The sequence below is a fragment of the Pseudobutyrivibrio sp. C4 genome (assembly GCF_900111635.1).
Classification (GTDB): domain Bacteria; phylum Bacillota; class Clostridia; order Lachnospirales; family Lachnospiraceae; genus Pseudobutyrivibrio; species Pseudobutyrivibrio ruminis.
The window spans coordinates 1-115,343 of sequence record NZ_FOHF01000005.1 but is presented as its reverse complement, the minus strand read 5'-3'; the positions used below and the strand labels follow the sequence as shown (position 1 = coordinate 115,343).

At 39.2% G+C, this 115,343-nt stretch carries 99 protein-coding genes (1 of these 99 running past the window's edge); 13 read left to right on the top strand and 86 right to left on the bottom strand.

The window, feature by feature from the left end; translation table 11 throughout:
* From BMY66_RS09475 to BMY66_RS09460, 4 genes are all read right to left on the bottom strand, one after another.
* Nucleotides 1–566, bottom strand: partial view of an MATE family efflux transporter gene (locus tag BMY66_RS09475; RefSeq protein WP_090394975.1) — the beginning only. It extends 763 nt beyond the left edge of the window; 566 of the gene's 1,329 nt are visible here — the first part of the coding sequence; its start codon is at nt 564–566; its stop codon lies beyond the left edge, outside the window.
* A gap of 66 nt (nt 567–632) precedes the next feature.
* The gene (locus BMY66_RS09470) at nt 633–2,597 is read right to left on the bottom strand and encodes a fructose-1,6-bisphosphatase (protein WP_090394974.1); all 1,965 of its coding nucleotides are present in this window, start codon (nt 2,595–2,597) and stop codon (nt 633–635) included.
* Nucleotides 2,598–2,682: 85 nt separating this feature from the next.
* On the bottom strand, nt 2,683–5,475 hold the full coding sequence (locus tag BMY66_RS09465; protein WP_090394973.1) for an alpha-L-rhamnosidase: 2,793 nt from the start codon (nt 5,473–5,475) through the stop codon (nt 2,683–2,685).
* Between the two features lie 150 nt (nt 5,476–5,625).
* Nucleotides 5,626–7,038: an MFS transporter gene (locus tag BMY66_RS09460; protein WP_090394972.1), complete on the bottom strand. Its 1,413-nt coding sequence runs from the start codon at nt 7,036–7,038 to the stop codon at nt 5,626–5,628.
* Between the two features lie 163 nt (nt 7,039–7,201).
* Between BMY66_RS09460 and BMY66_RS09455 the strand changes: the two genes are divergently transcribed.
* A complete protein-coding gene (locus BMY66_RS09455) occupies nt 7,202–8,221 on the top strand; it encodes an AraC family transcriptional regulator (RefSeq protein ID WP_177175641.1) in 1,020 nt (339 codons plus the stop codon).
* Here BMY66_RS09455 and BMY66_RS09450 read toward each other — a convergent pair.
* The 3 genes from BMY66_RS09450 to BMY66_RS09440 are packed head-to-tail and all read right to left on the bottom strand — an operon-like array spanning nt 8,185 to nt 10,598.
* Nucleotides 8,185–9,096, bottom strand: coding sequence for a glycoside hydrolase family 43 protein (locus BMY66_RS09450; protein WP_090394970.1), 912 nt, complete (start codon nt 9,094–9,096; stop codon nt 8,185–8,187). The two genes, BMY66_RS09455 and BMY66_RS09450, sit on opposite strands and share 37 nt — an antisense overlap.
* A 12-nt stretch (nt 9,097–9,108) precedes the next feature.
* Entirely contained in the window at nt 9,109–9,741 is a 633-nt protein-coding gene (gene pgmB / locus BMY66_RS09445) for a beta-phosphoglucomutase (protein WP_090394969.1), read from the bottom strand.
* Nucleotides 9,741–10,598, bottom strand: coding sequence for an MBL fold metallo-hydrolase (locus BMY66_RS09440; protein WP_242942699.1), 858 nt, complete (start codon nt 10,596–10,598; stop codon nt 9,741–9,743). Before BMY66_RS09440 ends, pgmB begins: the two co-directional genes overlap by 1 nt.
* A 219-nt stretch (nt 10,599–10,817) precedes the next feature.
* On the opposite strand from BMY66_RS09440, the gene BMY66_RS09435 reads away from it, so the two are divergent.
* Nucleotides 10,818–11,954, top strand: a complete 1,137-nt coding sequence (locus BMY66_RS09435) for an AraC family transcriptional regulator (RefSeq protein WP_090394968.1) — start codon at nt 10,818–10,820, stop codon at nt 11,952–11,954.
* A gap of 5 nt (nt 11,955–11,959) precedes the next feature.
* Here BMY66_RS09435 and BMY66_RS09430 read toward each other — a convergent pair whose 3' ends face one another.
* From BMY66_RS09430 to BMY66_RS09420, 3 genes are all read right to left on the bottom strand, one after another.
* Complete coding sequence (locus tag BMY66_RS09430) at nt 11,960–13,678, bottom strand: glycoside hydrolase family 3 protein (RefSeq protein ID WP_090394967.1); 1,719 nt, start codon at nt 13,676–13,678, stop codon at nt 11,960–11,962.
* 15 nt (nt 13,679–13,693) lie between these two features.
* Nucleotides 13,694–15,154, bottom strand: coding sequence for an MFS transporter (locus BMY66_RS09425; RefSeq protein WP_090394966.1), 1,461 nt, complete (start codon nt 15,152–15,154; stop codon nt 13,694–13,696).
* Between the two features lie 107 nt (nt 15,155–15,261).
* Nucleotides 15,262–17,685 carry a glycoside hydrolase family 2 TIM barrel-domain containing protein gene (locus BMY66_RS09420; protein ID WP_090394965.1) on the bottom strand — a complete coding sequence of 808 codons (2,424 nt, stop codon included), beginning with the start codon at nt 17,683–17,685 and terminating at the stop codon, nt 15,262–15,264.
* Between the two features lie 220 nt (nt 17,686–17,905).
* Between BMY66_RS09420 and BMY66_RS09415 the strand changes: the two genes are divergently transcribed.
* The gene (locus BMY66_RS09415; protein ID WP_090394964.1) at nt 17,906–19,639 is read left to right on the top strand and encodes a methyl-accepting chemotaxis protein; all 1,734 of its coding nucleotides are present in this window, start codon (nt 17,906–17,908) and stop codon (nt 19,637–19,639) included.
* 49 nt (nt 19,640–19,688) lie between these two features.
* Here the strand turns inward: BMY66_RS09415 and BMY66_RS13800 are convergent, their stop codons facing one another.
* From BMY66_RS13800 to hcp, 3 genes are all read right to left on the bottom strand, one after another.
* Nucleotides 19,689–19,844 (bottom strand): hypothetical protein, encoded by a 156-nt coding sequence (locus BMY66_RS13800; RefSeq protein WP_177175640.1) that lies wholly within the window; start codon nt 19,842–19,844, stop codon nt 19,689–19,691.
* A 164-nt stretch (nt 19,845–20,008) separates the two neighbouring features.
* The gene (locus BMY66_RS09410; protein ID WP_090394963.1) at nt 20,009–21,076 is read right to left on the bottom strand and encodes a Fic family protein; all 1,068 of its coding nucleotides are present in this window, start codon (nt 21,074–21,076) and stop codon (nt 20,009–20,011) included.
* Between the two features lie 157 nt (nt 21,077–21,233).
* Nucleotides 21,234–22,865, bottom strand: coding sequence for a hydroxylamine reductase (hcp, locus tag BMY66_RS09405; RefSeq protein ID WP_090394962.1), 1,632 nt, complete (start codon nt 22,863–22,865; stop codon nt 21,234–21,236).
* A 105-nt stretch (nt 22,866–22,970) separates the two neighbouring features.
* Here hcp and BMY66_RS09400 point away from each other — a divergent pair, with 105 nt between their 5' ends.
* A complete protein-coding gene (locus tag BMY66_RS09400) occupies nt 22,971–23,624 on the top strand; it encodes a Crp/Fnr family transcriptional regulator (RefSeq protein ID WP_090394961.1) in 654 nt (217 codons plus the stop codon).
* A 2-nt stretch (nt 23,625–23,626) separates the two neighbouring features.
* Here the strand turns inward: BMY66_RS09400 and BMY66_RS09395 are convergent, their stop codons facing one another.
* The 7 genes from BMY66_RS09395 to BMY66_RS09365 form a co-directional block, all read right to left on the bottom strand.
* Complete coding sequence (locus tag BMY66_RS09395) at nt 23,627–24,868, bottom strand: DUF438 domain-containing protein (protein ID WP_090394960.1); 1,242 nt, start codon at nt 24,866–24,868, stop codon at nt 23,627–23,629.
* A gap of 118 nt (nt 24,869–24,986) precedes the next feature.
* On the bottom strand, nt 24,987–26,243 hold the full coding sequence (locus BMY66_RS09390) for a hypothetical protein (protein WP_090394959.1): 1,257 nt from the start codon (nt 26,241–26,243) through the stop codon (nt 24,987–24,989).
* Between the two features lie 151 nt (nt 26,244–26,394).
* Complete coding sequence (locus tag BMY66_RS09385) at nt 26,395–27,066, bottom strand: hypothetical protein (RefSeq protein ID WP_044935581.1); 672 nt, start codon at nt 27,064–27,066, stop codon at nt 26,395–26,397.
* 83 nt (nt 27,067–27,149) lie between these two features.
* Nucleotides 27,150–27,407 carry a Txe/YoeB family addiction module toxin gene (locus BMY66_RS09380; RefSeq protein ID WP_074791759.1) on the bottom strand — a complete coding sequence of 86 codons (258 nt, stop codon included), beginning with the start codon at nt 27,405–27,407 and terminating at the stop codon, nt 27,150–27,152.
* Nucleotides 27,407–27,676, bottom strand: a complete 270-nt coding sequence (locus BMY66_RS09375) for a type II toxin-antitoxin system RelB/DinJ family antitoxin (protein WP_090394958.1) — start codon at nt 27,674–27,676, stop codon at nt 27,407–27,409. Before BMY66_RS09375 ends, BMY66_RS09380 begins: the two co-directional genes overlap by 1 nt.
* 116 nt (nt 27,677–27,792) lie before the next feature.
* On the bottom strand, nt 27,793–28,269 hold the full coding sequence (locus BMY66_RS09370; RefSeq protein WP_090394957.1) for a pyridoxamine 5'-phosphate oxidase family protein: 477 nt from the start codon (nt 28,267–28,269) through the stop codon (nt 27,793–27,795).
* Between the two features lie 316 nt (nt 28,270–28,585).
* Complete coding sequence (locus tag BMY66_RS09365; RefSeq protein WP_090394956.1) at nt 28,586–29,377, bottom strand: HAD-IIB family hydrolase; 792 nt, start codon at nt 29,375–29,377, stop codon at nt 28,586–28,588.
* A 151-nt stretch (nt 29,378–29,528) separates the two neighbouring features.
* Between BMY66_RS09365 and BMY66_RS09360 the strand changes: the two genes are divergently transcribed.
* Entirely contained in the window at nt 29,529–30,308 is a 780-nt protein-coding gene (locus BMY66_RS09360) for a DeoR/GlpR family DNA-binding transcription regulator (protein WP_177175639.1), read from the top strand.
* Between the two features lie 100 nt (nt 30,309–30,408).
* Here BMY66_RS09360 and BMY66_RS09355 read toward each other — a convergent pair whose 3' ends face one another.
* The 9 genes from BMY66_RS09355 to efp form a co-directional block, all read right to left on the bottom strand.
* The gene (locus BMY66_RS09355) at nt 30,409–30,822 is read right to left on the bottom strand and encodes an EamA family transporter (RefSeq protein WP_033151754.1); all 414 of its coding nucleotides are present in this window, start codon (nt 30,820–30,822) and stop codon (nt 30,409–30,411) included.
* A gap of 13 nt (nt 30,823–30,835) precedes the next feature.
* Entirely contained in the window at nt 30,836–31,216 is a 381-nt protein-coding gene (locus BMY66_RS09350; RefSeq protein WP_090394954.1) for a DUF4186 domain-containing protein, read from the bottom strand.
* 18 nt (nt 31,217–31,234) lie between these two features.
* Entirely contained in the window at nt 31,235–31,714 is a 480-nt protein-coding gene (locus BMY66_RS09345; protein WP_044935562.1) for a YbaK/EbsC family protein, read from the bottom strand.
* Between the two features lie 99 nt (nt 31,715–31,813).
* On the bottom strand, nt 31,814–32,107 hold the full coding sequence (locus tag BMY66_RS09340) for a hypothetical protein (RefSeq protein WP_090394953.1): 294 nt from the start codon (nt 32,105–32,107) through the stop codon (nt 31,814–31,816).
* A 151-nt stretch (nt 32,108–32,258) separates the two neighbouring features.
* Nucleotides 32,259–33,212, bottom strand: a complete 954-nt coding sequence (locus BMY66_RS09335; protein ID WP_090394952.1) for an L-lactate dehydrogenase — start codon at nt 33,210–33,212, stop codon at nt 32,259–32,261.
* 119 nt (nt 33,213–33,331) lie between these two features.
* A complete protein-coding gene (locus BMY66_RS09330) occupies nt 33,332–34,477 on the bottom strand; it encodes an FprA family A-type flavoprotein (RefSeq protein ID WP_090394951.1) in 1,146 nt (381 codons plus the stop codon).
* A gap of 103 nt (nt 34,478–34,580) precedes the next feature.
* On the bottom strand, nt 34,581–35,942 hold the full coding sequence (locus BMY66_RS09325) for an MATE family efflux transporter (RefSeq protein ID WP_044935552.1): 1,362 nt from the start codon (nt 35,940–35,942) through the stop codon (nt 34,581–34,583).
* Nucleotides 35,943–36,057: 115 nt separating this feature from the next.
* Nucleotides 36,058–36,258, bottom strand: a complete 201-nt coding sequence (locus BMY66_RS09320; RefSeq protein ID WP_033151764.1) for a hypothetical protein — start codon at nt 36,256–36,258, stop codon at nt 36,058–36,060.
* A gap of 2 nt (nt 36,259–36,260) precedes the next feature.
* Nucleotides 36,261–36,818 (bottom strand): elongation factor P, encoded by a 558-nt coding sequence (gene efp / locus BMY66_RS09315; protein WP_044935548.1) that lies wholly within the window; start codon nt 36,816–36,818, stop codon nt 36,261–36,263.
* 145 nt (nt 36,819–36,963) lie between these two features.
* On the opposite strand from efp, the gene BMY66_RS09310 reads away from it, so the two are divergent.
* Nucleotides 36,964–37,413, top strand: a complete 450-nt coding sequence (locus tag BMY66_RS09310) for a CYTH domain-containing protein (RefSeq protein WP_090394950.1) — start codon at nt 36,964–36,966, stop codon at nt 37,411–37,413.
* 148 nt (nt 37,414–37,561) lie between these two features.
* On the opposite strand, the gene BMY66_RS09305 is transcribed toward BMY66_RS09310, so the two are convergent.
* The 8 genes from BMY66_RS09305 to BMY66_RS09270 all read right to left on the bottom strand — a co-directional run bounded on the left by BMY66_RS09305 (nt 37,562) and on the right by BMY66_RS09270 (nt 46,246).
* Complete coding sequence (locus tag BMY66_RS09305) at nt 37,562–39,205, bottom strand: alpha-amylase family glycosyl hydrolase (RefSeq protein WP_090394949.1); 1,644 nt, start codon at nt 39,203–39,205, stop codon at nt 37,562–37,564.
* 12 nt (nt 39,206–39,217) lie between these two features.
* Nucleotides 39,218–40,117 carry a nucleoside/nucleotide kinase family protein gene (locus BMY66_RS09300; RefSeq protein ID WP_090394948.1) on the bottom strand — a complete coding sequence of 300 codons (900 nt, stop codon included), beginning with the start codon at nt 40,115–40,117 and terminating at the stop codon, nt 39,218–39,220.
* Between the two features lie 183 nt (nt 40,118–40,300).
* Complete coding sequence (locus BMY66_RS09295) at nt 40,301–40,957, bottom strand: DUF5067 domain-containing protein (protein WP_044935536.1); 657 nt, start codon at nt 40,955–40,957, stop codon at nt 40,301–40,303.
* 11 nt (nt 40,958–40,968) lie between these two features.
* Entirely contained in the window at nt 40,969–41,796 is an 828-nt protein-coding gene (locus BMY66_RS09290) for a DUF5067 domain-containing protein (RefSeq protein WP_044935533.1), read from the bottom strand.
* Nucleotides 41,797–41,931: 135 nt separating this feature from the next.
* Nucleotides 41,932–42,933 (bottom strand): substrate-binding domain-containing protein, encoded by a 1,002-nt coding sequence (locus BMY66_RS09285; protein ID WP_177175638.1) that lies wholly within the window; start codon nt 42,931–42,933, stop codon nt 41,932–41,934.
* Between the two features lie 13 nt (nt 42,934–42,946).
* Nucleotides 42,947–44,941 carry a methyl-accepting chemotaxis protein gene (locus BMY66_RS09280; RefSeq protein WP_090394946.1) on the bottom strand — a complete coding sequence of 665 codons (1,995 nt, stop codon included), beginning with the start codon at nt 44,939–44,941 and terminating at the stop codon, nt 42,947–42,949.
* A gap of 2 nt (nt 44,942–44,943) precedes the next feature.
* Entirely contained in the window at nt 44,944–45,192 is a 249-nt protein-coding gene (locus BMY66_RS09275) for a hypothetical protein (protein ID WP_049960292.1), read from the bottom strand.
* A gap of 43 nt (nt 45,193–45,235) precedes the next feature.
* A complete protein-coding gene (locus BMY66_RS09270) occupies nt 45,236–46,246 on the bottom strand; it encodes a phosphatidylinositol-specific phospholipase C domain-containing protein (protein ID WP_044935527.1) in 1,011 nt (336 codons plus the stop codon).
* 91 nt (nt 46,247–46,337) lie between these two features.
* Between BMY66_RS09270 and BMY66_RS09265 the strand changes: the two genes are divergently transcribed.
* The gene (locus tag BMY66_RS09265; RefSeq protein ID WP_090394945.1) at nt 46,338–46,598 is read left to right on the top strand and encodes a hypothetical protein; all 261 of its coding nucleotides are present in this window, start codon (nt 46,338–46,340) and stop codon (nt 46,596–46,598) included.
* A 161-nt stretch (nt 46,599–46,759) separates the two neighbouring features.
* Here the strand turns inward: BMY66_RS09265 and BMY66_RS09260 are convergent, their stop codons facing one another.
* The 16 genes from BMY66_RS09260 to BMY66_RS09185 form a co-directional block, all read right to left on the bottom strand.
* On the bottom strand, nt 46,760–48,370 hold the full coding sequence (locus BMY66_RS09260) for a GGDEF domain-containing protein (protein WP_090394944.1): 1,611 nt from the start codon (nt 48,368–48,370) through the stop codon (nt 46,760–46,762).
* A gap of 112 nt (nt 48,371–48,482) precedes the next feature.
* The gene (locus BMY66_RS09255; RefSeq protein ID WP_090394943.1) at nt 48,483–49,139 is read right to left on the bottom strand and encodes an alpha/beta fold hydrolase; all 657 of its coding nucleotides are present in this window, start codon (nt 49,137–49,139) and stop codon (nt 48,483–48,485) included.
* A 24-nt stretch (nt 49,140–49,163) separates the two neighbouring features.
* Nucleotides 49,164–49,925 (bottom strand): 4-hydroxy-tetrahydrodipicolinate reductase, encoded by a 762-nt coding sequence (gene dapB / locus BMY66_RS09250; RefSeq protein ID WP_090394942.1) that lies wholly within the window; start codon nt 49,923–49,925, stop codon nt 49,164–49,166.
* 9 nt (nt 49,926–49,934) lie between these two features.
* On the bottom strand, nt 49,935–50,717 hold the full coding sequence (locus BMY66_RS09245; RefSeq protein ID WP_044935516.1) for a GGDEF domain-containing protein: 783 nt from the start codon (nt 50,715–50,717) through the stop codon (nt 49,935–49,937).
* A 51-nt stretch (nt 50,718–50,768) separates the two neighbouring features.
* Nucleotides 50,769–51,248 (bottom strand): cob(I)yrinic acid a,c-diamide adenosyltransferase, encoded by a 480-nt coding sequence (locus tag BMY66_RS09240; RefSeq protein ID WP_090394941.1) that lies wholly within the window; start codon nt 51,246–51,248, stop codon nt 50,769–50,771.
* A gap of 7 nt (nt 51,249–51,255) precedes the next feature.
* Nucleotides 51,256–53,088, bottom strand: a complete 1,833-nt coding sequence (gene typA, locus BMY66_RS09235; RefSeq protein ID WP_090394940.1) for a translational GTPase TypA — start codon at nt 53,086–53,088, stop codon at nt 51,256–51,258.
* A gap of 258 nt (nt 53,089–53,346) precedes the next feature.
* A complete protein-coding gene (gene serS / locus BMY66_RS09230; RefSeq protein ID WP_090394939.1) occupies nt 53,347–54,636 on the bottom strand; it encodes a serine--tRNA ligase in 1,290 nt (429 codons plus the stop codon).
* Between the two features lie 54 nt (nt 54,637–54,690).
* The gene (secD, locus tag BMY66_RS09225) at nt 54,691–56,979 is read right to left on the bottom strand and encodes a protein translocase subunit SecD (protein ID WP_090394938.1); all 2,289 of its coding nucleotides are present in this window, start codon (nt 56,977–56,979) and stop codon (nt 54,691–54,693) included.
* A gap of 19 nt (nt 56,980–56,998) precedes the next feature.
* Complete coding sequence (gene scfB, locus BMY66_RS09220) at nt 56,999–58,381, bottom strand: thioether cross-link-forming SCIFF peptide maturase (protein WP_044936176.1); 1,383 nt, start codon at nt 58,379–58,381, stop codon at nt 56,999–57,001.
* 99 nt (nt 58,382–58,480) lie between these two features.
* On the bottom strand, nt 58,481–58,624 hold the full coding sequence (gene scfA, locus BMY66_RS09215) for a six-cysteine ranthipeptide SCIFF (RefSeq protein WP_033151787.1): 144 nt from the start codon (nt 58,622–58,624) through the stop codon (nt 58,481–58,483).
* Nucleotides 58,625–58,712: 88 nt separating this feature from the next.
* Nucleotides 58,713–59,939 (bottom strand): trigger factor, encoded by a 1,227-nt coding sequence (tig, locus tag BMY66_RS09210; protein ID WP_090394937.1) that lies wholly within the window; start codon nt 59,937–59,939, stop codon nt 58,713–58,715.
* A gap of 720 nt (nt 59,940–60,659) precedes the next feature.
* Nucleotides 60,660–62,186 carry a 4-alpha-glucanotransferase gene (gene malQ / locus BMY66_RS09205; RefSeq protein WP_090394936.1) on the bottom strand — a complete coding sequence of 509 codons (1,527 nt, stop codon included), beginning with the start codon at nt 62,184–62,186 and terminating at the stop codon, nt 60,660–60,662.
* A 10-nt stretch (nt 62,187–62,196) separates the two neighbouring features.
* The gene (locus BMY66_RS09200; protein WP_044935499.1) at nt 62,197–63,039 is read right to left on the bottom strand and encodes a carbohydrate ABC transporter permease; all 843 of its coding nucleotides are present in this window, start codon (nt 63,037–63,039) and stop codon (nt 62,197–62,199) included.
* Nucleotides 63,039–63,890 (bottom strand): carbohydrate ABC transporter permease, encoded by an 852-nt coding sequence (locus tag BMY66_RS09195; RefSeq protein WP_044936170.1) that lies wholly within the window; start codon nt 63,888–63,890, stop codon nt 63,039–63,041. Before BMY66_RS09195 ends, BMY66_RS09200 begins: the two co-directional genes overlap by 1 nt.
* A 91-nt stretch (nt 63,891–63,981) precedes the next feature.
* Nucleotides 63,982–65,292, bottom strand: a complete 1,311-nt coding sequence (locus BMY66_RS09190; protein ID WP_090394935.1) for an ABC transporter substrate-binding protein — start codon at nt 65,290–65,292, stop codon at nt 63,982–63,984.
* 86 nt (nt 65,293–65,378) lie between these two features.
* Entirely contained in the window at nt 65,379–66,401 is a 1,023-nt protein-coding gene (locus tag BMY66_RS09185) for a LacI family DNA-binding transcriptional regulator (RefSeq protein WP_330387101.1), read from the bottom strand.
* A 326-nt stretch (nt 66,402–66,727) separates the two neighbouring features.
* Here BMY66_RS09185 and BMY66_RS09180 point away from each other — a divergent pair, with 326 nt between their 5' ends.
* Nucleotides 66,728–68,308, top strand: a complete 1,581-nt coding sequence (locus BMY66_RS09180) for a DUF5722 domain-containing protein (protein WP_090394933.1) — start codon at nt 66,728–66,730, stop codon at nt 68,306–68,308.
* 167 nt (nt 68,309–68,475) lie between these two features.
* Here BMY66_RS09180 and BMY66_RS09175 read toward each other — a convergent pair whose 3' ends face one another.
* From BMY66_RS09175 to BMY66_RS09135, 9 genes are all read right to left on the bottom strand, one after another.
* A complete protein-coding gene (locus tag BMY66_RS09175; RefSeq protein ID WP_090394932.1) occupies nt 68,476–69,852 on the bottom strand; it encodes a S1C family serine protease in 1,377 nt (458 codons plus the stop codon).
* Between the two features lie 63 nt (nt 69,853–69,915).
* Complete coding sequence (gene glmS / locus BMY66_RS09170) at nt 69,916–71,748, bottom strand: glutamine--fructose-6-phosphate transaminase (isomerizing) (protein ID WP_090394931.1); 1,833 nt, start codon at nt 71,746–71,748, stop codon at nt 69,916–69,918.
* Nucleotides 71,749–71,877: 129 nt separating this feature from the next.
* On the bottom strand, nt 71,878–73,428 hold the full coding sequence (locus tag BMY66_RS09165) for an LCP family protein (RefSeq protein WP_090394930.1): 1,551 nt from the start codon (nt 73,426–73,428) through the stop codon (nt 71,878–71,880).
* A 127-nt stretch (nt 73,429–73,555) separates the two neighbouring features.
* Entirely contained in the window at nt 73,556–74,854 is a 1,299-nt protein-coding gene (locus BMY66_RS09160) for a glycosyltransferase family 2 protein (RefSeq protein ID WP_143064526.1), read from the bottom strand.
* Nucleotides 74,855–74,901: 47 nt separating this feature from the next.
* Complete coding sequence (locus BMY66_RS09155; protein ID WP_090394928.1) at nt 74,902–76,323, bottom strand: sugar transferase; 1,422 nt, start codon at nt 76,321–76,323, stop codon at nt 74,902–74,904.
* A 39-nt stretch (nt 76,324–76,362) separates the two neighbouring features.
* Nucleotides 76,363–77,589 carry a UTP--glucose-1-phosphate uridylyltransferase gene (locus BMY66_RS09150; RefSeq protein WP_044935476.1) on the bottom strand — a complete coding sequence of 409 codons (1,227 nt, stop codon included), beginning with the start codon at nt 77,587–77,589 and terminating at the stop codon, nt 76,363–76,365.
* Nucleotides 77,589–78,569 carry a glycosyltransferase family 2 protein gene (locus BMY66_RS09145; RefSeq protein ID WP_033151807.1) on the bottom strand — a complete coding sequence of 327 codons (981 nt, stop codon included), beginning with the start codon at nt 78,567–78,569 and terminating at the stop codon, nt 77,589–77,591. Before BMY66_RS09145 ends, BMY66_RS09150 begins: the two co-directional genes overlap by 1 nt.
* A 2-nt stretch (nt 78,570–78,571) precedes the next feature.
* On the bottom strand, nt 78,572–80,422 hold the full coding sequence (locus BMY66_RS09140) for a glycosyltransferase family 2 protein (RefSeq protein ID WP_090394927.1): 1,851 nt from the start codon (nt 80,420–80,422) through the stop codon (nt 78,572–78,574).
* A complete protein-coding gene (locus tag BMY66_RS09135; RefSeq protein WP_090394926.1) occupies nt 80,415–81,398 on the bottom strand; it encodes a glycosyltransferase in 984 nt (327 codons plus the stop codon). Before BMY66_RS09135 ends, BMY66_RS09140 begins: the two co-directional genes overlap by 8 nt.
* A gap of 118 nt (nt 81,399–81,516) precedes the next feature.
* Between BMY66_RS09135 and BMY66_RS09130 the strand changes: the two genes are divergently transcribed.
* Genes BMY66_RS09130 through BMY66_RS09120 form a run of 3 tightly spaced genes read left to right on the top strand, consistent with a single transcriptional unit; the run spans nt 81,517 to nt 85,433 of the window.
* Nucleotides 81,517–82,449: a glycosyltransferase family 2 protein gene (locus BMY66_RS09130; RefSeq protein ID WP_090394925.1), complete on the top strand. Its 933-nt coding sequence runs from the start codon at nt 81,517–81,519 to the stop codon at nt 82,447–82,449.
* A 21-nt stretch (nt 82,450–82,470) separates the two neighbouring features.
* The gene (locus BMY66_RS09125) at nt 82,471–83,934 is read left to right on the top strand and encodes a flippase (RefSeq protein ID WP_090394924.1); all 1,464 of its coding nucleotides are present in this window, start codon (nt 82,471–82,473) and stop codon (nt 83,932–83,934) included.
* Nucleotides 83,934–85,433 (top strand): hypothetical protein, encoded by a 1,500-nt coding sequence (locus BMY66_RS09120; protein ID WP_090394923.1) that lies wholly within the window; start codon nt 83,934–83,936, stop codon nt 85,431–85,433. The genes BMY66_RS09125 and BMY66_RS09120 overlap by 1 nt, the downstream gene beginning before the upstream one ends.
* On the opposite strand, the gene BMY66_RS09115 is transcribed toward BMY66_RS09120, so the two are convergent.
* From BMY66_RS09115 to BMY66_RS09090, 6 genes are all read right to left on the bottom strand, one after another.
* Nucleotides 85,430–86,266, bottom strand: coding sequence for a M15 family metallopeptidase (locus BMY66_RS09115; protein WP_242942698.1), 837 nt, complete (start codon nt 86,264–86,266; stop codon nt 85,430–85,432). The two genes, BMY66_RS09120 and BMY66_RS09115, sit on opposite strands and share 4 nt — an antisense overlap.
* Nucleotides 86,267–86,294: 28 nt before the next feature.
* Nucleotides 86,295–86,696 carry a DUF3237 family protein gene (locus BMY66_RS09110; protein WP_090394922.1) on the bottom strand — a complete coding sequence of 134 codons (402 nt, stop codon included), beginning with the start codon at nt 86,694–86,696 and terminating at the stop codon, nt 86,295–86,297.
* A gap of 21 nt (nt 86,697–86,717) precedes the next feature.
* Nucleotides 86,718–87,929: a class I SAM-dependent rRNA methyltransferase gene (locus BMY66_RS09105; protein WP_177175637.1), complete on the bottom strand. Its 1,212-nt coding sequence runs from the start codon at nt 87,927–87,929 to the stop codon at nt 86,718–86,720.
* A gap of 99 nt (nt 87,930–88,028) precedes the next feature.
* Nucleotides 88,029–88,916 (bottom strand): DUF362 domain-containing protein, encoded by an 888-nt coding sequence (locus BMY66_RS09100; protein WP_033151858.1) that lies wholly within the window; start codon nt 88,914–88,916, stop codon nt 88,029–88,031.
* Nucleotides 88,917–88,961: 45 nt separating this feature from the next.
* Nucleotides 88,962–89,582 carry a TetR/AcrR family transcriptional regulator gene (locus BMY66_RS09095; RefSeq protein WP_044935455.1) on the bottom strand — a complete coding sequence of 207 codons (621 nt, stop codon included), beginning with the start codon at nt 89,580–89,582 and terminating at the stop codon, nt 88,962–88,964.
* A 10-nt stretch (nt 89,583–89,592) separates the two neighbouring features.
* Entirely contained in the window at nt 89,593–89,919 is a 327-nt protein-coding gene (locus BMY66_RS09090) for a putative quinol monooxygenase (protein ID WP_090394920.1), read from the bottom strand.
* Between the two features lie 199 nt (nt 89,920–90,118).
* Here BMY66_RS09090 and BMY66_RS09085 point away from each other — a divergent pair, with 199 nt between their 5' ends.
* Complete coding sequence (locus BMY66_RS09085) at nt 90,119–90,832, top strand: zinc metallopeptidase (RefSeq protein WP_044935450.1); 714 nt, start codon at nt 90,119–90,121, stop codon at nt 90,830–90,832.
* Here BMY66_RS09085 and BMY66_RS09080 read toward each other — a convergent pair.
* The 3 genes from BMY66_RS09080 to BMY66_RS09070 form a co-directional block, all read right to left on the bottom strand.
* Nucleotides 90,829–91,689 (bottom strand): YitT family protein, encoded by an 861-nt coding sequence (locus tag BMY66_RS09080; protein ID WP_090394919.1) that lies wholly within the window; start codon nt 91,687–91,689, stop codon nt 90,829–90,831. The two genes, BMY66_RS09085 and BMY66_RS09080, sit on opposite strands and share 4 nt — an antisense overlap.
* A 298-nt stretch (nt 91,690–91,987) precedes the next feature.
* On the bottom strand, nt 91,988–92,530 hold the full coding sequence (locus tag BMY66_RS09075; protein ID WP_090394918.1) for a flavin reductase family protein: 543 nt from the start codon (nt 92,528–92,530) through the stop codon (nt 91,988–91,990).
* 88 nt (nt 92,531–92,618) lie between these two features.
* Nucleotides 92,619–93,620, bottom strand: coding sequence for an alpha/beta hydrolase (locus BMY66_RS09070; protein WP_090394917.1), 1,002 nt, complete (start codon nt 93,618–93,620; stop codon nt 92,619–92,621).
* Between the two features lie 127 nt (nt 93,621–93,747).
* Between BMY66_RS09070 and BMY66_RS09065 the strand changes: the two genes are divergently transcribed.
* Nucleotides 93,748–94,191, top strand: coding sequence for a MerR family transcriptional regulator (locus tag BMY66_RS09065; RefSeq protein ID WP_044935443.1), 444 nt, complete (start codon nt 93,748–93,750; stop codon nt 94,189–94,191).
* A 17-nt stretch (nt 94,192–94,208) separates the two neighbouring features.
* On the opposite strand, the gene BMY66_RS09060 is transcribed toward BMY66_RS09065, so the two are convergent.
* The 15 genes from BMY66_RS09060 to BMY66_RS08990 form a co-directional block, all read right to left on the bottom strand.
* Nucleotides 94,209–95,324: a transglutaminase domain-containing protein gene (locus BMY66_RS09060; RefSeq protein WP_090394916.1), complete on the bottom strand. Its 1,116-nt coding sequence runs from the start codon at nt 95,322–95,324 to the stop codon at nt 94,209–94,211.
* A gap of 14 nt (nt 95,325–95,338) precedes the next feature.
* Nucleotides 95,339–95,923, bottom strand: a complete 585-nt coding sequence (locus BMY66_RS09055) for a hypothetical protein (RefSeq protein ID WP_090394915.1) — start codon at nt 95,921–95,923, stop codon at nt 95,339–95,341.
* Nucleotides 95,924–96,207: 284 nt separating this feature from the next.
* Nucleotides 96,208–97,452: a nucleotide sugar dehydrogenase gene (locus BMY66_RS09050; protein WP_090394914.1), complete on the bottom strand. Its 1,245-nt coding sequence runs from the start codon at nt 97,450–97,452 to the stop codon at nt 96,208–96,210.
* A 9-nt stretch (nt 97,453–97,461) separates the two neighbouring features.
* Entirely contained in the window at nt 97,462–99,927 is a 2,466-nt protein-coding gene (locus BMY66_RS09045) for a glycosyltransferase family 2 protein (protein WP_242942697.1), read from the bottom strand.
* Between the two features lie 38 nt (nt 99,928–99,965).
* Nucleotides 99,966–103,496 (bottom strand): rhamnan synthesis F family protein, encoded by a 3,531-nt coding sequence (locus BMY66_RS09040; protein ID WP_090394913.1) that lies wholly within the window; start codon nt 103,494–103,496, stop codon nt 99,966–99,968.
* Complete coding sequence (locus tag BMY66_RS09035; protein WP_044935431.1) at nt 103,496–103,984, bottom strand: hypothetical protein; 489 nt, start codon at nt 103,982–103,984, stop codon at nt 103,496–103,498. Before BMY66_RS09035 ends, BMY66_RS09040 begins: the two co-directional genes overlap by 1 nt.
* Before the next feature lie 12 nt (nt 103,985–103,996).
* Entirely contained in the window at nt 103,997–105,280 is a 1,284-nt protein-coding gene (locus BMY66_RS09030; RefSeq protein WP_090394912.1) for an ABC transporter ATP-binding protein, read from the bottom strand.
* Nucleotides 105,281–105,406: 126 nt separating this feature from the next.
* On the bottom strand, nt 105,407–106,228 hold the full coding sequence (locus BMY66_RS09025; protein ID WP_044935429.1) for a glycerophosphodiester phosphodiesterase: 822 nt from the start codon (nt 106,226–106,228) through the stop codon (nt 105,407–105,409).
* Nucleotides 106,229–106,347: 119 nt separating this feature from the next.
* The gene (locus BMY66_RS09020; RefSeq protein WP_090394911.1) at nt 106,348–107,157 is read right to left on the bottom strand and encodes an ABC transporter permease; all 810 of its coding nucleotides are present in this window, start codon (nt 107,155–107,157) and stop codon (nt 106,348–106,350) included.
* A 7-nt stretch (nt 107,158–107,164) separates the two neighbouring features.
* Complete coding sequence (locus tag BMY66_RS09015; protein ID WP_090394910.1) at nt 107,165–108,940, bottom strand: HAD-IIIC family phosphatase; 1,776 nt, start codon at nt 108,938–108,940, stop codon at nt 107,165–107,167.
* A gap of 15 nt (nt 108,941–108,955) precedes the next feature.
* Complete coding sequence (locus tag BMY66_RS09010) at nt 108,956–110,947, bottom strand: hypothetical protein (protein WP_090394909.1); 1,992 nt, start codon at nt 110,945–110,947, stop codon at nt 108,956–108,958.
* Nucleotides 110,947–111,528 (bottom strand): thymidine kinase, encoded by a 582-nt coding sequence (locus BMY66_RS09005; protein WP_074789902.1) that lies wholly within the window; start codon nt 111,526–111,528, stop codon nt 110,947–110,949. Before BMY66_RS09005 ends, BMY66_RS09010 begins: the two co-directional genes overlap by 1 nt.
* An 88-nt stretch (nt 111,529–111,616) precedes the next feature.
* Nucleotides 111,617–113,224, bottom strand: coding sequence for a GGDEF domain-containing protein (locus BMY66_RS09000; protein WP_090394908.1), 1,608 nt, complete (start codon nt 113,222–113,224; stop codon nt 111,617–111,619).
* A gap of 150 nt (nt 113,225–113,374) precedes the next feature.
* A complete protein-coding gene (locus tag BMY66_RS08995) occupies nt 113,375–114,229 on the bottom strand; it encodes a VanW family protein (protein ID WP_090394907.1) in 855 nt (284 codons plus the stop codon).
* Between the two features lie 115 nt (nt 114,230–114,344).
* Nucleotides 114,345–114,827 carry a hypothetical protein gene (locus BMY66_RS08990; protein WP_074789896.1) on the bottom strand — a complete coding sequence of 161 codons (483 nt, stop codon included), beginning with the start codon at nt 114,825–114,827 and terminating at the stop codon, nt 114,345–114,347.
* Between the last annotated feature and the right edge of the window lie 516 nt (nt 114,828–115,343).

Below are 115,343 nucleotides of genomic sequence, written 5' to 3'. Positions count from 1 at the left end.
TTCATTCCAAAGCCACCGATAAACAAATAATCCAAAGTAATGTTGAAAACACAAGCAATTGCTATGAAAATCATTGGACTCTTTGAATCCCCAAGACCTCTGAAAATCGCCGCAATTACGTTATATGCAACAATAAATGGAATTCCTGCAAAACAAACAATAAGATATGCTGTAGTTTCATCAACAGCTTCCACTGGAGTACTCATAACAGAAACAATTGGATTCACTAAAGCCAGCAAAAGTGCTGCTAATAATACAGCAACTATAGCAAATAAAACTATCGTATTTCCGATAGTCTTGGATATTTTAGCTCGGTCCTTAGCTCCTACATTTCTTGCAATCATAACAACAGAACCCATAGCAAGTCCCACGATCATAACCGTAATCATGTGCATTACCTGGGAACCGATTGATACACCTGATATAGATGCTGCTCCATTATACTGACCAACTATGAACAAATCAGCCATTCCATAGAGAGTCTGCAAAAAATAAGAGAGTAGAAAAGGCCCCGAGAAAATCATAATGTTTTTTAGTAAGCTTCCTTGTGTAAGATTCTTCTCCATTAGTTTATTCTCCTAACTAAATTTGGGCTCTATTCTACTCTAAATATCCTTTAAAATTCAACTATTTTATGATTCAACCAATATACCTGTGCGATATGCTTCAAGCAATTCTTCAAGCTCCATAATATTCTGCTTTAATGCTTGTCCATTGTCTGTGTCTGCCACAGTCTTTCGTCTGTCCACGTGTTGAACAAGCACTGTGTCAGAATGAATATCGCTTCCGGTTTCCACTGCTTTTTCTACAGATTCAAAAGGCTCATGTGCCGCAAGTAAGAAACCATATGAATTATATGTAAGTGTGTATCCTGCGATACCAGTCTTTGGCTGATAAGCTTTTGAAAATCCTCCGTCGATTACTATTAATCTTCCACCACACTTGATAGGCAACTCACCCTTTTTTGCTTCCACTGGAACATGCCCATTAATAATATGGCTCTCAGGTGAGTTAAGACCAAACTCATTGAGAATCATAGTTACAGTTTCGTCCTTGTCGTACCAAGTGTAATATGGATTCTTCTTCTCCACATGTGTCTCTTTGTCTGCTACAAAATAACGCTCGAATGTGGCCATTTTGTCTTTGCCGAATACAGGAGAATTTGCGTGGCACCATGTATACCAAAGCATGTCCATGCCCTTTTGTTTCTCCTCAGGGTCGATTGCATAGTATCCCTTTCTGAGAAGCTGTTCTAGTGCATCATATAAAGCTTTTCCTTTATAGTGTTTGCCACACAATTCCACATCCTTGAATTGGCCCTTGTCATCAAGAGGGACACAACCATGAAAAAGAAGGTTGTTATTGTAAGTCTTATATAATCCGCCTTTACGATATAAAAATCCTACATGCTCCTGTAGCTTCTCACATTTCATAAAAGCTACTCGAAGCTTATCCATTACATCCTTTTCTTCTTTGGATAAAGCATAAGGGTCTTCTGGATTAACTGTTGGAAAATTGCAATCTAAAAGCTCATACTCTTTACCATCTATAAGGACAACTCCCCTTGTTAGATCCATCTTATCTAGAAGAAGTCTGTCATCCATATTAAACTCAGGATGTTCCTTTATGAGCTGCCCCTCGATTTTGAACTGAATGATTGCTATGGCCTTATGCATCTTCCTGTCAATTTCCGCATTTGCCAAATCATACTCGCCCTCACGATAGTGTAAAGCAAACTGGTCGCAAGGATCCTCCTTGTAGGTCTCCATAGCAAATTTGAACAGTGGAAGAAGATTTATGCCATAGCCATCTTCAAGAATATCAAGGTTTCCATATCTAGCAGAAAATCTGAGCACTGTGGCGATACAAGCAAGCTGTCCTGTTGCAGCTCCCATCCAAACTACATCATGATTTCCCCATTGAATGTCCACACTATGATACTTCATAAGAATATCCATGCAGATATGTGGACCTGGCCCTCTGTCGTAAATATCTCCTACAATATGAAGATGATCCACCACAAAACGACTGATTGCATTCGATAGCGCCACAATAAGCTCTGGCGCTTTTCCAATACGAATTACCGTGTGGATAATTTCGTTAAAGTATGCTTCCTGGTCACTGTGGTCTCGTCTGCCAGTAATAAGCTCCTCAATAACGTATGCAAAATCCTTTGGCAAAGCTTTTCGCACCTTTGACCTGGTGTATTTGCTAGCAGCTGCCTTGCATACTTGAATCAGGCGGTTAATCATCACAACATACCAGTCGTCCATTGAATTACCCCAGCCTGATTCTTTAATCATTCTGATTCGCTCTTCTGGATAATAAATAAGGGTGGCTAAATCTCTCTTTTCTTTCTCCGAAAGCATGTTGCCAAACTCTTCATCGATTTTGCGCTTCACCGCTCCCGAGCCATTTCTTAAAACATGAGCGAATTGCTCATATTCACCGTGAATATCCGAAAGAAAGTGCTCTGTGCCTTTTGGAAGGCTAAGAATCGACTGCAAGTTAATAATTTCTGTAGCAGTGGATGCTACATTAGGAAATTGCTTGGACAAAATCCTTAAATACTGCTTTTCCATTTCATTCTGTTGCATCTTCTCTCCTTTTGTATTCCCGTTTTCCTACATCTTTGTTTAAACTTTACACTATTAAAGGAGCGAAAGAAACAACAATTTATTTCTACCAGCGTTTCAAAGCAAAAATCTTTTCTGTAACTGGAAGCACAGTTTCTGGTGTACCTCCTAAATAGAACAAATATGGTAGTTCAGCAAGTGTATGATTTGCCATTTCCTTATCGTGAGAAACAATTATGCCATATGAAGCAGGAAGCTTTTCTTTTAAAAGCTCCATTACCTCTGCGTCACCCTCAAGCTCAGCAAGTCTTGTCTGTGGGCTATAAATGCTTCTGTAGTCCTGCGCTGGCATATATGAGATTTCATAATGTCCTGCTGCTAAAGTGATACAGCCTTCTTCTGAAATATCTGATGCTACACAGCCCTTGCAATTTAACTGTTCATTTGAAAATCTAGGTAATGCTACATTCGCTTTGCCATTAAATGGTACTTCAACTTCGACTGTCAAAATACCATCTTCTGCAATTGCCCAGTTTGAAACATATTTGCCTGAAACAGTTGTTATGGCTGAATTGAAATATCTAAATCTCATGGATGGCATTGGTGCAATATTTGCCACTTTAAATCCTGGCTCAGCAGGCTTAATTCCGCCAATATATTCATACATAAATTGGACAACAGTTCCATATGAATAATGGTTAAGGGAATTCATACCCTCCTTTGAAATTGTTCCATCCTCAAAAACTGAATTCCATCTCTCCCAAATAGTTGTTGCACCCAAGTTTACGCAGTGTAACCAGCTTGGGAATCCCTCATTAAACAGGAAGTGATATGCCAAATCTGCCCTGCCACACTTAGCAAGTGTGGTACACAAAAGTGGCGCACCTACGAATCCACATTTAATCTGGAAACAGTCTCTATTTAATCTATCAATAAATTGTTCAATAAGCTTTTCTCTATCAACATAAATATCAAATGCTAACGCAACAATGTATGCTGCCTGTGTGTCGCAAGCAAGTCTTCCTGTTGGTGTGAAGAACTCATTTAAAATGGCAGATTTTATTTTTTCAGCAAGCTTTGCATATTTTTTAGCGTCTTCACTTTTGCCAAGTCTAATTGCCATCTCGCAAGTGATAACAGTAGAACGATAGTAATAAACTGCGGCTAAATAATCATCGTTTGTTCCACCTTTAAAACTCTGTTCAGTGATTCCATCTAAACCAAGCCAATCTCCAAACTGGAAAGGAAGAACAAAGAAGCCTTCGTCTCCGTGTTCCACATCATTACGATGCATGTATTCCACCCAGTTTTTCATCATTTCGTAGTGTTCTTCTACATCATCTGCGGAGCCAAATGTGTTGAAAAGTACATTCGGTACAAAGGTGCCAACATCTCCCCAAATGCTACCTGTATTTGCCAGGTCTTCCCCTGCCGCAGATGGAATGTAGCTTGCCACTGCTCCCCCATGACGCTTTGCATCATAGCCTAAGTCTCTCAAGAATTTTTTATAGAATGCTCTAGTGTCCATGTTGTAGCTGGCTGTCTGTGAGAATACTTGAGCATCTCCCGTCCACCCTAGTCTCTCATCTCTTTGTGGACAGTCTGTTGGCATATCCAAAAAGTTAGATTTCTGTCCCCAGATACAGTTTTCATAAAGTCTATTGATTTTTTCGTTGCTAGTGCTAATGTAGCCAGTACGCTCCATATCTGAATAGATAACATTAGAGCGAACTTTATCCAAGGTAAGCTCTCCTACCCAGCCTTGAATCCTCAAATATCTGTAACCAAAGAAAGTAAATCTAGGGTGAACAGTTTCTTTTCTTCCATCAGAGGTATATACAAATCTAGAACGAGCAGATCTGTAATTTTCATTATAGAAATTGCCCTGCTGCAAAATCTCGCCGCAATCAATTGTGATTACAGTACCTGCTGGGAAATCTGCATCAAACTCCATAACACCTGCATGATTCTGTCCGAAATCAATTACAGTTTCTCCTGCTGGTGTAGTGATAATCTCTTTTGCCTGAAGCACCTCTTTTACCACAACTGGAATACTATATCTATCTAAAAGATTTCTTTCTGCCGGCACTTCCACTGCTTTTCCCTTTGGGATAATTCCTGCTGTTCTATCTAAATCTTCACCATAGTATATGCCCGATTCAATGACATCCGATGCACTAACATCCCAGCTTGAGTCCGTTCCAATTACTTCTGATGCGCCATCTTCATAGATAACGTGTAGCTCAGCAATAGCTTCCATTCTGTCGCCATAGTTATAGCCACCTTCCAAGCCAAAGTTTGACATATACCATCCCTTGGCCACCTGAATGCTGATTGTGCTATCCTGCTTTAACTGTTCAGCAACATCAAAGGCAATAGTCTGCATACCTGTCTCGTAATCATTGATGTAAGGTGTGAGGATTTCATTTCCAACCTTTTTATCATCAATATAAGCTTCAAATACTCCTAGGCAGCTTACGTATAGTCTTGCATCCTTTACATTTTTAGCAAGGTCAAGCTTTTTAGAAAACAATGGATGGAAAGATTTATCTTCTGCTGCAATCCATTTTCCGGTCCATGGCTCATCCATTTTGCCAGTTTCAAAATACTGAACATCAGAAGTTGCACTATCACCATTATCTCCTGTGATAGTAACTCTCCAGAAATATCTAGTTCTTGGGCGAAGTTCAATTTCAATCACCTCACCAGTCTGATCGATTTCTGCCGACTCCTTTTTATAAATAATATTCGTAAATGCGATATCATCAGCCACCTCAAGTACGCCATTTTTTATAGTTTTAGCATCAGTATCTTCCACGTTCCATGATGCAATTATTTTCTTAAAATCAAATCCTATAGGATTAACTATTCCGTTTAATTTTGCCCTTGTAATTATCATTTAATACCGTCTCCTTTATTATCGATATAGGTCACTATAGCATTATTTATTAGTATAATCACGTAGGCAAATACGACATCTTTTCTGCTATATGCGACATTTAATAAGGGAGGCAATCTGCCTCCCACTAAAGTTCTTTATCCCTGCAATTTATTCAGCCATTTTCATAGCATCTATCTCTGTTTTATAAATTATTGCTGGGTCTTTACTCAAACAGAATATTTGTATTACTGCAAAAATAACAGGTATTCCAAATCTCATAGCATTAATAGCAAACATAGCACTTGTTGGTTCAGCTCCAATGGCATTTGGAATATATCCTGATACTGCAAGAATTGCTAACATTCCTGAGCTTGTAATAGTATTACCACATTTCTGCGCAAATCCTTTAATTGATGCAACAATACCATTAGCACTGTGTCCAGTTTTCCACTGTGTATAATCAATAGCATCATTTATAAGAACTTGAATTAGTGCAAATTGAAGTGTTGTAAATAAGTTTACAAATCCAGACAATGCAAACATTAATGGTACACTCTTACTACCGAATATAAATAAAATCACATAACATATAATGCTAACTAAAAGTGTAATTTTAAATACATTATGGGGTCCCCTAAAGAGCTTCATAAAGATTGGAAAAAGGATACCAATTGAAATAAAACCTGTTACAGTATTCATCAAGAAAAATGGAGTTATTAAACCAGGGTTCCCCATATAGTATGTAAGATAATAAACAGCAGAAGAAAAATTGAGCCCATATCCTATAAAAAATGTTAACCAAATTATTACTAATGGCCAAATTGCTTTGTCTCCTAAAACCTTAAATACTTCTTTTGCAGAAACCTTTTTCTCAGTTTCAACCACATATTTTTCTTTAGAACATCCAAACAATCCCCAAAAAGTTACCATTGATAAAACGCCATAAATCAACATCATAGGCACATAGCCATTCCTAACACCAAGTGTATTTTCAAAAAAAGCAGTAATCTGTGTTGTGAACGAAGATGCAAATGAAAAAGCTAATGTGCTGAAAATTGCACCTAAATGAATAACTCTATTTCTATCCTCATCTTTTTGTACACATGCTGGAAGTAAAGCTACATGAGGCATAGTATACATAGTAGTTGTCATTCCATACCCAATATATACAATTAAGAAAAATACTGCTTTACCTGTTGTTGGCAAATCTGGATTTAGCCACATTAAAACCGAGAAAAGCGTAAGTAATATAGGTGCTGGTATTAACCATGGACGGTACTTTCCCCATTTAGTACTAGTTCGATCAGCTATTACGCCCATAATTGGATCATTAATTGCATCCCATGCTGTTGAAATAAGCATGATTAATGAACACAGAGCTGCTGGTATCAACATAACATCTGTCATAAAAGCCGACACGAAAGTTGCTACTGTAGCACTCATTAATTGGGCTGTACCATTAGCAGAAGCAGCCCAAAAGAAGGTAAATTTGAAACTTCCTTCTTTTTGACTTCTAACCAAATTAGTTTTTTCTTCATTTTTAGTAAAAACAGAATTCCTATCCCCAACAAAATCCGACATTATATATCCCTCCTTATATTTTTGTTTTGAATTGATCTGTTCAAATAATATCATTATGCCAACCTTTCCAGAGAGATATATAAGTGTCTCTGATGGTATCATTTACGACATGATATATCTGTGATATATTCTATTTAAGATTTCATAAGGAGATATGCAAACAATGTCGGTTCTTCCACTTACAAAAACTGAAATTACGTTAAAAAAACAATATTTGACCAATTTAGAGTTTCAAAATAATGTCTTCACAATTAAAGAGATTCAGCCTATATTATATAAAGCTTTTAGCTCAAATGATTCATCAAACACCAATACCACCATCTCCAATGCATTTAAAGAAGATATCTTCATTGCGGATAACTTAGACTGTTCTTTTGTGAGACACCTTCGATATCTTCCCGCATTTCTACATAGCCATGATTTTTTTGAAATCGTCTATGTAAAAAATGGCAGCTGCTATAACTATATTAATAACGATACTCTTCTACTTACTACCGGAGATTTCTGCTTTCATTCTCCCGGAACAGTTCATGCTATAAAAGCCTGTTCAGAGGATGATATAGTATTTAATATCGTCATTCGCCAAAGTACTTTTGAACAATATTTTTTAGGTCTGTTTAGCGAAACAGATATACTTTCCCAGTTTTTCCAACATGTTATTTATAATGTTAAGGATTTTCCTTATTTAATATTCCATACTGAAGAAGACAAGGAATTAACTGACATTATTTCTAAAGCCTCCGATGTGTATACATCTGATGGTAGATTTAAAAAACAGTTACTAAACGCCCTTCTTGCCGAATTATTCGCAACCCTCCTACGTAATCACGAAAAAGATGTTTGTCTTCCATTATCATCACAACAAACAAACGACAACCTTGTATTCATCCTTCATTACATGGAAGAACACTCTGAATCGATATCATTGACTGAGCTTTCTGAATTTTTTGGTTATAGTGAGCGACAACTTCAGCGAATAATAAAAAAAGCGACTGGAAAAACATTTACTGAAAACATTCAGAACAATAGAATCAAACATGCTGAAATATTACTAAAAAAAAGCGACTTGCCAATTGAACAAATCGCTTTTGAAGTAGGATATTCATCATGTAATAATTTCAGAAGAATATTTAAGAAGATTACAGGTTATTTGCCTAATGAATACCGAGAATTATTATTGTGACTTCCTGTTTTTTTAACTTTCCAAAAACATGGGCGTTCCATGTATTTGTCATTAGGTGAATGGAGTGTAAATACTAAATTGCCCTGCAAATCCTTAAAGAACATACCATGGCCTCCATTTTCTGGATATAATGGTTCATCCTGTAAAATCCATGGACCATTTATAGTTCTAGACTCTGATACTGCAATACCTACCGCATAACCGTTAATACTCCAGCTTGAGAAAATCATATAAAGATTTCCATCATCCAGCTTCATAAAAAAAGGTCCATCACTAAAGTAGCAGTCTCCATCCAAACCAAACTCTGCCTTTGCAAATGGAACTGGCTTCGCCCAAGACGCTTCTTTAGGTGAGAATAGGAGCTTTGGTGTAGAAATTGCTTCCTTTAAATCACTTGATAATTCCACAACGCAAAAATCTCCATCAGCATTTCCCGTACCATCCAATGCATCTTCAAAGGAATGGGAAAATACTAAATAAATTTTTTCATTTTCAAAATGTAAGGTTCCATCGATACAAGTCCAATTATCTGGTGTAAGTCTTTTTGAGTAGAGTGTAAATGGCCCGGTTGGTTCATCTGCTTGAAGAACATAAATACCCTTTTTAATATCTTTTCCACCAAATGTGGTTACAAGATAGTACTTATCCCCAATTTTATAACACTCAGGCGCCCAATAGTTTTCCGTTGCAAAAAATCCATCTGGTCTTTTGAAAATCTCAATTGGTCCTTCAAAATTTTCCAAATCATCACTCACATAGCAATCAAAGCCAAAGGCTTCTTCCCAGCAAGTTTCGCTTCGTGTTCCATATAAATAATATTTTCCATCATCCACCAACACATATGGATCTCGAATATTTATATCTTCTCTTTTCATACTGGTACACCTCTAAATACAAATCTCCAACAAATCTTTAAAGCTCCCCAATTTGTATGTCACACTTGGATGTTCTGTAGCTTCTCCTAAGCCTGCGCTCTTAAAGCCTCCTGCAGTTGCTGCCTCAATTCCAGCTTTGGCATCTTCTACAACTAGACAATCAGCTGGATTTTCACCAATGAACTCAGCAGCCTTTAGAAATACCTCTGGGTCAGGCTTAGACTTTGTGATGTTGGTTCCATCTGAAACTGCATCAAAAAACTCACCCAGTCCTATCTGCTTTAAAATCATTTTTGTGTTCTTGCTTGATGAACCAATAGCTAACTTATATCCTCTGTTTCTAAGTTCATCCAATGTATTCTTTACTTCATCTGATAAATCAGCTGGACTCATTTCTTTTAGAAGCTCAACATAACTAGCATTCTTCTCAGCAGCCATTGCCTCTTTTTCTTCAGCAGTATATGTTCTATCGGCTCGCTCTAATATTATCTCCAGGCTATCCATTCTAGATACACCACGTAGTCTATTATTTATTTCTTCATCAAAATATATTCCATTCTTATCTGCAAGCTTCTTCCATGCTATATAGTGATATTTATCTGTAAAACAGATTACTCCATCTAAATCAAAAATTACAGCCTTCATCACGACAAACTACCTCCATAAACCGACATCAATAACTCTTTGTTTATGAAAATACTAGCTTTACCATAACGTACACGGCAAAGAGTTGGAGCTTTTGGATCCATCTCTATGTATTTATGGTTTAACTTATCTTCAATTTTTGCCGTTCCTGCAAATACGCTATCTACCAATCCAATAAAATCATCCAAATAGCTTGAAGCAATTGGTGTTCCATTATGGTTAGGGAAGATGTATCTTGGTTTGAGAGCCTTTATTCTTTCACAGTTTTCCCGCATGCAATTAAGTCTGTCTCTAACATCATATGGAGCTTCAGGATTACATGAATTATCAAACATATTTACCTGTGCAGCCTCCACTTCATCACCAACAAATATCATCCCCTGCTCTTCATCATAAAAAAACAAACTAGAATTGCAGTGGGCCGGCTTTACATCCATGACCTTTATCTTTCGATTGCCAAGATCAATTACATCCCCCTCACCTATGATTACCTTTTTGTAATTTGGATAAGGCAACTTTGAAATATCAAAGGGAATCTGTCCCGGCATATTTACAGAAGGTGCATCAATTTCCCATCCTGCTGCAACCATTACTTCTTCAAACTCTCCATTTCCTGCAGAGTGATCTGGATGAAAGTGTGTGTTTACAACTAATACAGGCTTGTCAGTAAGTCCCTGTACAAAAGCCTTCAGATTTCCAGCACCATATCCTGTATCAATTAAAAGAGCTTTCTCACTTCCCTCTAGAAGATACATATACTCTGTTCCATTCATGAAACTAATAACCCATGTATCCTCTGTCACTTTGTAAGCCATATAGCTTCCAAAAATTTCTTCTAAAGATGGTTCCATTCCCATAATACTTTCTCCTTCTATCTCCTTTAGTCCGATTCCGAACAATTCAATGCCTATATTATAAGTAGAGAGGCCTATAATGTATCCGACATTTTTTAAGGCGTATCCTTTATTATTTAATCTGTGGTTTCGTTATTTTCATAATCTGGTATATAATGAATCTACAAATTTTATCGAATACACTACATTTTTTTAATCAAAATGAACACATGAGGTTATAGTATGAACTTATATACAACTTATGGAAAATTTCAAAATGAAATGAATGCCTACTACAAACGCACCGGTCTTAAACTTCAGTTCACAGAGATGATGCGACGTATGCAGGAAAAAGATTTACTCGATAGCACACCTACCAGACTCAATATATCCGAAGATTCATTATATGTAGATGATTACGAATTTGATAAGCTGGTAGATACTATCCCTATTTATTTTTCTGTACAAAGTGAACTAAATAAGGAAGTACGAGAGGAACGTATGATTCCAAAATTTCAGGATGTTTTTACTATCCGTCATCCTAGGTTTACACGCAGATATTCTCATATTCACAATTATTTCGAGTTGAACTTTGTGGTAAAAGGTAGTGCGACATTTTATTTTGAAGAAGAACCACATGTTATGAACGAAGGTGAAATATGCATCGTTGCTCCAGGTTCTAATCATGATTTTTTGATTGATGACGAAACTTCTATCGTATATACGATATGTATTAGACGAAGTACCTTCGATAGCACATTCTCATCAATCATGAGCCATCAAGATTTACTATCCGGCTTCTTCCGTCAAATCTTAAAAGATGATGGCAAGGCAAACTACCTGATGCTATTTACCGGTAACAATATGGAATGCCGCGTATTACTTAGAAAGCTTTTGATAGAGTCTGCAAAAAAAGATGAATACAGCAATGGATGTTGTGTAAGCATTATCAATTTGCTTTTCTGCAACATGCTAAGAAACTACAGCAAGACAATTGCATTTTATAACTATGAAATTGGTTCTGATTTCTCTTTGGTTTTACAGTATATCCAACACAACTATCAGAATATTACGCTCTCATCTTTAGCAGAATTTTTCCACTACAGTGAACCACACCTATGCACTCTTATAAAGCAAAATACCGGTGAAAACTTTACTGAATTGATAAAGAAATTGCGTATGAAGGATGCAGTGAACTACCTGCTGAACACAGATTTAAAAATAAATGAGATTGCAGAGCAGGTAGGATATAATTCGGCGGATCATTTTTCAAGAGTGTTCCGTCAAACTTACAAATGCTCTCCTGCAGAATATAGAAAGCAGAACAAAAAAGAAAGCCCATTCATTCCATTCTCAGTGGAACAGAACGAAGGAGCTTAACTTATTTAAAATCTGCTTCCCCAGATATTACAGAATGGGTCGATTGGGCTTTTACCTTTAAAGCTTGAACGGCCCATTATTTTTTCTACTACCTGCTGGCATACCTCTTTTGTAGGTGTGTAAGCATTGATAAATGTCTTTACCATTGGGACATCCACAAGATGATATGGATTTGCTACAGATATAAACATTGTAGGAATTTCATCAACAAACCATGGTGCATCTGCCGCCATCAAATGTACCCAGTCAATTCTTCGAACTGATTGGTTACTTGCAGTATCAATACAAGCTACATATATTGCTAAATCAAATTTATCCTTGGCATATGATACTCCTGCTTCAAACATTTCATAAAAATCAGGCTTAGAATAGTCGTAAACACTAACTTCGAATCCTTCTTTTTCTAATAAATCCTTGAATACAGAAATTTGGCTATCACCGTCTTTGAAGCCGCCTCCCACTCTATCTTCGATGTAATACAATCTAATCTTCTTATACTTTTCAGCAGAAAGAGGTAGAAGATTTTGTGTGTCCTTTACGAGGGTGACTGCTTCATCAGCGCATTTCACAGTCCACTCTTTATGCTCATTGCAGCCCACGTCTGAAAGAGCAGCTGTCTCCGGCACCAATGTTCCTTCCGCTTTCTTTTCTGGAAGCTTCATGGCCACCTTCATTGCAAGTATTCTGAGAACCGCTTCATCCAAACGATCTCTTGTCAGCCTGCCATCCTTTAATGCATCTCTAATAAATTGATAATCTTCTCTTATATCTTTGTTGAAAAGAATCATATCACATCCGGCCATGATACAAGCTGGTAAAGCCTCGCTTCGAGCCATTGATGCTGTAAATCCTACCATTGGTGTCGCGTCGGTAACTATTACTCCATTAAATCCAAGCTTTTCACGGAGCAATCCTTGTAATAATTCCTTTGATAAAGTAGCTGGTAAAATATCTTCATCCTTCAATTCCGGATTAAAATATCTGCTATAAGCTGGCTGTAAAATATGTCCTACCATTACTGAAAGGATTCCAGTATCTACAACCTCTTTCCAAATCTTGCCATATGAAGCATCGTATTCTTCAACAGACAAGCTATTTACAGAAGCTACTAAATGTTGATCTCTGAAATCTACTCCATCACCAGGGAAATGCTTTGCTGCTGCAGCAACACCATTCTCATCAAGGCCCCTAAGCTGTTCCTTCACAAAATCAGTTACCGTATTTACGTTATCTCCGAATGTACGAACATTCATGATAGGATTCATATAGTTTTTATCCAAATCACAGATTGGAGCAAAGGACCAGTTGCATCCTACAGCTTTTGCTTCCTTGCCAGAAATATATCCTAATCGATATGCGTTTTCTTTATCGGCTGTTGCTGCCACTCCCATAGGTCGTGAAAAATAAGTGCCATCACTGGCAATACCAACACCACCGGATTCAAGGTTTGCAGCCAAAAGCATTGGAATATCTGAATTATCCTGAAATGCTCTGTGGCAATTTTGAATAGTCTCAGCAGGCATTGGTCTATACAATACTCCGCCTGGATGAAACTCATCAATAAATGCCTTTATTTTTTCTGGCTCAACTTCCCCATTTATAGGACAGAAAATTTGTCCAATCTTCTGCTCCTCTGTCATATTTTCAATTGTCTCTTTAACCCAATTTACCTGGGCAGTGCCCAGGCAAAAAGGTGTTTCCTTTAAAATTTCAAAGTTCAACATTTATATAAATCCCCATTAATTCTCGTGCATTTTAGCTTTCATTTCTTCGATTTCGTTTTTATATTTATTAATTGGTCCAAATACTACACAAAGAATTACGATGATTCCTGTTAAAGATGGTGCACCAAACTTAATAAAGTTAAGAGCGAACATAGCTGATTCTGGCTGCTGGCCAATTGCTCCTGCAATGTAACCAGAAACAGCAAGGATTGCTAAAATACCAGATGAAGTAACTGTGTTACCACACTTCTGAGCAAAGCCCTTGATTGCTGATACAAGTCCATTTGCTGTCTTGCCTTCTTTAAGCATAATAAAGTCAATTGTATCGTTAACAAGAATATTAACTAATGCATTCTGCATAGCACTTGTTATAGATGATAAGAATGTAAGTACGCAAAGTAATGTAAAGCTCTGTTTTCCAAAGAAGAACAAAATCACATACATTACAATCGAAGTAATCTGTGATACACAAAGTGCTTTCTGTCCTGTCTTGAATACTTTAAGGAAAATAGGCATTGCAACAACCATTGATACAAGAGCTCCGATTGAAATAATACCCATGTAAATTCCAATTAAATCTGGTCTCTCATAGTAGTACATCATGTAATAAACAGAAGATGCAAACATAAGACCATAGCCCATTGAAGCACCTACCCAAGCAATGATGTTTGGATATACTTCCTTGTGGCGAAGAACCATTCCAAGTCCCTTAAATGGATTCTTTTCAGGCTCTGTCAAATATCTTTCCTGTCCCTTTGATGCCTTAAACAATCCCCAGAATGATACAAATGAAAGTGCTCCGCAAATAAGCATGTATGGAACATATCCATTTGAGATTCCATGGCTCTCAAAGAAAGCTGTAATATTTGGTGTAAATGTATTACCAATTGTAAATGCAGTTGCACACGCTCCTGCACCCATAGTAATAATCTTGTTTCTTTCCTGATCTTTCTTAACAGCTGCTGGAAGAATTGCCATCTGTGGCATTGTGTACATTGTAACTGTCATTCCCCATCCAATGTACATAATCAATATATAAGCAGCCTTTGCAGTGGTACTAGCGAATCCCCAGTCAACCCATACCATTGTTCCAAAGAATGTTAATAAGATTGGTGCGAAAATGAAGTAAGGTCGATAACGTCCCCATTTTGAATGAGTATTATCTGCAATAACACCCATCATTGGATCATTAATAGCATCCCAAAGAGTTGCTATAAACATGATAAGTGAACATGTTGCTGCAGGTATCTGAAGTGTATCTGTCATGTAGACTGAAAGATAACTTGCAAGTACTGCAGCAATAGTCATTGCTCCTCCGTTTACTGATGTCGCATGAAACCATTTAAAGGCTGTGCCAACCTCAGAATTGGATTTTTTTGTAGTTGCTCTTTTTACCCCACTGTTTGCCTGAGATGTTTGATAGCTTTCAAAAGCCTCACCTATCCCAGCTTGCCTTGCTACTGAATTATTCTCCATTTTTCTTCTCCTTTACCGTAAATGGTTTTCTTGATGAAAAAATGATACAAGAATAATTCAGCAGCCTCCATGTAATAAATTTTATGAAAACCGACATTTTTTAATTACTAGATTGTTATCTCTGTACCATATCCGTTGTCTCCAGATATTTTTAATACAGCTTTCCCCTTGCCCTTTCTTACGATAGCAAGAGCACGACCATTCCATGTTTTGGTTGTATTTCCTAGATATGAGTCCTGAGCTTTTGGATTACCTGAACCAACTCCTAGGAGTTCTGCATCTCCTTCTATTTCAACTGTTAGCTTACATTCAACACCACTATTAACTGTGTAATTGCTTTCTCCTACTGCAATATTTACATATGCAAGTTCAGAGTCTATTGGTGTATTTGTGTCAAAGCTTGCATTTAGTTTTTCAGCTTCAACAGTTTTCAATACATACTCGCCTACGACCTGGTTATCCTTGTAGGCTATAGCCTTTAGAGTTCCCTTAGCATATTTTGTTTCAAACAAAACTCTATAGTTATCGTTTTCTTCTATTGACTTTCTTCCAAGTGACTCATCATTTAAGAGTAACTCTACTTCATCTCCGGCTGCATATACTTCCACAACAACAGGCTTGTCTTCGTATCCTGCAAAAGTCCAGCTTGAGATAGCATCACTCATTACCCATGGAGTCTTTATCAGATTTTCTCCATAGTGGGCAGGATTTTGCACAGCAATGTATGGCTCTTTTCTAAGACCAAATACAATCTGACGATAGTATGACAATGGTCTTCTATATCCAGTAATATCAATATCTCCTGTGTACGCAAGCTTTGCAGGGAAGTGTGCACCGAATCCGCCTTCTCCCCAGTTATATGCAGGAATACCTACTCCGGCTTCTCCAAGATAATCCCAGCCTGTCCATGTGAAATCACCTATTACCTGTGGATATTTGTTAATTTCTCTCCAGTTAACTGCTATCTCAGGTGGATAAGTTTCTGAACCTACCATAATTCTGTTTGGTTCTTCCTTTGCATCAAGCGCATATCTGGCAGTCATGTAGTTGTAACCTGCAATATCTGTTGCCACACAAGCCTTTTTCAATACCTTTGTTATTTCAGGATGAACCACAATTCTATCCATGTATTTATCCATAATAGTCATGAAGTCATTAACATTGACAGAATCATCCTGATCCTTTACCTCTCCTGCTACATCTGCAGTGATTTTGCCTACAGCATCTCCTGCTGCAAACACACCGTTGATGGATGCAAGGGTATATCTTGTGCTGTCCAATTCATGACATAAATCACTTATTTCAGCAGCAAGACTGCTTCCTTCATTTGTGCCAATTTCCGGTATCTCATTTCCGATTGAATAAAGAACTACAGAAGGATGATTAAAGTCCTTTGCTACCATAGCTTCCACATCTTTCTTCCACCAGTCGTTAAAGAATAAATTATAATCGTAGTCAGACTTCGCCCTTGTCCACATATCGAAAGTTTCATCCATCACATATACACCAAGCTCATCGCAGGCTCTTAAAAGTGCAGGTGATGCAGGATGATGAGACATTCTTATTGCATTAAACCCTGAATCTTTTAGAATCTTTACCCTTCTGTATTCAGCCTCATAATATGTTTTTGCACCAAGTAAGCCATTATCATGATGAATACAAGCTCCACGAAGTTTTACTTCTTTTCCGTTTACTCTTAATCCATGAGCAGCATCCAGCGAAAGCTTTCTGATTCCAAATACAGCTTCGTCTGAATCTACACTCTCTCCATTTTCCTCTAATGAAACACTAACCTTGTATAAGGCAGGAGTATCTTCTGACCATAGTCTTGGAGCATTAATACATAAACGTGAGGAAAATGTCTTTTCTTCATTTCCACGAACATAGACTACCCCTGTTTCTTTATTAACCAAACCATCATTTTCATCATAAATTTCAACTAAAAAACTTAGTTCTTTTCCCGAAAAATCCTTATTAACAATTTTTGTTTCTACCTTAATAGTTGCAACTTTATCATCACAATCTTCAGTAACCACTTTAGGACCTTCCTGGCTGATATAGGTTGTGCCTGAAGTGAGCATATAAACGTCTCTATAGATTCCACTTCCTGAATACCATCTGCTATTTGCCATAGCACCATTTCTTACTTGAACGCGGATTTCGTTTTCTCCTTCTTCTTTTAATAAGTGAGAAATAGGTACGTAAAACTGAGAATATCCATATGGTCTATTTGCCGCCAGCTGTCCGTTTACATATACAAATGTATTCATGTAAACACCATCAAATCGAAGCATGATATTCCTTTGTCTATCCCCTGGCTTTGATTCATACATTTTCACATAGGTATATGAACCACCATCATAAAACCCTGTATTTCCACCATTTAAAGAATCCTCATGCGCTTCATTCTCAAGCATGGCATCATGAGGCAACTGTATTTTTTTTGCACACTCAGGTATATCCCAAACTAATGCAAATGCATCCTTACTATTCCAAAATAACCAATTGTCATTCCATAGTTTTTTATCCATAAATACCTCCAAATCAAAACTTCAAAAGATACTGATATTATCAAGAAAAAATTTTTCTTATTCAATAAAATAAGTCGCCATATTTTAGGGCAAATACGACATATTTTCTTTGGGCTGTCAGTTATACTTCCAAAACTACCAGTTATCCTATATAAATAACATTCGAAAAAAATGATGGTATATTTTTTCTAGCAAAATGGGATAATGGAGGATTTTGTATATGAAAAAGTCAATTAAACTTCGAATTTTAACAACGCTAGTAGTACTGCTGATTTTGTTTTCAGTAAATGCTGGAATGAGCGGTGTTACCAACGATCAGGTACAGCTGTCTACAACTCTATTGGCAGATTATACTGTGGAATTAAAATCTCTTCAGAATGATTTGAAGCAGAACATGGCCATGCTTGAAATCGGTGCACTTACAAAAATGAACGGCCAAGATTGGGCAGTGGTGAGTGATTACAATGTTTTAGTTGATGGCGTACTTGAAACCGCCGAGTCAATAAAGACTGATGTAGATGCGTTTTCAGAAGCTGAAATGAATGATTCGCTAAAAGATTCTTATGCAGATTATTATGATTCAATCCAATCTTATGCAACTCAGGCATATAAGGTCGCTTCTGCAATAAAAGCCGGCAATCCTGACACTTTAAAATCTGAGTATCAAACATTATCAGTTATCGTGGCAAATATGCAAACCCCTGAAACCGAATATTTAGACAACCTTGATTCTTTGGTTGAGCACGAAACAAGCCTTGTGAAAGTCCGTGTTAATCGTGCTACTGCAATCACTATCGTGATGGGTGTTATCTTTATTATCTCTATGGGAATTGCAATTTTCATTACCCTAAGAACTGTACTTAAACCTCTTGAAAATATGCAGGCAAAGATGAATCAAATGATTGATGAGCTTCAGTCTGGCCAGGGCGATTTGACAATGCGAATGGATTACCTATATGAAGATGAAGTTGGCAGAATCGCCATTGGAATCAATACATTTTTAGATGAATTGCAGCAGGTAATAAAATCTATTCAAAATGGCTCTAGCAACATTCAATCTGCCACTTTCAATATGAATAACAACATTAACAATTGCGAAACCACTTCCGCTTCCATCTTTGAAAGCCTAAGTGAGCTTTCTGCAAACATGGAAGAAATAAATGCTACTCTTCAAACTATCGACGAATCTTCAATGAATATTCTTACTGCTGCAAAAGAAATCAAAGACGGTTCTGTAGAGAACACTGCTCAAGTTCAGGAATTACTTGCACATGCTGAAATTGCTAAAAACAATTCTGAAACAAGCAAGGCACAAACCATGAACATGATTGAAGATATTAGTTCTCGCATGGAAGAATCAATTGAGAAAAGTAGTTCTGTGGAAAACATAAGAGAACTCACTGACAACATTCTTTCCATTTCAGACCAGACTAATTTGTTAGCCCTTAACGCTTCAATTGAAGCAGCCCGAGCCGGAGAAGCAGGCCGTGGATTTGCTGTTGTTGCTACAGAAATTCAAAGCTTATCTGAAAACACAAAGGCCATAGCAAACCGAATTCAAGAAACTAATGTCATTGTGCTTGACTCAGTCCACGAGCTTGTAGCCAATGCCAATGAATTGCTTGAATATCTCACATCAAGCATACTTGTCGACTATGATAAATTCGTAGAGAATGCTGTTGAAAACCAAAACGGAATTACGGAGATTAACAACCTCTTGATGAAGTTTTCAGAACATGCTAAAACCATGGAAGAGCTCACCGAATCACTTTCTGCTGGCATCAGCGAAATCAGTGTAGCATCCGAAAACAGCGTTGCCGCACTTATCAAATCCACAGAAGAAATGAACACACTCCATCAATCAGTTGAGGATATTCAAAGTGAGTCCGAAAATAATAGTGAAACTATAAGAACCTTAAATGTAGAGGTTGAGAAATTTAAAGAAATTAGCTAGAGAATTTCTTGATTGAAAAAAAGGGCTGCTATGCGCAGCCCTTTTTCTATTATTTAATATCCTTTACAGGGTTGTGAATCTCCTTCAGTAAATCTACTTCCAGTTGGTCACCCTTTTCCCAATCCTTAGCCATTTTTTCAGCTATTTCAGCTGTTGAAACAAACTGGCCGTTATCCTTGTCTGATTTCATTTGTTCATTTAACATACTCATTTTCCTCTCCTTTCAATATCTGCCTACATCTTACAGTACTATTATAATAAAAAATGTGCATTTTCAAAATTGAATCACTTTCTAATCATATCCAAAAATGCTTAAATCAAAAGAGTCCAAATGCCATTACATTTGAACTCTTTTGCTTAAGTTTGAACTTACCAAATAGATTCACTCTTTTGTACATAGAATGACCCTTTTCCTTCACCGTGTTTATCTATAAAGCCATCTTCATTTAGCTTTTTTAACGCATTAAACACCGATGTACGACCTACACCAGGACAATTGGCTAAAACATCCGCTGGGGTAAATTTTCCAATTTTAGTTTCTACATACGCTTTAACAACATCATATGAAGAACTTTTTACACCTGTATCATCCATCACACCAACACGCTCCTCAAATTCTAAATATGATGCAAGTACTATCTGTAACATATATTTTATAAATGGTGTTGGATCATTTTTCTCTTCATGCCAGCCGTAATCAATTTCCTGAAGAACGTCATAATACACATCTTTTGTTTTTTCAATCTGCTTTTCTATACTGATATATTTTCCAACAGCATATCCATTTTTATAAAGCAACAGCAATGTTAATAATCTACTCATTCTACCATTACCATCGTTAAATGGATGTATACATAGAAAATCGCAGATAAAGGCAGGTACTAATATCAACGGATCTACAATCTCTAGAGCAGCAGTTTCTGCATAACTCCTACAAATATCTTCTATTGCTTTAGGCGTCTCATATGGTGGAACTGGTGTAAATCTGATTACTTCGCTTCCATCTGGTCGTGTTTCTTTGATATAGTTCTGAGTATTTTTGAAACTGCCCCCATATGTAAAACCTGCATATTTTAGCAAATCTCTGTGCAGCTGTAAAATGTGGTTAGGAGATATATCTATATATTCATAACTTTCGTGTATGGTGTTCAAAACATCTCTATAACCAAGAATTTCTTTCTCATCCCTGTTCTTGGGTGTTGTTTTATCGTTTACTAGCTGTTTAATTCTTGTACTAGTTGTAACAATTCCTTCAATGCTATTAGATGCTTCTGTACTTTGAATCCTGGCAATTTCAATTAGACGATTTAATTGAGCAGGCTTCTGACGAACAAATAAATCCTGTCTTCCCTTACATTCATGAATTTTTGAGCACAAAAGCAAGATATCATTATCCCACGTTTGCTGGCTCAGTTTTTTATAATCAAAATTCCTCATAATGAAATCTCCTACGATTTATTCATTCACTATTATTTGAGTTCAATTATAGCATGAATTGAACTCAAATAAAATAACTTGAACTTAAATCTATCGATAATAAACACTGGTGCTTTTTCATAGAGGTAATTTTTGCCAAAAATTCTATCATTCTTCTTTAAATGAGCTTGCAAATATCATCTTCTACATTTGTAATTCCTGCTATACCAAAGTTCTGCACAAGAACGTTTGCAACATTTGGTGAAAGAAATGCTGGAAGTGTTGGGCCAAGGTGAATGTTCTTTACTCCAAGGTAAAGTAGTGCAAGAAGAACTATTACAGCCTTCTGCTCATACCATGAAATGTTGTAAACGATTGGAAGTTCATTTACATCATCAAGTTCAAATACTTCTTTTAGCTTTAATGCGATAAGCGCAAGTGAATATGAGTCGTTACACTGTCCTGCATCCAAAACTCTTGGAATTCCATTGATATCACCAAGGTTTAGCTTATTGTATTTGTACTTTGCGCAGCCTGCCGTAAGAATCACTGTGTCTTTTGGAAGCGCCTTAGCAAATTCTGTGTAATACTCACGAGATTTTGCTCTTCCATCGCAACCAGCCATTACTACAAACTTTTTGATTGCTCCTGTTTTTACTGCTTCTACTACACTATCTGCAAGTGCAAATACCTGCTCGTGAGCAAATCCGCCGATAATTTCACCACGTTCAATTTCCGTAGGTGCATCACATTTCTTTGCCATTTCAATGATTTCTGAGAAATCCTTTGTTTCACCATAAGGTGCATCAATATGCTTACATCCAGGATATCCTGCAGCACCTGTTGTAAACATTCTATCTTTGTAAGAATCTGCAGGTGGCACGATACAGTTTGTTGTCATCAGAATTGGGCCATTGAAGCTTGCAAATTCTTCCTTTTGCTTCCACCATGCATTACCATAGTTTCCAGCAAAGTTATCGTACTTTTTAAAGAATGGATAGTAATGAGCTGGTAACATTTCTGAATGAGTATATACATCTACTCCTGTACCCTTAGTCTGCTCTAATAGCATCTCTAAGTCCTTCAAATCATGACCTGAAATAAGAATACCAGGATTATTTCTAACGCCTATATCTACTTTTGTGATTTCAGGATTTCCATAAGCTGATGTATTGGCTTCATCAAGAAGTGCCATACCATCCACTCCATATTTTCCTGTTTCAAGAGTTAATGCAACCAAATCATCCACAGAAAGACTATCATCTAAAGTAGCTGCAAGCGCTTTTTGAAGGAATGCATCAACATCCTTATTATCCTTTAAAAGAGCATTTGCATGCTTCGAATAAGCTGCAAGTCCCTTGAGACCATATGTTATCAGCTCTCTCAATGAGCGAATGTCTTCATCCTCAGTTGAAAGAACACCTACTGTCTTAGCTTTTTCATCATACTGTGATTTATCTCCATCCCAGATAGCCGCATCTGGAAGATTACTCATATCTGTAAGCTTTTCTAATAACTGTTCCTTAGCATTAATAGTATCTTCGATCTTCTGGGCTATTGAATCATAATCAAAATTTGCATTTGTAATTGTTGTAAAAAGATTTACGGAAATCATATGATTAATATCTTCTGAAACCTCTTTCCCCTCTGCTCTAAGTTTTGTTGTTACAAATGAAATTCCTTTGGTAACGTATACCAATAAATCCTGAAGATTTGCTACCTCTGGCTTCTTTCCACAAACACCTGACATTGTGCAGCCAGTGCAGCCTGCTGTTTCCTGACACTGATAACAAAACATTTTATTTTCCATTGTTTACCTCCATTTTCTAACCGGATTTCTTTGATGCTCATAATATACAGCTAGAACGGGAGTCAGTTTGTTGCAATTGCAACAGTTTGATTTTATAATAAGCTCATGAAAGAAATAGATTACAATGATATTCCCCTATTCGAGGGAATTCACCCGGACAATTTGAATAAACTACTGATATGTATCAACTCCTTTGAAAAGGATTTTGAAAAAGGGGAAACCATCATTATGGAAAAGGACAAAGTCCCTTATATCGGAATTGTTCTTTTTGGAAATGTGCACCTTTTGAAAGAAGATATATGGGGTAACTCATCACTTCTATCCTATGTTGGACCTGGAGAATTATTTGGAGAAAACTTTGCTGTCAGTGTTGAGCAGGAATCTTCCGTTACTTTTGTTGCCGTAGAAAAAACAAGAGTATTATTTCTTGCTGCTTCAAAAATCATCCACACATGCGAAAACGCTTGTAGCTTCCATGCCAGAATTGCAGAAAACATGTTTCATCTATTAGGACAAAAAAGTATTTCCTATATGAATAAACTGGAAATCATGTCGAAAGAATCCATCCGCGGAAAGCTTATGGCATACATTTCAACCCTTGCTCAACAACAAAAATCAAAATATATAAAAGCTCCCCTGTCACGAACACAACTGGCTGATTACTTATCCATCAACCGCAGCGCCATGACAAGAGAGCTTGGTAAAATGCGTGACGAAGGAATTATCGACTTCGATAGAAATACCTTTGTCATCAAATAATTTTATTTTTCAAAATGCTTTTTTGCTTCATCCATTTTTTGAACGCATTCCATTGTGCCGATATATTGTCCATTGTCATCTCGAACTGCAATGTACTCTACAAGCACTGGGATGCCTTCTTTTTCCATCCAAACTGACACCTTATCCCTAGCGCCAGATTTGAAGTCCCCAATTATAGACCTAACCATCATCTCAATCTTTGGTGGATGACAACTATACACATCACGTCCTATGGCCATGCCAGCACGTTTAAATAGCTTTGGTCCTTCGTTAAAGAAACAGTTAACATCATTTTCATCTATAAATGATATTTCTACTGGAAGAGTATTGAGTACTGCTCTAAGTTGAGCAGGTGTGAAATGTCCACCTGGCAGATTAATTATATCATCTGTTGCATTGCTAGTAGCGTTTTCTTTGGACAGTGCTGCCTCTGCCTCAGGCCATTTTATGAAATCAACCAAGCAAGAAGCATAGTCCTTTGAGTCCTGATAAATCTTATACCATTCTTCATCAGTGAAAAACTTAGTACAAATAGGGAAGAGAATATTCTGCTCCTTATAAATCATTTCCTCCATGCGTGTAATGGCATGTTCTAATCTTCCCAAGTATTCAGCATTTCTAAAATCAGAGTCAGCTATAAATTTCAGCTCATCTCTTATCTCATCATCAACAGACCACATAACATCTGAAGGTCCCGAAATGTCATATTTGGCCTTCATATGAGGATAAAGTAAATCCCCCTTCTTAGCATAGTGGATAGCTACTTTTCTGAGATTATCTATAATTTCAATTATTTTTCTATTGTTATCATCAGATGGATCAATCTTAATGTCTTCAATCAAACTCTTGGTTTTATTAATCTCTTCCGTAAGAGCTTCATTTTCCTTAGTAAAAAGATGAAGTGGATGTCCCACTATTTCAGCCTGCTTTTTTGCAGCTTCTCTTTTTTCTATAGTGATATTGGATGTAACTCTTGCAGCTGATGCTTCAACTTCTTTTTCCGCATTAGCTATTTTTTCTTCTCTAGTTTTGCCATGGAACAATGCCGAATGAACATCGCAAAGCTTTTGCACCTCTGTAAAAGGCACACCTTCTTTCATCAGCTGTTGCTCAGCCTGCATGATATTAAACGCCTCAACATCAGAAAAATTATCTACAAAATCTGCACGAACAGATTCAAGACTTTCTCCATTGCTAAGGCGCTTTATATAATCTTTTAATAATTCAATATTCTTCTCTTCCATGACTAACCTCCAATTCAAACAATTTTTATTCACACGTATAATATAGCAATTTGTCAAAACTGGGGTTGTTGCAATTGCAACAGTTTTCCTAGCACCCTCAAAACACAGTTTTTAGGCTTTAATATTCAAAAATTGCTTGATAGTACGAATTATACTCTTCCTCAGTAATCACCTGGTCATTAAAATAATATGTCTTCGGACTATCCTCGTTATAATCTTCTGTTTCCCAGTAAAGATTAATGGAATCTACAATCTGTAAATCACCATTATACTTATCAAGGAAATACATGCATCTTCCAGCATGTGTTGTATCTTTATGGACAATCCATGTAGCGCCATCGTAGGTTGTACATGAGCATATTGCGGCTGTGCCTTCCCCCTGAGCTATAAGAGTTACCTTTCCATCCTTACAGTCAAAAAACATGCTTCCGTACATTGGCGAAATTAATTCATATTCAAGCTCACCATCATTGTCTACATCAACAGGCTCTCCAACAGTAAGTGAATTATTTACGTCATAACCATCAATTTCATATCCATCTAGGTTGTATGGATATGAATCGCCATCTTCATCAATGTATTGACCTTCAACATCACCATTGCAAAATGCCTCAAACAACTCATCCGGAGACATTGCTTTAATATCCTCATCCGAATAACTGACCTCAATTTCATCCACATCATTTTCAGAAAGAAAAGCCTCTATTTCATCCTCCGATGTAATCATATAGCCGTTATAATAAGTTAAATCTTTTAAATCGTCGCCAATGTAGTCATACCAATATTTTTGATAAAGCTCATTATATTCACTCTCTGAAATTTCTTTATCATGGTAAGAAAAGACGTCTGCAATACTGTCATCATAATAGAAAACTCGCTCTAGAGAACATAGATTTTCAACCTTTCCATCCTTTAGACTAAAAGCAAAGAACATGAAATCTCCACCATCGTCCACGCTTGCTCCATCGTAATCATAGGAAAAATATCCTGAATTTGGAACATAGTTCAGCTGACCATAACTACCATAAAATGGAAAACCATCAGTTGCCAGGTCAATCGCCTCGCCATCCTTATAAGTGTAGAGATAAGCACCGTCTGCTTTAGCATCGCCATCAAACATCGCAAGCTCATAATAATCGTCATCGTCAATATTAATAAGTGTTGCTGAAAATCCATCTTTAGTATCTTTTAAGTGTTCAGATAACACTTCACTATAGGCATCAAGCTCTTCATGAGCATACCTACTTTCTTTTTCTACAGCATCTTCATTAGCTTCAGTCACAACCTCTTCTTTCATTTCTATAGGTTCTGACTCTTCCTTTTTACATCCCATCAACATCATTGCTGCCAATGCAAGTACTATTATTTTTTTCATTTTATTCTCCCATTATTATTTTTGATTATCCTCTAGAATTTTATCATACCAACTCCACCCGGTGTACCTGTCGCAATAATAGTTCCCGCCTTCAATGTGTTCCCTATAATTAACACCTTGAGTTAGTTGTTGCTAACAAGATAATAATTTACTATCTTTTTGTTAGATGAGTACAATAGTCAATTCCTTGTAGACCAGATAACTCACTATATAATCTGGTAATATCTCCAAAACCACTATCATCGATGGACGCAAGTTTCTTCTCATCGTGCCCCCATATAACATATTTACCGTACAATGAACCATTTTTACCAATCCAATGATCTATTCTTTTGACGTCTTCTTTTTTGAAATATTTCTTTTTTCCAAACCAAGTAATAAAGCAATATTCTTTTCGTGCTTTAATGATTACCAGTTTATTTCTAAAGAAATCTTGGATATAGTAATCATACTCATCTATCCCGAAAGCTTCCTGCCTTCCCCATTTTATAAATTTATATAATCCTAAGTATTTATTAAAAAGATAAGTATCCTTTTCTTCACTAGGCCAAAAAAATATGGTCATTAGTAGGCCTGCTAATGCAAGGAGTGCAAATAACACTCCAATAAGTATTAATAAGAAATAGCCATCAGATATGTAGAGACATAATGTAGATAAAGGTGTAAATATAATAAATCCAGGTAGCATCATAAAAGCAGGGATATAGGCTTCCCCCAATACTCTGGTTAAAAATCTTATATATGTATTTATAAAGAAAAATACTAAAGGTATAGCAATTACAATTGTTATGATATCTGTAAATAAATCACTTAATATATTCATATATTTTGCCTTATTCAATTTAGTTAATTTACTTTGTTGACTTTTCCCCTATAAAAAAAGGATGCCCTTGAAAGCATCCTATATTATTCGTAATGTCCTTTACATGAAATAATTCTTATGTTTCCATCTTCAAAATCGTAAACTAAGCGATCCACATCATTAATTCTTCGGCTCCAAAAGCCACCAAGATTTTCCTTTAGGGGTTCAGGCTTTCCAATGCCGTTATATGGATCACGTTGAGCATCTTTTATTAATGCATTTATTCTTTTTAATGTCTTTTTATCCTGTGTTTGCCAATAGAGATAATCATCCCAACCACGATCTTCCCAAAGAAGCCCCATTATTCTTCATCCTCCAGTAAATCGTGTTGTTCAAAATGAGCCTTTCCAGTTTTAATATCGTTGGCAATTCCTTCAAGATATTTTATATTGGCCTCTGAATAAAAAGGATCTACAGAGACTTCAAATGGTATTTTGTGTTCTCTAGTCATTTTCTTTGCAAAAATTGTAAAAGCAGTAGTCATAGACATACCAAGTTCATCACAAAGAGCTTCCATACTCTTCTTTAAATCTGCATCCATTCTAAAATTAACATTTACTGCATCAGCCATAATATATTCCTCCGTAGTAAAAGTTTTCTTACTATGATTATATCATGACATAAAAAAATTGCAAGAGATGTCATTACATTGTAATGATGCTTTTAAGTAGAATGAATAAGATTATTTTATGATTCATTCACTAGTTTACCAGTTATGTGCTCTGGTATAAGCTCAAGACATTGTACATTACGAAATGAATTTTGAATTTCCTGCTTTAGATATTCGTCATCATCAGTAAATTTTTTGGTGAGTTCAGAGCAGATTTTAAGAGCTGTAGCTTCATCCTCTACCAAATGGATTCTTCCAAAAGTAATTACGCTTGTAATGTTAAGAGCCCAATCCCCTTCTTTGCGGTAACCATCGTTATATACACAGAAACTTGCTTTATCACATGATTTTATTGCATCAATTCTGTGTCCTGCTTTTGCCCCGTGGAAGTATATTTTTCCGTCATCTTCACAATAATAATGATTAATAGGCAAACCATATGGATAACCATCATCACCAATAACAGATAGTACACCTCGCTTGGTTGTCTTTAATATCTCGATACATTCCTCATCTGATACCTGTTGCTTAAATCTTCTCATTTTTCTAAACATAATTAACACCTCTCTATTTTGATAATATTTTTAATCCAGCTATTCCAATAATAATAAAAATCGCCACCCCCTCACCTGCTAGGACCTAACGGCAAAGGAATGACGTGAATCCCATTACTCGGTAGCAATGGGCGTCCGTATTATTTCATTGATGAGATGATAACTCAATATAACTTGATTCGTCAATAATTATGTCGGTAGAAACTAAGACAAAAAAGTTCGGGCTGCCCCTTAAATTGAGGCAGCCCAAGTATAAATATTTTTCTTATATTAATACCTTCCATAACGCTCTTTACCGAGATCACGCTGAAAGGGATTAACAAGCAACAGTATCAAATAATCCCAACTTCTCGCAGGCATTATAAATTCCATCTTTATCAACATCAGAAGTCACATAGTCTGCAAGCTTCTTCAGTTCAGGAATAGCATTTCCCATGGCAACCTTTGTCCAATCATCTGTAAACATTGAAATATCATTGCCAGAATCACCAAAAACAACAGCATCATTATAATCAGCTTTAAAATAATCCATTATCTTTTTTATACCTACAGATTTGTAGCTTGGCTCAATAAACAAATAACGTTCATGAAATCTACAACAAGGAAGATTCTCAAGTGCTTTTAGATTTTTCTCCTCTTCTGCTCTGCAGGCTACATATGCTTTATATATATTTTCATAATCTTCAGGATTCAATCCCTTAACTATCTTTTGGTCCATATATGTATCCTTTGCAATTTCATTAAATCGCTCATCTGGCACATATCTTACAGATGAATTTTCAGGCTGAATCCCCCATGGATATCCTTTTTCCTGACATTCTCTTATTAAAGCAACCACGTTTTCTTTTGGAAGTGGCTTAATTCCTAATAGAGCTTTATTAATGGTAATACCATAACCACCATCACTCACCATATTTTCAAAACCTAACTCATTCATTATATCAACTGCAAGAGCTTGCGCTCTGCCTGTTGCAATACATAGAAAATGACCAGCCTTTTTAAGCTTTTGCAACGCTACAACAGTTGAGTCAGGAATATAGAAATTTTCATATCCTCCTGCGGCTAGTGTGCCATCAATATCAAAAAACAAATACTTTTTCTTACACATTGCTATCTCCTAACAATATTTTATATTTCCGATTGCAAAAAGATAATAGCACACATATCAACACTATTTAATGTTCGATAATGTTTTATTTGTAAATTTTAGTGGTATAATTATGTTTAATAGAACATTATATTCTCTGAAGGAGCTTTCTATGAAACAGGTAAATGAAAATAATGGAATAAGCCGCCGTGAATCTATATACGAATTATTAAAAGAACAGACTACCGTATATGTAAAGGATTTATCACAAAAATTTGGTGTGTCTGACATGACAATCAGAAGAGACTTACACATAATGGAGGAACAGGGAATACTTGTTACTCATTATGGTGGTGCTACTATCAGGCATCCAAGCTCAGTTATACACACTTTTGACATGCGAAAAGAAAGCTTTTTCGAGGCTAAAGCCGCAATTGCCCGCCGCGCTGTAGAATTTATCAAAGAAAATGATGTAATTTATCTAGATCCAAGTACCACAGTATTGCTTATGACTAGATATCTCCCACCTTTGCATCACACCGTTGTAACAAGCTCATTGGCTGTAATGCATGAGTGTTCTCACAATCCATATGTCACATTATACATAGCTCCTGGTAAATATCAGGACTCAAACGGCGGTCCTATGGATATGGATACTTTGACTTATCTTTCAAATTTTCATTTTAACGCAGCCTTTCTAGGAACAGGCTTTATAGATACTGTCTATGGTGTTACCAGCACAGAAATGGATTGTTCAATAAAACAAGCGGTAATGAGAAATTCGGAGCAAAATATTCTTCTGGTTGACCACTCAAAATTCGGGCAACATACCATGAAAAAGTTCGGAGATATCAAAGACTTTAATACTATTATCACAGACTCTGATATCTCCGATGAGGATCAATATAATATTTTAAAAGAAAAGGTAAATCTAAACATAACACATTGTTAAGGTACCCTACACAATACAGCTTTTCGCTTCTGACTTTTTCATTTTCTAAAAACCATTAATATCGTTCTCCTTGTTATAAAGCATAGCAATATTAATATCCTTAAAGTACCAACAATAAGGTTCCAGCACCAATTAGTGCGCATCCTGCAAGTGATTTTATAGTAAAGTCTTCATGTAAAAATACAAAAGCTAAAACTAGAGTGATAACAACACTTAGCTTATCAATCGGAACAACTTTAGATGCATCACCAAGCTGTAAAGCCTTGTAGTAGCATAACCAGGATGCACCTGTGGCCAAGCCTGATAATATTAGGAAAATCCAGCTCTTTTTGCTTATAGCAAATACGCCACTTTGAGTATTGGTGATAAACACCATTATCCAGGCCATACCAACCACAACGACAGTTCGAATAGCTGTAGCTAAGTTTGAGTTTACACCTTCAATACCAATCTTAGCTAATATTGAAGTTAAGGCAGCGAATATAGCTGATAGTAAAGCAAATACAAACCACATAATAGTCCTCCCATTATTTTGTATGTTTATTTTCTTCCAATTCTTTTTCAATCCATGTCATGATTACATCCACTAAATATTCTTGCTGAATCTGACTAAGCTCTTTACCAGGCGCCATCTTATGCCACTTTCTAATGCACTCTCTACAACAGGTAGCTGTTGCATGCTGCGCAATGAATACAGGATGGCCCTTTGTCGGAGTTTGTTTGCCATCATTAGGGATAACAGCAGGAGCTTCTCTTTTAGCAATGAAATCTGCAGCGTGAGCTCTTATAGTATCTAGCCCTTTCTCATGTATATATTCTATATCTTTTTGCTTTAATTTAAAACTTGTTCTAAATTTAGAATTGCCCAGCCGCGTAAACAGCTGAGCAAACCATTCTTCTCTATTCATTAAAAGTTACTTCCATTCTTATTCATTGTCATTCCACCCTTTGCAGATATCAACCCAGCCTTCGGCGCCAGAAGCAAGCTCAAGCTCGTCTGGTGTAATCTTTACAGATGTAAACTCATTTCCACCTGCAGGATGAACGTATTCAAATCTTTGCATTGAAACATCAAGCCAAATCGGAATGTCCTCAGGTACAGCAAAAGGACAAACACCACCTGGCTGAAATCCAGTGATTTCTTTCACTTGATCACGTGGAATCATATGAGGCTTTGTGTGAAAATAAGATTTAAACTTGGAGCTGTTTACTTTTCCATCTCCAGCCATTACTACAATAACTGGCTTATCTTCTACCACAAAAGAAAGCGTTTTCGCAATCTCTGGCTCAGTGCATCCAATTTGCTGGGCGGCGTGCTCAACTGTATCAATTGTTTCTGTATGGACTGTCAGTCTATCCCCAAGTGATTTTTCATCGAGGAAGGCCTTAACTTTTTCATTAATCATGGCATATACCTCCTAATACTTGTAATTATAGACTACCTGAAACAAATATATGCTATAGCTATTTTCTATAAGCAGTTATCAATTTACATTGTAGAATAATTATTCCTCGATATTATCAAATATTCCAGCCTGTCTATAATTATTCCAAGCTGCATTATAGCTTTCTGCAGCCTTTTTATCCATGATTTGCTTTCTATCACTTAATATAGCAAGCATCTCGTCCGCAATTTCTACTTCTGGAAGATGGTCATAATGAGCAAGATATCCTAGCATTCGCCCAGCTGTGAAATCCGTGTTTAGATTATCTGTTATCAACGTTGCAAACTGGTGCCCGTAGCCATCCTGCACTAGCGTATTATAAAGTTCTATACTAAGTGGTGATTTATTTCTCATATCTAATATTTCTTTAATTTAGCCTCTTTATGTTTTTTATAAATTTATCTGTCGGTAAAAAACTCTTATAGAATTTCTCATATAATATGACATTGATATCAAAGGCGAGGGAAACCCTCGCCTTTATTAATTATATAGTTAGCACATTAATTTACCACTCAATAGTACCGACAACCTCTTTAAGAGTTTTGGCAGATTCCTGAAGTGCCTTTATCTCATCTTCATCAAGAGAAATTGGAACCTTTGTCTCCAATCCATCAGCACCAACAACAGCTGGCATTGAAAGGCAAACACCATCAATATCGTACTCACCGTGCATCATAGATGATACTGGAAGGATTGATTTCTCATCACGGATGATAACTTCACAGATACGTCTGACCGCAACAGCTACGCCATAATATGTAGCATGTTTCCTCTTTATAATCTCGTAAGCAGCATTTTTTACACGTTCTGCAATTGCCTTTTCAGATGCCTCATGATTAAAGTGACCTCTCATTTCACAGAAATCATTAAGAGGAATACCAGAAACATTAGCACTTGAAAATGCAGCAATTTCGCTATCCCCATGCTCACCAATAATAAAAGCATGTACTGAACGGCTATCAATGCCAAGGTGCTCACCAAGCTCAGTCTTAAGACGAGCAGAATCGAGAACTGTACCTGAGCCGATTACTCTATTTTCTGGAAGACCAGAAAGCTTTAAAGCTGCAAGAGTAAGAACATCAACAGGATTTGCTACGATAAGCAAAATTCCGCCAAAATCTCTCTTAGAAATTTCTGGAATGATTGATTTAAAGATACCAACATTCTTGTGTACAAGATCAAGTCTTGTCTCACCTGGCTTTTGTCCTGCACCAGCTGTAACTACACAGATAGCTGCATCTGCAACATCATCATAATCTCCCGCATAAATCTTAATAGGCTTTGTAAATGGTGCGCCATGGGAAATATCCATCGCCTCACCTTCTGCCTTTTCATGGTCTGCATCAATTAAAACCATCTCTGAAAACAGACCGCTCTGAGAAAGAGCAAAAGCTGTAGCTGAGCCTACAAATCCCGCTCCTATAATCGCTACTTTTCTATGGTTTACTTCTACTGCCATACGCACCTCCTATTTTCCGCAAGTCACGTCCACAAGCCTGATGAATTCTCCGTTCGGCAACACGCCTCACTTGAGAATTATCAGAGCTTGTGTACTACTTGCTCACTTAAAAATTTTTATTACTTTAATGCTACTACCAAATCATCTAACACCGATGAATCCTGTAGTGTTGATTTAATAGAAACCACTGGCTCCACAAATTCCATATTTTTCATTGGCTCAAGAATTGCCTTCATGCACTTAGCTGCCTGAGGCGCCCATGTGCCATTTTCAACAAATGCAACCTTACGATTCTGATAAGCCTTTGCTGTAAGATGATGTAAGAAATCCTGCATTGGTGGGAATAATCCTCCATCATAAGTACAAGCGCAGCACACCATCTTATCCCAATAAAATGCTCTGGCAACAGCCTCTGACAAGCTTTCTCTTGTAAGGTCGATAAACTGCACCTTTGTGCCATTTGCCTTTAGCTTATCAACAAGCTCAAGGGCAGCTTTCTTAGTGTTACCGTGGATAGAAGCGCATGCAACAAGCACGCCCTCTTCCTCTGGCTTATAACTGCTCCATGTATCATAAAGATTAATATAGTAACCTAAATTTTCTGTCAAAACTGGTCCATGCAATGGGCAGATTGTCTGGATATCAAGATTTGCTGCCTTTTTCAACAATCCCTGCACAGATGCGCCATACTTACCCACAATATTAAGATAATATCTACGGGCCTCGTCAATCCATGGCTCATCCACATCCAGCGCACCAAACTTTCCAAATCCATCTGCCGAGAAAAGAACCTTCTCTGTAGATTCGTACTCAACCATTACCTCTGGCCAGTGAACCATTGGTGCCATGATAAATGTAAGCTCATGGCTTCCAAGTGAAAGTTTATCCCCTTCAGCCACCACATGCTTTCTATTCTCAAATATGCTGGCATTCATAAACTGCGCCATCATTGTAAATGTCTTGGCATTTCCAACTACTATGGTATCAGGATATTTTTCCAGGAATACCTTGATTGAACCAGAGTGATCTGGCTCCATGTGCGAAACCACAAGATAATCCGGTGTACGTCCAGCCAGCTCCTTATCAAGATTTGCCAACCACTGGTCTGTCACTCTAGGATCTGCTGTATCCATAACAGCGACCTTTTCATCCAAAATCACATATGAATTGTATGATACTCCGTTAGGAACTGGATACTGACTTTCGAACAAATCGATAGTCTTATCATCGCAGCCTATATATTTAATAGCTTCTGAAATTGTCATTACCAAATCCTCCTTTTACATATCTCTATCTTACCAAATAGCAATATAACTATCTATGATTTCATCTTTATCGATAAAAAGTTCTCAAATAGAAATTACTAAACTATTTGGTCAAATTCTGCACCCATTTGTACTTTCTAAAGCGAATCATTACCCATGGAATTTTTCCAACCTCGTCCAAGCATGTGCATGAATATACCAGCAACACTGGCCAGTGGAATACAAAAGCTCCCAACAGCGCCAGAGGAATTGCTATTCCCCACATGCACACAGCCAGGCTATACATATCGAATATGGTATCTCCGCCGCCATCTAGCACACCGTTTATTGTGACAGTGTTTACACATCGCCCTATCATGTAAACAGCCATTATACACATCATACCTGTAAGATATTTTCTGGCTTCGTCAGTAAGAAGTACCATATGAACTGTCAGCGGAGTTACCGCAAATACGATAAGCATAGATGCAATGCCGATTACGTAAGAAATCTTCATAAGCTTGATTCCATAAGCTTTTCCCATTTCTAGATTACCAGCACCAAGTTCATTTCCAACAATAATTCCAGCCGCACTTCCAATACCATTACAAACGCAGCAAATCAAATCTCTTACAACTGCTGCAATAGAATTTGCTGCAGCTGCATCTACACCCATGTGTCCCATTATTGCAGTGTATGAAGTAAATCCAACGCCCCAAAATAATGAGCCTCCCATCAGTGGCAAACACTGTCGCCAAAAATCCTTAGTAAGTTGCTTACTTATAGAAAACATCTTGCTAAAGGCTGGCCTAATGTAACCTGCTCTTCCTGAAATTGCAAGACAAATAACAAGCTCTATTATACGTGCGATAGTTGTTGCCAGGGCTGCACCCTTTGCCTCCATTCTTGGAGCTCCCAGAAAACCAAAGATAAATATCAGGTTAAACACTACGTTGAGCACCACAGCACAGCTACTAATCCACGCACTTTCATTGACATGATCTGTAACCTTCATAATAGCTAGATAACTTTGTGACACACCCGTTATCAAATATGAGATTCCTGCAATACGGAGATAAGCAGCACCAAGCTCAATCAAAGTCTGGTCGCTTGCAAACACATGCATCAAGGCCTCTGGAAAAACCTCACATCCGATAAAGAAGGCTATGCAAATAGCCCCTGCATACTTCAGCATCATATCAAAAAGCTTCTGTATAGTTTCTTTATCACCTTTGCCCCAGTACTGAGCTCCAAGGATTGCTCCCGCTCCCGTAATAGCCATAATCAGCATATTCTGAACGAACTGTATCTGCGTAGCCAGGGAAACCGCCGTCATCTGCTCCTGTGCCACTCTCCCCAGCATCAACGCATCACAGGCAGCCACCAGCGCCAGCATCAAACTCTGAAACGCTATCGGCCCCGCTATGGTCGCCAACCTACTGTAAAAATGCTTACTGTCTATTCTAATCTCGTTATCCTTTGTCATTACGCCCTTCTCCAATTACATCATTTTCTCCAATGGTACTGTATTGCCCCGTTTTACACAATAGGTTAACAACATAAAAAAGGACCCTAGGTAATCCTAAGGTCCTTGATTTGCATTATTTAGAGAGACGCTCAACTATCCTGTCTAGGGTATCGCGAGGTACTGTGCCATCACGATAAAGTTGGTTGATTGTGCTTTCGCTTCCAAGTAGAGCTGTGGCATCCAGCCAAGTGCCCTTTTGAAATTCTTCGTCAAATACGGCAAATATTTTTCGATTTTTTAAAAGCTCCGAAAGCGGGTATTCTCTATAATCCATAATTAAACTCTTGATAAATACTCTCCAGTTCTAGTATCAATCTTGATTGTCTCACCATTCTCAACGAAAAGTGGAACGTATACAACAGCACCTGTCTCAACTGTAGCAGGCTTTGTAGCACCTGTAGCTGTATCGCCCTTGAAACCTGGCTCTGTGTCTGTAATCTGAAGCTCAACAAACATAGGTGGCTCAACTGAGAAGATTGAACCGTTGTGTGAAAGCATCTTTACGATTTCATTTTCCTTAACGAACTTAAGAGCGTCACCAATCTGATCTGCTGTAAGAGCAACCTGATCGTATGTCTCAACATCCATGAAGTTGTAAAGGTCACCATCGTTGTAGAGATACTGCATATCCTTACGATCGATACGTGCTGCTGGGAACTTCTCTGTTGGACGGAAAGATGTTTCTGTAACACCACCGTTCTTTATGTTCTTAAGCTTAGTACGAACGAAAGCTGCACCCTTACCTGGCTTTACGTGCTGAAATTCAATTACCTGATAAACCTGATTATCCATTTCGATAGTCATACCGTTTCTAAAATCACCGGCTGTAATCATTATAAATTCCTCCTTAAAAGCTATACCTATACCGAGCCCTACCACATCGCCCGGATATATTAGCACTCGTAATGGTAATTCTACCGCAAATTTCAGTTTTTTTCAATATATTTTCATTTCTCTCTTTATTTGCTACTATAAATCCATGGAAATTGAAAGAAAATTTTTAATCAAAGAATTGCCTGATTTAGGCCAATATAAGTATGTTGAAATTGAACAGGGATACCTTTCTACAAGTCCTGTCGTTAGAATTCGTCGAAAAGATGACGCATATATTCTGACATATAAAGGAAGTGGATTGATGGCTCGCGAGGAAATCGAAGCTCCTCTCACCAAGGAAGCCTACGAACATCTTCTTGAAAAGATTGATGGCTATCCTATCACAAAGCGCCGCTATCTTATTCCACTCGATCCATACACAATCGAACTTGATGTGTTCTCTGGTCACATGGAAGGCCTCATTATGGCTGAGGTAGAGTTTCCAAATGAGGAAGCCGCCAACTCCTTCACCCCACCAGAATGGTTTGGGGAAGACGTCACAAGCGACCGCCGTTACCACAACTCAAACATGATATTCGGCAACCCGCTCTCGTAAATTACCTAGAAAGATTTTACATAGTGTAGATTATACTCAAAAAAACAGAAGCCAGTATGTAGGCATCAAGCTCTACTATTTCTTAAGCGAGACATTCGTCGAGCGAAGAAATCAGTAGGCTTGTAGCCGTAACATGCTGGCTTCGTCATTATTTAATTTGGTACTCTAGGCTTTCAAAATCTGCCTCTAGAGTAATGGTGTCATTATCCTTTGTCCATGTAAAGGAAACAACTGAACCATTGGTATTGATTGAAAGTTTACTATCAAAACCAAATGCAGGATGTGACTTACGAAGCTGTAAAAGCTCAATCTGCTTTTTAACAACGTCCTTCTTAAGTCCTTCCTCAATTTGCTCCATTGTAAGATTTGTTCTGTTGATTTCTTTGTGACCACCTGCGCCTGCACGAGCAACAGCTTCGTGATCATTTTTTCCTGCGAACAAATCTAAGTACCATACCTGTGGCTTACCTGGCATGAACATCTGAATTGCTCTGGCAAAGAGCATCTTCTTATCGTCATCACCTAATGCACTGTAGTATGTGGCATTTACCTGGTAGTACATGTTCTTTGCTCCGTGAAGATCCTTTACAAATCCTCCTCTAGAAACAAGTACATCTATCATCTTCTGGATTTCGTCTTCTGGAAGAAGTCCCTTTAAATCAAGAAGTGGTATACCATCGTGGCAACCAAGCATGTTTACAACTCTGATATCCTTTTCAACAAGCTCTTTTGCCCAGTTGATAAGAACATCTGGATTGTGATTTTCGATTGCGTATATAAGAAGTCCTGGTAAGAAGAAATCATATGTCATATAGCCTTTGCCTGCTACTAACTCATAAATCTTCTCGCCGTAGCTTGCGTGAATCTCTGGAAGTAATGTTACTCCGTTTTTGTCTGCAAGCTCTCTAACCTTCTGTAGTAAATCCCAAGTACCAGGATCATTCAAGAAATTCTTTTCTCCTGGCTCCTTAGGAGCATATGCGAATGCATCAAGTCTGACGATTTTAGCACCGTATGATGAAAGTGTCTTAAGAGTGTTTTCATAGAATTCCCAAACAAGTGGAGACTTGATATTCAAATCCATCTGTCCTAAGTATCTACGACTGCTCTCAAGTAAATCAACTACCTCATCACGATACTGTTCGTATTTTCCAAGCTTCAATTCTGCTACGCTTGTTCCCTGGCTGATTTGGGAATTAACACACTGTGCTAAACGTGTAGCAGCCACATACTGGATATCCATCTTTTCCATGAGGTCTTCTGCTTCAAGATTCTTGTAGCGAACCTCCTGGTAGAATGTGTTCCAATATGGTACGTTTCTTCCATCTGGGAATCTTACCATAAGAATTGGTAAACCTGGCTTGCGGAAAAACATATCCTTGATATATTTTTCATCTGGCTGAATGTAACCCTCTTTTGTGAGAGTACCGCAACCTTCCCAGAATTTGTTCCAGTCAATGAAGAAATCCTTGTACTTAGAATTCTCACCATTTTTGATGATATCCTGGAACTCCTTTGATAATACAGATGCGTGGTTAAGGATGAAATCAAGCTTAAGGTCGATGCCCATATCCTTGATAGCCTCAATGGCTTCCTTGCTACCAAGCTCCTCATTGATTCCATAATCAATTACTGAGAAGCCTCTGTCTAAGTCTGTATTAAAAATACTTGGAAGGATGTAGAATGACTCGAATACGTCCTTCAATTCATCCTTGCTAAGAACCTTTACAATATCATCTAATGTGCCACCCATAGAATCTGGATAGGCATTTAACATTGGTCCATTGCTCATCACTAATCCCTCCTACTTCATAAGACTTTCATATTCACTATATGAAAGTAACTCACCTGATTTAGAAAGAATAATTTTTGCCTTGTGAGCCTGTGACTTTAAAAGGTTCTGCTCGAGTTCCAACACAAGCATAGTGAATGCACTATCAGTCTTGCCATCACGATTTCTAGCTCTGCGGTGAGCCAGTGTCTCTTCTGGTGTGCTGTTGAGAAGGATTGGAATATCCACGCCTTCATAGTTATCACTATTACCATGTGTCCATTCAATAACTAGAACTTTTTTGTTTGTAAAATCAACTTCATCATACCAAAGTTCAGAGTCGGTTCTACCCATTCTCTTAAGGTAGATCTTATCCTGGCCGGATTTGAAAGCCTTAACAATACCAGTTACTTCATCGAAATCAATTTCGTTTGTAGTGCCAAGATAGCCTACGAGTCCTTCTCTACCAGCATCAAGGTAAGCCTTCATCCATGGATCAGTTGAAACATGGTCAGCTGAAGCATCTGTCTCCTCCTGTTGCCAAGCTCTAAGCTTGTCGAAGTGTTCAGGTGTTGCTTCATTAGCCTTTACAAGGCCTCTTACACCGCTAGTTCTAAAGATGCGAAGTCTCTCAGCATCGTTGTACATAGGAATTCTTCTAGGATAGTTGTCTCCTGACATTGTATAAGCACCAATGCCCTTCTCATTTAAGAAATAAGAAATGAGAGACGCTGTCTCAGACTTTCCTACTCCTGAGCCACCGCAAACAGCTATGACAGCTCTGCCATCCTTTGCGATAACCTCATCAAGCATGCCCTCAAGTTTCTCCATAATAAGAGTTGCCTTTTTAACATGCTCCTCACCTATTTCTACCTTGTCACCTGGCATATCGCCATGTGGAAGTGCCTCGTATTGTTTAAGATCAATAGCCATAATAATATCCTCCTGCTCACTATAGATATGACATAAACAACACGCAATAAGTATACCAAAATATATTTAACGTTAAACCGCTTTACCCCAATTTTATTTAATTTACCGAAAAATCTGTCTGAATGCACAAACAAAAAAGCTGCCACACCCTTAAAGTGTGGCAGCCTAATTAAAAGCTAATGATTAAAGAGAATCTTCGAATTCATCAATTCCTTCGTCACTGATGTAATCGTCGTACTCATCAATATATTCATTTGTGTTATCAATCAAATCGTCGATTGAATATGAGCCTTCGAAAAGAACCTCATCTGCGTAGTGAGTGTAATCTGTACAAACGATATCAACATCGTAATCTGCACTATCCAACTCATATCCTAAGATAATTGGAATAGACTCACCTGGCTTGATTTCTGCATAGTTAAGCTTTGATGTACCAGAAATATATGCTCTATCAAGAGAAATACCATCCTGCTTTACTTCAACATTAACTACGCTTGCAAAATCCATTACCTCATCAGAGTTGTTTGTAAACTCACCAACAAGGTAAACAATAACTACATCATCATAATACTCATCTGTTCCAAGTAATGCTGTATCAACATTAAATGCATACTTGCTTGAAGTATCGATTGTGCCTGCTACGATAACATCGTCATCATCCTCGTCATCCTCTGACTTCTTCTTTGAATCCTTGTCATCGTCCTCGTCTTCATCCTCATCTTCTTCGTCATCTGCTGACTGCTCGATTTTATCCTTGATAGATGAAGATTTACCACATCCTGTTACACCAAATACAAGTGCAAAAGAAACAAGAAGAGCTGCTAATAATCTCTTTTTCATATTGGCCTCCCTTATTTAACCTGGATTTCCTTTTCCAAGATTACTGCCTGATCAAAGCTCTGTCTATCTGTAAGCTTAATTTCTACATTTGAATCGCTAGTAAGCTCGAATACTTCACGAACCTGAATGCTTGCACCAGACTTGATGTCTGTGTATACATTGTCATCATCCATATCCTCACGTAATGGGTGATTGTATGGAAGGTATCCACGCTGAAGAGCTACACCATCCTGGAAGAGTTCCTCTGTAACTGCAGAACCAAAGCTTGTAGCCTCATCAGAATCATTTGTAAATGTGTAATCAATAACTACGATGTTTGTTCCTTCTCCATCATCTGTAACTGTTACATTGTCAATTGAAACATCAAATTCACTTTCAGAAACCTTTGCCTCAACATCAGCCATTGAAATAGTCTCATCAAGAACGCCTACAGTTTTGTAATCCTTGATTGTGTAAGATGTTAATTCAAGCTGAAGTTCAGAATCCTCATCGTAATCAATACCTGAGATATCAAATGCTGCCTGAACCATTCCTGACTCTTCGCTCTTAATCTTTGAATCAGCAATAGCGTATGGGTTGTCAGATCCCAAATAAGATGTGCTAAGTGTTGTACCATCAAGAGTAGCTACAAGACTATACGCAACTGTATAACTATCTATGTATGAGTCTGTGTTGTTTGTAGCATCAAGATTTACAACCAATGCTGTTCCGTCGTAAGTGCCACATGTAAAAACCTCGTCAACTGTTGCCTCGTACTGTGGAGTAGAGCTTTTACCACATGCTGTGAAAAGTGAGCCTGCCATAACAACTGTGGCAGCTAATAGCGTTACTTTTTTCATAATCATCCTCCTAAACGCTTTTTTTCTAATTTTATAGCTAGTTAATTTTATCTCATCTTTGAACTTATTTCAATAAATTAAGACAAAATAAAAAAAATCGATGAGTATTATTACTCATCGATTTTATCTAGTCTATTATTGAACTTCTGACACATTTGAAGCGTCAACTGGAACAAATGGAACCAGCACGTATTTCAAATCATCTGTAGCCCCTTCAATTGATGAAATTGACTGGCCTTTGGACAATACTGCACATGCATTTACCGCTGCAACTCCCTGGCCCTGGGCATCCTGCAAAACTGTCATATACATATCTCCCGCCTTAATTGATGCGCATCCGTCAGCTGTGGCATCTACACCAGCTACAAGATACTTTGATGGATCATAACCATTATCCTTAAGCCACTTAACTGCGCCAAGCGCCATTGTGTCATTGTTACAGAAGATTGCATCGAAGCTCTGATTTGTAAGCTTAAACACATCTAGTTTTTCATATGCCTCAGTATCTGACCAGTTTGCATGGTCCATAAATACTATGTTTGCATCTACTCCATTATCACGGTAAAAATACTTGATAGCATTTGTTCTACCAATAGCTCCTGCGTGGCCCTTCTCGCCCTCAAGAATCACAATATTCATGGATGATGGATTGCCTAGCTTATTCCATACGTATTCAGCCTGGAATGCTCCAGCATCCTGTTCAAAAGATCCTGCATAAATATATTTGTCTGCCTTTAAATACTCTGAACTAGGCTCATTGTTTACAAATACAATAGGTAAATCTCCTGCTGCAATTTCCATCTGCAGAGCAGTAGAAATATCTACAATACGGCAAATGATAGCGTTGTACTTTCCAGATGCCGCTGCTGCTTCAATCATATGGAGCTGTTCATCTGTACTGTTACCACAATACTCAGTTGTTACTGTTGCTCCTGCTTCAGCTGCCGCCTCATTTATAGCATCGCTAAGTGCTGCTCTAAAAGTATCATCAACATCCGGTATTGAAAAATAGATATTAGTGCCCTTTCCTGAAACATTTCCGGCAGACGAACTGGTACTTCCACATCCAACCATAGAAGCTACAGCCAGCACGCCTATCATAGTCATACATAATAGTTTTTTTATCTTTGATTTCATGCCATAGCCCCCTCTATATCTTGAATTGCTGAACATAAGCTGAAAGTGTATCTGATGTGCTTGCAAGCTCATGTGAATTATCTGCAACATCCTGGCTGCTGGCTGTGATACTATTTGCCTGCTCAACCATGTGGTGACTTGTTTCAAGGATTTCATCAGCACTAGCTGCCTGCTCCTCTGAAATGGCTGCAACGTTACCTGCAACATCATCAACCTTTTCCACATCCTGAATCATTAAATCAAGCAATTCGTTTGACTTTTCAATATTCTGGTAAATCTGATCAAATGTATCAACCGCTGTATCAATAAGCTGGCTGTTTGCGTCGATGTTTTCTGCGCTTGCCTCAGCCTGTTCAACTACAGAATTGATAGCCTTTTGAACATCATTTATAAGCCTTGATATATTATCTGCACTGGCTGCCGAATTCTGTGCAAGCTTTCCAATCTCACTTGCTACTACCGCAAATCCCTTGCCAGCCTCGCCTGCTCTTGCAGCTTCAATTGAAGCATTGAGCGAAAGAAGATTTGTCTCGTCTGCAATTTCTGCAATTAAGCCAACGATCTTTGTAATCTCCTCTGATGCTTTGCCAACATCATTAATCTTGTTAACAAGCTCATCGTTGCTATTTTTGATTCCCTGCATAGCAACAGAAAGCTGTTCCATATCATCTCGGCCCTTCTTGCTGATTTCAACTGTTTCCTTCATGCTTTCGTTAGCCTGGTTAGAATTCTCCCTAGTGTCAGAAACAACCATGGCAAGAGTTGTAGCATTTTCTGCAATCTCATTAACTGCCACTGCTAACTGATCAACAGTGCTATTTAAGTTCTGCATTGCATCTGCCTGTGAACGAGATGCCTCAAACATATCTTTTGATACTCTATCTGAGTTGTCCGACTGCTCTTTAAGCTTTTCAGACTCCTCATTAATTGTAGAAAGCATGGTTCGCATTGATTCCACAAACTCGCTAACCTTACTTCCCATCAAGCCGATTTCATCATCGCTCTCCTGCTTAACTTCGATTGTGAAATCACCTGCTGACATATCTGTAATGTTCTTTGTGATATGTCCAAGTGGAGCAATAACTTTAGATACCAGGAGGTTGATCATAATTACTATAACAATTACTGCAATAATTCCTACTATAATGAGGAGATTTGTCAGCTTCATAACATCCTTAAGGATAACTGAATCTGCAATATATGAAATAAGTACCCAGTCTGTTCCCTGAATCTCCCTAAATGCAATTTCGTATCCATTCAATGCAACTGTATCGTAATCTCTAGTCTCAAGCTTCTCTGCGATGGCTGCCATCAGCTTATCGCTATCTGAAGTTGTAAGAGTAGTAGATATACGCTCTGGATCTCTATGAGCAAGAATAGTGTTGTCTGATGCATCGATAAGAAATGATGCTGCAGAATCCATCTTTACTCCTGAATTTACAATGATACTGATTTGGTCAAGGGATAAATCTGCAGCAATTACTTTAAGTTCGCCACTGCCATCATTTAAAATACCAGATGCACTAATTACAGATGTCCCCTCATCATTTGTATAAGCCGTTCCGTAGTTCATATTTACACTAGTAATACCCTGCTTGAAGAATGTTTCTCCTGTAGGATTTGTTACCTTTAAGCCAGAACCGCTTGCTGCATAGAAGCGTCCGTCTGCTGTAGCAACGTATGGACCTTCAGTGCAATACTTATTAAATCCATAGAATGAATCCAGGATTTTCTGCAGCCCCTCTTCATCTGGCTGTGTCTGTTCAATTACTTGTTTTACTGTTGAGAAATTTTCAAGATTTTCGTCAAGCCAGGCTTCGATATTGTCTGCCTGATTAGAAATTGATGAATCCAACTGTGCTGTGGCCATTTCTGTCATACTATTTCTAGAAAGAACAGTTGCTATTCCAACTAACACGAGAATAGTGACTATTACCACTGGTAGAAGCAAAAAAATTAATTTGTTTTTAATCTTTTTGCGCTTTGTTTTTATTTTTGTGTTTGCCATTTCTATCTCCTAAATCTTTCAGTCTCGTATTTGGCTCTAGTACGTACACAAACTTTTAAGTCCTGTAGTCTTGATTCGATATCTCCGTCATCAATTACAACATCAATGGATGACGCCATGTTGTCAATAAGAAGGTCGTCAAAATCCATTGTTGGCGTTGCAACCAAAAGCTTATACTTATCCTCGAAGGAATCCGCATCAAGGAACTCCAATAGGATTGGATTTACCTCTTCATTCTCTAGCTTTTCCATGTACTTTCCTCCTATGTTATTTTTTATCTAAATGACTTAGTATTTAAAACTGATTTGTATAATATATATGTCTTGCTAAGTCCTTATTACCAAAATCTACAATAATAATTCCATAGCTAGTATCATCTTTTAATTGATACTCCATTAAAAGTTCATTTAATGTATTTGCATATCCACGTGGATGGCCAATTTTTCCATCTCCACTTGTACTAACAAAATTAAGGAACAGTGTATTTTCGTCAGCCTCGCAGTTTTCAAGGCCATCTACGATTGCTTCATACTTATCCTCAACGTTGTATTTATATCTGTCCTGTATCCACACTCTGAAATTGTTATACACATAAAGCTCATAAGGGATATCGATTGGTGTATTGTTGTCCTGCTCAGTCCACTGCATATTAAGGCCCATCATATCTGTTGCAGCTGCATCTGAAAATCTTGTTGCAAGAACAATACGACCTCTTGCATCACTAAGCAAAGGTATCTCATCCTCAGTGTACCAATAATCTTTATTAGCACTTATCTGTTCAGTTAATAAATTTTGGATATCGCTAACCGAATGGTCATCATCTTCTATCTTAATGTTTACAATGACTGTCTCTGTAGGATACTGCTGCAAAAAGCTATATACATCAGCGCACACATCATCAAAATAGAGATAATCCGAAAATAGATTGCCATCTTCATGACAGCTGGCAAAGTTATGAACCATCTTTACTTTATTTGTCTTTTCGTCTAAGGCAACGCGAAAATCCAAATATCTATATCCGTTCTCCAACTGCTCTGAGACATCGGTGTCCTGGCATCTCATCACATAACCAAGCATAACATTTCTAGCACAACTATCATGGGTACCAGGAATTGTAATCTCTGATAAATAAAGGTCGTCAGATAGGTTGCCCATCCAACTAGTTGTATCGGCATAAGGAACAGATTCATCAATACTTACGCTTGAATAAGTATCGTCATCACTTACAAAAAGTACCACAAGAATGACTACGATAATCGCAATCATTATCCCGCACACAATTCTAAAAAGTCGTCCTTTTCCCATATGTCGCATCCCCCTATCTCCAGTTATTTTCTTAAGCTCATTTTACCATTTATTAGTGACAAAGTCTTATAGTTTCTTTAAAATATAGCTTATGATAGAACGAAAGAGACTCCTTTCATTAGGATATTACAAAAAAGCTCCCTCATTTACAGGGAGCGACGGCAAGAAATGCTATAAAATTGAAAAAGTAAGTGAAGAAGGTGCTGACGACAAATTCCAAGCCACCCTATGGCCTGGCCCCTTCAGCTCCGAAAACACACCAGACGAAAAGAAGCTCACAAACACCGCCCCATTCACCGAGGACGGCCTCCAAGAGCTGATAGACTGGATGAATTCCACCGCAGTAGAGTAACCCCCACGGCTTGCTTGTACCTGGGGCTTCGGACTCCCCTGCCTGCCCGGCACAATCACAGATTTAGGATTATCTAAATGTGTAGTCTCCCATATTTATTAGTAGGTGTTCTTACAAAGTTTTACAATTCTATCGTTAAGGTATGGGTGGAATTCAGCCAGTTAGGATATGGCGGCCTTGAGCTCACGTTTGTTTTCGTACATGTGAGCATCGGCACGTTTGACGAGGGCTCGGAAGTCAGGATCAAGCTCTGAGTCATAGCGAGCATGTCCGACGGCTACGCCGATGTCGAAGACGTGGTCACCTTCAAGGTTGGCTGTATATACCTTTGACATGAATAGCTTTTTAAGGCGATCCATATTAACGTGACGATTTGCAGGAATAATACAGCAGAACTCATCTCCACCAGTTCTATAACAGTTTCCATATTTACCATAGACACTATTGAATATGTTGGCAACTATTGTAATGTATTCATCGCCTGCCTCATGGCCGTATGTATCATTGCATTTCTTTAATCCATTAGCATCGGCTACAACTGCAACCAAACCTTCAAGACTTCCACCGGCTTTAACATGGCTCTCAAATGCATTTCTGTTAAACAAGCCTGTCATACTATCAGTAATGGCAAATACTTCAAGCTGTTTTGCACGACGACCCTTTTCAATAATTTCATTTGCATCCTTAATCATATCGAACGCAAGCAAGAATGCGAATATCAAGAATAAGTATCTACCAACTTTATCAGCATCACCAAGATCCAAATAATACTGTCCCAAATCAATAATCAAAGTAAGTATGAACAATGAAAGCCCCATCGCGCATATTTCAAGACGTCTAGAAAAATTACGCTTAATGAGCATGCTAATCATTCCAACCAGGAGATAGAAGCCCGCTACAACAAGTAAAATCTGCATGAAAATCAGTGTTTCTCTAAACTCCGCAATCTTTGTGAAGTGTAATATGGTAAGTACAATAGCCTGCCCTACTGAATACGAAAGAATTATTTTTCTACAAGTAATACATCGTATTCCCAAATATGCATCAAAAAACATAATCATTGATGGAACGATAAGCATTAAGCATATATATGGAACAAGTGAATCAACAATTTTGTTGCTCATCATAAGTGATGATACATCTGTCTCATTTAATGACCACAGACCAGCAAAAAATGAAAAATATCCAAGATATAATAATTCTCTACCGAGCTGCTGTTTTTCGCGCATTATTGCATAATATAAAAACAGTAAAACGCTAAGGAATATAATCAATATACTAACGAAGAATCTTGGCATTGAGTTTGTCATAAGCCCATCATACATTCCATATGTACTACCTATGTAGAATGTAAGCTTTTGATTTGCCACGATATCATATACAGGCTTTACAATAACTGCAATCTGTACCATTTTTTCATTAATTTCAATAAAGTGATAAGAAGACCCCGGACTTGATGTCCAGAAACCACCTGTTGTGTTGAAAGAATAAATCTCTCTACCCATATTATAGGCAGTGACTAACTGATGTGATGTATAGAATGATATTCCAGAATAGTGATAGTCATAATCTACCAACTTAAAGAAATATTCCTTAGAGCCATCTGATAACACTGCTACCGAGTATGGCTCTATTTCTTCTGTTATTACATTATCTACCGTGTCTGTAGTAGAGAAGTAACACAAAGCGAGAATTATAGCTGCCGCCATAACTATCGCTATGTTTATTTGGGCTAGAAGCCCCATTTTTTTACCCTTATTTTCCTGTACCATAACTACCCCTGTTTGTTATCTAGCTGAACGTTATATTTAATAACATTTAGTTTCTTTTTCACAATTTTATAACAATATTATCATGGATAGTTCATAAACACAAGGAATACTTCTACCTCAAAAAGCCTGAAATGTACTTAAATAAGCGGTTTGTACCAACTATGTAGCTATCATGATTCTCGTCAGGCAGGATATGTAATTCTGCCTCTGGAATGTTAGCTGCAATTTTTTCAGACTCTTTTTCTTTAATGCAGTCATCTTCTCCTGCAAATATCATTGCAGGCACGGATATACGACGTAAGTCTGATGGCGAAATATCAGGCTCTTCAAGCATCATAAGAATCTTAGGGTCATTTGTTCTCTTATATTCTTTTTTCATTTCACGAAGGACTCTGTGATGTATTCCAGATGGTGAAAGATTTGCGCCACAGCATACAATTCCAGAAAGTAATTTGCTAGCTTTGATTGCAACTAAAAGGGCTATTATGCCACCATCTGAGTATCCAATAAGATATGGCTTTTCGATTTCCAATGCTCTAATAAGGTTAATCACATCATCAGCCATATCTCTATAATGATATTCCTTTGGAGTTGCACTCTCTCCATGGCCTCTTGAATCCATAGCGTAAACTGTATGATACATGCTCATAGTCTCTGCTAAAGCATCAAAATCATGAAGATTTCCGTTATTTCCGTGTATAAGAATAACCGGCGTACCCTCGCCGGTCTTCTCATAGCATATTACCTGTGAATTGAGTTGAATATACATAATTCGCCCTCTATATCTTTCCTCTTATTTCTCAGCAATAACCTGCTTCATGTCGTAAAGCCCTGCTGGCTTTCCTGCTAAGAATTTGGCTGCTTCAACAGCTCCCTTAGCAAATACGCTCTTAGAATATGCTGTGTGCTTGATAGTGATAACTTCATCAAGTCCTGCGAAAATAACCTCATGTTCGCCAACAATATTTCCGCCTCTAACTGCAGAAATACCGATTTCGTTCTTAGGTCTCTTTTCTCTTCTATCTGCTCGTCCATAGCAGTACTCATACTTTTCATCTAATGCTTCATTGCAAGCATCTGCAAGTGCAAGTGCTGTTCCACTTGGAGCATCTAATTTTTGATTGTGATGCTTCTCTACGATTTCGATATCATATCCTGCATCTGCAAATACCTGAGTTGCCTTTTTGCAAAGATCAAATAATGTGTTGATTCCAAGTGACATGTTAGCTGAACGAAGAACTGCTACCTTCTTGCTAGCTGAATCAACATGATTAATCATATCATCTGTAAGTCCTGTTGTGCAAAGAACAACTGGCTTGCCATTTGATTCGCAATATGTCAAAAGGTCATCTACAGCTGCAGCATTTGAAAAATCAATAATCACATCAAAGTCTACATCTACATCTGAAATAGAATCAAATACTGGGTATTCATTTTCAATTCCCTTGAACTTATCTACACCAGCAACAATTGATACTTCGCTGTCAGCTTTACACAAATCAGTAATAACTCTTCCCATGTGGCCGTTGCAGCCGTGCATAACTACTTTTGTCATTTTGTCACCTCAATCTAAAAAACTTATATTACTAGTAAACATCCTAAGTGATTCGTCGTATTCCTCATCTTTTGAAGGATTAGCTTTGATTTTCATTTCCTTGTACATTCGTTTGTCCTCGTACATAGCCTGATCAGCTTTAACTACAACATCATCAAAATCATCGGATGGATTATACATATTTATTCCAAAGGAGCATGTGTATGGTGTTTCTTGAAGCTTTAATCTTATATCATGTATAAGCGTTTCAGCTTCATCCTTTGTGGCTTTTATTCCAAGCATCATGAATTCATCTCCACCTGTTCGGTAAAGAATAAATTTGCTAGGCTTTACAGAACGACATACTTCAGCAAAAGTAAGCAAAGCTATATCTCCTGCCTTATGTCCAAAATTGTCATTGATATACTTTAGGTCATTTAAATCCATTGATATAATGGCCATTTTATTCTTTGAATGTCTTTCTGCGTCTGCATAAAAGCATCTGCGTTTGTAGCACCTGGATACAGAATCTATGTTATATCTAGCTGCATACATATACATATACAAAAATAGGATTCCAATAGCCAAAAATGGCAGAATATAAGAAAGAACAGTAACTATTATATAGCCTGATGTTGAATAAATTATTGTTCCAAACATGGCAATTAATAGAGCTGTTGCTCCATAGATAAACCTGAATTTGACCTTGTGATCAAAAGCTCTCATTGTAAAAATGAACACAATCAAAGCAATACATGAAAACATGCCAAAAAACAGTCCGCTGCTATTTCCGATTATCCACCCTCTAACCATAGCTTCTCCTCGTAAAAACCATACAATTGAGAATATAACAGTAGCCAGAGATTATTTCTCTGGCTTAATGTTTAATACACTGTCTGCTATTTCAAACAATCCAGGCGTCATGTTAAGACCTGTCAATATCACATTAGTGAAAACTGACTTGCCTTCTAATACTTCCATTATATCCTGTTCTGAAACGATGCCCTCGTCAACAACGCCGAGGATTTCATCAAGAATGAGTAAATCACATTCTCCTGTGCCAAGAACCTTTTTTGCATAGTTTAAGCCATTGAGAATGTTGATTTTTTCTTCCTGCTTTTGCTCTTCTGTAAGATTTTGAAAACCTTCTTTTGAACGCTCAAATCTGAAAAGCTTGATTTCTGGTTCAAGCTTTTCAAGATAGTCTGAATCGTTTTCTGATTTTAAGAACTGGATTATGATTGTACTTCTACCTTCCGAAGCAAAGCGCAGAGCATATCCAAGCGCTGCCGCTGATTTGCCCTGTCCGCTTCCGTAGTAAGCCTGTATAGTTCCCTTTTCCATAAATCTCCTACTTTCTAATGCTAGCTCTCTTTCTCATAAGAGGATCAAGGATTCTCTTTCTGATACGTAAAGACTCTGGAGTTACTTCCAAAAGCTCATCTACATCGATGAAATCAAGAGCCTGCTCAAGACTAAGAACTCTAGGTGGTACAAGAGTAAGTGCCTCATCTGCTGATGATGAACGAGTATTTGTAAGATGCTTCTTCTTACATACGTTAAGCTCGATATCTTCAGCACGTGAGCTCTGTCCAATTACCATACCAGAATATACTTTTTCGCCTGGTCCAATGAAAAGTGTACCACGCTCCTGAGCTGAGAAAAGTCCGTATGTAACAGACTCACCTGTCTCGAATGCAATAAGTGAACCCTGCTTACGATAAGCAATGTCACCCTTATAAATCTCATAACCGTCGAAAATTGTATTGATTATACCATTTCCTTTTGTATCTGTCATGAACTCTCCACGATATCCAATAAGTCCACGTGCAGGAATCTTAAACTCAATACGTGTATAACCACCTGTGATAGGTGTCATGTTCTGAAGCTCACCCTTTCTCTGAGAAAGCTTTTCGATAACTGCACCAGTAAACTCATCTGGTACATCTACATATGCACGCTCCATTGGCTCAAGCTTGTGACCCTTTTCATCTGTCTTGTAAAGAACCTCTGCCTTTGATACAGCAAACTCGAAACCTTCACGACGCATGTTTTCAATAAGAACTGAAAGATGGAGCTCACCACGTCCTGAAACCTTAAGTGCATCAGGTGAATCTGTGTCTTCAACACGAAGCGAAACGTCTGTGTTAAGCTCCTTCATAAGGCGCTCTCTGATGTGACGTGATGTAACGTACTTTCCTTCCTGACCAGCAAGCGGGCTATCATTTACAATGAAGTTCATTGAAATGGTAGGCTCAGAAATCTTCTGGAATGGGATAGGATTTGGTGCATCAACTGCACAAATTGTATCTCCAATGTGGATATCTGAAATACCTGAGATAGCTACGATTGAACCAATCTCAGCTGAATCTACATCTACTTTATTAAGTCCATCGTACTCAAAAAGCTTTGAAATACGAACCTTGTTGTTCTTCTCTGGGTCGTGTGCATTAACAACGATAGCATCCTGGTTAACCTTGATTGAACCATTCTCTACCTTACCGATACCAATTCTACCAACGTACTCGTTGTAATCGATTGTAGAGATAAGAACCTGTGTAGGAGCCTCTGGATCACCAGTTGGAGCTGGAATGTAATCAACGATTGTCTCGAAGAGAGCTGTCATATCCTTATGCTCTTCATCAAGGCTTCTGATTGCGAAACCTTCCTTAGCTGAAGCATAGATGAATGGGCAATCAAGCTGCTCATCAGACGCATCAAGATCCATGAAAAGCTCAAGAACTTCATCGATAACCTCATCAGGACGAGCCTCTGGTCTATCGATTTTGTTGATACATACAATAACTGGTAAATCAAGATCAAGTGCCTTCATAAGAACGAACTTTGTCTGTGGCATTGCACCTTCAAATGCATCTACTACAAGAACAACACCATTTACCATCTTAAGAACACGCTCAACCTCGCCACCAAAGTCAGCATGACCTGGTGTATCAATAATGTTAATCTTTGTATCTTTATAATATACTGCTGTGTTTTTTGAAAGAATTGTGATACCACGCTCACGCTCGATGTCATTTGAATCCATGACACGCTCAGCTACTTCCTGATTCTCACGGAATACACCAGACTGCTTCAAAAGCTCATCTACAAGTGTAGTTTTACCGTGATCTACGTGTGCGATAATCGCAATATTTCTAATATCTTCTCTACTCTGAATTGCCATAAAACTTCCTTTTCTACTGCAAACCTATAGTTACAGTAAAAACCCCAAAAAGTGCAAGTAGCACTTAAGTTTTTCATGCTCCCGGAGGCCACCTTCCACACTTCGCTAGGCAACCTCCCCCTTCGGGGTTCCTTCCTAGCTTGTATGGAGCCTTCCTCCTCGCGCTTACCGAGACTTTGATGCTACTTGCCATTAAATACTATATTAGATTTCTTCCCGATGAATAATAATATGATTCGAATATATTGTCAAATACGATTATTTTACGGGTACGAGAACTTCTTTACCACCCATGTAAGGCTGGAGTGCCTTAGGGATAGCTACGCTGCCATCCTCGCGAAGGTTGTTCTCCAAGAATGCGATAAGCATACGTGGCGGAGCAACAACTGTGTTGTTAAGAGTGTGAGCAAAGTACTTTGTACCATCCTCAGCCTTAACACGAATCTTAAGACGGCGTGCCTGTGCATCACCAAGATTTGAGCAGCTACCAACTTCGAAGTACTTCTTCTGACGTGGTGACCATGCCTCAACGTCGCAAGACTTAACCTTAAGATCAGCTAAATCTCCTGAACAGCACTCAAGTGTACGTACAGGAATATCTAAGCTACGGAATAAATCAACTGTGTTCTGCCAAAGCTTGTCATAGTACATCTTTGAATCTTCTGGCTTACAAACAACGATCATCTCCTGCTTCTCGAACTGGTGGATACGATATACACCACGCTCCTCGATACCATGAGCACCCTTTTCCTTACGGAAGCATGGGCTGTAGCTTGTAAGTGTGTATGGTAAGTTTGCTTCATCATTAAGTGTATCGATGAACTTACCGATCATTGAATGCTCTGATGTACCGATAAGGTAAAGATCCTCACCTTCGATTTTGTACATCATAGCGTCCATCTCTTCGAATGACATAACGCCTGTAACAACGTTTGAACGAATCATGAAAGGTGAGATGCAATATGTAAATCCTCTATCAATCATGAAATCACGTGCATATGAGATAACTGCTGAATGAAGACGAGCAATATCTCCCATTAAGTAATAGAAACCATTACCTGCAACCTTACCAGCTGCATCCATATCGATACCATTGAATCTCTCCATGATATCTGTGTGATATGGGATTTCGAAATCAGGAACCACTGGCTCACCGAACTTTTCGATTTCAACGTTGCAAGAATCGTCTGGACCAATTGGAACTGATGGATCAATGATGTTAGGAATCTTCATCATGATTTCTTCAACCTTGTCTGAAAGTTCCTTCTCTACTGGCTCAAGGTCCTTGATACGCTGCTTAAGCTCTGCAACTTCTTTCTTTGCAGCCTCAGCCTCATCCTTTTTGCCCTGTCCCATTAATGCACCAATCTGCTTAGATGCTTTGTTCATCTCAGCACGGAGGTCATCTGCCTCCTGCTGAGCAGCACGTCTCTTGTCATCAAGCTCAATTACTTCATCAACAAGACCAAGCTTGTGCTCCTGGAACTTCTTTTTAATATTCTCTTTAACTGCGTCTGGATTTTCGCGTAAAAATTTAATGTCGATCATACTATATCTCCTAATCTATACTAAATACTTTAATAACTATTTGATGAGTGATAATTAATTCGACTTCTTACCACTAACTCTAAATATGTACCAAAGCTGTGTTGCGATAAAGATAGATGAATATGTACCAGCAATTACACCAGCAAGAAGTGGTAATGCGAACTCTCTGATTGATGAAACACCAAGGATGAGAAGCATAAGTACCATGATTGCTGTTGTGATTGATGTTGAAATACTACGAGACAATGTCTGTGACAATGAGTTATTTGCAAGCTCCTTAAGAGTCTCAGCTGTCTCTGTTCTGATTGCCTTATGGTTTTCTCTGATACGGTCAAATACAACGATTGTATCGTTAACAGAGTAACCGATAACTGTAAGCATACATGCAATGAATGCTGAACCAACTGATATACGTGCAAATGCATAAAGTGATAATACAATAAGTACATCGTGGATAAGAGCAATGATTGCTGATGATGCAAATCTGATGTCCTTAAATCTGAACCAAATATATACAAGCATGCAAAGTACTGCAACGATAACTGCGATTGTTGACTGGCTGCGCATCTCGCCTGAGATTGTAGAACCAATACTCTGTGAAGTAATTGAATCCTCTGCAACTGAGTACTTTGACTCGAACATTTCATTTAAAGCTGTACGCTCATCAAGTGTAAGTGTACGTGTCTTGAAGATTGCCTGGTTGCTTCCATCAACTGTTGTTGTCTGGATGCTTCCCTCGCTAATATCAAGTGTAGAAGCGATGTCTGGAACAACAATGCTATCTAACTGCTCAAGTGTGTATGTTTCGTTGAAATCAACTGTTGTTGATGTACCACCAAGGAACTCGAGAGAGTAGTTAAGTCCTGCTCCATCCTTTGCCTTGAATACACCCATTGTTACAAAGCCTGCTGCGATGATTGCAACTGAAATTGTAATGAAGATTGCCTTCTTTCCAACGAAATCGAACTTTGTAGGTTCCTTAGCCTTACCGTATGCCTTTGGAGAACGAACGCCAAGTGCATAGAAAGAGTTCATAAGGATACGTGTAATAACAAGTGCTGTAAACATTGATAAAACAACACCGAGTGCAAGTGTAATTGCGAATCCCTTTACAGTACCTGAACCGAGGATTCCAAGAACTGCTGCTGCAATAAGTGTTGTGATGTTTCCATCAATGATAGCTGAAAGAGCCTTTGAGAATCCTGTCTCAATTGCTGAGATAACAGGACGTCCATTCTTAATCTCCTCACGGATACGCGCGAAGCAAATAACATTGGCATCAACCGCCATACCGATTGAAAGAATCATACCAGCGATACCTGGTAATGTAAGTGTAATATCAAATGCCTTTAAGATTCCGATAAGCATTGCTGTGTAAAGAGCAAGTGCAAGTGAAGCAACAACACCTGGTACAAAGTACATAGCAATAAGGAATAGCATAACGATTACAAGACCTACGCCTGCAGCGATAAGTGATGTTCTAAGAGCGTCAGAACCAAGCTGAGCACCTACTACCTGAGACTCAAGCTCTGTAAGCTCGATATCAAGACCACCGATACGGATGTATGAAGCAAGCTTCTGAGCCTGCTCGTATGAATCCATTCCCTCGATGACGCAATTACCATCTGAAATTGCATTCTTTACTGTAGGAACTGAAACAAACTTACCATCATAGTAGATTGCAATTGAATCACCTGTTAATGAAGCTGCTGTTGTTGCTGCTGAAAATGCTGTTGTTCCCTCATCGTCGAAACGAAGCTGAACAACATACTCTGTAGCGTTTGTTGTCTGGTTTGTCTGAGTAGCTGCCTGTGCGCTAGTAACATTTGTACCAGTTGCAATAACTGAGCCATTATCAATCAATGTATCGATGTCGTAGTTGAGTGTGCCATCGATGTTGCCATCTGCATCATAACCGTTGATTGTGTAGTTTGGATTTCCCTCAATATCGTACTGAGTAATGAAGTAAAGTGTACCTGGTGTACCAAGCTCTTCCAAAAGAGCATTAGCATCAGAAACACCTGGAATTTCAACTGTGATACGCTTATCGCCTACACGATAAACATTAGCTTCTGTTGTTGAGCTTTCTTCGCCCAAGTCGTTTTCAATACGCTGCTGAAGCTTAAGGATTGTATCCTCCATCTGCTCGTCAGTAGGTGTATCTCCAACTGCTTCGTATGTAATGCTGACACCACCGTCAAGATCAAGTCCTAACTTAAGGCTGTCGTCAGTCTTATTGATTGTGCCTGTAAGAACAAGTGCTGCATAGTAACCAAGTAAACCAAGGATTACTACGAACGCAACAAGCCAGGCAATACCCTGTCCCTTTTTTAAACGTCTCATTTTTATTCTCCTATTCTATTTATTGTGCCTCAGCCTCTAGCTCGCTTGCGTGAACCTTTAATGCAATAGCACATTCAATACGTTTTTTCTGTAACTCGCAGCCAACGTGATAGTTCCCCAAAATGCTGCCAGTGAAGTTGTATGCATTAGCTGCACAACCGCCGCTACAGTAAAATCTTGCGAAGCAATTCTTACATTCTTCCTTAGCATATACATTGCAGTGCTTGAACTGATTAACAACATCAGTCTTTTTAACTCCGTTATATACATCGCCAAGGCAGAAGTCTGTGTTTCCAACAAACTGATGACATGGATAAAGCTCACCAGTAGGTGTAACTGCCATGTACTCAGTTCCTGAACCACATCCTGAAAGACGCTTGTAAACACATGGGCCACCTTCCAAATCAATCATGAAGTGGAAGAAATTGAAATCCTCATCTGTGCCCTGACGTCTCATCATCTCTGCAGCAAGATTATCGTATTCTTCAAAGAGCTTTGGTAAGTCTTCCTCACGGATAGCGTAATCATCTGTATCCTGAGCGACTACCGGCTCAACTGAAATCTGCTTGAAGCCTTCGTTTGCCAAGTGGATAACATCCTTTGAGAAATCAAGATTGTTTCTAGTGAATGTACCTCTGATGTAGTACTTGTCCTGATTTCTTGATTCTGCCAACTTTTTAAACTTTGGCATAACGATTTCGTAACTTGGTGCGCCTTTTCTGAATGGACGCATAAGATTATGAATTTCTGGACGACCGTCGCAGCTAAGTACTACATTGGCCATCTCCTTGTTTGCAAATTCCTGAATCTCATCATTTAAAAGAACGCCGTTTGTCGTAAGAGTGAATCGGAAGTTCTTTCCGTGTTCCTTTTCAATTGAACGACCATACTTAACAAGATCCTTTACAACCTGCCAGTTCATAAGTGGCTCGCCACCGAAGAAATCAACCTCGAGATTTCGACGGCTACCTGAATTAGCAACTAAGAAATCAAGTGCTTGCTTACCAACTTCGTAGCTCATGAGCTCGCGCTTACCTGTATGGTATTCGCCTTCCTCTGCGAAGCAGTATTTACATGCCAAGTTGCAATCGTGTGTTATATGTAAGCAAAGAGCCTTTACCACTGTAGGGCGTGCTGTAAAATCAGCAATGTGAGGCTCGTAGTTATCCTCTGTAAATAATGAGCCATCGTCAATAAGCTGCTGAATTTCGGATTTGATAGCGTTAAGCTCCTCCTCTGAAACTTCTGAATGGCTCTCTTTCATCTTTGTAAAAGCGACCTCTGCGCCATGCTCCTGCCAGAGAGCAAGGTAATCGTATGTGACATCATCAACTACGTGAATCGCGCCACTGTTAATATCTATGACAACGTTATAACCGTTGTTTTTAAACTGGTGTATCACTAAAAATAAAGTCCTTTCATAAACGCACAATAGACCGTTCCCCTAATTTACATTAGACAGGACCGGCCTTCGCGTTAAATATAAATAATCTTTGTAAGATTAGTTCTTGTGCTCACAGCTCTGGTTACCAACTGTGCAAGATGTCTTGCAAGCTGACTGGCATGATGTCTGGCACTCGCCACATCCGCCTTCTTTAACTGTGTTCTGTAATCTCTTTGTGTTAAGTGTCTTAATGTGTTCCATCTTATTTCTCCTTTTATATTAATTGCTCCTAAGAGCCAAAAAGCTAGAGTAAATTATACTACAGCTAGGTAAAAATAGAAAGTATTTCCTACTGTTCATCAGCTTCTACTTCTACCTCAGATTCCAATTCTTCGTCTGTTACAACTTCTGAATCTTCCTCTGTATCAGCATCTGCATTAAGAACGTTTGTAGAATTAACTACAGCATTCTCTACACAGAAATCTGTTGCCTTTTCTGTACGATATGCAAGCTCAAAATATTTCTGTCCGCCATATCCATCTACAGTGAAATCAGCATAGAATGTATCAAGGTCTGTGTAACCCATATTCTGATAAATTGGTGTGATGAACTCTGTGTAACCCTCTTCATCAACCTCTATACCTTCCTTATTAGCAATTGCCTCAAGGATAAGCTCTGTCTTAGTTGATTCCTTAACATTTTCTGTGAGAGTGTTGATTACTTCTTCATAATCATATCCCATAGATGTAAGGTATGCTTCCATTGTTGTGCCGTATGCTTCATACTGCTTGCTCTGAATAGAGAGGATAAGATCTACTCTTGCCTGAAGAAGTCCCTCTGGTACCTCTGAAACAGTGCAGTTGTTAATGAGAGCATTTAATACAGCAGTCTCTGTATCATTCTCAAGATTGTCCTCTAATGAAGCTGTATATTCTTCCTTAAGAGCAGCGATATATTCATCTACTGTATCGTATCCAAAATTAGCTGATACTACATCATCTGTTAAGTCATCCTCAGACTCAATAGCCTTTGCAATGTAATTAATCTGAAATGTAAACACTACTGTCTGGCCAGCTAAATCTGTATTGCCATATGACTCAGGGAAAGTAACATCATATGCAACCTCATCGCCAACACTGTGTCCCACAAGGCCTGCTGTAAATCCATCAATAAAACCTGTAGTACCACCAGCCATGCAATTGCCTGCCACATCAATCATCTGGTCCTCTGCTGAACCACCATCAAAAGGCACTCCATCCTGTGAACCAACATAATCAACATTTACAATTGAATCTTCCTGAACCTCTGTCTGGCTATCATCCTCTGCGTAAACAGCAGCAGATTCGATTGTATCTGCTACATACTGCGCAAATCCTTCGTCAGTATACTCATACTCACCTTCGATTGTAACTTCAATCCCCTTGTAATCCCCAAGTGTAACGTAGTCGTCAACATTGTACTCTATCTCTGCTACCTGTGTTGTCTCCTCTGTAGCTTCATCAGATGAACTTCCACAAGCCACCATAGAAGCAGCCATAGCTGTAGCTAAAGCTAATGCTAAAACTCTATTTTTCATCACAAAACCTCCGTCAAATATGCGAATCTTGCGCTATTGTACCACATATACCCCTCGAAATCAAAACCGTACCACCATCCAACTCCTACTCGCACGCCCCATAAAAGTACAATAAACTGGCTGCCCTCCGGGGCCCTGCACTCTTGCCTGCCATGCTAGTCGATTTCGCGAATATTATAGTTTTTCTTAGCGCAATAGGGGCGCATACTGCAGGTGTCTTATTGCGGGATGAACTTTTTCTGAATCTGTATAGGTTAGGACGGACACTTTTGTATTTTATAATATGGATTTCAAAAGCTATGGTACCTTGGGTTCATATTACATTCGCTAAGTAGAACTTAAAAAGAGATATTTGTATGTATGAGCACCGTGGCACATTCAACGTCGTGTTTCAAGTGACCACTGCTGCCGCCGTCCTAGCGGCAGCTACTCATCCATATCAAATATCTCTTTTTGTTCTACTAAGCTTATTCCAAAATCACCCAAAGGTATCCATAGTTTTCGAAATCCATATATTATCTAGAAACAATGTGTCCGTCCATAGACATACAGATTCAGAAAATGTACAGACCTGCAAAAGACATCTGCTAATAAGTATGCGCAACTTGCGTTTTAGAAAAACATAATATTCATGCGATGACTAGCATGGCAGGCAAGAGTGCAGGGCCCCCGGAGGGCAGCCAGTTATACATACACTAGGGGTGCGAGTAGGAGTATGGGTTATTTTTTAGCCTTAGTTTTTGCAGGCTTTTTAGGGGTTTCTTTTTTCTTGGTGCGGTCGTACATGACAGACATTTTGTAGATTTTTTCTGCAAGGTCGTCTGTGATTTCGTCCTCGATGAGGCGCCACTGCCAATTGCCTGAGTCTGTGCCTGGGACGTTGATACGATTGTATTTACCAAGGCCAAGGAAGTCTTGCATCTGTGCTACGAAGAGTGTGGCCACCGAACTCATGCCACCACGAATCATGCCCCAGTTAAAGCCCTCTGATTTGGAGATACCAAGATACTTGCTAGCATATTCTTTGTCTTTTTTGTTGGCCTCCTGGTACCATTCCATGACGGTTGCATTGTCGTGAGTGCCAGTGTAGCATACACAGTTTTTGTCGTATGTGTGTGGCTGGTAGTTGTTTGGTTCTCCTGAATCGAATGCAAACTCAAGAACCTTCATACCTGGCCACTTGCTGTCATGTAGAAGCTCCACAACAGTTGGAGATGGTTCTCCTAAATCCTCTGCTATGAATTCGATATTTGGGAATTTTTCTGATAGAAGGCCTACCAAATCCATTCCAGGGCCTTTCTTCCATTTGCCCTTCTTTGCTGTCTTCTGCCCTGCTGGAACTGCCCAGTATTCATCAAAGCCTCTGAAGTGATCAATACGTAATACATCATAGAGCTTTGCAGCACCTTCGATTCTACGAATCCACCAACGGTATCCATCCTTCTTTAGAGCCTTCCAGTTATAGCATGGATTACCCCAAAGCTGACCGTCTTCACTAAAATAATCTGGTGGAACACCGGCCACCTCTACTGGATAGTTTTCCTCATCCAGACTGAAGAATTCTGGCTCAGCCCAAACATCACATGAATCCAATGCTACATAGATTGGTAAATCTCCAATGATTTCTATTCCTAAATCATTGATATACTTTTTAAGCTTGGTCCACTGCTTGAAGAATAAATATTGAATGTATACAAAGAATTCAATATCTTCTTCTAACTGTTTTTTGTATTTTTCTACGGCCTCTGGCTTGTGAAGACGGATATCTTCCTCTGGCCATTCCTGCCAACTAAGCTGTCCAAAATGTTTTTTAATGGACATAAATAGAGCATAGTTCTCTACCCATGGATTGTTTTTCTTAAAGTGAGAAATATCCCCTAACGCAGCCTTGTAGCCTCTTTCCTTTGCCTTTTCAAGAATCTTGAATCTGCTGCTATAAATCTGTCCATAATCCACGTATCTTGGATTTGTTCCCCAGTTTTCAGCCTCTACTTCCTTTTTTGTAAGAAGCTTTTCCTCAATCAGCATTTCAAGATCTATGAAATAAGGGTTTCCGGCAAAAGTAGAAAAGCTTTGGTATGGGCTGTCGCCATAGCTTGTTGGGCCCAGTGGTAAAACCTGCCAATACTTCTGACCTGAAGCTTTCAAAAAATCTGCAAATTTGTACGCTGCCTTTCCAAATGTGCCAATGCCATATGCAGATGGCAATGAAGATATAGGCAGTAAAATACCGCTACTTCTTTTCATATTCTCTCTCCTAGCCTTTTACAGCTCCAGCAATTACGCCTTTGATAATATATTTCTGAAGGCAAATATACATGATGATGATTGGTAAAACTGTCATCATGATGCATGCCATCATTGGTCCCATTTCAACATGTCCATAGCTGCCGCGGAAATACTGAATAAGAATTGGAATAGTCATGTATTTCTTACGGTCTAGAACAAGATATGGTAATAAGTAATCGTTCCAAAGCCACATTGTTTCAAGGATAGCTACTGAAATAAGTGTAGGCTTCAGTATAGGTAATACAATCTGGAAAAATGTCTGGATTGGATTACAGCCGTCAATCATTGCTGCTTCCTCAATTTCCAGAGGAATTGATTTCATAAATCCTGTAAACATAAACACTGCCAATCCAGCGCCAAAACCTAAATATATTATACATATATTGAATGGTGTATCCAAATCCAATCTATCAGCTGTAGATGAAAGTGTGAACATAAGCATTTGGAATGGAACTACCATTGAGAACACGAAAAGAGCATAACATACTTTTGAGAGCATTCCGTGAACTCGTGTTATGTACCAAGCGCACATTGATGTACCAATCAAAATAAGCACATCTGATGTGACTGTGATAACTAAGCTGTATCCAAAAGCTGCTGCAAATCCCTTTGAAGAAAGAGCATCCTTATAGTTTTCAAGACCTATAAAGCTCTTCGCATCTGGCAGTTGAAAAACTGTGTTTGTACTAATAAATGTATCACCCTTAAGCGAGTTGATTAATATCATAAAAACTGGATAAATCCAAAGTACAGCCAAAATGCATAAAACAATAAATACAATACCCTTGGCAATTTTCTCTTTTGCTTTCATTACTGCTGCACCTCCTTTGATTTAGTAAACTTCAACTGAATCATGGAGATAATGATTACCATAATACAGAAGATAACAGCCTTTGCCTGACCATAGCCTTTCCACTGAGGGCCTGTACGGCTGTAGAAGGTGTTGTAAATATTAAGAGCAAGCATCTCTGATGCATGAGCAGGTTCGCCGCCTGTCAATGCTAAGTTCTGATCAAATAGCTTGAATCCATTAGTGATTGTAAGGAAAGTACAAATTGTAATTGATGGCATTACATTTGGAATCTTAACTCTGAAAAGTATCTGACTTGTAGTAGCGCCGTCAATCTTTGCAGCTTCAATATAATCATCAGGAATAGATTGAAGTCCTGCGATATATATAATCATCATGTAACCAATCTGCTGCCAGCACATAAGAATTGTCAAACCGATAAATCCATATGTTGCATTAAGAGCAAGAAGTGGCTTTTCCAAAAGTGAAAGGACGCAGTTTAAAAGAATCTGCCAAATGTAACCAAGAACAATACCACCGATAAGGTTTGGCATAAAGAAAACTGTTCTAAAAAAGTTAGATGCTTTTATTTTGTTTGTAAGTGCCAAGGCAATAGCAAATGCTATTACATTTATTAACACTGTGGATACCACAGTAAAAAGCGCTGTAAACCAGAATGAATGCCAAAACTCACTATCTAGTATTGCATACGCGTAATTGTCTACTCCAATAAATGTTGCTTTTTTTATAGTTGTAAATTTACAGAATGATAAATACAAACCTTGTACAAATGGATAAATAAAACCAACGCAAAAAGCTGCTAAGGTAGGTAGTACAAAAATGGGCCAGTATTTTCTAATAGCTTTCTCCATAGCAATCTCCAATCCCAAAAAATTTGGAGGGCGTTAGGCCTCGCCCTCCTAAGAATAAAAGAAGAAAAAATACTCTAAAAAGAGTCTTTCTTTAGTTATTAGCTGCAGCGTATTCTGATGCCCAGCCATCAACGAATGCTGAAACAACATCGTCCCATGAACCTGTGCCTGCTGCATATGCTGTAAGAGCACTACCTACGCCATTCTTCCATTCTTCTGAAGGCATAGTTGTGAAGTTCCAAGAAACTGGTGTCTTACCTGCTTCTGTGTATGCTCTATCGTTAAGTACGAAAAGGTTAGTTGTATCTGCTGCATTCTTGAAAGGAATTACACCGATGTTTTCAGAAAGCATCTGTGTACCTGCCTCAGATGTAACCATCCATGTAAGGAAATCAATTGTTGCCTGAATATCTTCTTCTGATGCTTCAGAGTTTACACACCAGTAGTTCTCTGTACCTGTGCAAAGTCCCTGATTAGCCTCATCGCCTGCGCCAATGTAAATTGGAATCATTGCAAGCTGATCATCTGTCATACCCTTATCTGTAAGGTTCTTATATTCCCATGAACCATTCTGATAGAATACTGCCTGGCCCTCTGCAAATTCATTTTCTGCATCATCACCAGTCTTACCAGCTAACTCAGAAGGATCACATGTTGCATTGTTGATATAGAGATCCCACATTGCCTTGTAGTTATCAAGGTATGTACCTTCGATTGCGTCTGTAGAATCGATGCCCTTGTCCTGATACTCGAAGTAAATAGGAAGGTTTGCAAGGTGTGTCTTGAATCTCCAATCAGAAGAACCATCCATACCTGCTGATGTAAATGCTGAGAATCCAAGCTCTCCTGAACGAGCTGTAATATCCTCTGCAACTGTCTTTAAGTCATCGAAACTTGCGATGTCATCAAGTGTGTATCCAGCCTGCTCAAGTAATTCTGTGTTTACGATAAGTCCATAAGACTCGATTACGTATGCAATACCTGCAACAGCATCTCCATCGTAAAGTGCAAATGAATCACTTGTTAACTCATCATAGAGAGATGAACCCTTAAGGTCATAGCAATAGTCCTTCCAGTTAGCGAGACCTACTGGACCATTTACCTGGAATAATGTAGGAGCTTCGTCTTTAATAATCTCAGATGACAATGTCTCCTCGTATGTACCAGAAGCTGCTGTAATAACTGTTACAGGAACACCTGTCTCTTCTGTGTACTGTGCAGCGATTTCCTGCCAAGCCTCATCTGCCTCTGGCTTGAAGTTAAGATAATAAACCTGTCCGCTTGCACTATCGCCTGTGCTTGCAGAACCACCATCACTGCTTTCGCTTGAACCACAGCCTGCAAATGCAGCTGTCGACATCATCGCGATCAACCCTAATGCCAATACTTTCTTCATCTTCATTTCTTACACTCTCCTTTTTGTGTATGATAATTTCTATGTTTCAACAAAGGACTCTATACCTCCTTTGTAAAAACCAAGAGAATTACCTACTTAAGAGTCTCACCTTCTCTTAAAGTAGTTGGAAGAATCACATGTCTGTATGTGCGTTTCCCATTAATGATATCTACCAACAATTTCACTGCTTCACTGCCCATTTTTTCCATCGGCTGACATAGAGTTGATAACACAGGGTTCATGTATTCAGAAGCTTCGATTCCATCTATCGCAATAACTGCAACGTCCTCTGGCATCTTTTTACCAGCTTCCCTCAAAGCTTTCATTGCTCCCATTGCCATATTATCTGAGATAGCAAACACCGCTGTGAATTCTCTATTCTTTTTTAACCAATCTTTCATGCCTGTATAGGCATCTGCAATATTGAAACTATTGATCTCTATTATCAGATTTTCATCTAGTTGTATTCCAAAATCTTTTAATGCTCGTTTATAGCCGGCAAATCTCACCTGGCTGACTGAGCCATCCTCCACTCCCGATAGCAAAACAACTATCTTTCTGTGGCCTTCATTAACCAAATATTCCACTGCATCATATGCAGCCTGGTTATCATCTATACATACACTCGAATAATCAGATTTATCTAATGTTCCATACTGATTATTGAATGTACAACATACATAAGGAACATTTATGCTAGTCATTCGTTCCTTTGTATAATCCAAATTTCCTCCAAGAAAAATCAGACCCTGGAGCTTCTTATCCCTTTCCATTTTGGCTGCGGTCATAATCTCATCTTCGCCTGCTGCGATTTGCTGCATCACCATGGTGTAACCAGCCTTTTCAATTCCGCTTCCAATCTCTGTAATAATCTTTGTGTAGAATGGGTTAGATAATCCTCTTACAACAACACCTATGTTGTCTGATGAAGTCTTACCAAGCTCCCTTGCGCTAGTGTTAGGTATATAGTTGTACTCTTGGACAACAGCTAATACCTTTTCCTTAGCTTCCTCGCTTACATCAGGATGGTCATTAAGCACCCTTGATACGGTACTGACACTTACACCTGATAAACGTGCAATGTCTTTAATTGTCATGATTTTTCCTTCCTTTATTAAAACTACATAGCCTTTTTATTTAACATTCAGGGGCCTAATCCATCCTGTTATCAGCTATGTTTAGTTTTTCTGGAACCGTTACTGGTAACGTTTCCAGTACATGTAAATAATATCCTTTATACCCCACTACGTCAATATCTCTAAGGTCATTTCGTCCTTTCTCACAAATCGACTATGAAAATTTTGTGAAAAAGATTTATGTTTTTTCTATGTTATTTTTTTGTATTTTTTATAGATTCTATGCATTTTGATAATAATCATGATATATTTTTAGATGACTCCGCTATCGGAGAAGATTCATCAGCTGAAAGGAGCTATGATATATGAAGATTTCTAAAAGAATTGCTAGCATTGCATTTGCATTAGTTTTTTCACTTAGTGCATTCCTAGCAGTACCTAGCCTTAGCGCAGAGGCTAAAACAAAATCAGCAGCCAGTGGTGTTACAATCGCCGCAGCTTTGATTCAGGGCACAGATGTTGTTGTTACAACTTCTGGTGCAGCATCATCTGAGGATGGTTTATTCCACCTTGTAGCATCTGATGCAAACCAGACAGCACCAGCAGGTGTTGATGTAGCACAGGCTACAGCAGCTTCTGGCGCAACATTCTCTGTTCCACTTGGAAAAGGAACTGCAAGCACAATGCTTTTCAAGAAGTTTACAGTTTGCGTTATGAAGGGCGGTGCTCTTTCACCAGTTTCAAACAGCATGTACATTACAAATCCTGAAGGATGTGCTACATATGCATGTGCGAGAATGGATTATGGAAAGAAGGGTATTCTTCCAGCACTTGATGTTGCAACATTCAATAAGAACCAGCCAAGAGACCTTGGTTGCCAGCAGGTTCAGTTAACTCTTCCACTTTCATGGATTTCAAATGGTGGTGGTTCATATAGCTACAACGGAAAGATTTATCACTTTGAGACAGCTAGACTTTCTGGATATGATAACGCTATTAGAAAATACAATGGAATGGGATGCCAGGTTACATTAATTATTGTTGTAGATCAGGCAGCTCAGACAGAATTTATTAATCCATATTCTTACGATGGATTAGGACTTCACAATTACTATGGATTAAATGCTTCTACAACTGAAGGTGTTGATATCCTCAGTGCTGCAGCAGCATTCCTTGGAAACAGATACTCAGGCCACGGATTTGGTCAGGTCGATAACTATATCATCGGTAACGAAGTAAACGCTTGGGGCGATTGGAACTACATGAACTGTGGTTCATTAGAAGCCTTTACTCAGCAGTATACAAATGCATTCCGCGTTATGTACAACGGAATCAAATCTGAAAACGCAACAGCTAACGTATACGTTTGTACAGATCAGCAGTGGGCTAGAGCAGGCGCTGCAAATTACTATGCTGGTAAGTCTTTCTTAACTCAGTTCAACTCAATGATTAAGGCTGAAGGAAATGTTGACTGGAGACTTGCAACACACGCATACATGACACCACTTACAAGTGCAACACCATGGGCAGCTTCTAGTAGCTTAACACACAGCCAGAGCTCGCCATACATTTCACTTCAAAATATCGATGTAGTAACAGACTTTATGTGCCAGAGCGATATGCTTTCACCAACAGGTGCAGTTAGAACTGTAAAGCTTTCTGAGCAGGGATACACATCACTTTCAGGTGAAGACCTTCAGGCTGCAGCTGTTGTATACGCATACCTAGTTGCAATGAATAACAGTCACATTGATGGAATGATTCTTTCACGTGAGAAGGATGATCCAGGTGAAATCGCACAAGGCCTCGCTAATGGACTTTGCAACGTAGACGGTTCAAAGAAGATGTCCTACACCTTCTACCAGAACTGTGCAGACCCTAATGTAGTGGCGCAGGCCAGCGCAATCGCAGGGGTAGATCTCAACACACGTATAACACCTAGATAAACCACTATACTAAGAGAGCCATGCTGTTACGGCTACAAGCCTACTGATTTCTCCGCTCGACAACACGTCTCGCTTGAGAAATAGTAGAGCTTGATGCCTACAGCATGGCTCATATAATTTAAGGCTAGCCAAGTTATTCTGGCTAGCCTTTTTTATATACGGGTAGTTTATTGTACCGCGTCAACCTTATGTGTGAGGGTTACTTCTACGGTTTCTTCTTCGTAGTTATTTGATGCCTTAGCGACAGTGACCTCAACGGTTGTGCCGGCTGGAAGATACTTCATAATGTTGTTGAGTGTGTTTACAGATGTAACTGTACGTCCGTTGAATGATGTGATTACGTCATCAACTTCGATACCTGCTTCTTCAGCACCTGAACCTGCAACTACCTGAGCTACGTATACACCAACTGGAACATCATACTGCTCAGACATTTCTGATGTAATATCCTTACCAGCGATACCAAGATAAGAAGCATCAAGCTCTGATACAACATCGTTATCAATCATCTGCTGGATAATATCCCATGCATAAGAGATAGGAATTGCATATCCCATACCTTCTACAGACTCATCTGCAAGCTTTGCAGATACAATACCGATTACCTCGCCTGTGGCGTTGAGTAATGCACCACCTGAGTTACCTGGGTTAACTGCTGCGTCTGTCTGGATAAGGCTGTTAGTAACTATATTTCCGTCATCGTCTGTGATTGAAACCTCACGGTCCTTAGCAGAAATAATACCAGTTGTAACAGATGTACCATAACCAAGTGCGTTACCGATTACGATAGCAGCCTCACCTACAACTGTTGAATCTGAATCGCCAAGTGTAGCAACCTTGATAACTGAAAGTGTATCTGAAGGGATATCTGCTACTGCAACTGCTACTACAGCAAGGTCACATGATGAATCAGTTCCTTTGATTGTTCCTTCAACAGCTTCGCCGTCGTTGAAAGTAATTGTAAGTGTTTCAGCACCTGAAACTACGTGGTTGTTTGTTGCAATGTAAATGTAGTCATCATCCTGTGAGATGATAATTCCGGAACCAGCTGATGTTGTCTCCTGCTGCATTGTTCCGAAGAATGTCTGGTATTCTGTAAGACCTACATTTGTAACCTGTACGATTGCTGGAAGAACATTTTCAGCAATTTCTGATACATCTGAAGTAACTGTTGTAGATACTTTGTTTGATGTAGTAGAAAGAGCTGTGCCACTTGCGCTATCAGATGTGTCTTCTGTCTCTGTAGATTCAATTGTTGTTTCTGCTGATGCAGACATTGGTAAGAATCTGTTTGAAACATATACTACTGACTGGAATGCTGTACCTGCAATCAAGCCAAATACTAAAGCGATTGCCGCTGCACGTCCAAGCTTTGCACCAAAGCCTGTGGTCTTCTTTGGCTTTTTGTTCTTATTGCCATTGTCGTAAGGTGACCATTGGTAATAAGACTCACCTTGGTTTATCTCGTCCTTCTTGTAGGAATATGAACCGTTGTTGTTTTCTGACCCATTGTTTGAGCCACCATTGTTGTATAAATCACTCATAAACTCGCCTCCATTTAAACTTTTAGTAAGAATAACCCAGTAATGTGATAGTCAGGTGACGGTTTATTCAACAGTAACTGACTTTGCAAGGTTTCTTGGATGATCCACATCAAAACCTTTACCCACTGAAACATAATATCCAAACAACTGAAGTGGAATAATAGCCAATGAGTTTGTAAAGTATCTGTTTGTCTGTGGAACATACATTACATAATCTGCCACTTCTTCAATGTCTTCATGTCCAACTGTTGTAACAGCAAGAATGAAAGCGCCACGTGTCTTGCATTCTACGATATTTGAAACAGTCTTTGCATAAACGTTTTCCTGAGTTGCAACTGCTCCTACTAATGTGCCCTCTTCAATAAGAGAGATTGTTCCGTGCTTTAATTCGCCAGCTGCATATGCTTCTGAATGAATATATGAAATCTCCTTAAGCTTAAGAGAACCTTCCATAGCAATTGCATAATCAATTCCACGACCAATAAAGAATACATCCTTTGCAGCAACAAATCTGTTAGCAAATTTCTGGATACGTTCCTTATTTCCAAGGAGCATTTCTATCTGCTCTGGAAGCTTCTTTAAATCTGTGATAAGAGACTTCATTTCATCTGCTGAAAGAAGACCTCTAACATCAGCAAACTTCATAGCAAGTAAGTATAACGCTATAAGCTGTGCTGAGTATGCCTTTGTTGTAGCAACTGAAATTTCAGGACCAGCCCATGTGTACATAACCTTTTCAGCCTCACGAGCAATTGAAGAACCTACTACGTTTACGATAGCAAGTGTCATGTTGCCCATTGCACGAGCCATACGAACTGCTTCCTTTGTATCTGCTGTCTCACCAGACTGGCTGATAGCAATAACAAGCTCGTTCTCCTGAAGGATAGGGTTTCTGTATCTGAACTCTGAAGCTATATCAACCTCAACAGGGATACGTGCCATTTCCTCGAAAACATATTTAGCTGTAACACCTGTGTGATATGCACTACCGCAGGCAACGATACGAATACGTGAAATAGATTTGATTTCATCATCGCTCATGCCAAGCTCTTCGATATCAACAGTGTCATTTTTAATTCTAGGATTAAGTGTATCGCGAACTGTCTTTGGCTCTTCGTGAATCTCCTTAATCATGAAGTGGTCATAACCGCCCTTTTCTGCTGCGTCAACATCCCAATCGATTGTCTTAGCTTCCTTTTCGATTGGCTGTCCATCAACATCGAAGAATTCAATTGTATCCTCTGTAAGACGTGCGATTTCCTCGTTCTCGATAAAGTAAACATTTCTAGTGTATTTAAGAACAGCTGGTACATCAGATGCAATTAAGTTGCCATCTTTTCCAAGACCAACAATAAGTGGGCTGTCCTTTCTTACTGAATAAATCTGATCTGGATAATCAGCAAAAATAATACCAAGAGCATAAGCACCCTCAACACGGTGCATAACCTTTGTTACGCATGTAAGAGGATCATTGCCCTGCTTATAATAGTAATCAAGTAAGTGAGCAACAACCTCTGTATCTGTCTCAGACTTGAAGTTGTATCCACGCTTGATAAGCTTTTCCTTAAGCTTTGCATAGTTCTCAATAATACCATTGTGAACTACTGCGATTGTTTCTTCCTCATTAAGATGTGGATGAGCGTTTGCCTCGCTTGGTTCACCATGAGTAGCCCAACGTGTGTGACCAATACCGATTGTACCCTGCATTGTCTCACCATCGTGAGTTTTCTCGCTAAGAAGACGAAGACGTCCCTTTGCCTTTTCATATTCGATTTTGGTGCCATCATAAACAGCCATACCAGCTGAGTCATAACCTCTGTACTCAAGCTTGCTAAGTCCATCCAAAAGGATTGGTGCTGCCTGTGACTTACCAACATATCCTACTATTCCACACATATATTTATTCCTTTCATAATACGCTTTATTAATAACATACAAGCCCTTTGATTTTACTACTATTTGCTCTAAAAGTAAAACAGGGACCAGCCATAAGGCCAGTCCCTGTGAATGAACTTTATCGATATATTAATCCGTCGTTTGTGTGATTGTCGCACTATCTTCCGTGAATCCTGTTTCATTAACAATGTGGTCGCTAATAACATCAACCATATCGTCAGTAGGATCGTAATCAGTCTGGTCATACAAGAACTCATGTAACTGCGAAACATTTGATGAAAGTGTACATGGTACCAATACTGAACCAGTAGTCTTGCTAATTGTAGTAGAGTTGAGTGCAAATGGGAATCCTGTTGAATCAGAAATCTCATAATCACCAACTGATGCTGCCATTGAAAGCACCTGTGAAAGTGACAAGCTTGTTGAAATGCTAGGGAAAACATCATTTGCAATATCATTTAATGTTGCCACATTAGCTTTCTTTGCTTTTTCAATAATCTGCTTGATAACAGCACGCTGATTCTCAGCACGACCGTAATCGTTATCTACTGCGTATCTGTTACGGCAGTAACCAACAACCTGTGCACCATTAAGTGTGTATGTTCCTGGGCTGTCGAAGTAGCAGTCTGAATACTTCCATCCATCCTCTTCGTTTGGATAGTAATTAAGTACGTTTTCAACCTCAGCAATGTAACCTGCAAGAGCATTCTGATGTGTCTCTGGGTTGTCTGTGTCAATCATCTTCTGAGTGATTTCAAGCTCCAAACCACCTAAGTCATCGACGATAGTAGCAAGTGCGTAGAAGTCAACTGATACGTAACCAGAAATCTTAAGGTCGAGGTTAGTATTAAGCATGCTGATAGCAGTCTCAACACCACCATGGTTGTATGCGTAGTTACATTTTCTGTATGTACCCTCTGTAATCTGGAGATATGTATCACGCTGTACAGAAACCATCTTAACTTCTTTTGTATCGTTATTGATAGAAACAAGAATGATTGTATCTGAGTTACCACTATCAAGGTTACCATTAGAACGGTTATCAACACCGAACAATGCAAGTGTGGTGTAGTTACTTAACAACTCTTCTGTCTCTGTATCAAGGTTGTTAACTTCGATTTCATCCATGTTGATGTTGTCCCAGTTAACCTTGCCGAATTTGTTCCAGAAGAAGAAGATAAGTAAAAGAAGTAACAATACTACGATTTCAACAACAATAATTGTTCTTCTTGTCTTCTTTTTCTTGCCGTTTCTTCCTGAACCCTTGCGTCCACTAGGAACATTTCTTCCTCTAGATGAAGATGTGTTTCTAGTTGGTCTGCTGCTTGAGTGAGAAGAAGAAGGCTTCTTTTTTCTTTTAGCAGAAGATGAATGAGCAGCAGCTGCTGAAGTTCTGTGCGAGCTTGCTGAGCTACGTGGTCTGCTTCCACTTGCACTGTGGCTACCACTAGGTCTGCGAGCGCTCATTGATTCACTCTGTAAGTCATAATCATATAAATCGATTTCATCGTCCAATGAAAGATCTGGAGAAATATCAGCATCTCTACCGTATGATCTAGATACTAGTCTTCCTGTTGCTGGTCTACCAGATGCTCTATTGGCAGAAGTTCTGTTTGTAGGTCTTGCGCTTCTAGTTGAACCCGAACTTCTTCTTAAATCGTAATCTTCAAAATTACTCATCGGATAATTACTCCCATCTTAAATTAAATTTAACTATGCTAGTCTACTCTATGGCTTAATTAATTGTCAAGAAATCTGAATTATTTCTGTCACATTCTATAAAAAACGAGGTAAAAATTTATCATTTTTACTCTTGTGTTCCCGGCAATATATAATTTTCCATACCTATAGGTAAGTTCTTATTGTAAAATGTGTCACCATTCTTAATGATTTCACCATGTTTTTCCATCAATATTTCATGAGAATCGGTGGATGTTATTGTCACCCTGTTCTTTTTTCTAGCAATAACTTTTGGAATGACTATTGTTCTAAATCCTCTGGCTTTTGCCCTGAGACAGAAATCAAACATTGCATCCTGACCAGAAAGTCTGGTATCGAAACCGTGAAGCATTCGATACACCTTTGCATCAATCATGCAACAGCCAGCATCAACCATTGATACGTCTCTTGGCATGCTAGCCAAATTCTCGTAGGTATCTCTGAAAATACGCTGGCCATGAAATGCTGGATACCATGCCCCATCTGTATCAAATACATATCCCACATTGTCGTAGGTGAAGCCTCTATCTATAAAGCGAGCACCTACCACTGCCACATCAGGCTGATTCAGATATGCATACATTTTCTTAGCATTATTTCTTGTATAAAGCTTTACATCTTCCTCTTTAAAGAACATGTAATCTTTGGAGAAACGCCTAAAAGATGTTTCATCGTAATCCAAATGCCATTTCTTTAAAGATGCATCGATACGTCCCTCTGCAATAACTCCTGTTTGGTGAAGGTATGAAATAGCAAGTGCCATATGCTCTTTGCAATAAAAATTAGCTTCGGCTCTTTGCTCCTTAGTAAGAAGCTTGTCTGAAGTACGTTTGTGATACAAAAGGGATGGAATATGCTCTATAGATTCTTTTTTGAATGCTGCCCGAAGAAGATATTCATAGATATAGGCAGTCTGAGCCTTTTCATTGAATTCTCCCAATCGGTTATAAACATTTCTTGCTATAGCGACAAACTCACCGATATAGTTTGTCTGCAATAAAAGTTCTTTGTTGAAATCACATTTAAAATGAGGATTCATCCTATCCTGTCCAACGATTTCATCGTTATCCGTATATACGATACTATCATTGTCCAGCTGTGAAATCTTTTCATTTAAAAATGATAAAGTCTTAAGACTTAATCGATCATGCTGTCCTAAATAAACTAGATAATCCCCTTCTGCAAAATGGGCGCCTATGTTATAAGCATAGGCACCTCCAGATTTCTTTTTCAGTCGACGATAATGAACCTTATCTACAATGTCAGGGAAGAATTCCTTAATGGTAACTTCGATGGCATTAGAAGGATTATTATCTAGTATATAAAGTTCAAAATTACGGTACTCCTGCTCATCAATAGACTCTAGACAATCTTTGAAATAATCCATATCTGTATCTATAGTCCAGATGACCAAAGAAAAATATGTATCCGCCACTATTTCGAGCCCTTTCCGCCAAAAACAACAGCTATAGTCTTAAATATTATCTTGATATCTAATCCAAGAGACCAATTAGATATATATTCTGTATCAAGAGCAACTACCTGCTCAAAATCCTTTATGTCGCTACGTCCGCTAACCTGCCACATTCCTGTAAGGCCTGGCTTGATAGACAATCTAGCCTTGTGATGAAGAGCATAGTTTTCGTATTCCTCTTCAAGTGGTGGTCTTGTTCCAACAAGAGACATCTCTCCTATAAGAACGTTCCAGAACTGAGGTAACTCATCGATAGAATACTTTCTAAGGAAATGTCCGATTGGTGTGACACGTGGGTCATTTTCCATCTTGAACATATTTCCCTTCATCTCGTTCTGAGACATAAGCTCTTTTTTGCGCTCTTCAGCATCAATGTACATAGTTCTGAATTTGTAAAATTTAAATCTACGACCATTTTTTCCGATTCGTGTCTGAGTAAAAAAAACTGGTCCTGGAGACTGAAGCTTTATAACTGGTGCAAAAATAACAAAAGCAATAAATGCTAAAACCAATCCTACGATTGCACCGCAGATATCCATCAATCTCTTTAAGAATGCCTGTCTATTGTTGGCAATGTGCATACTAGTTGTAAGTACAACATAGTCGCCATATGTCTCCATAATACGGTTTGGCATAAGATTGTTTGTGTGAATCAAGGACATGTGAACGGTAAGTCCCTGCTCAACCAAACGTCCTGCCAAGCTTTCCTCGCTAGCTCTAGTGTTTCCATCGAGGAAAATTTCATCTACTACATTTGTCCTGAGATATTCAAAAAGGCTATCCGCATTTGCAACTACTGGGATTCCCTGAATCTCCTGACCTGTCATATCTTTATCAACAACCACAACACCCTCAACCTTAAACTCTGTGTATGGGCTGTGAGCAATTTCTGAAAGACAATGATCCACTGTGGTGGACTCTGCAACAACCACCATTGATGTTTTGTTGACATCTAACAGCTTTCTTCTGCGAATGATTCTCTTCCAGAAAACTCTGACAATGTATGTAACAACAATCATCGCTACACCGAAAGCGCCTAAAGCAAATCGTGAGTAGTAGTATGATGTCTGGTTGGCATACATGTAAAGTAATACGCCAAGGAAGTTTATCAAGCTGTGCCATACAGTGGAAGTAATTTCTTGATATTTTGTTCTTCTTAATATTCCTGTGTAAGTCTCGGTAAAAAGTACACCTGTCAAATCTATGAATGGCAATATTTTCGCCAAACTCTGATAGAGGTTATACCATTCAAAACGGTCCAAAAAGATTACGCTGTGGAACTTGATATAAACACCAATAAAAAGTGCCAGCTCCGCAGCAATCATATCAAGGATTATAAAATCCAAATGTTTTACCCAGGAACGCTTCTTTTTTTTGTACAAGTCTTTCTCCTTTAACCTAGGCAGCTAAGCCACCTTTAGTTAGAGTATAACTCCATTTTTCTTAAGCAATTCTTTTGCGCTGTCTACTGAATCTACACCGTGAAGATTTTTGATTGGTGCAAATTCGTGTACTCTGTCTACCTCGAATGCAAGATTTGAATCCATCATATGAACCATATCAAGAACTAAAAGTTCGAACTTGTAGCCGTTTGGTTCTTCTGGTGAAACGTGATTTCCATCAGCATCAATATGTGGAATCTTTTTCTCAACAACGTGTACAAGCATGTTGTTGTTAACGATTTCATCAAGCTTCTCAAGTGAGAATAAGTAGTTGAGGATAACACCGTATTTGTAAAGAAGACTACCATCCTCAGCTCTTGCTTCTGCCATCTCATCTGACATTTCGTAGTACTCAACGATTGATGGCTTGCCATCCTCAAGGCAAAGAAGACCCATTTTTTCCTGTGGATCAACCTTACGAACAACCTTTGAGCCTGCTTCGTATCCGCCTGCAATTGTAGCTCCAACAAATACTGGATCTGCAATTCGCTGACATACATTATCTACTGCAAAGATGTTAATCCACTTAACACCCTTTGCCTTCATTTCTTTATCAAGGCCTGCCTTTACCATTGATGCATACCAACCACCATTTCCGTTTGGTGATGTAGCAAGACGGCCCTTCTCCTCAAGAAGAAGCTTGCCATTGTAATCAACAGCACAAGCCATATCCTGAATGAAGTACTTAACGTACTCAGGATTGTATCCAAAATAATCATGCTCAGCGAAGAAGTCACGTGTAGCCTGATCATTCTTTTCACTTGTCATAATATAAAGAGGGACAAAACAACCTGCCTGATTAACAACATCCATAAGATTGTTGATAAGGCACTGGAAAATGTAGAGCTCTTTTGTTTCGCCAACATTGAAGCATCCCTTTGGTAAATCAAATCCAAGACGAGTGCCCATTCCACCTGCAAGAAGAACTGCTGCTACTTCGCCTTTTTTGATTGCCTCTAATCCGATTGCTTCGAACTCATCGTGCTTCTTTGCAATTTCAGAAATACTTACTGCTGGAGGAACGCTAAACTCTCCTCTTGCTGCAGCTTCGTTTGAGCCGATAAGCTTGAAGTCTGGCCAATTAATATTTTCAATCTGATTAAGAAACTCTGTCTTGTTTTCCTCAGGAAGCTGGTCGAAGAAATTCATTACGTGTTCCTGATTATTCTCCCTCAGTATCTCGAGTGCTTTTTCCTTATTTAACATTATAAGTTATTCTCCTTTTTATATCCATCTTTATTATTCACCCCATCGTAATCCATCTTTCTTGTATGGTACTCAATATCTTCTAGAATCTTGCGGTTCTTAGCAAGAAGATCACCAATGAGCGCAATCATTAAGGAAATGAATCCCATGATTAAAAGAGTACAGCCAAGTATAAGTGACTGAACATGTCCCGCTGAATTACCCATTGAAACATATACCAAATATCTGATGATAACCCCTAATCCAACAATAAATGGTATTATAGCCAAAAGACTAAATGTCTTCAAAGGCTGATACATTAAATAAGCCCTAAGAATTGTAACCATGGACTTTTTAACATAGCCCATCATGCTGTTGAACAGTCTTGATGGTCTAAGCTCGCCGTTGGTACGGATTGGTACACTGGTCTGAGCGATTTTATTGCGCCCCGCTTGCACAATAGTCTCAAGTGTATATGTATAATCGTTTGTAACGTTGAGCCTCATGGCTGCATCCCTTGAATATGCTCTAAATCCACTCGGAGCATCAGGGATATCTGTGTTGCTGGCCTTTTGAACCACCCAGCTTCCGAAGTGCTGTAACTTCTTTTTCAGTGGTGAGAAATGCTCTGTCTCATCGATTGGTCTTGCACCAATAACAATGTCTGAGCGTCCCTCTAAAATTGGTCTAACTAAAAGTTCTATATCGTCTGCAACATATTGATTGTCTGCATCCGTATTTACGATAATGTCTGCTCCATGGCGAAGGCAAGCATCAATACCCGCCATAAATCCATAAGCAAGACCTTTGTTACGACGGAGATTAACGATGTGATGTACACCCCAACGTTTTGCAACCTCAACAGTGTTGTCTGCACTTCCGTCATTTATAATTAAATATTCAATTTCATCGATTCCATCAATATGCTTAGGCAAATCATTTAAGGCTATCTCAAGTGTCTCTGCCTCGTTGTAGCATGGAATCTGAATGATTAATTTCATAGCTACTCCTTACTTCTAAATGAATAGTCGAATTTGGTGAGAGATAGATTTGGGTTGTAGTATGGATCTCCCTTATCAAGCACTGACTGCCACTTTGACATAAAGTACTCTGTCTCTGATTCCATACGAGCCTTTTTACCATCATCCTCAAGGTCCAGTCCTCGGCTCACCGACTCTAAATGATACCACTCTGAAAATGGAGTGTAAACGCACAGTAAATTCTTGGCACGAAGTTTCAAGCAAAAATCTACGTCGTTGAAGGCAACTGCAAGGCTTTCATCAAATCCGCCTACTGATTCAAAATCTGACTTGCTAGTTAGCATGCATGCTCCTGTAAGAGCTGATAAATCCTGAACGCAAGTGCTTCTGTAAAAATATCCAACCTGCTCCCTGCCACTTCCTAAGAACTGTGAGTTGGCAACTCCGCCAAGGCCAAGTACAAGTCCAGCATGCTGTACAGTGTTGTTTCCAAAATAGAGTCTTGCACCAACAGCACCTACATCACTTCTGCGAACGAATCCCATCATCTCTGAAATGCTGTCTGCATTAATCATGCGAGTGTCGTTGTTGAGCATCAGGATGTACTCACCATCAGCGTGAGCAACTCCATAATTCATAAGAGCAGAATAATTGAATACTCCCATGGTGTCTGGATGTTCTTTTGTAAAATCAACAACCTTCGCTTTAATATCTGTTCTATTTTCAAGCTGTGTGTAGTAGTTTCTGATTGATTCTTCTGTAGAATTATTCTCTACAATTACAAACTCCACATTTGGATAATCGTTTTTCTCCACAATGCTATCAATGCAAGCCTTTAAATCTTCTACGTGATTCATGTTTGGAATCACAATTGAAAGAAGTGGTGAATCTGGCCACTGATAGATTGTACGGTAATATCCAAGGTGTGTATCAAGCTCTACGCGAGCTGGTATTCCAAGGCGCTTGTAGTGATTTTCCACTGCTCGACGACCATTTTCATAGGCATACATTTTTGCCTCTGGATGATCTGCAGTTGAATCTGGATGACATCTCCAGTGATAAAGCACCCTAGGAATGTGATATATATTGGTGCATTTTTCCAAAACCCTAAGGTCGAAATCGTGGTCCTGTGCACCGTCAAACTCAGAGAGAATTCCGCCGCTCTCTTTTACGATGTCTGCTCTAACTACAAAAAGATGTGTGATGTAGTTGTGAGAGCAAAGCAAATCAATATTGAAATCTGACTTGAAGTGAGGAAGGAAGTATTCTTTGCCCTCCATGTCGATTTTATCTTCGTCAGAATAAATAGCTTCGATTGTATTGTCTTCATTTAAAGCTTTTGCAATATAGTACATTGCATCTGGAGTGATAAGATCATCGTGGTCCGTAAATCCGATATAGTCTCCAGTAGCAAGCTCCATTGCTGCGTTTGTATTGCCTGCAATACCTGTATTATCACTTAGTTTTTTATAGATGATTCTTTCATCCCAAGTGCCATCGGTAGCCTTGAGAATGATATCCTTTAACCCCTCTTCTGGACTGCCATCCCCAAGGCAAAGCTGCCAGTGTGGATATGTCTGAGCTGTGAAGGACTGAATTAATTCTATAAGGAATTCTTCCTTTGTGTTATATAACGGAATTACGATACTGATAACTGGATTGTATTTAAAAACAGTATGCTTTTGCTTGTCTAATTCTTCTTTTGTGATTGGATTTTCTTTCAGGAACTGTCTGTAGCTGTAGTGCTCCTGGTCGTGTTTCATTAGCTTTCTGACTGTCTTTGCTACAGTCTTTTTAAAGCCATAATGTTGCAGATAAAGTAATCCTTTTTCTATTTTGTTAGTAGGTTGCTTATATTCTTTTATTTCACTCATAATCGAAAAAATCTTTTATTGCTTCAGCTAACGCTGTAGAATCTCCCATTTTTACAAAAATATGGTTGCTGTCCGCAGTAAACAGCTCGTGATTGGCTGGGCCATCTCCAAGTATCATTGGCCTGCCCATAGCCTGATATATATAGGCCTTTCCAGGAATTGTCCTTTTTGCTTTATCGATGGTTCCTGAAAAATGGCCTGCCAGACATAAATCTGCCTGAGCGATATGCTCGGCCAACTCCTGCTGACTGAGCCAGTTTATATAAGATATATTATTCTGGATTGGTTTGTCCATAGCCGCTGGAACTGGACCAATTATTTCAAATGAAATATCTGTATCATCCTTGAAGTGCTTCAAGGCATCTAAAATCACATCCACTCCCTGAAGGTTTAAAATAGATCCAAAATACAGGACCTTTTTCTGTGAATCCGATGGCTTTTTATCCCTTGGATAATAGATGCTTGCATCAGCCTGTAGGTATAAAACCCTAAGCTTCTCCTGACAAGCACCAAGCTCATCTGCAAAAAACTCACCATGCGCCTTTGTATCGCAGACTATGTAATCGGTCTTTTTAAGTGTACTTTCATCAAGGCGATGGCAGAACTTCGAAAGGAAGCCGCCATCCTTGAACTTCTTTCTATCAAGCACCATGGTGTCATATACAGAAATAAAGAAGTCGATGATGACAGTCTTTGTTTTAAACTTCCAAGAGAAAAAAGGCATAATAAGCTGAGGAGCAAATCCCACAAATACAATATCAATGTCTTTCATGGATTGCTTGAGCAAGCTAGCAAACACAAATGCAAGGCGCTTTGGATAGCTAGAGGATTTGCTTCCGATTATCTCCACCTGAGATGCCAAATGCGATAGATAATTAATCTCTTGGGAAACTCTGATGTAATCTAAATTTTTAGTTGTTATATAAAGAACCTTCTTCCCTTTGATGAGGGAATCCAGTTGACTAAATTGTTCCATATTATAATCCCTGACAACACAGTTTGTATAAGTATACCACACTTGCACATTCCTTGCATTGCCTAGGGTATTGTTTTAGAATAGTTTATATTTAATTACATGTGAAAGGCGCGCTTTTATGGCAACCATTTCAGTTTTATTGTCCACCTACAATGGGCAAAAATATATTACCGAACAAATACAAAGCATACTGAAACAGACTTTTTCAGACTTTGTTTTATATATTCGAGATGACGGTTCTAGTGATGACACTTTAAACATCATTCATAATTTAGCTTCTACAGATTCACGAATTGTTGTCATCAACGATGTTTCAGAAGATACAAATAAAAACTTAGGCTTTGGAGAAAGCTTTAGCACCATCGCCAAATATGCTCTTACAAATAGTGACGCTTCTTATTTTGCTTTTTGCGATCAGGATGATTATTGGGAAGAAGATAAATTAGAAGTAGCTTTGTCTTATTTTGAAAAGGCAAACTCAGATACACCTACTCTTTTTGCTTCTAATTACTATATTTGTGATGACACCTTAAATGTGACGGGGACTTTCAACGAAACTAATCCTATGACAGGAGTCACCTTTGAGAATCTTTTCTTTGAAGGAGTCTTTCCTGGTTTCACAATGATGATAAACAGAAAGCTTGCTGAGCTTTCATTTGATAACAATTACTCCAAAGATATTTATTATCATGATAAGTGGGTCACTTTAATTGCCCTTGGATTAAACGGACAAATCATTTACAGTGAAAAGCCTTTAGCCAAATATAGACGCCATAGCGACGCAGTATCATCCACAAATCTAGGCATCATCAAAAAGATTAAATGGAGAGTGGATAAGGTTTTAAATGGTGATTTCTGTCCTCGAACAAGGCAGATGTTAAAATGCTTTTCAGAAATGTTTTATGGCGATGTGGATTCTTCAATAAAACATTTTTTGGATACTTTCAATTCAAGTAAGATTTTCAAAAAGACATTTTACCCAAAGCATCTTCGCAGAAGTTTTTCAGGAGAAGTTATGCTTCGACTAATTCTACTACTTGGAAAACTATAATACCTTTAGGACTATATTTTAATGAAAGAAAAAAACGTAAAAAAGAATTATATATATAATGTAGCATATCAGTTACTAGTTATTATCACACCTCTTCTGACTGCCCCTTACATTTCCAGAGTGCTGGGCGTAGATGGCATCGGTGTTTTTTCTTACGTAACCGCCATTGCTGCATTTTTCATTATTTTTGCCACCCTTGGTACATCTACTTATGGTCAGCGTGAGATTTCATATGTGCAGGCTGATGCCCACAGACGCTCGGTGGTATTTTGGAACACAGTAATTTTCAGATGTACCTCTACTGCAATATTCCTATTAATCTACGGCATCTTTGTTTTTGCCCTAAGACCAGAATGGATGATTATTTACATCATTCAGTTCATCGAAATAATCAATGTTGCCTGTGATACATCATGGTTCTTCCAAGGCTTGGAGGAATTCGGCAAAATCGTTGGACGTAATGCCATTTTCAGATTAATAAACCTGGCAATGGTTTTTACTCTTATCAAAGATGAAAACGACCTGGCCCTCTATACTGCAGCCACTGCCATCATCACCATGGCCGGACACGTTTCACTTTGGGCGTACCTTCCAAAATATCTTACAAGGATTTCAAAATCCGAGCTTACACCATTTGCTGATACTCACGTGATTCTAGGATTGTTTTTGCCAACTATTGCTGTTCAAATATATCAGTATCTAGACAAGATTATGATTCGCCTCATCAACGGTGGCAGTACTGAAAACGGATACTATGAACAGGCTATGCGAATCACAAAAATGGTGCTGGTACTTGTCACATCAATGTCCACAGTTATGGTTCCTCGCATTGGCAGATACTTTGAAGAAGGCAACAAGGATGCCATTAGAAATGCCATGTACAAGGCCTACAGATTTGCATGGTTTTTAGGCCTGCCTCTTATGTTTGGATTATTTGGAATTGCGGACAATTTCATTCCTTGGTTCTACGGCCCAGGCTATGAAAAAGTAATCGTGCTTTTAAAGATTGTTTCAGCTATCACAGTGGCCATCTCAATCAACAATGTAACAGGCATCCAATATTTAGTTCCCACAAAAAGGGAAAACTTATACACAAAGACAGTGCTTTACGGAGCAGTTATCAACTTCTGCTTCAACCTGATGTTAATACCAAAGCTTAGCTCTTATGGAGCTGCAATCGCTTCTGTCATCGCCGAAGCATCAATCGCTATCATCCAGCTATTCGTCATTAGAAAAGAGCTGGAAATCAAGCACATCATAGCGCCAATACCAAAGTATTTATTCTCTGCAGCTATGATGTTACTATTACTTATAGTAGAAAGTCGTCTCCTGCCAAACACAATCATCGCAACATTTATCATGATTGTCAGCGGAGCCGCAGTATATTTTATTCTTTTGCTTATACTTGCTGATTCATTCTTCATTGAGAATGCTAAGTCAGTTATTAATAAGATTTCAAGTAAATTGAGTGGAGTTAAAAAATAATGAAATTAGTAGCTTACATTTTAATTGCAGTGTTTTTTATATTAGCTATTGCTGCCTTTTATTTTGCAATCAACGTAAAAGGCAGAAAGGCATTTATAGCTTTTATATACCTGTTTTGTTTAGTATTCACTGCAAGTGCAGGCGTCTTTTACGCCAACTATGTGCCTGACACATCACCAGATGAATCAGCTCACATTGCATATGTTTATTACCTGGAAAGCACAGGTGAGATAATTCCTCATTTCGAAGACATGCACATCTTTAGCAGTGTTGTTATGAAGTGGTCGGAAACTCCAAACTATGCTTACATGGAAGATCTTGTTAACTATCTATGCCACCCACCTCTTTATTATCACATCATGCGTCTTGCTGGTGGCTTTTCTCCTACAGAATCAGATGTAGTTATTACCATCCAAAAAATGCAGCTTAGATACTTCAGCTTAGGCATCAGCATCATTGGACTTTTGTTATTTTTCTACATCGGCTACTCCAGATTATCAAAGGATATGCCATGGCTTCATCTTGTCTACGCAATGACAGTATCATCAATACCAATGCTTTCCTACGAGCTTTGTGCTGTAACAAATGATGCACTTACACTTACAACTGCAGCACTTTGCATCCTTGGATTGATAAGATTCAGCGAAGGCAAACGCAACATACTAACTTATGTTTTAGTAGCACTTGGCATCACAGCATCACTTTTGACAAAGCTCACAGCTGCCATCCTTTGCATTGTAATGGCGCTTATCGTACTTATCGCAACTATGATAAAAGAAAAAAGCCTCGCACCACTTATCTGCAAGGCCTTCTTCATATCATTACCTATATACGCCATAGCTTTCGCATACTACGGAATCATTTACTCTCGCTATGGAACTTTACATCCTTCACTGGAGCTTATCTCCTCAAAGGAATACTTCGAAAATACGATATACTACGTTGCCGAATCAGAGCGTCGCACCTACGACTTCGCCCAATACATTTCCTACTACATGGAGCGATTCTTCCTATCATGGTCCGGCATTGAATCTGTATACCGTTTCACAAAAACCTACATATACAGCCTCACAGCCATACCATACGAAATCCTCTGGGTAATCCCAGCACTTGTATTCACACCTGCTGTAAAGAAATGTGCTGGCAAGCTCAGCCTACCAGTTATCGCAGGATGGATTTCACTAATAGTAACATTCCTCTACCAGTTTAAAAGCGCCTACGGCTCATTCCAAAGCCGCGGCTACCTTGGAGGCTTCGCATCACGCTACTACATGCCATTCATGCCAATCTTCGCACTGGCCGTAGCCCTACTATTCCTTGGCATGCACGCAGACAACGGATTTGAACCAAGCACCGGCGTCACCACAATTTCCGGCGACTTCCCAACCTACCGACGCCGCCTCCTGTACAACACGCTAATCTACATCCTGGCCCTTGCCTTTGCCTTCCTCATGTACTACGGAAGCCTACCATTCTTCCTGCTGCACTACGCAGCCTAGTCTGCTTTTTCGAAGTGCTGGTAGTCTTTGGAGGAGGTCCAGGCGCCGCCCCATGTGAAGCCGTGGGCTGTGAAGAGCTGGTAGGCCAGGTCCGTTTCGTCGATTTTATATGGGAAGTCGGCGCTGCGATCTACGTATGGTGCTCCGTTGGCTGGTTCGATGCTGAGGGCGCCGTCCACGGTTTTGACGTATGGGTTGTACAAAGGGTTGATGTCGATAGCTAGGCCTGCACCATGGTTTGAGACCTTGGTGGTGTGGCTGATGAATCTGAAGTTGAAGCATGAGGAGTTGTTGTCAGCCATTGAGGCTTCATCCTCTGCGTTGTATTCGTCTACTAGCTTTATTTTTTCGATTGGATATTCCGCCTCATATAAAGCTTCGAAGATTTCAAGGAGGTCTTCTGCTATAGATTTGTTGCAGATGATTTCGCCCTCGTGAGTCTGTCCATCAAAGCCTACGTGAAGCACGTGAAGGTATCGTAAATCCGATACTGGAATTGTGCAGTCATCCTTGTAGGATTTTCCTTTGATTCGCGCAAAGATCTCGCTATCCTCTGTGAATTCTATTCCATAAAAGTTCTCTGTGTCTTTTACATTTGTGGTAGTCATTTTTGTTTCTCCCTGATTAGTAACCTCATCATCTTCTTCGTCTGTTTCATCCGTTGAAGCAACATCATCTTCTATTATTTCGTCTTCTGATAGTATTGTTTCAACACTTTCCGTTTCTTTTGCCTGTTCTTGGGAGACTGTTTCATTTTGCTTACAACTCACCATACAAACCATTGCCCCGCAAAGTAACAAACCAACAACTGCAATCACAATCTTTTTTGCCATATCAGCCTCTTTAATATAAAACTTTTGCTTACTCTTCCATCCACAAATGTATCTGAACTCCACCAGGAATATCCGATATCGTTCCGGTTATGTCAGCAGTCTCCAAAAAACCTAAATCGGCGCTATCCGTAAGAATAGTTGGATGAGTAACAATATTTCCATTTTCATCAAATGAGCCATTGTTCTCTACAAAGATTTTACATGCATTACCCTTGAAATCTTTTCCTTCAAGAATATATCTAGCTGATAAAACTCTGGGACTACCTTTCATTTCCCTTTGGGTGTCCACACCGCCTGGAAGAATAATTCCGTTGAAGTATTCTCCGGTAGCATCTCCATCAAAGTGAATCATCAGTGCTTCTCCACTTTGCCCTTTCACTTCATCAAACTTTGTAAGTTTTACGTTAACTGTTAATATTTCTTTCTTCATAACAAGAGTCCCTTTTACTCTTTATTTCTCGTCAACAACCTGGAACACTAAGAACTTGAGGTAGTAGCTTTCGTCAGCGGCCCAGAGGATTGGATGGTCTGGAGCCTGTGTGCGGAATTCTACCTGGCGTAGGCGCTTGTGAGCAGCCTGTGCAGCCTGGCCAATTACCTTTACGAAGAGTTCCTGAGTCATGAAATGAGAGCAAGAACATGTAGCAAGGTAGCCACCGTCCTTAACAAGCTTAAGGCCTTTCATGTTGATTTCACGGTAGCCCTTCATTGCATTCTTTGTAGCCTCGCGTGACTTTGTGAAGGCAGGTGGGTCGAGGATTACAACGTCGTACTTTTCTCCAGCTTCTGCAAGCTTTGGAAGCTCATCTAAAACATTAGCCTGACGGAATTTAACAGTTGAATCCAAGCCGTTGAGCTTTGCGTTTGCTGTAGCCTGAGATACTGCGAACTCTGAAATATCAAGACCTGTTACATCTGCTGCTCCTGCGATTCCAGCATTAAGAGCAAATGTACCCATGTGTGTAAAGCAGTCTAATACTTTCTTGCCCTTGCAAAGGCGCTGAATAGCTAGACGATTATATTTCTGATCAAGGAAGAAACCTGTCTTCTGGCCATTTACTACATCTACCATGTAGTGAACACCATTCTCGACGATTTCCACATTTGTATCGAACTCATCTCCGATGAATCCCTTATATGGCGCTAAGCCCTCTTTCTTGCGGACTGCTGCATCGCTACGCTCATAAACGCCGCGCACGCTAAATCCGTCTGCAGCCATAGCTTCTTTAAGGTAATCTACAATCTGCAGCTTAAACTTATCTATGCCAAGTGCAAGTGATTCCACAACAAGCACATCATCGTACTTATCGATAACAAGCCCTGGAAGGAAATCTGCCTCTCCGAAGATTACTCTACAGCAGTTCAAATCCTTTTCCAGTAATACGTTTTTACGATAATTCCAGGCATTCTGCACTCTCATTTTGATGAATTCATCATCAATTATCTGGTCCTTTTTACGTGTCATCATGCGAACACGAATCTTGGAATTAGTGTTGATGAAACCACGGCCCATCATGTATCCATCGAAATCATGGACAACAACTATATCTCCATTCTCAAATGAACCCATAACTGAGTCTATCTCATTATCAAATATCCAGGCACCGCCAGCCTTAATTGTACGGCCCTCGCCTTTTTTTAATGTAACAATTGCTTCGTTCATAATAACCTTTCTTTAATCACTAAATATTTATATATTTTATCATCATCAGAGTGCTTTATCAAAAATAAAAGGAGGCTGATTAATCAGCCTCCCTATATCCTATAATTCAATTAATTCATATTCAAGACTTCCTACGCCAAGCTTTGCAGCTGTAGCAGGTGTGTGCTCGCCATTTCTGGATGTAACTCGCTCAAGGAAGTGGTCACGTCCAACATCCTTTGAAGCGTATACCAAATCCAGACAAGCTCTATCGATTGCAACAGGATCCAAGCTTGCAAGGATACCGATATCCTTAAGGCATGGGTCCTCAGCTACTGCACAACAATCACAGTCTACAGACATATTTGCCATAACATTGATAAATGCAATGTTCTTGCCAAAGTGGTCTACTACTGCTGATGCAGCCTCTGCCATACTTTCAAGGAAAGCATTCTGCTCTGGCAAGTCGTTCCAAACAATATCCTGCTCACTGGCTTTATTGTATTTGCCAGCTGAGTGGATTTGTACCTTGCCTGCACATGATGCACAACCAATTGAAAGCTGCTTTAATGCTCCGCCGTAGCCTCCCATTGGATGTCCTTTAAAATGAGAAAGTACAAGCATAGAATCGTAGTTAAGGAAGTTCTTTCCCATTATATCAGTCTTAAGATGGGTACCGTTTTTGATTGGAATTTCGATATCTGGTCCTTCAGCATCCATCAAATCAACATCAAAAAACTCATTCCAGCCATGTCTCTTTAATAATTTGATATGCTTATCTGTGTAGTTTCTTTCACCTTCGTAGGCTGTGTTGCACTCTACAATGGTGCCGTTCACATGCTCTACCATTGGCTTCCAGAATTCAGGCTTTAGATAATTCTGATTACCTTCCTCACCAGAATGTACCTTTACGGCAACCTTACCTGGTAATGTAATCCCAAGCTTATCGTACATTTTTACTACAGCCTCAGCTGTAACATCCTTAATAAAATAAACTTTTGATGCCATAGATACCCCCCTATAATTCATTTTATATTTTTTTTAGTTTATTATTTATTCAAAAATCAATTTCAAAAATTCGTATGACATGTTGTAGATGGTAGTCTTTGCATATGACAGCTTTACCTGATCCATAGCCTCCATCTGCTTGTCCGTAGGGTAAACATAAGGATAGATGCCATACATGTAAGGGAAGAATGCATATCTAATCTGCTCGCATTTTTTCTTATCAATCCCCTCTAAATTCTTTGCCAGGCACTCTTCGAAAATATCTACAGATTCCTTGAAAGCACTTTTGAACTCTGCCAATAATTCCAGTCTGCTGTTATCCTCAATCTCGTAGAGGTTCATTGCAGATATCTTTAGAAGTGTTTTTCTATCCTCCATTGTCTTTGCAATGGCCTTAGCCAAATTATCTGCATCAAGCTTCTTGCCGCCATCAATAATTTTCCTCAAGGCTTCGTTCCACTTTAAATATTCTCTAGTAAGAATGCCCAGGAATATTTCCTCTTTTGTTTGGAAATAATTATAGATAGATGGACGAGAAAAGCTGGTTTCTGTGCTGATATCCTTTATTGTGATACTATGAAAGCCTTTTGTTTCATAAAGCTTTTCGCAAGCATCCATTATTTCTTCTCTACGTTTATCAATAGTTTCTTTTAATTCAACTGCCATTTGGCCACCACTACTTTCTTATAAATGACTGATCCTGCTCAGGAAGCGCATCTGAAGTAAAACGCTCCACTGTCATGTGCAAATCATATTTCTCTCTAAGCTCTGCAATTTTTGCCATCATAGGCGATGCATGATGTACATCAATTGCTTCCTGGTTCTCCCAGCAATCTATCAATAATACTGTTTCAGGGTCATCAAAGGAAGTGTAATATTCATAGCGAAGATTACCTGCTTCTTCCCTGATTTTTTGAACAGTACCACTGCTTATCATTTCCTCAGCAAATTTCTTCGCTGCTCCGTTTTCACCTTTATATCTAAGATTTACTGCTATACTCATACTAAATCCTCCAATCCGATGACACCATGTCAATTATCTATACTATACCATCTTGCTGACACAATGTCAATTCCAACAACCAAAAGCCTTGCATTTTCCTGACATCCTTTAAATTAATAATCTTTTTAGACTTTTTAATTAGTAAAAATCAGTGGATAGATTTATACTAATAAAAAGATTATTTATAGGAGGAATAATAATGTACTACGGATATGGATACGGTTATGGCATAGATCCAACACTTATTCTTGTATTGATAGGTGCTGCTATCAGTGCGCTTGCATCTATGAATGTTCAGGGCACATTTAGCAAGTACAATAGAATTAGAAATTATCGAGGACTTACATCTAATCAAGTGGCAGAACATATACTTCACTCCGCTGGTATCTATGATGTAAAAATAGAACGGATAAGAGGAAATCTGACTGATCATTATTCACCAAATGAAAAGGTACTTCGTCTTTCTGATGCCACCTATGGACAGACAAGTGTCGCTGCAATCGGTGTAGCCGCTCACGAATGCGGTCATGCCATTCAACATAAAGAGTCATACGCACCACTTAAACTTCGCGCTCTTTCTGTACCTCTAGCGAATATTGGTTCAAAAGTTTCATGGCCAATTATTCTCATCGGTCTTTTACTAGGATACTCTACAATCGCAGAGCTTGGTGTTTACCTTTTTTCATTTGTAGTTATTTTTCAGTTGATTACTCTTCCAGTGGAATTTGATGCTAGTGCGCGTGCACTTAGAATTCTCGATGAGGATAGATTATTAGAAGAGGATGAGCATAGAGGTGCAAAAAAAGTGTTGAAGGCAGCAGCGCTTACCTATGTGGCAGCTTTATTTACTACTATCCTTCAACTACTTAGATTAGTTTTGATTGTAAGCAGGGTAAGTCGCAATGACGACTAAAACACCCTTTCCGGCATACTTTTTGATTGATATTGCATATCGCTAACTTTATAAACAGTAACGAATGCTTTTGGGTCTACCTTATCTATATAGGCCATGAGCTTTTGGAATTCGCCTTTATCAACAATAGTGATAATCTCATTGTGCTCTTCCATTCTGTAAGCTCCTGTCACCTTGTAAACGCTGGCACCACTGTGAAGCTCATTTAGAATGTAATCTCTAATTTGAGCTTCATATGGTGAAACTATACATACACGTCTTTTTAATTTCTGGTCAAATATAAAATGATCAAGCACCATTCCATTCAAATATGTTCCAAGTATACTTAAAACAACTGTCTTTGAATCATAAGCAAGTGCCGAAGACAATGCTATGCATAGTCCCGCAATAGACATAGCTTTTCCAATATCGATACGGAAATACTTATTTAAAATCTTTCCAATAATATCAAGTCCACCTGATGACGCATTTCTATTAAACAAAATCGCGCTACCGATACTAACTACAAAGATGTAGCAAACAACATCGAGAGTAGCATCATCTGTAAGAGATGTGTAGCCTGGAAGCAATTTTTCAAATACACCAATTACAACAGGAAGCAAAATTGATGTATAGACTGTCTTATAACCAAATTCTGGACCGCAAGTGATAAAGCCAATTATGAGCAATACCACATTCAAAACCATGGTGATTTGCGAAACTGAAAATGGTATGAAATTGGTTAACACTATGGCAAAGCCTGAAATACTACTAACTGCTGCATGGCTTGGCATAAGGAAAAAGAATACCGCCGCACCTATAATTATTATGGCAATTGTAAGAATGAAAAGTTCTTTGATTACGGATTTAACATTCATATTTTTTACCTACCCTATAAATATGATATGAGAGTCAAAAGTACCTTTTGCCTCTCATTGTGATAAAAACATCCTTTCGTTTCACTCTCAGGATGTTTTAAACAATATTCGGAATCACTTGATTTTTTAACAAAAATCAATCTTCCTCATATTGTTTGGAGTCCTAAGCCAAAATGAGATTTTAACAAGTTAAAACTCATTTTTGACTTTTGACTCTTTTATCATAATATTATTAATCCTTGTTTTAATTAACTAGGCGACTAATAGAGTACGGCTTGTATTCCCAAATGTCAATATATTATTTGTTCATTTTAGCGCAGTCTCCAACCTTATCGCCGGTAACAAAATACTCGTATGTTGGGAATTCAAATAATACTGGCTTGAATACGTGGTAATCAATCTTTCCTGCTTCATTAAGTACTGACTCGTCTGCATAAGTTGCAAGAATCTTTCCAATGAAATTATCAAAGTTTTCAAGCTCGTAGTTGTAGTCCATTTCGCACTCGATAGAAATCTTTGCTGCATCGATAAGAGGTGCACCATTTTCTCCTACTGTATATTCAAAGGCACCTGACTTATCTTCCTTATTACCACTGACAATACCCATTCTGTCAGCTTCCTTGAGCCATGACTCATCAACTACATTGATAGAGAACATCTTGTTTTCTCTTATGCCCTTGTTTGTGTAGTGAGCCTGAACCATAGAAACCATCAAATGACTGTGGGCAACTGTGCCTGCATGTGCTACTAATGTCCAATTTGGCTTTCCATCAACCATAGCTCCTACTACGATAACTGGTGCTGGATATAATGCTAACTGTGCTCCGATATTCTTCTTCATTTTCTTTACTCCTTTCTAATTGACACTGTGTCAATCGATGTGCTAACTATAACACCGTGTTGACACGGTGTCAATAGTCTTTTTATTATTACTTCAAATTTTTCTCAAAGAAGCTCTGTAACTTATCGAATGGAATATAATTGCTATCGCCACCATCGTAAAGATCTGCATGGCTTGCGTTTGGAATAATCATAAGTTCCTTATTTGATGTGTACTTGCTATCCTTTACCATATTTTCATAAGCGTCTTTTCCAAAATAAAGGGAATGAGCCTTTTCTCCATGGATAATTAGTACAGCGCTTCTGATTTCGTTTGTATACTTTAATATTGGCTGATTCATGAATGATTCACATCCAATCACATTCCAGCCACCATTAGAATTAAGGCTACGCTTATGGTATCCTCTGTCAGTCTTGTAGTAATCATAGTAATCCTTAACAAAGAATGGGGCATCCTCTGGAAGTGGATCAACAACTCCTCCGCCAAGCTTGTACTCTCCTGCCTTTAAATCTTCCAAACGCTGTGCGCACATAGCAGCTTTCTTCTGATATCTAGCTTCTTCATTATCCTCAGAATCGAAGTAGCCATTTGCATTAACTCTTGTCATGTCGTACATAGTAGCGGCTACAGTTGCTTTGATTCTGGTATCGAGAGCTGCTGTATTAAGTGCCATTCCGCCCCAACCACAGATACCTATGATGCCGATTCTATCAGGATCTACCTTTTCATTCAATGAAAGGAAATCTACTGCAGCCATGAAATCTTCTGTATTAATGTCAGGAGATGCCATGTATCTAACATTTCCACCAGACTCACCTGTGAATGATGGATCAAATGCAATTGTAAGAAATCCTCTTTCTGCCATAGTCTGAGCATACAAGCCTGAGCACTGCTCTTTTACTGCGCCAAATGGGCCAGATACTGCAATTGCAGGAAGCTTGCCCTCAGCATTCTTAGGTACATACATATCTGCCGCAAGAGTGATGCCATAGCGGTTTACGAATGTAACCTTCTCATGGTCAACCTTATCGCTCTTTGGAAAAGTTTTGTCCCACTCTGTTACTAAATTTAAACTCTCAACCTTAATCATTTTAAATACCTCCATTTGCTATTATAAATTGAATTTATTTCAAAATCGTGATACGATGATTGTATGTTAGTACCTAAAGTTAACTTTAGGTCAAGCTTTAATTTTAAAAAATTTCGGAGGAATATCTATGTACTCAATTGGACAAGTTTCAGAAATGTTTAATATACCTGTATCAACCCTTAGATACTATGACAAAGAAGGCTTCTTTCCAAACATGGAACGCCAATCTGGAATCAGGAAATTCTCAGATAGAGAAATCGGAGCTCTCCACATCATCGAATGCCTAAAAAGCTCCGGCTTAGAAATAAAAGAAATCAAGCAGTTTATGGATATGACCACCAAGGGTGCCGAAACCTACGCCGACAGAAAAGCTCTTTTTGAAGCCCGCCGTGACGCAGTGGAAGCCGAAATAGCCAACCTTCAAAAGACCCTAGACATGCTAAAATACAAATGCTGGTACTACGACCAAGCCATCGCAGACGGCAGCGAAGACCGCATCAACGCCATGCTCCCCGACAAGCTCCCACCAGAAATCCAAAAACTCTACGATAGCGGAAACGGACGCCACTAGGCGTCCGTTTCTTCATATTAATACTCTGTATTAAATAGTTCAGTTCTTTGCTTCTCCCCTTCTTCTAGAATAGCATCAGCAAAATCTTGGTCTAACATCCACTGAAATTCTTCTGGGCCACCACCCATAAACTGTGTCATTTCACCTGCTGCTAGGTCTGCTTCTGTATATGTTGGCTTGAGAACCGTTGTAGAATACACCTGAATATTCTTTTCAGCCCAATAATCTGGATAAGCAAGTGGATGTCTATCAATCAATAGATACTGGTCTGAATTTGTAAAATCATTCATATATGTGTCTACGACATACCACTGACCATCTACGTATACCTGATTCCAATCAGAATCCCATACACCATCTTGTGGGTCTGTTATTTCGTAGCTATTCTCCACAAAGCATGGAATTCCAAGCTGACGCATAACCTCATAAAATGCATGAGCATATCCTACTGCATAAGATGGTTGTTGGCCTGTTGCATCTCTACCAGATTCATCTAAAATAGTTGCATCAGTTTGTTGCTCTATAGGAAACATTTGTGTTCGAAGATAATTATCTACAAATACAACCTTCTCTCTATCGGACATTTCTGGAGTCCATACTTGATAAAGCTCCATCATTACATCGAATCCGCAGAGATATCCCTCAGTTGTGTGTGCTACTTTTCCTTCATAGACACCTTTTGTTCTATAATGATTCCATAAATCTGTGAACTTATTTCCATACTGTTCTTTAACCTCTGGGTACATGGCTGCATATGTCGCAGCATCAAAATTTTCACCTTCATTATCCAAGTATTGAGACCAACCAAAAAACTGATAGTTGCACAAAAAATCTTGTGCAGGAATTTTTACAAATGGGTAACCAGTTTTATCTGCTTCTGCCATTAATGCATTAGCCTCTGCTTTTTGTATTGCCTCACTTCTGGCTCTATTCAAGTTGTCTATATATGGATGTACTGTTGCCTCCCAATCTGTATCATAATGCTCGAACTCATACCATCCCGTTCTTGGATCCTGAGGTCTGTAATAATCTAAGTATTCAACGATTTCAGCATGTGCAGTCATTGTATACACAGGTACTATCATTGAAACTGCCATCATTGAAACTGCTAACTTTTTAAAAAACTTCTTCATATTTCACAACTCCTTTACTCTGCAAACATTATGACCTGTCCGTCTGGAAGAGTCATTCCATTTACCATCTCTCCATAGCCTGCAAAGCCGCCCATGCCATCAGCAAATCCAATCTGTCCGTCCATTTCAACTACACACCACTGATGCTTGTTTTCATTTTCATTTACGTGGTACCAATTGTAGCCCATGTAATCAAGGATTCTGCCAAGAGCCCTTGTGGAGCCTGCGCATGTGTATACTCCATAAACGAATGGACCAGCTGGCGACTTGTAAGCTTTTAAATCATCTGAACCATACTGTGACTCTGCACAATGGAGACTTACTATGTATGCTGCCATGTTTACTCTATCAAGGTCTGTCTGTAATGTAGGCTCAGCCATAATCGCATCTGCATAGTATTTTGCATTTAATTCTGCAAGTGTTACAGCCTCCTGAGGAAGCTTATTACCATAATACGAGTGGGCTACATTAGCTGCATTTAATGTATCCTGAGTTACATTGGCATAACCTATATTGGCTGCCTTTGCACTTGTGCTATAGCCTACAAGTAAAGTTCCTACTACTGCAAACATCATCATTCTTTTTACAAACTTTTTCATACTCAATTCCTTTCTATAAATAAATGCTTTCTGGTGCTGCATCTACCAATCAGGCATTACACTATCGAGTAATTTCACAACTCATTCTCTATATGTAATATTTTCAGATTATTTATTGGTTAGTTTAATATACACCCTTGCCACCCCCTTGTCAATACCGCCAAGTCCAGTATTTTCAACGGTTTAATCACTTTTTTACATTTTTTTGAAAAAAAAATAGGCTGATGAGAGGTTCTAGGTTGAGAACCTTCATCAGTCCACTTATTTATAGCATTGTTTGTTTATTAATCTCTAGAGAATACGTCTCTGGTGTATACTTTGTCTTTTACGTCGTCTAGGCATGTGTCGTAGCGGTTTGCAATAATTGCGTCGCTCATGGCCTTGAACTTTGAGAGGTCGTTAACGACCTTGGAGCCAAAGAATGTTGTGCCGTCTTCGAGGGTTGGCTCGTAGATGACTACTGTAGCACCCTTGGCTTTAACACGCTTCATAACACCCTGGATTGAAGACTGACGGAAGTTGTCTGAGTTAGACTTCATTGTAAGGCGGTAAACGCCGATTGTAACTTCCTTCTCTGCTTCCTTGCTGTACTGGTTGGCCTCTTCGTAGCCGTAGTAGCCAGCCTTTTTGAGAACCTGGTCAGCAATGAAATCCTTACGTGTGCGGTTTGATTCTACGATTGCACGGATAAGCTCCTGTGGAACATCGTTGTAGTTTGCGAGAAGCTGCTTTGTATCCTTTGGTAAGCAGTATCCGCCGTAACCAAATGATGGGTTGTTGTACTGGTCTGTGATACGAGGGTCAAGGCAAACGCCCTTGATGATAGCCTGTGTATCAAGGCCCTTTGTCTCTGCGTATGTATCAAGCTCGTTGAAGTAGCTAACACGAAGAGCAAGGTATGTGTTGGCAAAAAGCTTTACAGCCTCTGCTTCTGTAAATCCCATAACGAGTGTGTCGATGTTTTCTTTGATTGCACCTTCCTGAAGAAGTGATGCAAACTCATGAGCAGCCTTTGTAAGCTCAGCATCATTTTCATCTGTACCAACGATGATACGGCTTGGATAAAGGTTGTCGTATAAAGCGCGAGACTCGCGAAGGAACTCAGGGCTGAATAAGATTTTGTCTGAGTACATCTTTTCACGGATACGCTTTGTGTAACCTACAGGAATTGTAGATTTGATAACCATGAATGCATTAGGATTTACTTTTTTAACAAGCTCGATAACTGCTTCTACTGCAGATGTATCGAAGTAATCCTTTGTGCTGTCGTAGTTTGTAGGTGTTGCGATAACTACGAATTCAGCATCCTTGTATGCAGCCTCTCCATCGAGAGTAGCTGTTAAATCAAGCTCCTTATTTGCAAGATAATCTTCAATCTCTGGATCAACGATTGGAGACTTTCTGTTGTTAATTAATTCAACCTTTTCTGGAATAACATCAACTGCTGTTACGTGATTGTGCTGCGCCAAAAGTGTAGCTATTGAAAGTCCAACATAACCTGTACCAGCTACTGCAATTTTTCTATTCATCACTTTCTCCTATTCTTCCTTCAAACGATACCAACCGTCGAGAATCGACAAGTTAGGATTGTAATATGGATCGCCTTTTTCTAATATATCAGGCCAAAGCTTTTCAAGCTTTTCTACTTCTGAATTGAAACGAGCAACCTTCTCGCCTGTATCTTCGTAGCCACGAGATTTTGACTCGTAGTGATAAAGCTCTGCGTGAGGATTGTAAACTACTAAGTATCCTTTATCGCGAACCTTCATACAGAAGTCTACATCATTAAAGGCAACTGCCAATTCTTCAGTAAGTCCGCCTACCTCTTCAAATACATCCTTGCGTACCATCAGGCAGGCTGCTGTAACTGCAGATAAATCCTGAGTAGTTACCGCACGGAACATGTATCCTGGCTCGCTTCTTTCAAGGCCAACAAATGTGTGACCAGCGATACCGCCGATTCCCATAACAACACCGGCATGCTGCACTGTGTTGTCTGGATAATAAAGGAGTGAACCACATATACCAACATCAGGACGAAGACAAACATCTACCATTTCCTTGATGCAGTTTTCATTGATTATTTCAGTATCATTATTTAAAAGCAAATACATCTCACCGCTGGCTGCCTTGGCACCGCAGTTGTTGATTGCAGAGAAGTTGAAGCCTGGTGTTGCGTAACGAACGATTTTCACATCAGGACGATTCTCGATGCTCTTGTAATATTCGAAAGTTTCTGGCTCTGTAGAATTGTTTTCTACAATGATGAACTCGATGTTTTTGTATGAGCTGCGGGCGTCGATTGATTTGATGCACTTGTCCAAATCATCTGTGTGATCCTTGTTTGGAATGATGATAGAAACAAGTGGCTCCTTGCCCCAGTTGTATACTGTACGGTATGTGCCGTAGAAAGTATCCTGCTCAACCTTTGCTGGGATACCCATTCTGTCGTAGTGAGCCTGCACAGCCTTGCAACCAGCATCGAAAGCGTAAAGCTTGCTCTCTGCGCTCATGGCTGTAGACGCTGCATGACTACGCCAGTGATAAAGTGCCTTTGGCACATGATGGATGTTCTTTGCAGCCTCGCAATATCTCAAAATCAAATCGTGATCCTGAGCTCCATCGTACTCTTTATTGAATCCGCCAACTGTGTCATACAAGCTACGCTTGAAGATGAAAAGATGGCAGATGTAATTAACTGAACAAAGTAAGTCGAGATTGAAATCCGGCTTGAAGACTGGCTCAAAGTATTCCTTAGAATCCATTGAGATTTTATCCTCGTCAGTGTAGATAACATCTATGCTGCGGTCCTTGTTGATTGCAGCAACACACTCGTACATTGCATTTGGTGCAAGTGTATCATCGTGATCAGAAAGAACGATGTAGTCACCAGTTGCAAGTGCAATGGCTGCATTAGTATTTTCTGAAATACCAAGATTGTCATCCAGGTGAGTGTATTTAATTCTGCTGTCAGAACCGTATTTTTTATTAATAAACTGTCCCAATGTTTCATCAGGACTTCCATCTGCAAGACAAAGCTCCCAGTTTGGATATGTCTGTGCAACGATGGAATCGATGAGCTCCACAAGGAATTTCTCAGGAGTCTGATACATTGGAATAACAATGCTCATCAGTGGATTGTATTCGAACTTTTCATCACGCTGACGCTGAAGCTCTACCTCTGTAGGACCAAAGCTTGTAAGGAAATCCATGTATGTGTACTTTGGAGCCTCTGCATCCTTCAGCTTATCGATGGCATGCTTGATTGTAGCTCCAAGACCATTGTCCTGACGGTAAAGCTCGATACGCTCCCAGAGAGTTTTCTTTGGAAGAAGGTTGCCTCCAGTAAGAACGTGCTCTGTATCAACCTTACAATCGTAAACCTGACCATTTGCAGTAATTGTCATACGAAGCTTTTTATAATCGCCCTTGTCAAAAACAATCTCAAGACCAGAATCACATTTCTCAGTAAGCTCTGGATAAACTCCGTAAACATCTTTTCTGAACATACGCTTAACTGAGATTGGGATTTCTTTGTCGCCATCATATAAATGGAACTCCTCTGGAACATTTCCGATTGCCCAACCAAGAATCTGAATCTTGTCGTCTGTGACTGCTGCACGCTCAAGATTGTATTCGTACTCTTTTTTAAGCTTAATCAAATCCTTGCCAGTGGCCTTGTAAACCACTGAACGAACCTGATTTTTATCTCCTGCTTCCCCAAGAACACAGATAAGCTTCAGGCTCTTTACCTGGTGCAAATCCTCTGGCAAATTAATCTCACCAACGTATTCCTTTGAAACACTTTTGTGAGCAGCAATGTATCTACGACGAACTTCATTGCCTTCGTTGATGGTCAAATCCAAATCATATGGCTTGCCATTCATCTCACAAACAAGGCTGTATCCCTTTGGATTATCAAATGGATAAAAGCCCTGGAATAATAATGTATTTTTCTTTAATAGGTGATATCTGATGAATACCACATTAAAAGTATCTCTCAAAATATATATCCTTCTAAGTAAATTATTTGGCACTTGAATTATTTAACAACCCAACTGCCAGTTTTTACATCAAATTTTTGGACGCCACCACGGCTGTATCCATCCTCAACTGTAAGTGTGGATACAATCTCATCTGTTAACGTACCGTCTGCAATTATATCATAGAATAAATCTTCTACAAGTTTTGCATCAGCTAAAAGACCATCTGACAGATTTCTGCTGGCGCTTGCGTACTGTTTTACATAATCCAAAATACCGGACTGAAGCATTTTCACATCATCGCTGACGTAATCATCATCCTTGAAATGAGGTGTAGGTACGCCATTTTCCATGGTGAAATTAATAAGCTGGCCAAATGGTGCTGACAAAGCACTCTCCAAAAACAGCTGATATTTAAGAAGCTTGCTATTTGGAATCTCCTTTGGATCAGTGATGGTGTAGATAGCATCTGCTCTTCCACCGATTCGCTCAGGCTTGTTTGAATGTAGTGCCAAGTAATGGCCTGCGATATCTCTGCCTGTAAGCTTCATCAAGAAGTACTGAATTGTACCTGAGAATCCCACATCCACGACAGCTAAATCCGAAGATGTTGCAAGGAATTCACTGGCATAGTTCATGTATGCATTCTTTTCAATTTTGCTTCTTTCAAAGATTTCCTCTTTGTATGGCTGAATAGCCTTCATAAGCTCGTCTGTGTCTGTCTCGTAATCGAACTGCTTATCCTCATCATCCTCATGAAGTTCAATGCCAAATCTTTCATTCAAAAGATTGCTGAAGCTTCCCTGATATTTCTGAGAAAGAAGCTCTCGAATATCCTCATCATTTTCAAGAGCAGGCACTGCACAAGCTCTTCTGGATGTAAGGAAGTAATGGATGTCTGGCAAAGCCTCACCCTTTTGATTGCAGTACTCTTTGATAAGCTGCTCAAGCATGTATCCCTCGCGAGACAACAGAAGAAGGCTTTCTTTTTCGCTGGCATTTTTATTAACCAGCCACTGAACAAATCCTGCCATCAATGGCCCCATTGTAGAATACCCAAAGTCGTAGTTATTCTTGAAATGGAAACCACCCTTTTCATCAAAGGCAAATGGAGAATTGAAAATTCCTCCGTTGATAACCTGTCCTAGCACAAGTGAGTTTGCAATACTCTTGCTTGCGTATTCTTTCAAATAATCGAAGTCTGATAGCTCAAGCATAGCCATTGGATTGAGAACGATATGGCTTGCCACTCCCTTATCCATAAGGATTTGTGAATCAGAACAGAAGTTGTCTCCAACGTGGATAAAGCTTGAAGGGTTTATTCCTGTCAGAAGCATATTCCACATTGAACCATCATCTTTTCTTGCTCCAACTTCGCACGAGATGAAAAGCTCATCGTATCCACCAATTCCGCACTTGTGAAGAAGTCCAACAACCTGTGCACGGTTGAGATACATATCGCTGACAAGGATGACATGACGTCCCATGGATTTTACTGCATTGAACACATCCACCATATCCTTACGAGGAACGCAAAGGCGTGTTTCGATGTCCACCTCAAGCTTTTTGATATCCATAGCGAAATCGCCAAGTGTTCTATCCTTTGCTACTTCCACATAAATCTTGTCCAGAGTGGTCATTGGGCCAAACTGAGCTGTTGCAGCTGCCTCAGCATTTTTTCGAATCTTAAGGAAATCAACTTTCTTGCCGTATTTTTCAAGAATGATCCGGCTTATAAGATTGAACACATCATCCGGCTTGAAGATAGTGCGTGTAATCAGTGTGTCGAAAATATCGAAGGACACCACATCATATCCACCAAGCTTCATTGCGAGAAGCTCTTTATCCACCTTGAAGGTGTTGAAAAATGGACGAAGACTCTTATTCTTAACAGTATCTTCTGAATCAAGATAAAGGATGAAATCGTCGTATCCCTGCTTTCTTGAAACGAATGGAAGAATACGCTCCAAGGCATGAGCAAATGTGCCATCTGTCTGACCCTGCTCCCTTGGGAAATCTTCGTATGTGTATTCCTTCTCAAATAGTGGACGAAGTGCATCTGTTCTAGCCCAGAAGAAAGAACCTGCTGGGTAGTTGAATACTGAAGGCATCTCGCCTAAATCAAACTCATCGAAAAGTTCCTTTGCAATGCCTGCATTTTTCAACCATGAATAAGCGATGGTTGGAACCTCCTCCTGAATATCAGGATAGATAAGACCTGCATTGCTATTTTTAAATAAGTCAAAAATCTGATTAATCTTGTCTGGCGAACCAAGAAGTAACTCAAGAGAGAATCGTCTCCATCCGCCCTTTTCCTCACCTGAATACAAAGATTTCTTTGAATGGATGTGAAGGAAATAGTCGTGATTTAAAATCTCCGGACCAAACTTTACATAAAGGGGTGCAAGATCACGACCTCTGTTTGGAAGGTTGCGGACATCGATTTTCTGAACCTGCTTAAGTTCCTTTAAACCTGCCTTGATTGCATTTACATCTGCATCCTCCTGGCAGGATATATATAAATCAAACTTGAATGGGATGTTTGCAAAATAGCTAACAAACTCTGGCAACAAATCTACATAGAAAAGATGAAGATGAACTGCCACCGATGGCTGTGGCTCTCCCTGGGCAGCGCGGCGCTTTGCTTCCTTGGCAGCTGCCTTGACACGCTTTGCCTCTTCTTTGGCTGCACGCTTTGCCTGTCGAGCAGGAGTATCCTTGCCTGTCAAAAATGATTTGAATGCGCGGATATTTTCCAGGGTCTTGTAGCCTCTAGTATTAACTGTGTTCTCGTAAATTGTACGAAGCTCAGCATTTACAGCCTCGATGTTTCTGATGTGCACATCCTTTGCTTCTATTAATTCCTGGAGCTGCTTAATCTGATAATCGCGGCTGGCAATAGCAAAATCTGCGCCTGTCTTGCTACGACTGTTTGCATGCTCTCTAAGCTCGTGAAGGTTTTTAACATCCTTGAAAATATATTTTGACTGGAAGTGATCTTCCATCTTTTGATATGCTTCTCTTTCAGCATCTGGAATGTCTACCAAATGTTCTGGCAAATCGCTGAACTTACTAGCTCTGAAGAACACATAGTTGATTGGTACCAAAAAGTCGAAAGTCCACTCGTAATCGATAATCTCCCAGCCTTTTGCTGTCTTGATAACATTGTCAAAAATCAAATCAACATCAAGGTAATTTGCTGCAAGAACACCTCTTGGCAAATCAACATCTCCGAAGACCTCTCTGAAGCCATCTGAAATAGCAAATTCCTTTGCATTTTTCATGTAGGCATTTTTGACAGCCTCAATAAACTGCTGAGCATCGGCTGATGTGAGATGCTCACCTTCAAGGAATTCACTTTCGATTCTGTCATCAACTAAACTACTTTCGTTAACGCAAAAATCAGAGCCTTGCAATGCGTCCTGCAAGCCTCTGTAACTATCAAAAACTCTTTTTATATGTGCTATTCCTTGTTCATCGTAAGGGCGTTTAATTACTACCTTTCGTCCATCCCTTTCCACGATATCAGTGATGATATTGTACTTTGGGTTACGCTCGTTCGAAAGCTTTTCATATAGTAGTCTATCCATTATTTTGCAATGAGCAGATAGTCGCCTGCTCCTCCCCCTATATAATCCTCAGCATAAATCTCTGTTGTAAACAAATAATCTGGGCTGACGCGATATGTGGTGATTTCACTGAAGCCTGCTTCCTTTAAAAGGCGCTTTGTGAAATCTGCAATTCGATCCTTTTCTGGCAGGGCATATACCAATCTGCCATCCGCTGAAAGCATCTTTTTAAGAGTGGCTGGTGTTTCGTTTAAATGGCCAAGGCTGATAATAATATTAAATGTGCCTTTAATATCTGAAAGCATTTCTGCAGCAACTTCAGTAACCTGTGTTGCCTGTTCCTTTAGCCATTCAACCAAAGCTTCGCTATCTGGATCAATGATGAGCACATTGTCCCCATCGCCTATTCCTACTGGCGACAAAACATTGCTTCTCAGGTGAGAAAGCCTAAGGATGGCATCCTCTGTTCCTTCATCAAAAATCCTTCTATTGTACTTTTCCTGAATCATAGCCGCTCCCCTTTACTTAACCTGGCTTACGCTAACTTTTGAATTCATATCATAAAAACCAACAGTGTTTTTAGTGCTAACAACTGTGATATTCATTACATCGTACAATCTATGATAAGCAACAAAATCAACACCATCAAAACCTGTACAGCTAATAGACATTAGGTACTCGCCACCCTGCATATCCATTTTCTGAGTAAATGTAGCAACGTATTCGCTGCCTTCCTTACAAAGACCCACATCGCACTTTTCGTACATGGTGTTCGTACCAGTAACATCGATACCCTTGAGTGTCTTGAATGTAAGTGTGAAGATAGGATTTTCAATATCTGTATTGAAGTGCACCTTTGACTTAACAGTGAAAGTGCTGCCCTTCATAATTGCATTTGTATAATTACCGCTATCATCGATAACAGCAAAATCTACGATAGTAGCACGGCCATCGCCATACTCATTAACATTAGGATTGAGCTGATAATTAGACTTCCAATTATCACCAGAGTTATCATCCGCACCGCTGAATGAATCCAGTGCATCTACCTTGCTATTAAGCACAGGCTCCTGACCAACCAATATCTTTTTATAGATATCAATCATATCCTTTGGAGCACCCTCGGCAACCTTATCGCCCTTATTGATAAGCACTGCTCTATCGCAATACTTGCTGATGGCACCCAAATCGTGGGAAACGAAAAGAATTGTCTTTCCGGCTGCCTTGAACTCTTCGAACTTTTTATAGCACTTTGCCTGGAAGAAAACATCACCAACAGAAAGTGCCTCATCAACGATGAGAATCTCTGGGTCGATGTTGATAGCCACGGCAAATGCAAGTCTTACGAACATACCGCTTGAATATGTCTTCACTGGCTGGAAAACGAAATCTCCGATATCAGCAAATGACAAAATATCATCAAGCTTCTCATCAATTTCCTCTTTGGTATAGCCAAGCATGGTACCATTCAAGTAGATATTCTCCATACCTGTATATTCCATATTAAAACCAGCACCAAGCTCCAGCAAAGCCGAGATACGGCCGTCCACTGTAACCTCACCTCTAGTAGGTGAAAGCACACCAGTAATAATCTTTAAAATAGTGGACTTTCCCGAACCATTAGTACCGATAAGCCCAACACACTCGCCCTGCTTCACTGCAAAGCTCATATCCTTCAAAGCATAATGCTCTCTATAATTCTTCTTTCTAGTAAGGCCCAGTGTATCAGCCACCCTAGCCTTATTGCTATCGTAGAGCTTATAGACCTTGTCCACATGCTCCACATTTATAACGTAATCGCTCATAACGTCTCCTAAAAAATCTTGCCTTTTATCCCAACATTTTACCATAAAACCCTGCATCCGCAAAGTCCGAAGGGGATGGTGGCGACATAAAAAAAGCACCGCGGATGCGGTGCTTTATGGACTGTGTTAGATTGCGGATAGGTCGGCGAAGTCGGTTATGACGCCGTCCACGCCTAGGCGCTGGAGCGAAAGCATTTGGCCCTTGGTGTCTGGAGTGTAGCAGTAAACCATGGCTCCTGCTTCGTGGATAGCCCTGACGGTTTTTGGTGTAAGGGTCTTCATGTTGACTCCGTAGTATTCGGCTGGGTATCTGGTAGGTAAGGTTGATTTACCGAAGGATGCCAGCATCATGATTGGTTGATCAGGTGCGATTTCCTTGATTTGTGAGAGGTAATCGTACTTGAATGAAAGGAATACTACGCGGTCTAGAAGATTATATTCTGCGCATTTTTCATAGACTTCGTTGGCGAAATCAGGGTCCTCACCGATGTCTTTGAGTTCGCAAAAAATCCGCATGTTAGTAGCTTGCAAAAGAGCTAGGGTTTGATCCAGGGTTGGAATGCGCTCGAGGCGGTATTCTCTGCCGAACCATTCTCCTGCGTCAACTTGCAATAGTTCTTCGTATGTATAGTCAGCGACTGATTTATCGTCGCCTGTTAATCGTTCAAGAGTGTCGTCGTGGTAGATAACCAGCTCTCCGTCTTTGGTTTTTCTGACGTCAAATTCAACTGTTTTGGCGCCACATGCGTAGGCTCCAGCGAAGGCACTAAGGGTATTTTCGGGGTACATACCTGAGTAGCCTCTGTGAGCTACTACCTGCACCACAATATCCTCATCAGCATTTGCTGGTAAATAATAGAATTCGTTTAAGAAAACCAGAGACAATAGCAAGGTCACCATGCTGACAGCGACGGCTCTTCTTGCTTTGAAAAAACGTGGTATTTTCATATTCAGGCCCCCTTTATCAAGTTACTAATATTTTACCACTAATTCAATTGTCTGACAGCAAGCCTTGAACAAAAATATTGTCCGAAATCTGCCATTATAATTTATACAATTTGTAGTCTTTACAAAGCGTCTGCAAACTGAGGCTGGAGCTTCTTAAATACGTGTGTTCCAAGAAGGAAAATAACGATTGTAAAGCACCAGAAATAAAGTGTTAAGCCTGGCTTCTCCCAAAATCCTATCTGACCAATAAAGCTGTCACGATAGCCACTTGTGATGTAGTACATTGGGTTGAGCTGGAGAACAATGCTTAACCAGTTTGGAATCTTGTCAACCATGGCATCAAAGTTCCACATGATTGGCGTTGCCCAGATGCCTACCTGTAAAAGAATATTTACAAGCTGAGCCATATCCTTGAAGAATACGCAAAGTGAGCTTGTAAGATAGATTAGTCCGATTGTAAGTACCATCATGGCACATGAATAATAAAGGGCCTGTAAAATATATGGTGTAATTGGAAATCTGTATAACAGATAAACAAGCAAAGTAAATAATACAAAGAAGCCGTGCACAAAAAGGGATGACACTGCTTTTACAACAGGTAAAACGTTGATAGGGAATACAACCTTCTTAACAAGATAATTGTACTCATGTAGAACAACGGTACCTGCTGAGAGTACCTCGCTAAAATAGAACCATGGAACGATACCAGCTGAAAGCCACAGTACGAATGGAGCGCTGATGCCAGCCTTTGTGCCCTGTGTTCCCTGATTAAGAGCCTTATCAAAAACAATCCAGTATACAAGGATTGTAATGATTGGCTGAACGAAGGCCCAAATAACACCAAGTGTTGAGCCAGCAAACTTCTGCTTGAAATCGTTCTTAGCAAGTTTCTGTATTAATTTTTTGTTTGTTAAAATGTTTTTAATCATAATATTCCTAATTCATTTTTATGTGCTTATTCTGATTCTCGTATCCACTTAAATCAAGAGTCCAGTCTGATGAGCCATCTTCCTTTTCTTCCACAAGGGTAAATCCCATATCTCCGTAGAAGTTCTTAACCATTTTGTTTTTAGCTGTTGGAAGATAATGACCTCGAAGCTCCTTAACTCCACGAGCCTTAAGGCGTGCCACCAATTCGTCCATCATAGCAAATTCCATATCGCGCTTGAGTACACGACAGCTCATAAGCCAAAGATCGATGTCACATGTCTCGCCATCAACGTGTCCAATTGCGACAGTAACAACACCATTGTCACCAAACTTATCAATAAGCTTTCCGTAAAGAGTGACATAGTTTGAATCAGCTGCAGTCTCCTCGATTTCTGTTTGAGTGAAACGCTTTGTTGTAAGGTTAAACTGATTTGACTTATTTGTAAGCTGTGCAATGCGGGCCATGTAAACTGGTGCAAAGCTATCTATTTCTGCCTGCATCTCTAACGAGTCGAGATACTGGCCATAATCAGTGAAGCTGCTCTGAAGCTTAGCTCTTGCAGCGTTCTCCTGATACATTTCATTTCTCTTTAAATCGTCTGCGGAAATGTTTGTTGCTTCAAAGAAGCCTGAGCGGTCGATTGTCTGGATATAGTGAACCACATTATCAAGCTCTGGTGCACATACACCCTTAAGCTGTTCTGTTACAATGTGACGCTCTGCTGGATTGTCATCAACAAATACCAAGCTTTCTGGAAGAAGGGTAAGCTCTGACGCAATGTCTGCAAAGTTTTTATCCTTTGGATCCCAGTTGGCCTTGATTGAAATGAAATCCTTTTCCTGGAATTCGCTGTCAGGATGGTTAATACCTGCAATAGCGTTTTCCATGTCGTTTTTTGAATCTACATTTAATATTATGCCAAGCTGCTGATGTGCTTTAAGGTAACGCTGGAACTCTGTATATGCCTGCCCCTCAGCTTCCTCTGGGCCAAGGACAATGCCATCAACACCATCGTCACCGATAACGCCGCCCCAAAGAGTGTTATCCAAATCAAGAACAAATCCCTTTTTATTCTTTCCAAGAAGTGACTTGATAATGTTGGCCACATTGAAAGAAAGCGATGGGATTGCTGGAACGCACATAGCGTATTTGTACATGTACCAGTAGAATGGATCAGACCATTCCTTCAAACCGTAATCTGCTGAGATGTAATTGATATCGCAGATATAATAATTCTCAGTAGCCATGGCATAGTCATACATGCGCTGATTTAGGCGTGTGATGAAGTTCATGGAACCACGGTAATCGTATGCATCTCTGTTGCCAAGAAGTCTGAATAAAGGCATCTCGAAATTGTTCTGGATGATTGGGCAATTGTACTTTTCAGCAAGTGTCTTCCAGATTGTTTCGAACTTTGCGTATTGTGCATCTAAAAGCTCATCAACTGCTACCCTATCCATTGCGAGATTTGGGTAGCTTGTGATGTTGCGATTGCTAGTGCACACATAAATGATGTCAGGTGCAAACTCTTCCAATTCAGGATTAGGAAAAACAGCATCCTCATAATACTTGTTGTATTCACTCTCGTAAAACTCTGGACGAATGCCATTGTTAAGCAAGAACAATTCAAGCATAAGAATAATATTGGCAGTAGTGCCTCCGCCAAGAACTGCAATCTTCTTGTCTATAAACTTTGTGTCTGTAGCAAGAAGCTCTTTTTTAATTCTCTTTTTCTTTGATAGTAAATAATCGCTATCAAATGGATACTCTAATTCCTTCATAAGCACCTCTCATAATTAATTGTTAACAGCAGACATGCCGCCGTCAGAATAATATCTATAAATGCTAACATCATCGTTTGTAAAAACTAGTTTTAACTTTGGGCTGTTTTCCCAATAGTCCGGATGATTTAATTCGGTAACAACCAGATAATCAACACCACTCATTTCCATAGCCGCTTCTGCAACTGCAGTATCCTCGCTATAGAATTTTTCATTGATGGAAAGCATGGCCTCAACCTGCTTTTCTGTGATGTCAGAATAGTCGTAGCCTTCTATATATACCTGACGCTCAGAAAAAGCGCTACAGTAGAAATAGATGCTTCTGTAATCTAAATCCTCAGTGAATCTATCTACAGCAACCACTGCGTCCTCAGCCGTGTTGTCTCTAAGCCATAAATAAGCTTCCATTGTATCAGCGGAAACAAGATCCTGGCGGTCGCCAGCCTCTGATTCATAAACAGCCTCTTGCTTGATATCGTCGTAGCAAAAATATCCAATATCAATTATTAAAAAGGCTGTTCCAATGCCAAAGAAAAGGTATGTGACATATGAAATCAATGTCTTTTTGTTCTCAATAAGATATTTCATTGCACCGTAGAAGATAAAGGCTGCATTTGTGATAACGAAATATCCCTGAGACAATCCTGGCACGCTAACTGAACAAAAGGCAGCAACGCCAATAATCACTGAACCAATTACGAACCAGTCAAATATATCTCCAATAACTTTTTCTTTGATAAGTGTTTTGAACTTGCTGTATGCAAAAGCTGCAAACGCTAAAATGCAAGGACCAACAATACATACAATGCAAAGAAGAACAGCAATGATCACCCATGGGAAAGCCATGTAATCAAGACCAAGCTTTGAGAAAACCTGACCTACACGGCTGGCATCAAGTGTACCTGCTGGTGTAACTTCCATGGCTCTGTTGTTTGCGCCAGATGGATTTAATCCAACGGTAACTATCATGTATGTAAGTACGAATCCTAATGATGCACAAAATACATAGAAGAATCTAGGCATGTGAATCTTTTTAACCAGGATCGACTCAATAATAAATACTGACCAGGAAATTGTCACAAGAACAATTCCTGTAGTTCCCTTGAAACCAGTGGCAGTAGCTGCTAAAAGATAGATTGCTATCATCACTCTGACAGAGAACTTATCGTACCAAACATCTACTAAAACATCTACCAAAAGAACTGTGATAGATAAAGCAAGCCCCATAGCATTGCCGTTTCCAAACAAGTGATTATTCAACCAAGATGTTGGAAGCTTAGCTCCAACAACATTTACAGGAAGCAAGCAAATGCATGAAACAAGCATTCCTGCATAGTAAGAATAGTATCTAACGCCACGAATACTTCTGCCACCGCGAAGTCTCTCGCCTATAATCATCATGGCAAGAGTGAGTGGCCACGCACAAATCAAAGCATTGCCATTCATGTATAGTCTGAAGGCATCCATGCCAAAGATGTGCTTGCACATGGCAAAAATAAGCTCATAAAAATAATGATAATAAAATGTTAGCCCAGAGATTCTGATATCTCCATTTGGGAAAGAACGGCTCAAGGATACAATGTTTCCTGTATGGAAAAGGAAATCATGGTAAACCTGAGTAGTCTGTCCTGATAAGGCGCCAGCATATTTAAGCTGGAAATTAATAGTAGAAACTATAAAAATAAATCCAAATATAATTATTCCGAGCCATTTAAAATGCTCATAAGCATTGTAAACTGATGGGCGTCCTTTTTTGAAATAGCGGATAAGAGCTATCGAAGAAAGGATTGGGCCCGCAATGGTGATTAGGCCATTAACGCCGATTATTGACTCGATAAAATAAATGGTAGCTAGACAGATGAAGCCTAGGAAAAATCCAGATAAAAGTCTGGTGTATGCCTTTAATCGTCTAGGCAAAAGGAACTCCACAAGGAGCATTCCTGGCACCTGTATCCAAAAAATAACATATAACCAAAATATTACTGTAATTGCAAAGCTAAAAGTCATTAACTCTCCTCTTTCTCATCTGGGGCAAGCTGTCCCAGTTTAAAGTGCTTGCGGCAAAGTGCCACATAAGAGTCGTTTGCTCCAAGCATAACCTGTGGGCCTGAGCGTACAACTCCGCCTTCATTATATCTAGTGTTGCATGTGGCCTTGCGTCCACACCAGCACACAGTTTTGACTTCGTGAATAACATCAGCAATTGTGATAAGTCGTTCTGAACCTGGGAAAAGCTTATTTCTAAAATCTGCTCTAAGTCCATAAGCAACCACAGGCACATCCATAAAATCAACAATATCAGATAGAAAATCTACCTGCTCTGGTGTTGCAAACTGTACCTCATCAACAATGATGCAATCATATTTTTTAATTTCCTCCTCAGGCATTTTTATTAAATCCTCGAGGAAGACGCATTCGTTCTCCAAGCCGATTCTAGAGCGAACAACTCTCTCGCCGAATCTGGTATCCATTTCTGGCTTAACCAAAAGCGCATTCTGACCAACTTCCTGATAGTTGAAATGAGTCATAAGGGCATTAGCTGTCTTTGAAGAACCCATAGCTCCATAATAATAGTACAATTTTGCCATACAAAAAACCCCTTTACATAAATTGACAGAAGACCGAGCTTAGCCTTCTGTCTGGTTATAAATATTTTAATAATTACTTGTTTAAAAGTCAAAAAACTTTGTCCCATGCAAGAGTCTCTAATTCTGTGGCTCTGTGAATAATTCGAGCATTTGCCTTGCCATGGTTCTTAACAAAATACAATGCTAAATCAGCAGCATTCATATAATCCCACGCTCTATTGAGTGGTCTAGGGATGTGATTTACGATTCCCTGGGAAACTGTGACCTTTCCTATACCAAGGGCCTCGCCAGCAATTTCCATTGATTTTTGTATGTGACGAGCAACTTCTTTTATTTGCTCATCAGTCATGTCGTAGTAGTAAATGATGAATTCATCACCACCGTATCTAGCAACGAAAATCTTATCATCTTCGACACTCTTTAAAATTTTAGCAAGCATCACCAAAAGCTCATCGCCCTTGGCATGACCGTATGTGTCGTTTACTTCCTTGAAGAAATCGATATCCATCATTTCAACAGCAAGTGTTTTGCCTTCGTTATTAGCTAACACAAAAAGCTCATCAATAACTGTATTGAGCTTCAGTCTGTTGGCAATACCTGTGAGAGGATCTGTCTCTGCGGCAGCCGAAAGGAACAGATTCTTTGTGCGCTGCTGAGCAAGCTCTGAACGAAGACGAAGAGTGGTCAAAAATGAACGCTTATTATCAACTGTTTTGATAGTGTTATATCTATAGTAGTTGCTGTAACTAGCCATGAGGCGTTCTTTATCGCCCAATGCTTCGTACATCTTAATCTTGTACTCCTCAAGGAATACTCTTAGATTTATTAAATCGTCTTTTGATAAAACCTGTTCAGTCCTATCATACATCTTTTGAAGTTCCTGATAGTCTTTTTCTTCTGTGAGTATTTCAATAAGCTGCTTAGCCTCATCGAAATAAACAATATATTCCTGGCAAGCATAGAATGACTCCAGGCAAAGAGCCTTCATTTCCTGAATCTTTGCTGTGTTATTTTTAAACTTGTAATATACGTATCTGGCAATTCTAATATCGAAAAGATCATTTATCTCTGGGTACTTCGCAATGATTTTTTCCATCTCTGCAAGTGCCTGATCTGCACTTTCTTCATCCTTAAGGATTACATATAGCTTTACAATAAAAGCGTAATCCCCTGCCATAAGGCTAAGCTTGAAATCTTCGTCATCTATGAAACTGCAACATTCAATGGAACGATAATGATATTCTAGTGCTCTCTCGATAGCATCCATTTCCTCGCAAAGAGAAGCAAAATTAGAACACGCCATAGCTTCAATGGCGTACAATCTGTGTGCCCTGGCGATTTCCATGGCATTAATGAAATAATCTTCGCTAGTAATGAAATGACCTTCACTTCTGAAAATAATACCTAGCTCATTGTAGCATCTACATAAGAGCTCGTATTCGTCTGTTTTGGCGAGGCCTCGAACGCCTGCCGACATGTAATATAAAGCTTGCGAATAGTCCTGATTTTGGCAACATGCATCGCCAAGAGCACAACTTGCGTAATCCTTTAAATCTTGATTTCCGCATTCTTGTGCTAAATCAAACAAATCGCAAGCAAAGCTAAGGTGTTTTTCGTTATCCACCTTTCGATACTTGTTTACGTTTTTGATAAGTTCCTGTACTTCCGGAGCTTGCTTACTCAACAATTCTTCCACTTATTATTCCCCTTGGTCAAAATCCATTTTGCAGCCCTAAGCTGTGCAGGGGAATCCTTTCCCCTACTGGTAAAATCCGAATTTTACCCTGTTGGGGCGTATTATAACATGATTCTTAGACCGTGACTACAATTAATTGTGCGAAAAATTTTAATTTTGCAAATAAAGTGCCGCTGTAAGATGTCCCTCATCTGCAAAAACAAATACTACTATATTTGAATCGTATGTATTCACAAACTTAAGATCTAATGAGCCCCATGAAATTGTGGCATCCCAGCCCTCTGGCAGATAGTAAACTGGAAGAGAATGAGGATGTCTTTCAGTTGCTTTAATTCCTGCAGTCTTCATGGCTGCATATATGGTTGAAGAAACCTGACAAACGCCTCCGCCGATTCCTGTTGCATGTTGCTTATTGATAAATACTGGCGCCTCAACAAAACCATTTGCCGATGTACGCTTACCAATTGAATTTGATGCTGAGAAAGTTGTACCTGGTGCCACCACTGTACCATCTACCTTTTCTGCAGCTACTTCGATATTGTGGCCTCTAGCTGCATTTGGATCGTACTCTGTTGTATAGGCTCCAAGCAAAGTGTAGGTTTGAGGCATATCAGTTGCCAAAGCTCCAACTGAAGGAGTGCCATCGCGGCCCTCTGCCTTTCCAGACAATACATAATGAATAACATATGCTGGCATGTTATTTCCAAACACTGCCGCAAGGTCAGGATTCTTGATCATGTAGTCGGTAGCATTAAATGTACCACTGGCATTTCTTCCCTCGTACACACCATATTTGATGTAATGCTCAAGATAATATATGTAACTACCATCTGCCTTTGCCGCCACATCAGGATTCATAGCTGCATAGTAATCAGCATTTAAAACCTGCGAATAAATCTGGTATTCTTCCTGAGTAGCTGCCTTTGCATCGATATGTGGCATAAGCACAACAGCAAAAGCTAAAACAAAAAGTGACAAAATGGCTTTATTAATCTTAAAATTCATCCTCGTTCCTCCCAAACTAAGTTGTCTGAAAATTTTCTTAGTAACGCCATTTTATCACTTTTATTAGACAAATAAAACACCTCGGCCATTTTTTAACCGAGGTGTTAATAAAAACTTATTTATTCTTTCTTGTTTCCTGGTCAAGCTCCTTCTGCTTACGAAGTGCCCAAGCACGAAGTCCCTTTTTCTTCTTTGTATCCTGAGTAGCATTGCCACCGCGGATTCCCTTTACCTTTGTGATGTAAAGACCAGAAACTGTAGCCTTAACTTCCTTCTTTACAGGAACCTCATCAAAGATTTCTGCATCACAGATAAGAGTCATCATCTGTGGGCCAACCTTAGCCTTAACAACTGGAATCTTTGAATTCTTAGCATACCATGGTGTAGCAGCAACAACTGCCTCTGGAAGACCAGCTTCCTTAAGCTTCATTCGCTTCTTATCAATGATAAGCATTGAAACCTGCTGTGCAACTGCATCCATCTGATCCTGCTGCTCTGCACGCTTATCCTGTGCCTTCTTACCAAGAAAATATAATACAACGATTGCGGCAACCATAAGAACCGCAATAACGATGAGTACAATAGTCACTGTGCTCATAAAAACTTCCTCCTAATCTCCGGCTCCCCTGAGCCACAACTAGAAGCTATTTTACCATGCACGCCCCTCAAAATCAATATCTAGGCCCCATCTTACCTGCCCTTTTCCATCTATTCGCACTGGCCCAGCCAGCCCTCCCCATCGGGCCCGACCACCAGGTCCCCCTACGGGACATCGCATGAATATTATGTTTTTCTAAAGCACAAGGAGAACACACTTATTTACAGGTGTCTTTTGCAGGTCTGTACATTTTCTGAATCGGTATGTCTGTGGACGGACACACAGCTCTTGGTTTATATGGATTTCAAAAACTATGGATACCTTTGGGTGATTTTGGAATGAGCTTAGTAGAACAAAAAGAGATATTTGATATGGATGAGCAGCTGCCGCTAGGACGGCGGCAGCAGTGGTCACTTGAAACACGACGTTGAATGTGCCACGGTGCTCATACATACAAATATCTCTTTTTAAGTTCTACTTAGCGAATGTAATATGAACCCAAGGTACCATAGCTTT

Coding starts and splice junctions, on each gene's coding strand:
- BMY66_RS09470 (WP_090394974.1), bottom strand. CDS start 2,597: ATGCAACAGAATGAAATGGAAAAGCAGTATTTAAGGATTTTGTCCAAG.
- BMY66_RS09465 (WP_090394973.1), bottom strand. CDS start 5,475: ATGATAATTACAAGGGCAAAATTAAACGGAATAGTTAATCCTATAGGA.
- BMY66_RS09460 (WP_090394972.1), bottom strand. CDS start 7,038: ATGTCGGATTTTGTTGGGGATAGGAATTCTGTTTTTACTAAAAATGAA.
- BMY66_RS09455 (WP_177175641.1), top strand. CDS start 7,202: ATGTCGGTTCTTCCACTTACAAAAACTGAAATTACGTTAAAAAAACAA.
- BMY66_RS09450 (WP_090394970.1), bottom strand. CDS start 9,096: ATGAAAAGAGAAGATATAAATATTCGAGATCCATATGTGTTGGTGGAT.
- pgmB (WP_090394969.1), bottom strand. CDS start 9,741: ATGAAGGCTGTAATTTTTGATTTAGATGGAGTAATCTGTTTTACAGAT.
- BMY66_RS09440 (WP_242942699.1), bottom strand. CDS start 10,598: ATGGGAATGGAACCATCTTTAGAAGAAATTTTTGGAAGCTATATGGCT.
- BMY66_RS09435 (WP_090394968.1), top strand. CDS start 10,818: ATGAACTTATATACAACTTATGGAAAATTTCAAAATGAAATGAATGCC.
- BMY66_RS09430 (WP_090394967.1), bottom strand. CDS start 13,678: ATGTTGAACTTTGAAATTTTAAAGGAAACACCTTTTTGCCTGGGCACT.
- BMY66_RS09425 (WP_090394966.1), bottom strand. CDS start 15,154: ATGGAGAATAATTCAGTAGCAAGGCAAGCTGGGATAGGTGAGGCTTTT.
- BMY66_RS09420 (WP_090394965.1), bottom strand. CDS start 17,685: ATGGATAAAAAACTATGGAATGACAATTGGTTATTTTGGAATAGTAAG.
- BMY66_RS09415 (WP_090394964.1), top strand. CDS start 17,906: ATGAAAAAGTCAATTAAACTTCGAATTTTAACAACGCTAGTAGTACTG.
- BMY66_RS13800 (WP_177175640.1), bottom strand. CDS start 19,844: ATGTTAAATGAACAAATGAAATCAGACAAGGATAACGGCCAGTTTGTT.
- BMY66_RS09410 (WP_090394963.1), bottom strand. CDS start 21,076: ATGAGGAATTTTGATTATAAAAAACTGAGCCAGCAAACGTGGGATAAT.
- hcp (WP_090394962.1), bottom strand. CDS start 22,865: ATGGAAAATAAAATGTTTTGTTATCAGTGTCAGGAAACAGCAGGCTGC.
- BMY66_RS09400 (WP_090394961.1), top strand. CDS start 22,971: ATGAAAGAAATAGATTACAATGATATTCCCCTATTCGAGGGAATTCAC.
- BMY66_RS09395 (WP_090394960.1), bottom strand. CDS start 24,868: ATGGAAGAGAAGAATATTGAATTATTAAAAGATTATATAAAGCGCCTT.
- BMY66_RS09390 (WP_090394959.1), bottom strand. CDS start 26,243: ATGAAAAAAATAATAGTACTTGCATTGGCAGCAATGATGTTGATGGGA.
- BMY66_RS09385 (WP_044935581.1), bottom strand. CDS start 27,066: ATGAATATATTAAGTGATTTATTTACAGATATCATAACAATTGTAATT.
- BMY66_RS09380 (WP_074791759.1), bottom strand. CDS start 27,407: ATGGGGCTTCTTTGGGAAGATCGTGGTTGGGATGATTATCTCTATTGG.
- BMY66_RS09375 (WP_090394958.1), bottom strand. CDS start 27,676: ATGGCTGATGCAGTAAATGTTAATTTTAGAATGGATGCAGATTTAAAG.
- BMY66_RS09370 (WP_090394957.1), bottom strand. CDS start 28,269: ATGTTTAGAAAAATGAGAAGATTTAAGCAACAGGTATCAGATGAGGAA.
- BMY66_RS09365 (WP_090394956.1), bottom strand. CDS start 29,377: ATGTGTAAGAAAAAGTATTTGTTTTTTGATATTGATGGCACACTAGCC.
- BMY66_RS09360 (WP_177175639.1), top strand. CDS start 29,529: ATGAAACAGGTAAATGAAAATAATGGAATAAGCCGCCGTGAATCTATA.
- BMY66_RS09355 (WP_033151754.1), bottom strand. CDS start 30,822: ATGTGGTTTGTATTTGCTTTACTATCAGCTATATTCGCTGCCTTAACT.
- BMY66_RS09350 (WP_090394954.1), bottom strand. CDS start 31,216: ATGAATAGAGAAGAATGGTTTGCTCAGCTGTTTACGCGGCTGGGCAAT.
- BMY66_RS09345 (WP_044935562.1), bottom strand. CDS start 31,714: ATGATTAATGAAAAAGTTAAGGCCTTCCTCGATGAAAAATCACTTGGG.
- BMY66_RS09340 (WP_090394953.1), bottom strand. CDS start 32,107: ATGAGAAATAAATCACCACTTAGTATAGAACTTTATAATACGCTAGTG.
- BMY66_RS09335 (WP_090394952.1), bottom strand. CDS start 33,212: ATGGCAGTAGAAGTAAACCATAGAAAAGTAGCGATTATAGGAGCGGGA.
- BMY66_RS09330 (WP_090394951.1), bottom strand. CDS start 34,477: ATGACAATTTCAGAAGCTATTAAATATATAGGCTGCGATGATAAGACT.
- BMY66_RS09325 (WP_044935552.1), bottom strand. CDS start 35,942: ATGACAAAGGATAACGAGATTAGAATAGACAGTAAGCATTTTTACAGT.
- BMY66_RS09320 (WP_033151764.1), bottom strand. CDS start 36,258: ATGGATTATAGAGAATACCCGCTTTCGGAGCTTTTAAAAAATCGAAAA.
- efp (WP_044935548.1), bottom strand. CDS start 36,818: ATGATTACAGCCGGTGATTTTAGAAACGGTATGACTATCGAAATGGAT.
- BMY66_RS09310 (WP_090394950.1), top strand. CDS start 36,964: ATGGAAATTGAAAGAAAATTTTTAATCAAAGAATTGCCTGATTTAGGC.
- BMY66_RS09305 (WP_090394949.1), bottom strand. CDS start 39,205: ATGAGCAATGGACCAATGTTAAATGCCTATCCAGATTCTATGGGTGGC.
- BMY66_RS09300 (WP_090394948.1), bottom strand. CDS start 40,117: ATGGCTATTGATCTTAAACAATACGAGGCACTTCCACATGGCGATATG.
- BMY66_RS09295 (WP_044935536.1), bottom strand. CDS start 40,957: ATGAAAAAGAGATTATTAGCAGCTCTTCTTGTTTCTTTTGCACTTGTA.
- BMY66_RS09290 (WP_044935533.1), bottom strand. CDS start 41,796: ATGAAAAAAGTAACGCTATTAGCTGCCACAGTTGTTATGGCAGGCTCA.
- BMY66_RS09285 (WP_177175638.1), bottom strand. CDS start 42,933: ATGAAATCAAAGATAAAAAAACTATTATGTATGACTATGATAGGCGTG.
- BMY66_RS09280 (WP_090394946.1), bottom strand. CDS start 44,941: ATGGCAAACACAAAAATAAAAACAAAGCGCAAAAAGATTAAAAACAAA.
- BMY66_RS09275 (WP_049960292.1), bottom strand. CDS start 45,192: ATGGAAAAGCTAGAGAATGAAGAGGTAAATCCAATCCTATTGGAGTTC.
- BMY66_RS09270 (WP_044935527.1), bottom strand. CDS start 46,246: ATGGGAAAAGGACGACTTTTTAGAATTGTGTGCGGGATAATGATTGCG.
- BMY66_RS09265 (WP_090394945.1), top strand. CDS start 46,338: ATGATAGAACGAAAGAGACTCCTTTCATTAGGATATTACAAAAAAGCT.
- BMY66_RS09260 (WP_090394944.1), bottom strand. CDS start 48,370: ATGGTACAGGAAAATAAGGGTAAAAAAATGGGGCTTCTAGCCCAAATA.
- BMY66_RS09255 (WP_090394943.1), bottom strand. CDS start 49,139: ATGTATATTCAACTCAATTCACAGGTAATATGCTATGAGAAGACCGGC.
- dapB (WP_090394942.1), bottom strand. CDS start 49,925: ATGACAAAAGTAGTTATGCACGGCTGCAACGGCCACATGGGAAGAGTT.
- BMY66_RS09245 (WP_044935516.1), bottom strand. CDS start 50,717: ATGGTTAGAGGGTGGATAATCGGAAATAGCAGCGGACTGTTTTTTGGC.
- BMY66_RS09240 (WP_090394941.1), bottom strand. CDS start 51,248: ATGGAAAAGGGAACTATACAGGCTTACTACGGAAGCGGACAGGGCAAA.
- typA (WP_090394940.1), bottom strand. CDS start 53,088: ATGGCAATTCAGAGTAGAGAAGATATTAGAAATATTGCGATTATCGCA.
- serS (WP_090394939.1), bottom strand. CDS start 54,636: ATGATCGACATTAAATTTTTACGCGAAAATCCAGACGCAGTTAAAGAG.
- secD (WP_090394938.1), bottom strand. CDS start 56,979: ATGAGACGTTTAAAAAAGGGACAGGGTATTGCCTGGCTTGTTGCGTTC.
- scfA (WP_033151787.1), bottom strand. CDS start 58,624: ATGGAACACATTAAGACACTTAACACAAAGAGATTACAGAACACAGTT.
- tig (WP_090394937.1), bottom strand. CDS start 59,939: ATGAAAAATAGAGTTTTAGCATTAGCTTTAGCTACAGCTATGGCTGCT.
- malQ (WP_090394936.1), bottom strand. CDS start 62,186: ATGAAAAGAAGTAGCGGTATTTTACTGCCTATATCTTCATTGCCATCT.
- BMY66_RS09200 (WP_044935499.1), bottom strand. CDS start 63,039: ATGAAAGCAAAAGAGAAAATTGCCAAGGGTATTGTATTTATTGTTTTA.
- BMY66_RS09195 (WP_044936170.1), bottom strand. CDS start 63,890: ATGGAGAAAGCTATTAGAAAATACTGGCCCATTTTTGTACTACCTACC.
- BMY66_RS09190 (WP_090394935.1), bottom strand. CDS start 65,292: ATGAAGATGAAGAAAGTATTGGCATTAGGGTTGATCGCGATGATGTCG.
- BMY66_RS09180 (WP_090394933.1), top strand. CDS start 66,728: ATGAAGATTTCTAAAAGAATTGCTAGCATTGCATTTGCATTAGTTTTT.
- BMY66_RS09175 (WP_090394932.1), bottom strand. CDS start 69,852: ATGAGTGATTTATACAACAATGGTGGCTCAAACAATGGGTCAGAAAAC.
- glmS (WP_090394931.1), bottom strand. CDS start 71,748: ATGTGTGGAATAGTAGGATATGTTGGTAAGTCACAGGCAGCACCAATC.
- BMY66_RS09165 (WP_090394930.1), bottom strand. CDS start 73,428: ATGAGTAATTTTGAAGATTACGATTTAAGAAGAAGTTCGGGTTCAACT.
- BMY66_RS09160 (WP_143064526.1), bottom strand. CDS start 74,854: ATGGATTATTTCAAAGATTGTCTAGAGTCTATTGATGAGCAGGAGTAC.
- BMY66_RS09150 (WP_044935476.1), bottom strand. CDS start 77,589: ATGTTAAATAAGGAAAAAGCACTCGAGATACTGAGGGAGAATAATCAG.
- BMY66_RS09145 (WP_033151807.1), bottom strand. CDS start 78,569: ATGAAATTAATCATTCAGATTCCATGCTACAACGAGGCAGAGACACTT.
- BMY66_RS09140 (WP_090394927.1), bottom strand. CDS start 80,422: ATGAGTGAAATAAAAGAATATAAGCAACCTACTAACAAAATAGAAAAA.
- BMY66_RS09135 (WP_090394926.1), bottom strand. CDS start 81,398: ATGGAACAATTTAGTCAACTGGATTCCCTCATCAAAGGGAAGAAGGTT.
- BMY66_RS09130 (WP_090394925.1), top strand. CDS start 81,517: ATGGCAACCATTTCAGTTTTATTGTCCACCTACAATGGGCAAAAATAT.
- BMY66_RS09125 (WP_090394924.1), top strand. CDS start 82,471: ATGAAAGAAAAAAACGTAAAAAAGAATTATATATATAATGTAGCATAT.
- BMY66_RS09120 (WP_090394923.1), top strand. CDS start 83,934: ATGAAATTAGTAGCTTACATTTTAATTGCAGTGTTTTTTATATTAGCT.
- BMY66_RS09115 (WP_242942698.1), bottom strand. CDS start 86,266: ATGGCAAAAAAGATTGTGATTGCAGTTGTTGGTTTGTTACTTTGCGGG.
- BMY66_RS09110 (WP_090394922.1), bottom strand. CDS start 86,696: ATGAAGAAAGAAATATTAACAGTTAACGTAAAACTTACAAAGTTTGAT.
- BMY66_RS09105 (WP_177175637.1), bottom strand. CDS start 87,929: ATGAACGAAGCAATTGTTACATTAAAAAAAGGCGAGGGCCGTACAATT.
- BMY66_RS09100 (WP_033151858.1), bottom strand. CDS start 88,916: ATGGCATCAAAAGTTTATTTTATTAAGGATGTTACAGCTGAGGCTGTA.
- BMY66_RS09095 (WP_044935455.1), bottom strand. CDS start 89,582: ATGGCAGTTGAATTAAAAGAAACTATTGATAAACGTAGAGAAGAAATA.
- BMY66_RS09090 (WP_090394920.1), bottom strand. CDS start 89,919: ATGAGTATAGCAGTAAATCTTAGATATAAAGGTGAAAACGGAGCAGCG.
- BMY66_RS09085 (WP_044935450.1), top strand. CDS start 90,119: ATGTACTACGGATATGGATACGGTTATGGCATAGATCCAACACTTATT.
- BMY66_RS09080 (WP_090394919.1), bottom strand. CDS start 91,689: ATGAATGTTAAATCCGTAATCAAAGAACTTTTCATTCTTACAATTGCC.
- BMY66_RS09075 (WP_090394918.1), bottom strand. CDS start 92,530: ATGAAGAAGAATATCGGAGCACAGTTAGCATTATATCCAGCACCAGTT.
- BMY66_RS09070 (WP_090394917.1), bottom strand. CDS start 93,620: ATGATTAAGGTTGAGAGTTTAAATTTAGTAACAGAGTGGGACAAAACT.
- BMY66_RS09065 (WP_044935443.1), top strand. CDS start 93,748: ATGTACTCAATTGGACAAGTTTCAGAAATGTTTAATATACCTGTATCA.
- BMY66_RS09060 (WP_090394916.1), bottom strand. CDS start 95,324: ATGAAGAAGTTTTTTAAAAAGTTAGCAGTTTCAATGATGGCAGTTTCA.
- BMY66_RS09055 (WP_090394915.1), bottom strand. CDS start 95,923: ATGAAAAAGTTTGTAAAAAGAATGATGATGTTTGCAGTAGTAGGAACT.
- BMY66_RS09050 (WP_090394914.1), bottom strand. CDS start 97,452: ATGAATAGAAAAATTGCAGTAGCTGGTACAGGTTATGTTGGACTTTCA.
- BMY66_RS09040 (WP_090394913.1), bottom strand. CDS start 103,496: ATGGATAGACTACTATATGAAAAGCTTTCGAACGAGCGTAACCCAAAG.
- BMY66_RS09035 (WP_044935431.1), bottom strand. CDS start 103,984: ATGATTCAGGAAAAGTACAATAGAAGGATTTTTGATGAAGGAACAGAG.
- BMY66_RS09030 (WP_090394912.1), bottom strand. CDS start 105,280: ATGAGCGATTACGTTATAAATGTGGAGCATGTGGACAAGGTCTATAAG.
- BMY66_RS09025 (WP_044935429.1), bottom strand. CDS start 106,228: ATGAAAATACCACGTTTTTTCAAAGCAAGAAGAGCCGTCGCTGTCAGC.
- BMY66_RS09020 (WP_090394911.1), bottom strand. CDS start 107,157: ATGATTAAAAACATTTTAACAAACAAAAAATTAATACAGAAACTTGCT.
- BMY66_RS09015 (WP_090394910.1), bottom strand. CDS start 108,940: ATGAAGGAATTAGAGTATCCATTTGATAGCGATTATTTACTATCAAAG.
- BMY66_RS09010 (WP_090394909.1), bottom strand. CDS start 110,947: ATGACTTTTAGCTTTGCAATTACAGTAATATTTTGGTTATATGTTATT.
- BMY66_RS09005 (WP_074789902.1), bottom strand. CDS start 111,528: ATGGCAAAATTGTACTATTATTATGGAGCTATGGGTTCTTCAAAGACA.
- BMY66_RS08995 (WP_090394907.1), bottom strand. CDS start 114,229: ATGAATTTTAAGATTAATAAAGCCATTTTGTCACTTTTTGTTTTAGCT.
- BMY66_RS08990 (WP_074789896.1), bottom strand. CDS start 114,827: ATGAGCACAGTGACTATTGTACTCATCGTTATTGCGGTTCTTATGGTT.